The following is a 102,323-nucleotide window of genomic DNA, read 5'->3' as shown; positions in this document are numbered from 1 at the left end:
CATTACGCAAGTAAGTAAGATCCCTCAAAGACGATGAGGTAGATAGGTTCGGGGTGGAAGCGTGGCGACACGTGCAGCTGACGAATACTAATCGATCGAGGACTTAACCAAATTTGTTTAACGTAACAATGTCGTTTATCCAGTTTTGAGTGAACAAGCACTCATTTATATGAGGGTTTCAAGATACAAGCAGTGCTAGGAAACAAGTGAGAGAAGGAAGGAGCGTACTAAAGTACGTGACTGACTGAACGAATGAAGTTGACAACGCAATGCGCCGTATATTGGAAGCCGAATAAGTCTAGTGACGATGGCGAAGAGGCCACACCCGTTCCCATACCGAACACGGAAGTTAAGCTCTTCAGCGCCGATGGTAGTTGGGGGTTTCCCCCTGTGAGAGTAGGACGTCGCTAGGCACAAAAAAAAGTCGTTACCGAATTATCGGTAACGACTTTTTTTATATTTTGTTGGCTAAGTCTTACAAGCCCTGGTGTGTCTCTCTCAAGACAAAAAGCGTAGTTAAGTTTAATAACTTGCCTAATTTATTTAGGTGACGTTAAGGAAAGTAGTTTCTTGTAGATGTTGCTTCAAGATCCATTAAGAAAACTTTAAAGCTTCTTTAACTTTTTGGAATATGGAAGCTTTTTTAAATGGATATAAATGGGGAGCCTTTTAAGCGACTCCAATTCCTGCTGTTCATTGTACTTTTTTTCGATTTCTTTAAGACGCGTTATTTCATCTGGGGAATAAGAGGAGAGACCATTTTGCCCAGCATCTTTAAATTTTTTGATCCATGTCGTGATTGAATTGACACTCACATTCAATTCTTCTGCTACTACTTTGCGTCCTCGTCCATTTTGAAGGACTTCTTGTACTGCGTACATCTTTTGTTCTTGTGTTGTTTGTGTATATCGTTTCCTAAATTGTCCATGCATAGACTGATCCCCCTATTTAGAAATTGAAATTTGTACCTAACACTCAGAGAACAAGTGCTATAACTTTTTTGCATTTCAACACTTCACTCAATTAGTGTATTGTACTATCTTTTATGTTATTTGTCATCGATATCATTGAAGATTTTATTTAACAGATAATAATAATTTTCCGAGCAATATAAAAAGAGAACGAGCGAAGTGAAGTAAATCTAATTTTTTGTGGAAATAGAGTTAAATAGTAGCTATGTTCTAATAGAGAAGACGGGGGAGACCGAAATTGTATTTCCGGGAGCTTTCAGTATAAATAACAAAGCATCTTTTCTCTAGTTATCCAATGGTAATAATGTAGCAAAGTCTGTACAAAGCACTCCAGAAATAGTGAAAAACAGGTTTTCTCTTTTTAAGAGAACTTAAATTATTTGCTTTTAAACAAGATCTATAAGGCGCATAAGCTTTTCTTTTAGTTATAAGCTTGAATTCCTTGAAATTGCGATGCTATATGCGATAATGAGGGACAATATAAAACATATTAGGAGTTGATTGGATGGATTCTTCTGGAATCTTAATGATTGTCATTATTTTTTCTATAAACATTGTTTACGTTACTTTCTTTACCTTGCGAATGATTCTTACATTAAAGGGATACCGCTATATTGCTGCACTATTAAGTATGGTAGAAGTGGTAATTTATATAGTAGGGCTAGGTCTAGTTTTAGATAATTTAGATGAGATTCAGAATTTAGTTGCTTATGCACTAGGGTACGGTACTGGAGTTATTATCGGAACGAAAATTGAAGAAAAAATGGCACTTGGGTATATTATGGTTAATGCCATCTCTACTGATACGAATTTAAACTTACCAGTATTATTAAGAGATGAAGGGTATGGAGTTACGGATTGGCATGCAAATGGTAGACAAGGAGAGAGACAAGCTCTTCAAATATTAACACCTCGAAAATACGAGTTAAAACTGTATGCGAGACTGAAAGATCTTGATCCAAAAGTTTTCATAATAGCGTATGAACCTAAGTCGATTCACGGCGGATTCTGGGTAAAATCTATTAAGAAAGGAAAATTATTTAAATGAAGAAAGAGTCAAAATGGTTTGAAGTTGGAGAGAAGGAAAGTATTACTGAATGTATAGAAAGAATGACTAAAGATGGTTTCCAAGTTGCTGGACGGAGAGAGGAACCGCTTTTTGCAGAGGTTGACGGTCAACCTGTCCCAGTTAGACAATTAATTATGTTAAAAGGAATTAAAGAATGATAATAGTGAAAATAGACCCTAAAACCGAACGATAAAGTTTTCTGAAAATTAATCGTTCGTATTTAAGCGTTGACGTTCTCCTTATAAGTTGTTAAAATAACAATAGAAATAGATGATTATATCCCCATATATGCTAAAGGATTGGCTTTAGCGTCTCTACCAAGTCACCGTAATGACTGGACTATGAGGGAAAGCGACTTATGGATAATGCAAAAGGATGTGTAGTTGATGTTATTTTCGACACAATCTGAGCAATTATATTCCCTAAGTAAACTGCTTTTCTTGCATAGAGAGAGTAGTTTATTTAGGGATTTTTTTACACTTACTGCAAAAACACCTTAGGTTAATCCATTAAGCTCGATGTAATCGCCTGAGTTTTAGTTTCGATGCCGAGGTGAATTTAACAGAAGGGACGATAACAATGAATGCAAAAATTGGTGTGATTATGGGTAGCTCTAGTGATTGGGAAACAATGAAATATAGTTGTGAGATTCTGGAGGAGCTTCAAATACCTTATGAAAAACGAGTAGTATCTGCACACCGCACACCAGATTTGATGTTTGAGTATGCAGAGGAAGCAAGGTCACGAGGAATACAGGTGATTATTGCAGGAGCTGGAGGCGCAGCACATTTACCAGGAATGGTTGCAGCTAAAACAACACTGCCAGTTATTGGAGTGCCAGTTCAATCTAAAGCTCTAAACGGATTAGATTCCTTATTATCGATTGTTCAAATGCCAGGTGGAGTACCGGTGGCAACTGTTGCCATAGGAAAGGCTGGGGCAACAAATGCAGGATTACTTGCTGCTCAAATTCTTTCTATTCAAGATCTTGAGTTAGCAGCGCGTCTTGAACAGCGTAGAGAAGATACCAAAAACAAAGTATTTGAAAGCAATGGTGAACTGCAATGACTAAAGTAATTTATCCAGGACAGACGATAGGGATTATTGGTGGTGGGCAGCTTGGTCGAATGATGGCACTTGCTGCGAAGGAAGCAGGGTTTAAGGTAGCGGTATTAGACCCTACGATAGATTCCCCTTGTGGACAGGTTTCCGATATACAAATTGTTGCCTCGTATAATGACGAAGCAGCATTAGAGGAGTTAGCAGAAGTTAGTGATGTTATAACTTATGAGTTTGAAAATATTGATTATGCTGGGTTAAAGAGATTATCAGAAATTGCTTATGTTCCTCAAGGGGCAGAATTAGTAAGAATTACGCAAGATCGCATTCTTGAAAAAGCAGAAATTCAATCAGCGGGAGTACCTGTTGCGAAATTTGTCGAAGCTAGTACGTATGAAGAGTTAGAGCAGAGAATTGATAAAGTAGGCTTTCCATGTGTAGTCAAAACCTCTCGCGGAGGATATGACGGTAAAGGGCAGCAAATAATTCATTCAAAAGAGCAACTATCTTTTGCAAAATCATTGTTTACGCATTCTGCTTGTATCGCAGAAGCTTTTGTTCCATTTACGAAAGAAATATCTGTCATTGTACAACGTAATGGAGATGGGCAAACGTACTGCTTACCGATTGGTGAAAATATTCATGTAAATCATATTTTGCATGAGACAATTGTGCCAGCACGTATAGAAGAATCCCTTTCTTCCATAGCAATAGAGTCTGCAAAAAAAATTGCTAACCATTTAAATTTAGTAGGCACACTTGCGGTTGAAATGTTTGTATTAGAGAACAATGAACTATTAATAAATGAATTAGCACCAAGACCACATAACTCTGGTCACTACTCGATTGAAACTTGTAATATCTCTCAATTTCATCAGCATGTGAGAGCTATTTGTGGCTGGCCACTAAGAGAACCAAAGCTTTGGACAGAAACAGTCATGGTGAATATATTAGGTCAACATGTAATTCCTGTAACGAATAGCCTTTCTAAATATCCAAACTGGTCCGTTCATTTGTACGGGAAAAGCGAAGCGAAAGAGAATAGAAAGATGGGACATGTAACAATCCTATCAACCAATATTGAACAGACTTTAACCGAAATAGAAAGCTCTAAAATTTGGGTGTAAACTAGGAGGAAATTAAATGATTGAACGTTATACTCGACCCGAAATGGGAGCAATTTGGACAGAACAAAATAAATACAATGCATGGTTAGAAGTAGAAATCCTAGCATGTGAGGCATGGGCTGAAATTGGAGATATTCCAAAAGAAGATACCCTGTTACTACGTAAAAATGCTTCCTTCGATGTAGATCGTATATTAGAAATCGAAAAAGAAACGAGACATGACGTAGTGGCGTTCACTCGTGCCGTTTCAGAAACATTAGGAGAAGAGCGCAAATGGGTGCATTACGGTCTTACTTCTACGGATGTAGTAGATACAGCTCTTTCTTATATCATTAAACAAGCAAATGTTGTGTTGCGTAAGGATATTGAAAACTTTATAGAAATCTTAGAAAACAAAGCGAAAGAGCATAAATACACAGTAATGATGGGACGTACCCATGGTGTTCATGCAGAGCCAACTACATTCGGTTTAAAGCTTGCTCTATGGACGCAAGAAATGAAACGTAACCTGGAACGATTTGAGGCTGCTGCCAAAGTAATTGAAACAGGTAAAATGTCAGGTGCAGTTGGTACGTATGCAAATATTGATCCATTTGTAGAACAATATGTATGTGAAAAATTAGGATTAGCCGCATCACCAATTTCCACTCAAACATTACAACGTGATCGTCATGCGCAATACTTAAGTGTTATCGCATTAGTCGCTAGTTCTATAGAGAAATTTGCTACCGAAATTCGTGGCCTTCAAAAATCAGAAACACGCGAAGTAGAAGAGTTCTTCTCTAAAGGACAAAAAGGTTCTTCTGCAATGCCACATAAACGTAATCCAATTGGATCTGAAAATATGGTTGGGCTATCAAGACTTATCCGTGGGTACATGATGACTGCATATGAAAACGTAGCATTATGGCATGAAAGAGATATTTCTCACTCATCGGCAGAACGTGTTATTTTACCAGATGCAACGATCGCACTTAATTATATGTTGAATCGCTTTGGTAATATCGTCAAAAACTTAACAGTATTCCCTGAGAATATGAAACGCAATATGGATTCAACTCTTGGCTTAATCTACTCTCAACGTGTGTTACTTGCATTAATCGACAAAGGTTTAGCTCGTGAAACAGCATATGACACAGTACAACCTCTTGCGATGCAAGCGTGGAAAGCACAAACTGCTTTCCGGACTTTTGTGGATGCGGATGAGCAAGTTACTTCTTTATTATCAAAAGAAGAGCTAGATGATTGCTTTGACTATAATTATCATATACAACATGTAGATATGATTTTTGAACGTTTAGGACTTAACTAAACTTTAGATTGTATGGGGGAATTGAAAGTGGAAAAAGGTCGTCTATTATACGAAGGTAAAGCAAAACAATTATTCGAAACAGAAGATGAAAGTATTCTGTTTGTATCGTATAAGGACAGTGCTACAGCATTTAACGGTGAGAAAAAAGAAAATATTGATGGAAAAGGCATTTTAAACAATAAAATCACGACCATCCTTTTCGAACAGTTAAAAAGTAAAGGAATTGAATCTCACTTTGTAGAACAGATCTCAGACAATGAGCAGCTTGTTCGGAAAGTAGATATCATTCCGCTTGAAGTAGTAGTTCGTAATATTGCTGCTGGTAGTTTATCTAAGAGGTTAGGAATGGAAGAGGGAACACCTTTAAAGCACACCATCGTGGAGTTTTATTATAAGGACGATGAACTCGGCGATCCAATACTCACAAATGCCCATCTAGAATTACTAGCTCTCGCTACACCAGAGGAAATAGATACACTTCAATCCAAAGCACTGGAAATCAATCAAGTGCTTCAACCCATCTTCAAAGAAATTGGCGTTACCTTGGTCGATATAAAATTAGAGTTTGGAAAAACAGCAACCGGAGAAATCTTGCTTGCAGATGAAATTTCTCCTGATACGTGTAGATTATGGGACGACAAAACAAATGACAAACTAGACAAAGATGTGTTTAGACGTAATTTAGGAAGCTTAACGGAAGTTTATGAAATAATACTATCCCGCCTAGGAGGATTATCCAAATGAAAAAAGTTAAAGTATATGTGACGTTACGTGAAAGTGTTTTAGATCCACAAGGTTCTGCAGTAATGGGAGCTCTTCATTCGATGGAATACAACGAAGTGAAAGATGTCCGTATTGGGAAATTTTTAGAGCTTCAAATTGAAGAGGGAACTAGTGATATAGATACAGTAGTAAAAGAAATGTGTGAAAAACTTCTAACTAATACAGTAATCGAAGACTATCGTTTTGAAGTTGAGGAGGCTGTAAGCAAATGAAGTTTGCAGTAATCGTATTTCCTGGTTCTAACTGTGATATAGATATGTATCACGCGATCAAAGATGAGCTTGGGGAAGAAGTAGAATACGTTTGGCACGATGAGAAGGACTTAAGCGGATTTGATGGTATTTTATTACCTGGTGGATTCTCGTATGGTGATTACTTACGCTGTGGAGCTATGGCAAAACAATCTAACATTATGTCCGAAGTAGTGAAAGCTGCTGAAGCTGGTAAACCAGTTCTTGGTATTTGTAACGGATTCCAAGTGTTAACAGAAGCTGGATTATTACCGGGCGCATTACTACGCAATAAAAACTTAAAATTTATGTGCCGTACCGTGGCATTAAAAGTTGTAAATAACGAAACACAGTTTACTGCTGGATATGAAAAAGACGAAGTAATACAAATTCCAATTGCACATGGTGAAGGAAACTATTATTGCGACGAAGAAACGCTTGCGAGTTTAAAAGAAAACAACCAAATCGTATTTAAATATGCTTCAGAAAACCCTAATGGAAGCATCGAAGACATTGCTGGGATTGTTAATGTTAAAGGAAATGTCCTTGGTATGATGCCTCATCCAGAGCGCGCAGTACATGAACTAATCGGCGGCTCAAATGGACTAGCGTTATTCAAATCAATAGTGAAACAGTGGAGGGAAACCCATGTCAGTAATGCTTGAACCAAATCCAACTCAAATTAAAGAACAAAAAATATATGCTCAAATGGGAATGTCCGATTCAGAGTTTGAAATGGTAGAGAACATTCTTGGCCGTCTACCGAACTATACAGAAACAGGCTTATTTTCAGTCATGTGGTCTGAGCATTGTTCGTATAAAAACTCTAAACCTGTCTTAAGTAAATTCCCTACAAAAGGAAAGCATGTATTACAGGGGCCAGGTGAAGGTGCGGGAATCGTAGATATAGGCGATGGTCAAGCAGTTGTATTTAAGATGGAATCACATAATCATCCATCTGCTATTGAACCTTATCAAGGAGCAGCAACTGGCGTAGGCGGTATTATCCGTGATGTGTTCTCGATGGGAGCTCGTCCTATTGCCTTACTAAATTCACTTCGTTTTGGAGAACTAACAACTCCGCGTGTGAAATACTTATTTGAAGAGGTAGTAGCTGGGATTGCTGGCTATGGTAACTGTATCGGAATTCCAACAGTAGGCGGAGAGATTCAATTTGACGACTGCTACGAAGGAAATCCCCTTGTTAATGCAATGTGTGTAGGCTTGATTAACCACGAGGATATTCAAAAAGGGATAGCAGCTGGTGAAGGTAACACAGTTATGTATGCGGGAGCAAAAACTGGACGTGACGGTATTCATGGTGCAACTTTCGCATCGGAAGAATTAACAGAAGCTTCAGAAGAAAAACGCCCTGCAGTTCAAGTAGGAGATCCTTTCATGGAGAAACTTCTATTGGAAGCTTGTTTAGAAGTGATTAAATCAGATGCTTTAATCGGTATTCAAGATATGGGTGCAGCGGGATTAACTTCATCATCCGCTGAGATGGCGTCCAAAGCTGGCTTCGGTGTTGAAATGAACTTAGACTTTGTGCCACAGCGTGAAACTGGAATGACTGCTTATGAAATGATGCTTTCTGAATCACAGGAACGTATGCTAATCGTTGTGAAAAAAGGTCGTGAGGATGAGATTGTAAAAGTCTTTGAAAAATATGATTTAGATTGCGTAGCGGTTGGTAAAGTTACGACTGATAAAATGCTTCGCTTAATCCATAACGGTGAGGTAGTAGCGAATGTTCCTGCAGATGCACTTGCAGAAGAAGCACCAGTTTACTACAAACCTTCCTCTGTACCTGCTTACTATACAGAATTCCAAGCGATGGAAAATGTAGAACCTGCAGTTTCGGATTATCAGGAGACTTTATTAAGCTTGCTTCAGCAACCAACAATTGCGTCGAAAGAATGGGTTTATGACCAATACGATTATCAAGTACGTACAAGCACAGTGGTAACTCCTGGTTCAGACGCTGCGGTAGTTCGAGTTCGTGGGACGAATAAAGGATTAGCGATGACAACAGATTGTAATTCTCGTTATATCTATTTAGATCCAGTAGTTGGCGGTAAGATTGCAGTAGCTGAGGCTGCCCGTAATATAGTTTGTTCAGGTGCAAAACCACTTGCTATTACAGACTGCTTAAACTTTGGTAACCCAGAGAACCCAGAAATTTTCTGGCAACTAGAGCAATCTGCAGACGGTATTTCAGCGGCTTGTATAGCATTAGAATCACCAGTAATTGGTGGTAACGTTTCGTTATATAACGAGCGTAGTGGAACTGCGGTTTACCCAACACCAACAATTGGTATGGTTGGACTTGTAGAAGACCTTGCGCATGTAACAACACAATCAGTGAAACAAGCTGGAGATATTATATATATAATTGGAGAAACAAAAACTGAATTTGGTGGCTCTGAGCTACAAAAATTAGTTGAAAAGCGTATTTTTGGACAAGCACCATCTATTGATCTTGAAGTAGAAGCAGCTCGTCAAAAAGCTCTCTTAACAGCAATCACATCAAGTGTTGTCCAGTCTGCACATGATATCTCAGAGGGTGGATTTGCAGTAGCACTAGCAGAAAAAGCATTCGGTGCAACTGGTCTTGGAGTAGATGTAACTATTACTGGATCTGCAACGAGTGCGTTATTCAGTGAATCTCAATCACGCTTTATCGTAACGGTTAAAGCTGAAAATGCAGCTAAGTTTGAAAGTATTGTAACAGACGCAGTTCAAATTGGTGCAGTAACAAATACAAATAATGTAATAATTACTAACGAAGACGGAACTACTTGGATTAACGGTTCTGTTGACGAATTCCGTTCCGCTTGGAAAGGGGCAATACCATGCTTGCTGAAGTCAGAGGCTTAAACGAAGAATGTGGTGTATTCGGGATTTGGGGACATCCAAATCCTGCTGCCCTGAGTTATTATGGGCTACATGCACTACAGCATCGAGGGCAAGAAGGTGCTGGAATTGTTGTAACGGATGGAAAAGGCTTCCGAGCTGTAAAAGGTGAAGGATTAGTAAACGATGTCTTTAGTGACGGGAAATTAGAGAAATTGGAAGGTAATGCCGCAATTGCGCATGTTCGTTATGCAACTGCAGGTGGATCGGGAATTGAAAATGTTCAACCATTGTTGTTCAATTCAACGACTGGAAGCCTGGCGATTGCTCATAACGGAAACATCGTCAATGCAACGCGTTTAAAACGTAATTTAGAGCAACAAGGTAGCATCTTTCAAACAACTTCAGATACAGAAGTACTCGCTCATCTAATCAAAAAAAGTAAACTAGCTACATTTGAAGAGCGTGCTAAACAAGCACTACAATTACTAGAAGGTGCATTTGCTGTTTGTATTTTGACGGATCACGTAATGTTAGTTGCACAAGACCCACAAGGGATGCGTCCCCTTTCTTTGGGACAGTTGGATGGTGCTTGGGTTGTTGCTTCTGAAACAAATGCTTTCGATATTATCGGAGCAGAATTCGTTCGTTCGATTGAACCAGGTGAATTATTAATTATAAATAATGATGGTTGTCGTTCGGAACGTTATGTAGAGAAAAAAGATCGTGCTATTTGCACAATGGAATATGTCTACTTTTCACGTCCAGATTCAGATATTGATGGCATTAATATTCATATGGCAAGAAAACGCCTTGGAAAACAGCTTGCGAAAGAAATACAAATTGAAGCAGATGTAGTAACAGGTGTACCAGACTCTAGTATTTCAGCGGCGATTGGTTTTTCAGAAGCTACTGGTATTCCATACGAGTTAGGCTTGATAAAAAATCGTTATGTGGGAAGAACTTTTATTCAACCTTCACAAGATCTACGTGAACGTGGAGTGAAAATGAAGCTTTCTCCAGTTCGTCAAGTGGTAAAAGGTAAACGTGTAATTATGGTGGATGATTCCATTGTTAGAGGAACAACTTCTCGTCGCATTGTAGGAATGTTGAAGGAAGCTGGAGCAACAGAGGTTCATGTTGTCATTAGTTCTCCACCTTTAAAAAATCCATGTTTTTACGGGATTGATATAAGCTCAGATTCAGAGCTAATCGCAGCTAATAATACAATTGATGAAATGCGTGAACTGATCGGAGCAGATTCGTTAACATTCTTATCGGTCGAAGGAATGGTAGAGGCAATTGGAAGATCAGATGCAGAAAAAAACTGTGGACATTGTTTAGCTTGTTTTACAGGTGAATATCCAACTGATATTTTCCCTGATACGAAATTACCACATGAAAAAGAGCTTGCTCGATAGGAGGATTTTACATGTCAAAAGCATATGAAAAAGCAGGCGTGAATATTGAAGCTGGATATGAAGCCGTACAAAGAATGAAATCACACGTCGAGCGTACAGCTAGAAAAGGCATCATGGGTACTTTCGGTGGTTTCGGAGGAATGTTCGATTTATCTTCATTGAATTATAAGGAACCTGTTTTGATATCTGGAACTGATGGTGTTGGAACAAAATTGAAGCTTGCATTTATGACAGACTCACACGATACAATTGGTGTGGACTGTGTCGCAATGTGTGTCAATGATATTGTTGCACAAGGAGCAGAGCCTTTATTTTTCTTAGATTACGTAGCAGTTGGTAAAGCTGTACCTGAGAGAATAGAACAAATCGTTAAAGGTGTTGCGGACGGCTGTGTGCAATCCGGAGCAGCATTAATTGGCGGAGAAACGGCGGAAATGCCTGGCCTTTACGAGGAAGATGAGTATGATCTTGCTGGATTTGCAGTTGGCGCTTGTGAAAAATCAAAAATCGTAACAGGTGAAAATATTGCTGATGGTGATGTGCTAGTAGGTATTGCTTCTAGCGGTGTTCACTCAAATGGGTATTCACTAGTACGTAAAATAGTTTTTGAAGAGCAAGGATACTCTCCAAGTGATGTGGTGGAAGGGTATGAAGCGTTAGGTGAAATTGGGAAAGCCCTTTTAACGCCTACGAAAATTTATGCGAAGCCAGTAATGGAAATGCACCAAGAGCTTTCTATTCACGGGATGGCACATGTAACCGGTGGAGGCTTTTATGAAAATCTACCACGTATGATGCCAGATGGTTTGGCTGCTGAAATTGAACTTGGTTCATGGGAAGTACTGCCTGTATTCAATATGTTAAAGGAAAAAGGCGAGCTAGCGGACCGTGATTTATATAATGTATTTAATATGGGCATTGGCTTTGTACTTGCACTTTCTGCAGAAGAAGCGGAAAAAGCAATTGCGATTGCGGAAGCTCATGGAGAAAAAGCAGTTACAATTGGTCGTGTGGTGAAAGGTGAAGGTGTTATCTTCAACGGAACACATGACGGGAGCTTAGTGTAATGACCGGAATAACGAAATTTGCTGTGTTTGCATCGGGGAGTGGAACGAACTTCCAAGCAATTTATGATGCAGTACAGGAAGGGAATCTTGTTGGAGAAGCAGTGCTAGTAGTTTCCGATAAGCCTGATGCCTTAGTAGTTGAGCGTGCCAAGAAAGCGGGCATTGAAACACTTGCTATGAAGCCGACTGGTTTTCCTTCCAAGGCTGAATATGAACAAGCAATTTTAGAAAAGTTGAATGAGCTAGATGTAGAATGGATTGTTCTTGCTGGATATATGCGATTGATCGGAGATGTTTTATTAGCAGCATTTCCAAATCGAATTATCAATATCCACCCATCATTGCTACCTGCATTTCCTGGGAAAAATGCCATTGGACAAGCAATGGAGCACGGTGTGAAGGTAACCGGAGTGACGGTTCACTATGTGGACGCAGGAATGGACACTGGTCCTATCATAGCTCAGCAAGCAGTAGGGGTAGTAGAAGGCAATAGAGAGCAAACGGAAGATCGTATCCATGCAGTGGAGCATTCGTTGTATACAACGGCGTTACAGCAGTTATTTAGCCGATAATTTGGAGGCTTACTTGCGCTGGGACGGTGTTTACTTACGGTTACTTTAGCTATACTTGCTTAACTTTATCAGATACTTGCGCTTACTGTTCATTTACTGGCTGTCAGGTGGGATTTACTTGCGAAACGGGAAATATATCCATTTCCTTGCTGTGTAGTTGCCTTGCTAGTCGGTAAGGTAGCGTATATTCAGCTATTGCGGATGCTTTGAAGTTTGAATTCTCAGTATTATTTCTCTAAACAACAATGAACACAACTAGAACGACCAATTTAAGGAGGAATTATGGTGTCAAAACGTGCGTTAATTAGTCTTTCAGATAAATCAGGCATTCTCGAGTTTGCAAAAGAGTTGGAACTACTTGGCTATGAAATTTTATCAACTGGTGGGACAAAAGCATTTTTAGAACAAAATGGCGTGGCTATTACATCAGTAGACCAAGTGACAAACTTTCCAGAAATTTTGGATGGTCGAGTAAAAACGTTAAATCCAATGATACATGGTGGATTATTAGCTAAGCATGACGACCCTTCTCATCAAGCGCAATTAGAAGAACATCAAATAACTCCTATTCAAGTGGTTTGTGTAAACCTGTATCCTTTCCGTGACACTATTTCAAAGCCTGATGTGGCATTTGAAGATGCTATCGAGAATATTGATATCGGTGGTCCATCGATGCTTCGTTCTGCAGCGAAAAATCATCAGTACGTAACAGTTGTTACAGATGCATCTGACTATGATGAAGTGCTTGCTCAGTTAAAAGAAACTGGTGAGACGACACTTGAAACACGACGTAAACTTGCTGCAAAAGTATTCCGTCACACAGCTGCTTACGACGCGTTAATCGCAGGTTATATGACTGACTTAACTGGAGAAGAGTTCCCAGAATTATTAACACTTACATATGAACGTAAGCAATCTTTACGTTATGGTGAAAATCCACATCAACAAGCAGCATTTTACAAACGACCACTTGGATCTGATTTCTCCATTGCCTCTGCAACTCAATTACATGGTAAAGAGCTTTCCTATAACAATATCCAAGATGCTAATGCCGCTATTCAAATCGCAAAAGAATTCAAGCTTCCTGCTGCAGTAGCTGTAAAACATATGAACCCTTGTGGTGTTGGGACTGGTGAAACAATCTCAACAGCTTTCAACAAAGCTTATGAAGCAGATTCAACGTCTATTTTCGGAGGAATCGTTGCATTAAATCGTGAAGTAGATGCAGCAACTGCAAAAGTATTAGCTGGTATTTTCTTAGAAATTATCATAGCTCCTTCATTCTCCGAAGAGGCAATTGCTATGCTAACAGCGAAGAAAAATATTCGCCTACTTACTATTTCTTATGAGCAAACGAAAAAGGATGCTTGGAACACAGTATCTGTAGAAGGTGGATTACTAGTACAATCTCCTGATACATTCGGATTAAAAGAAGCAGAAGTGAAAGTCGTTACAGACAGAGAGCCAACTGCTGAAGAGTGGAAAGCATTAGAGCTTGGTTGGAGCGTAGTAAAGCATGTAAAATCCAATGCAATCGTAGTGGCAACTGAAGACATGACTATTGGTGTTGGAGCAGGACAGATGAACCGCGTAGGCTCAGCTAAAATTGCTTTAGAGCAAGCGGGACAACGTGCAAAAGGAGCGGGACTTGCTTCAGATGCATTCTTCCCAATGAACGATACGGTAGAGATAGCTGCAAAAGCAGGTATTACAGCTATTATTCAAACAGGTGGATCAGTGAAAGACCAGGATTCGATCGACAAAGCAAATGAGTATGGCATTGCAATGGTATTCACTGGCGTACGTCATTTCAAACACTAAGGAGGAATATCTAGATGAATATTCTCGTAATTGGTAGTGGCGGCCGTGAGCATGCGATCGCTAAGCAATTCATGGATTCTCCATCCGTAGAAAATGTATTTGTAGCTCCAGGTAATGACGGTATGTCAAAGGATGTTCAGATTGTTTCTATTGATGCAATGGCTTTTGAGGAACTGGCAACCTTCGCAAAGGAAAATAAAATCGATTTAACATTTGTTGGTCCAGAGCAACCTCTTGCAGCTGGTATTGTGGATCATTTCGAAGCAGAGGGGTTACGCATATTTGGGCCAACAAAAGCTGCTGCTCAGATTGAAGGCAGTAAAGCATTTGCAAAAGAAATTATGGATAAATATAATATTCCTACTGCAGCTTATGAAACATTTACAGAAGTAGATAAAGCAAAAGCATATATCGAAAAGCTAGGAGCTCCAATTGTAGTGAAAGCAGATGGACTTGCAGCAGGTAAAGGTGTCGTAGTTGCCATGACTGTGGATGAAGCAAACCAGGCTGTAGAAGACATGATTGGCAATCAATTATACGGAGAATCCTCCTCTCGTGTAGTTATTGAGGAGTATTTAGACGGAGAAGAGTTTTCCTTTATGTCATTCGTACATAAAGGTCAAATTTATCCAATGGTCATTGCGCAGGATCATAAGCGTGCCTATGATGGCGATAAAGGACCGAATACAGGCGGAATGGGTGCCTATTCACCGGTTCCACAAATTTCCTCGGGCATTGTTGATATAGCCTATGAAATGGTTGTAGTTCCAACCGTGAAAGCAATGACAGCAGAAGGAATTTCCTTTACTGGTATTCTTTACGCAGGTCTTATTTTGACGAATGATGGACCGAAAGTAATCGAATTCAACGCACGTTTTGGGGACCCAGAGACGCAAGTAGTACTGCCACGAATGACGAGTGACTTTGGAAAGTTCATGGTAGCTTTAATGGATGAAAAACCCTTTGAATTATCTTGGTCAGAAAAAGCAATGCTAGGTGTTGTAATCGCCTCTGCAGGCTATCCGGTAGATGTGAAAAAAGGTGCTAAGCTACCAGAACTAAGTTCATTAACCGATTCTGGTATGCATGTTTTTCACGCTGGTACAAAAGCAGTTGGGGAAGACTTTATCGCAAATGGTGGGCGTGTCATCCTGGTGACAGCAAGCGAGTCTTCTTTAAAGGAAGCACAGCAGAAAGTATACGCAGGTCTTTCTAAGATAGAATGGGATGGCCTATTCTATCGAAAAGATATTGGCTGGCGTACATTTCAATAATGGATGTAGGGGCAAGAAAAACGAACTGTTTTTCTTGCTCTTTTTTTTAAAAAATATTTAAAAATACAGCATGAACACTGAGTTTACAGAACTTTAAAGATAGATTAATGCTACTGATTTTCGTTTCAGGTGGGGTACAAAGGCTAAGAGCACCACTTCTTAAAAGGAAGGCAATCTAAGTTCGCCGCGTCCTGCGGCAACGATTGCATAACCCACCTCCTGTGGGCCTCAACGCCTTCGTGACCAACATCCTGTTGGCCTTCGCGGGGTGAGCGATGAGCTATCACCACAGCACACGCGTCGCTGTGATATCTCATCTGTTTCACTCATCCCGCAGAAGTCGCCACCCTTCACTTCAATCAATTAAGTGAGTAGTACTGTACTTAAAGATTTAGCATAGCCTCTCGCTCAGACGATAATAGTAATCAAAGTTAATATAGGGATAAAACAGTCTGATGAATTAGAGATATTATGCTATAACGTAGAATGTAGAAAGTGGATTTTCTTTGATATGAGTCCCTATCAGCCTTACATATTTTAAGATGAAACATCTATTTTGTATATTTAAGTGGTTTTATAGCCAATTATCCGCTCATATAAAGTGGAATTAATTGATAGGAGCACAGAGCGGCGACTCCAGTGGAAACAGCGCGAGCTGAAGACCCTGGACTGAGCGTAAGCGAGGGAAGCGGCTGAAGCCGTGCCCACGGAACGCGTCCGCTCGGAGCGGAAATCAATTTCTTATCTACCTTATTCTTTTTAGAAGACCGGGCGTTTTTTTGCCTGGTTTTTCTTATATAGCGTTAGAGATCGATGGTCGAGAAATTTTGAAGAGTAGTTGAAAGAATAGGTGGAGATGAGTTTGCGGTTATCTTCAGCGATACTTATTTTAAGATGAAACATGTATATTTAAGTGGTGTTATATCGAATTATCCGCTCATATAAAGTGGATCTAATTGATTGGAGCGCAGAGTGGCGACTCCAGTGGGGACAGCGCGAGCTGAAGACCCTGGACAGAGCGTAAGCGAGGGAAGCGGCTGAAGCCGTGCCCACGGAAAGCGTCCACTCGGAGCGGAAATCAATGGCATATCTATGTTTCTATTTTTAGAGGACCGGGCGTTTTTCTTTTCTTTTCTTTTATTTTTTGAGTTCCGTGCTTCAATTACCTAATTACTTTGTAAAATTTTGCTAAAATTAGAATTCAATACTTTGCTTTACTAAAGTACTATGCTAAAATTATTTTAATGAGTAAACAAAAAGAAAGGAGAATGGATGGAATGCAATATCCGATTTGGAAAATTGAAGAAATAAGGCATCAAATTGATGTGGTCAATGGAACACAATCACCGGACATTGTGATTACTAATGCAACATTTCTGCATAGTCATTTAAAGAAATGGATTACAGGGAACATCTGGATCGTGAAAGATCGAATTGTTTATACAGGAACTGAGATGCCATTAGTTTCCGGCCAAACAGAGGTATATGATGCAACGGGCCAAAAAATTGTACCCGGTTATATTGAACCTCATGTACATCCATTCCAGCTTTACAATCCACAAACATTCGCAGATTATGCTGCTCAATTAGGAACGACTACATTTATCGCAGATAACTTAACATTATTTTTGATGCTTAAAAATAAGAAAGCGTTTTCAATAATGGACGAACTAAAAGAAATGCCATTCGCTTTTTATTGGTGGGCACGTTTTGATTCCCAAACGGAGTTAGAAAATGAAGAAGAGTTATTTACTTCTAAAACAATTGGAGAATGGATTAATCGTCCTGATGTTATTATGGGTGGAGAGCTAACTGGCTGGCCGCGTTTGCTATCTGGTGATGATCAAATGCTTTACTGGATGCAGCAAGCCAAGACAAATGGTATGAAAATTGAAGGACATTTTCCTGGAGCTTCTGAGCGAACGCTTGCGAAGATGCGTCTACTCGGAGCAGATGGAGATCATGAAGCGATGACCATTGAAGAAGTAGAACGACGAGTTCTTCATGGGTATGCGGTAACACTCCGTCATTCATCAATACGTCCAGATTTACCCCAACTACTAAAGGATATAATAGAAAAAGATCTTCAGATTTTTGATCATTTAATGATGACAACCGATGGTGCCACTCCTTCATTTTATGAGGATGGAGTAATGGATAAATGTATCCAAGTAGCACTAGATGCAGGTGTAAAACCAATTGATGCCTATTTGATGGCATCCTTTAATGCGGCGAAATACTATAATTTATCTAATTTACATGGAGTGATTGCAACGGGACGTTTTGCCAATCTTAACTTCTTAAAGGATGAGTTAAGTCCTGTCCCATTAAGTGTGTTATCCAAAGGAGTTTGGTTGAAAAAAGAGCAACAAAAGACAAGAGCATTAGATCCAATTGACTGGTCATCTTTGCCAGATTTAAACTTGTCATTTGGTGTTTCGGAAGATGATTTTCAGTTCTCGATACCATTTGGAATAGAAATGGTAAATGATGTTATTACAAAACCATACTCAATTAGTCTTGATACGACTGATATAGAGCTGTCTAAAGATCATGATGAAAGTTTTCTATTGCTGATAGATCGCAAAGGGAAGTGGAAAGTTTCTACCCTTATCAAAGGGTTTGCAACTTCTCTAATGGGCTTCGCCTCTTCATATTCCAATACAGGAGATATCATACTAATTGGGAAGAATAAAAAAAGTATGCAGCAAGCCTTCCACGAAGTCCAAAAAATGAATGGTGGAATTGTTATTATAGAGGATGAAAAAATCATTTGTTCTCTTGAACTTCCAATAGGCGGGGTACTTTCAAATAAGCCAGTAGAAGAATTAATAGAAGAGGAGCTAGTATTAAAAAGAGAACTAGCTTCTAGAGGATTTAAGCATGGGGATGCTATTTACACATTATTATTTCTTCAAGCGACACATTTACCTTACGTAAGGGTAACGCAAAGAGGAATTTTTGATGTAATGAAAAAACAAGTATTGTTTCCAGCATTAATGAGGTAGGGGGACGTAAGCTGTGTTCAAACGATGGGGGATTTTATTGGCCGCTAGTGTACTTCTTGTAGCTTGTTCCGAAAAAGAGAAAGGACAAGAAGAAGTAGATCCAGTGGAAGAGATAATAGAAGAAGTTGTGGAAGAAGTAGAAGTGCCAGAAGCTGAAGCAGCAGTACTTCCGTTTATGGCACCTTTCACTGGTGTAGGCTCAGAAAAAGAATTGACTCAAAGACCTGTATTAGTCACTATAAATAATCATCCGCTCGCACGTCCACAGTCGGGGATCGCAAAAGCGGATATCATTTACGAAATGTTAGCAGAAGGCAGTGTAACCAGATTCTTAGCAGTGTATCAAAGTGAGATTCCAGATAAACTTGGACCTGTTAGAAGTGCTAGAGACTACTTTGTAGACATTGCCAAAGGACTGGATGCATTTTATATTGCCCATGGATATAGTCCAGATGCTCAAAAAATGCTGAATTCCAGAGTAGTTGATAATATAAATGGAATGCAATATGATGGCATATTATTTGATCGAGCAAATGAAAGAAAAGCTCCGCATAATTCCTATATTTCAAAAGATAATGTTTTAGCAGGTGCAGAAAAAGTAGGGGCATCGATGGAAATTAGGAAAATACCAAAGTTCTCTTTCGTAGATTCAATTGAAGGGATAAAAATTGGTAATCCAGCATCCAATTTTTCTATTCAATACGGCTCGGGCTCCTCGTTTGAAAATGAGTATACATATATTTCTGAGGAAGGGGTATATGAAAGAGAGACTGGTGGAGTTTTAACAATTGATAAAGAGACAGACGAAGCTATTAAAATTGCAAATATAATATGTATGGAAATGCCACATAAAGTTATTGATAGTTCTGGTCGACTTCAGTTATCTTTAAATGATGGAGGCAGAGCATATATATTTCAAGCAGGCATTATGAAGGAAATCGAGTGGGAAAATATTGATGGTATTCTAATGCCAATGGAAAATGGTGTTCCTGCTCAACTAGTACCAGGACAAACTTGGATTAGTTTTATACCAACAAATCCTGGATTAGAGCGAATGGTTACTTATTTACCTTAAAAAACTAGAGACGTATGTGGGACAAGTGAAAATGAACATACGATTAGCATAGCTAAATTTAAAAAGGGGAGGATGACTGCAATGCAAATTGAAAAAATAAAAGGCAATCAAACGGAACAACTATTTAAAGCAGTATTAGAATTAAAAAATATGGAAGAATGCTATCGATTTTTTGATGATCTATGTACGATAAGTGAAATTCAATCTTTAGCACAACGTTTCGAGGTAGCTCATCTATTACGCTTGAAGAAAACGTATGAAGCTATTAAAAAAGAAACTGGGGCAAGTACTGCAACAATTTCACGTGTAAGACGTGCCTACGACTATGGTAACGGTACTTACGATGAAATGTTAGGGCGCCTATATCCAGAAGAAAACTCGGCAGCAACTATTAAAGAGTAGAAAGAAAAATAGAAGTTTTTAAAATATGTAAGAACATGTACTGAACAGCGATGTCTGTTCAGTTTTTTTGTTATAATGGGATGAATGTTATGTTAACTAATTAAGTGTAGGTGAAAAAAGTGGAATATAAAGATTGGCGACATATATTTAAGTTAGATCCAGCAAAACCTATAGATGCAGAATCTCTTGAAAAGATATGCGAATCTGGTACAGATGCTATTATCGTCGGCGGATCAGATAATGTAACACTCGACAATGTGATAGATTTGCTAATGCGTATTAGAAGGTATGCAGTTCCTGTAGCGTTAGAAGTATCTACAATTGAATCTATTACGCCTGGTTTCGATTATTATTTTATACCAAGCGTGTTAAATAGCTCCGAAACGAAATGGGTAAAGGATTTACATCATGCTGCTACTAAGGAATTTGGAGAGTTTATGAATTGGGATGAAATTATTCCAGAGGGGTATTGTATTTTAAATCCCGATTGTAAAGCTGCAAAACTGACGAATGCAGTGAATCCGGCAAGTCAAGATGATATCATAGCATATGCGGAAATGGTGGAGCATTTATTTAAATTTCCGGTCTTCTACATGGAATATAGCGGAATGTATGGAGATGTTCAAACGGTGAAAAAAGTGAAGAACCGTTTAATAAACACAAAGCTATTTTATGGCGGAGGTATTCAAACGGAGGAGCAGGCAAGACAAATGGCTACCTATGCGGATACAATCATTGTGGGAAATCATATATATGCCAACTTGGCAGAAGCATTAAAAACAGTTGAAGCTGTAAAGACATTGAGTAAACAATAGATTTACGATATGATTGGAGAACAAATGTTCTTGAAAGGAAGTGCACTATGGAAATCATCGCGAAAAACTTATTGAATGGCATGAATAAAGAACAAGAAGAAGCCGTGAAGACAACAGAAGGTCCACTTCTTATTATGGCTGGTGCAGGATCAGGGAAAACGCGTGTACTTACGCATCGAATTGCCTATTTAATCGTGGAGAAAGAAGTATATCCATCGAAAATTTTAGCAATAACCTTTACGAATAAAGCGGCAAGAGAAATGAGAGATCGTATAGATGGCTTATTGGGACCAGGAACTGGGGAAAGAATGTGGGTATCTACATTTCACTCCATGTGCGTTCGTATTTTAAGAAGAGATATTGATCGAATTGGATATACAAAAAACTTTTCGATACTAGATACAAGTGACCAATTAACGGTTATTAAAAATGTCCTAAAAGAACAGAATATCGATTCCAAACAATATGACCCTCGATCGATGTTAAATGCCATCAGTGGTGCCAAAAATATTTGTATAGATTCGGATATGTATCGTGCACAGATGAATGAGATGAATCCGTTTGAGAAGACAGTTGCAAATGTTTATCAAAGCTACCAAAAAAAATTGAGAAAGAACCAGTCCCTCGATTTTGATGATTTAATCATGCTGGCATTGACATTACTGAAACGAGTTCCTGATGTGCTTGAATTTTACCAAAATAAATTCCAGTATATCCATGTGGATGAATATCAAGATACGAACAAAGCACAATACGAATTGGTACAGTTGCTTGCTAAAAAGTTCAAAAATATTTGTGTTGTTGGTGATTCGGATCAATCAATTTATCGCTGGCGGGGAGCAGATATTCAGAATATCCTATCGTTTGAAAAAGATTATCCAAATGCAAAAGCAATTATGCTGGAGCAAAATTATCGATCTTCCCAACGAATCCTACAGGCAGCAAATAACGTCATAGGTAATAACACGAGTAGATATCCAAAGGTATTACGAACAGAGAACCTAGAAGGAGAAAAAATCGAGTTTTTCCGTGCGACGAACGAGTATCAAGAAGCACAATACGTCGTTCAAAAAATGCAAGAGTTAATGGAAGTAGAAAATCGTACATTAAATGATTTTGCTGTTTTGTATCGAACGAATGCCCAGTCACGTGTGATGGAGGAAGTACTCGTTAAATCGAATATGGCCTATACAATCGTTGGCGGCACAAAGTTCTATGACCGCAAAGAGATTAAAGACTTACTTGCTTACTTACGTTTAATAGCAAATAACGATGATGATTTATCACTTGCTCGAATTATTAATGAACCTAAACGAAATATTGGAGCGACGTCTTTTGAACGGATGGCACTCTATGCACTGGACCAGGACCGCTCGATTTTAGATGCATTAAGTGAAGTCGACTTCATGGGTATACCAGCTCGTGCTGTAAACTCGGTTATTCAATTCCAAGCGCTCATCAATAACTTGACTCAAATGCAGGAATTTTTGTCTGTTACGGAAATTGTCGAGCAAGTGCTTGATAAAACAGGCTACCGTACGATGCTTAAAAATGAAAAGACAATTGAAGCAGAAAGTCGCTTAGAAAATATTGAAGAGTTTCTATCTGTAACGAAAGCATTTGAGAAACAGAGTGAGGACAAGACGTTAGTGGCATTTTTAACTGATTTGGCACTTATCTCCGATATAGATAAATTGGATGAAGAAGAGGATATATCTAAAGGGAATGTTATTTTAATGACGATGCATGCCGCAAAAGGCTTGGAATTCCCAGTGGTATTTATCATTGGGATGGAAGAAAACATATTCCCACATTCACGTTCCCTTGGTGATGATGATGAAATGGAAGAGGAAAGACGCCTTGCCTACGTGGGAATCACACGAGCAGAAGAAAGGCTTGTGATTACTTGTGCGCAGTCTCGAACAATTTTTGGACGTGGCAGTTTTAATAGCCCTTCTCGTTTCATCAAAGAAATTTCAGATGATATTATTGATGTCGTTGGTTTTACTAAAGACATTGGCAAAAACCCAGAAAGACATGCAAAAGCTATTGGTAATACTCGTAAAGTAGTAGTTACTCGTCCAGCATATAACGAGTCTGGTGGGGAAAAAATGGGTTGGCAAGTAGGAAACAAAGCGGCTCATAAAAAGTGGGGCGAAGGTATGGTTGTCAGTGTTCGTGGCGAAGGTGAGAATACCGAGCTAGATATTGCATTCCCTGCTCCTACGGGTATTAAGCGTCTCCTTGCAAAATTTGCCCCAATCGAAAAAGTATAATCACAGGAGGACCCTGGATGGATCTGTTAGAACAACGAGTACAAGAGCTACACAAGCTGTTAAATGATTATGGACATGCCTATTATGTATTAGATGATCCTATTGTTCCTGATGCCGTATACGATCAATATTTGAATGAGCTCATCGCTTTGGAGGAACAGAATCCAGATTTAATATTACCAGATTCACCTACTCAACGAGTTGGTTCCATCGTTAGTGAAGGCTTCAAAAAAGTAACTCACGCAAATCCAATGCTTAGTCTATCTAATGCATTCAATGAAGACGATTTGCGTGATTTTGATAAACGTATTCAAGGTATAATCTATGAATCACCAACGTATATATGTGAATTGAAAATTGATGGACTTGCAATTTCCCTATTATATGAGGATGGTCTCTTAGTAAGAGGGGCTACTCGCGGAGATGGTACAATTGGTGAAGATATCACAAGTAATATTAAAACCATTCGTTCCATTCCAATGCGCTTAAAAGAAAAAGTAACGATGGAGGCAAGAGGAGAAGCATATATGCCAAAGTCTTCCTTCTTAAAGCTGAATGAAGAACGCACAGCAAATGCGGAAGTTTTATTTGCCAATCCACGTAATGCAGCAGCAGGCTCCTTACGTCAGCTAGACCCTAAAATTACAGCTAGCCGTAATTTATCGATGTTCGTTTATGGCATGGGTGGCGACGGTGAAGATCAGAATATAGACAATCATTTGGATGCATTAGGTTTTATGAAAGAGCAAGGATTACCGACAAATAATGAAACCCGAAAATGTTCATCCATCGAGGAAGTACTTAGCTTTATAACAGAGTGGACGGAAAAAAGGAGTGACATTCCATATGAAATTGATGGAATTGTGATAAAAGTAAATGACTATGCGCAACAAGAAGAGTTAGGATTTACTGCGAAGAGCCCACGATTTGCGATAGCTTATAAATTTCCTGCAGAGGAAGTAGTCACTAAAATTATCGATATCGATTTAACAGTGGGCCGAACGGGGGTTGTCACTCCAACAGCTATTTTAGAACCAGCACAAGTAGCAGGATCTACTGTACAGCGTGCTACACTGCATAACGAAGATTTAATTCGTGAAAAGGATATTCGAATTGGTGATCATGTCATTATCCGAAAAGCTGGAGATATTATTCCGGAAGTAGTTTCTGTCATAATTGAGGAAAGAAAAGGCACGGAAGTACCATATGAAATGCCAACTAATTGTCCGGTTTGTGATAGCGAATTAGTTAGAATCGAACAAGAAGTCGCACTTCGATGTGTAAATCCACAATGCCCTGCACAAATCCAAGAAGGTATTTACCACTTTGCTTCTCGCAATGCGATGAATATTGATGGACTTGGCGAAAAAGTAGTAGAACAGTTATTTAGAGAACAACTCATTAAGGATATTTCAGATTTATATACATTGACAGTGGATGATCTAGCAAAGCTTGACCGTATGGGACTAAAATCAGCAACTAATCTAGTGGAAGCAATAGAAGTCTCGAAAGCAAATTCAATGGAGCGAGTATTATTCGGACTTGGTATTCGTCATATTGGAGAAAAGGCAGCAAAAATACTGTCGGAGAACTTTCATAGCTTTGATGCGTTAATGAAAGCAACGAGAGAAGAGCTTATGGCTATTTTTGAAATTGGGGAAAAAATGGCGGATTCATTAGCGACCTATTTTGAGCAGGAAGAGGCCCAGTTATTAGTTAGTCGATTAAAAGATGCTGGATTGATGCTACAATATACTGGTAGAATTATTGATGCAGCTGTATTGGAAAGTAGTCCGTTTGCGGGTAAAACAGTTGTATTAACAGGAAAACTTTTACAACTTGCTCGCACGGAAGCAAAAGAAAAAATTGAGTCATTAGGTGGTAAAGTTGCTGGAAGTGTCAGTAAGAAAACAGATTTAGTCATTGCTGGAGAAGAAGCGGGATCTAAACTAGAAAAAGCAATAAGCCTTGGTATCGAGGTTTGGGATGAACAAAAATTATTAGACTCCATAACGGAGTAAGGGAGTGGCGAACATGACCAAAAAATACTTAGGCATGTTGACGCTGGCTTTATTACTAACGGTCTCTGGTTGTACTCCTTCTTTGGATGATAAATCAGAAGTTATACAAAACACAGAAGAAGCAGAGACCAAAACAGTAATAATTCCGAGTTTGCAGCTAGACGAAACATATTACCGAACATTATTACCATATGAGGAAAGTGCGAGCAAAGGGTTAGTCTTATCTAATCTGTCTACTAAATACGATATGAAGGAAGTGGAAAACGGACTCCTTCGTATTTCTCAAAATATGTTCGCACCGGATAAGTATTTGTTCCAAGAAGGACAGTACTTAGATACGAGCACACTAAAGGATTGGCTAGCAAGAAGCAATCAAGAAGAACCCGGATTAAATCCGAGTGATGAAGGTTTAACTGGGGAAGAAAAAGCAAAGAAAGCACCAGTATATATATCGCATATCGTGGAACAAAATTATTTGGAAAAAGTTGATAATACGGTAAGTCTATCTGGAATTTCTATAGGACTGGCGTTAAATTCCACGTATTACTATACGAAGGAAGACTTTGGTGCTACTTACGAAGAGAAACTAACACAGTCTCAAATTGAAGAGAATGGTAAACGAATTGCGGAAGAAGTAGTTACCCGTTTACGCCAAATGGATGGTCTTGCGGATATTCCCATTGTAGTAGGGTTGTTCCAGCAAAATAGTCGGAATGCAGTTGTTCCAGGAACATACTTCGCCTATAGTACGGCTCCTGCTGGAAAGAATGTATCTGATTGGAAACTGGTTGATGAGGAATATGTGCTATTTCCAACAGCTGAATCGAAGGGAAGGTACCGTGATTTAGATGAAATTTTCCGTAACTTCAAACACGAGGTAGAGATTTATTTCCCTAATTACACGAGCATTATTGGCACAGGTTATTTTAAAGACAAAGTGCTACAAAAGTGGACCATCACTATTCCTATTCAGTTTTACGGATCTGCGGAGGTAACCGGATTTACACAGTATCTCGCAGGATTAGTGAAAAAATATTTTGATTCTTCGATGAATATTGAGGTAAAAGTGAATTCGTTAGATGGTGCAGAAGCATTGCTTATAAAAAAACCTGGTGACGAAGAGGCGTATGTACATATTTACTCTCAATAAGCTAGGGTTTTACTCTATTCAAGCAGAGTGAAAAATGATATGATATTTCTTATGGTTATTGAATTCGGAGGTGTTATAAATGGCGGAATTAACAAAAGAAGAAGTAAAGCATGTGGCGCATCTTGCAAGACTTGCAATTACAGAAGAAGAAGCAGAAAAATTTGCACTTCAATTAGGAGCAATCACGGAATTTGCTGAGCAATTAAAAGAATTGGATACAACAAATGTAGAACCTACTACACATGTCTTACCTTTAGTGAATGTGTTACGTGAAGATGTAGCTACAAAAGGATTAGACCGCGACAAGATGATGTTAAATGTGAAAGAACAAGAAGCAGGTCAAGTAAAAGTACCATCAATAATGGACTAATAGATGTAAGGAGGGGAAAATCATGACGTTATTTAATCGCTCAGCGAAAGAACTACAAGCGCTTGTACATAATAAAGAAGTTTCTATTGTCGATTTGACAAACGAAGCTTTTGACCGTGTAGAAAAACTTGATGGCGAGGTAGAAGCCTTCTTAGCTTTAAATAAAGATAAAGCATTAGAAACAGCTAAAGAATTAGAAAAAGTTCCTTTTGAAGAACGTGGACCATTATTTGGTTTACCAATAGGAGTGAAGGATAATATCGTAACAGAAGGATTAGAAACTACTTGTGCAAGTAAAATTTTACAAGGATTCAATCCTATTTATGATGCAACGGTTGTGAAGAAATTACGCGAGGCTGGAATGATTACCATTGGTAAATTGAATATGGATGAATTTGCAATGGGATCTTCCAATGAAAACTCAGCATATAAAACAACAAAAAACCCATGGTCACTTGACCGCGTTCCTGGTGGTTCTTCCGGTGCGTCAGCAGCGGCAGTAGCAGCTGGGGAAGTACCTTTCTCATTAGGATCAGATACTGGTGGATCTATTCGTCAACCAGCATCATACTGTGGTGTTGTTGGGATGAAACCTACATACGGACGTGTATCTCGTTACGGACTTGTAGCATTTGCCTCATCTTTAGATCAAATCGGTCCGATCACTCGCACTGTAGAAGACAATGCTCTACTTTTAGAAGCAATTTCTGGAGTTGATGCAAATGACTCTACTTCTGCAGATGTGGAGGTTCCGAACTTTGCAGCTGCACTAACAGGAGATATTAAAGGTCTTCGTATTGCCGTGCCTAAAGAATATTTAGGAGAAGGTGTAAGTGAAGCGGTACGCCAATCTATAATGGATGCGTTGAAAGTGTTTGAAGCACAAGGAGCTACTTGGGAAGAGGTTTCATTGCCACATTCTAAATATGCTTTAGCTACTTACTATATTCTTTCATCTTCAGAGGCTTCTTCTAACCTATCTCGTTTTGATGGAATTCGTTATGGCTTCCGCGCTGAAAACGTAGAAAATTTATTGGATCTTTATAAAGAAACTCGTGCGCAAGGATTTGGTGACGAAGTTAAACGTCGTATTATGCTTGGAACTTATTCGTTAAGCGCAGGAACATACGATGCATACTATAAAAAAGCACAACAAGTTCGTACACTTATCAAACAAGATTTCGATAAAGTGTTAGCGGATTATGATGTTATTGTCGGACCAACAGCACCAACTCCAGCATTCAAAATTGGAGAAAACGTAGAAGATCCATTGACGATGTATGCAAATGATATTTTGACAATTCCAACCAACCTTGCAGGTGTACCAGCAATTTCTATCCCTTGTGGATTTGAAGATGGATTACCACTAGGGTTACAAATTACCGGGAATTATTTTGATGAGTCAACGATTTATCGTGTAGCACATGCTTACGAACAATCTACTGATTTCCATAAACAAACTCCTCAAATTTGGGAGGGAAAATAATATGAACTTTGAAACAGTTATTGGATTAGAAGTACACGTAGAGTTAAAAACTAACTCGAAAATCTTCTCATCAGCACCTAATCATTTCGGAGCTGAGCCAAACACAAATACAACAGTAATAGACCTAGGATACCCTGGAGTACTACCTGTACTGAATAAAAACGTAGTAGATTTCGCAATGCGTGCAGCACTTGCGTTAAATATGGAAATCGAACAGAATACAAAATTTGACCGTAAAAACTATTTCTATCCAGATAATCCGAAAGCATATCAAATTTCACAATTTGATAAACCAATCGGTAAAAATGGTTGGGTTGAAATCGAAGTAAATGGCGAGAAAAAACGTATTGGAATTACTCGTCTTCATATGGAAGAAGATGCTGGAAAACTTTCACATGCGGATGGCTATTCGCTAGTTGACTTTAACCGCCAAGGAACTCCACTAGTAGAAATCGTTTCAGAACCAGATATTCGTACACCAGAGGAAGCTTATGCTTACTTGGAAAAAGTAAAATCTATTATCCAATATACAGATGTTTCAGACTGTAAAATGGAAGAAGGATCTTTACGCTGTGACGCGAATATTTCGATTCGTCCTTATGGGCAAGAGGAATTTGGTACTAAAACAGAGTTGAAAAACTTAAACTCGTTCAACTTTGTACGTAGAGGACTAGAGCATGAAGAAATTCGTCAAGCAGAGGTATTATCTGCTGGTGGAATCATTGAACAGGAAACTCGTCGCTATGATGAGAAAACTGGTAAAACGATTCTTATGCGTGTGAAAGAAGGTACGGACGATTATCGTTATTTCCCAGAGCCAGATTTAGTAGATCTAGTAATTGACGATGCATGGTTAGAACGTGTACGCGCAGAAATTCCAGAGCTACCAGATGCACGTAAACAACGCTATATCGAAGAACTGGGACTATCTCCATATGATGCACATGTTTTAACATTATCGAAAGATATGGCTAACTTCTTTGAAGCAACCATTGCCGATGGAGCAGATGTAAAATTAGCTGCTAACTGGATGATGGGTGAAGTTTCTGCCTACTTAAATGCAGACCAAAAAGAATTGAAGGATATAGCGCTAACTCCTGCTAATCTTTCTGGAATGATTAAACTAATTTCTGATGGTACCATTTCATCAAAAATCGCGAAAAAAGTTTTCAAAGAGCTTGCGGACAACGGCGGAGATGCTGCAGAAGTAGTAAAAGCTAAAGGCTTAGTACAAATTTCTGACGAAGGCGCACTACGCGAAATCGTAACAGCAACACTTGATGCTAACCCGCAATCTATTGAAGACTTCAAAAACGGGAAAGACCGCGCAATCGGCTTCCTAGTTGGTCAAATCATGAAAGCAACAAAAGGCCAAGCCAATCCGCCTCTTGTTAACAAAATCTTGAACGAAGAAATTACTAAACGCTAATACTAAAGGATGCCCTATTCACTCTGGCATCCTTTTTTGTATGGTGCTCGCTCGTTTAGGGGCGGATGTCTCTCGGATAGCATGTGATTGCTCTCGTATAAGCGTGCTTCTCTCTCGTATAGGGCTGAAAACCACAGTGTCTCTCGTATAGCGTATGATCTCTCTCGGAAAGGATCGCTTCTCTCTCGCATATCTATATCCAAGAGAAAGTATTTATTTCCGTATTTCTGGTGCTATGATGAAGGAATATTATTATAAATTTGGAATGGGGTGCAAACAAGTGGAATTATGTTTTATTGGTGGTGGGCATGTTTTAAAAGGTGAGTTGGATGAGGTATTAGAAGAACTGTCAAAGAGGATTAAACCAAATGCAAAAGTTGTAGTAGTCCCTTTTGCGACGAAGGTTTCTAAATATAACAGCTGGATGGAAAGTCTAGTGCAAGTTTTCTCTAACATTTCAAATGTGACACTGAATTTATTGCATGAAGACCTAAACTCAAAAGAAATGATCTCGATGATAAATGCTAGTGATGCGCTATATTTTATAGGTGGGAGACCTGAAAAGTTACTTAAGTTAATCGAAGAAAAAGAACTTGCTTCAAGTATTAGAAAATATCCAGGGTTGCTGATTGGTTATAGTGCAGGGGCTTTGGCATTTTGTGAGGACTGTATTTTGACAAAAGACGAAGACTATCCAGAGTCCTTAGTGATGAAAGGATTAGGTTTAGTAGACTTTAGTGTGGAGGTACATTATAACGAAGCATCTGATGGTGAATTATTTGTGCTTTCCACTGACCGTATTATTTATGCTCTCCCAGATGGAAGCGCCATTTTTTATAAAAATGGGAATATACATAAAAAAGTAAATGACGTAATCTCATTTCTAGCCAATAAAAAAACAATAGTATAAAATAAGGATATGGAGCTTGTTTGAATAAGAATTGAAAACGAAGTATACTTAGAAAAAAGGGGGCTACTCACTTGTCTACAGAACAACAGTATTTTGAAAAGGCAAAACCACTAACTCAATATATGGACGATATGACTACAAAAAAAGAAGAGTCATTCAGCATCTATGATAAATTTGATGTGCCAGCGGATGATGAGTTTATCCAAGTATTAAAAGAAAAAACACCACATATACTTGTTATTACAGAGGACTGGTGTGGAGATGCGATGATGAACAACGCCATTTTACGTAAAATGGCAGAGGCGGCAAATGTAGAAGTACGTGCTGTTTATCGCGATGAAAATTTAGATTTAATAGATCAGTATTTAACAAATGGTGGGCGTTCAATTCCAGTTTATTTGTTGTTGAATAAAGACGGTGAAGTGATTTCTAAATGGGGTCCACGTGCAGAAATGGTTCAACAGTTCGTTATGGATGGTAGAGCAGAATTCCCTGCAAAGGAAGATCCTTCGTTTGAGGAAATACAAAAAGAATTTTATGCGAAAATGTCCAACGAATTTGTTAACAATCAAGAATTTCACTTAGCTGTATATGAATCGATTCGTAACACCTGGTTACCGGCACTACAAAAATAAATTAGGTGAAGAAATTCTTAAAGGAGTCGGCAGAAGTCGACTCTTTTAATAGTGGCATGAAACTTTTTGAAATGTAATATAGTCTATATAACAAAGTGTGAAGCAGAAAGGAAATAAGTATGAAACGTGCAAGAATTATTTATAACCCAACTTCAGGAAGAGAGTTGTTTAAAAGGCATTTGCCTGAAGTGCTGGAAGCCTTAGAGATAGCTGGATACGAAACGTCTTGCCACGTGACGACCAGTGAAGGAGACGCCCAAGAGGCAGCAAAGAAGGCAGTAGAAAATGGTTTTGATATTATTATCGCTTCTGGGGGAGATGGAACCCTTAATGAGGTAGTTGCGGGTGTAAGTGGATTTGAGAAGCGACCTAAAATTGGATTGATACCCATGGGGACGACGAACGACTTTGCAAGAGCTGTTCATATTCCAAGAGACATAAAAAAAGCAGTGGAGATTATTGTTAAAGGTGATTCCATTCCAGTTGATGTTGGCTTGGTTAATAATCGCTATTTTATCAATATAGCAGGCGGTGGTCGAATTACGGAGCTTACCTATGACGTGCCAAGCAAACTTAAAACTATGCTCGGACAGCTTGCCTACTATTTAAAAGGTATTGAAATGCTTCCATCGATTAATGCAACAAAAGTTCGGATTGAATATGATGGGGAAGTATTTGAAGACGAAGCCATGATGTTCCTAATTGGTTTAACAAATTCAGTTGGTGGATTTGAAAAGCTTGCCCCGAGTTCAAGTATTAATGATGGATTGTTTTCTTTATTAATTTTGAAAAAGGTGAACATTGCTGAGTTTATTCGTGTGGCGTCTTTAGCATTACGCGGAGAGCATTTGTCCGATCCACATGTTATCTTTAAAAAAGCAAAACATATTAAAGTAACGTCTGATGATAAGGTTCTTCTAAATTTAGATGGGGAATATGGCGGCGATATCCCAGCAATATTCCAAAATTTATACAGACATATAGAGGTTTTTGTTCCAATTGATGAAATTCGAGAAGAGGACAGACCGTAAGTTAGAGCTCAGCATATTATATGTTGGGCTTTTTTCTATTCTTTTATAGTTCAATCATTAGATTTTTGGGCAATATGATGATAAAGGAGTGGTGGCATGTATAAGAAACAAGAAAAGTATTTAATGTGGCTTGCTTTTGTTGTGGCAGGAATTATGGTGCTCTCAATTGCGGGAAGAATTTTTGGGAATTAGGATGGGGGAAGAATGATGAACGAAGAATCCGTATTTTATAGTCGCATATTAACCGAAACGACCTTATCGTTTCATATTATTTACGCAACTATTGGAGTTGGGGTTCCATTAATGATAATGATTGCTCAGTGGGTAGGTATTAAAAAAAATGATGAGCATTACATATTGTTAGCGCGTAGATGGGCAAGAGGATTTGTCATCACTGTAGCGGTAGGAGTTGTGACTGGGACTGCGATTGGAATGCAGCTTTCCTTACTCTGGCCAAATTTTATGGAGCTAGCAGGAAATATTATTGCGCTTCCACTATTTCTGGAGACATTCGCTTTCTTTTTTGAAGCTATTTTCCTCGGTATTTACTTGTATACATGGGATCGATTTGAAAATCAAAAGAAGCATCTACTGTTACTAATTCCAGTGGCCATTGGAGCATCGTTTTCCGCCGTTTTTATCACAATCGTAAATGCGTTTATGAACGCACCTCAAGGATTCGATGTAGTGAACGGGGAGCTAGTGAATATTAGCCCACTACTAGCAATGTTCAATCCTGCCATGCCAACAAAGGTAGCACATGTAGTAGTAACAGCATATATGACTTCTGCCTTTGTGTTAGCAGCAATTGCCGCTTTCCGGTTATTAAGAGGCTCTAATCATATATACCATAAAAAAGCATTATTCCTAACAATGAAAGTGGGGCTAGTATTCTCTATCACATCTGCCATTATCGGGGATTTCTCCGGGAAATATTTGGCGGAATATCAGCCTGAAAAACTTGCAGCAGCCGAATGGCATTTTGAGACAGAAGGAAGTGCTCCATTGGTTATGTTCGGAGTATTAGACGATGGCGAAATAAAGTACGCGATTAAAATACCATTTGCACTAAGTATTTTAGCCCATTCTAATCCGACTGCAGAAGTAATTGGTTTAGATCAGTTCCCAAAAGATGAAATACCACCTTTATATATTCACTACTTGTTTGATATTATGGTGACGATTGGTGTGTCGATGGTAGGACTTTCCGGACTATACTGGCTTGGTATTAAGTTAAAATGGGTATTCGTTAACTCTAAATGGTATCGAATTCTCATTGTATTAGGTGGACCAGCGTCAATCATCGCAATTGAAACCGGTTGGTGGCTTGCGGAAGTCGGAAGACAGCCTTGGATATTAAGAGGCATTATGCGAGTGGAAGATGCCGCAACGACCAATCCACATGTCGATATAATGTTAATTTTATTTGCAGGTTTATATTTGGTGCTTGGTATAGGTAGTATCGTAGTTTTGAGTCGTATGTTTAAAAAAAATCCTGTGGAACAGGAAATAGAGGATCGACATGCTGAAAAGGGTGGTGATATTTTATGACATTAGAAATCATCGGGATTTTTGTGTTGTGGACGTTTCTTTTTGGCTATTTGATCGTTGCATCTATTGACTTTGGCGCAGGTTTTTTTAACGCTTACAGTTTGCTCACTGGAAGGCAGCGAATATTAACGAATATTATACAGCGTTATTTGTCGCCAGTTTGGGAAGTAACGAATGTATTTCTTGTATTTTTCTTTGTGGGTATTATAGGATTTTTCCCGAAAACCGCTTTTTATTATGGTACTACCTTATTAATACCCGCTAGTATTGGGTTAATATTACTTGCAATCCGTGGGTCTTACTATGCTTTTGAAACGTATGGCTCTAGAGGCCATAAGGGATATTCATTTATGTACGGTATTGCTGGTCTATTTATACCAGCTGCTTTGTCTATCGTTTTGACTATTTCGGAGGGCGGCTTCGTTTATATGATCAATGATTCACCAACCCTTGACTATGTGGCGCTATTTAGAAGCCCGCTGACATGGTCGATTGTTGTGCTAAGTCTTACTTCTGTTCTGTACATTTCATCCGTATTCTTAACCTGGTATGCCAATAAAGCAGGAGATTTAGAAGCAACAAGACTAATGAGAAAGTATGCGCTCATTTGGGCACTTCCAACTATTATTACAGCAGGTGGGATTATGGTGGAGCTCCGATCGCATAATCAGGAGCATTATGAAAATATGGTCGATATCTGGTGGGCATTCGCGCTATCGTTGCTACTGTTTATCGGAACAGTTTGGCTGCTCTGGTCAAGACGCAATTATGGAATAGCATTTGGCTTATTAGCAGGTCAATTTCTAATTGCATTCTTTGCCTACGGATTCTCGCATCTTCCATATTTACTATATCCACACTTAACTATTTACGATAGTTTCACAAATGAAGCAATGGCTATTGCACTCATAGTCGCTTTTATCGCAGGGCTTGCGCTGTTAATCCCATCATTATATTTATTACTAAGATTATTTTTGTTTAACAAGGACTATGTACGAGGGAAAAAAGAAGATAATCACGCATAAGGAGGAGCAAGCGATGACAGAATTTCTCATGTTTTATGCACCATTCATCATTTTAATAAGCTCCATAGTCATAGCCTTTTGGGCAGCATCTAAAGATGGAGCAGTGAAGGACGAATAAAAGCTAGTGACCTCAATCGATTAGATTGGGGTCAGTTTTTTGTTATAAGCCGGATGGTGATAGCCCATAAAAAATCTAATATAGCCCATAAACCCTCAGAGCGAAGAAGGATTCAAAACTAAATTATGTTATAATTACAGCAGTAGGAAAGGGGCAGTGTAGATGAGATATGATGTGCTAATTTTTGATTTGGATGATACATTACTTGACTTTGGAATGACTGAACATAATGCATTTCGTCTTTTATTTGAAGAGTATGGGTTGCCAAATGGTTTAAATGATTATCTAGGTAGCTATAAAGCCATTAGTAAGGTTTTATGGGATGACCTAGAGAATGGACGCACAACCTTAACAGAATTGAAGGTGGAGCGTTTTAAACGATTATTTATAGAACATGCGTTAGATATAGAACCGGTGCTATTCGGGCAGAAGTACATAGAAAACTTAGGAAATGAAGTACATATGATGGAAGGCGTGGAAGAAATGTTCGCTAGTATGAAGGATTTCCGTATTGCCCTTCTGACAAATGGATTTAAAGATGCACAGCATGCAAGAGTAAATGGATCGCCCTTAAAGAATTTATTTGAAGTTATTATCACTTCAGAAGAAACTGGGTTCCAAAAGCCGCAAAAAGAAATTTTTGCATATGCCTTAGAAAAACTTCAAATTTCTGATCCAACTCGCGTATTAATGATTGGCGATTCGCTCACATCTGACATCCAAGGTGGAAATAATTTCGGAATTGATACATGCTGGTTTAATCCAAATCGAAAGCTAAACGAAACGGATATTCAGCCTACATTTGAGATTCATACATGGAATACGTTAGCGAAAATTGTAAACATACAATTAGCCGAAGTAAATAATTAATCACAGACCTCGAAATGAGGTTCTTTTTTTGCCTATTTTTATTCTTCTCATAGAATTTATCCATATCCAGAAACTATACAGTTTTTCGAAATAAGGATAATTGCTTTCAATTAGCACACGATAAATCAAAAGAAGGAAAGGAGGAAATATGTGCATGAGCAAACGTTTGTTAGGTGTAATAGCAGCAATTTTAATGACTTTTGGAATAATGGGATTGTCTTTGGAAGCAAAAGCAGAAATGCAGACGGATGTTAAATTATCGACGGAGCAGCAAGAAGAGATGAAGTCTTTACAGCAAGATGCCCTTAACCAAAAGAAAGAAATCATTAACAAATATGTTGAGTACGGCGTATTTTCAAAAGAAAAAGGCGACAAAATAATAACTCATTTAGAGGAACTCTATATAAAAATGGAACAAAATGGATTTGTTCCAATCTTTCATGAAGACGACTATAAAAAACATCGAAGCAAAGAATCATAATCAATAAATATGAGCAGCCAAAGAAATAATTTGGTTGCTTTTTTTATTCGAATTTTGACTTAGGTCAAGAAATACTTTCATCACCCCCTTATAATAAAGGTAACAAAACAATTAGCCCAGGCTTTACTAGAAATGGCAGATGATAATAATCTGGTTTTATTGAAAACAACAAAGGCTGTGCTTGCCTCTCAGTTGGGGATGTCTCAAGAAACATTAAGTAGAAAGCTAACCTTCTTCCAGGAAAAAGGCGATATTGAGCTAGAAGACCAACGAAAAATAATGCTTTTGAATGTAGAAGAACTGAAAAATATATGATAATGCGTATGGGTCAGCAGACTTGTACGCATTCTTTTTGGTATAATGAATCAATCATAACTAGAACGGAGATTAACATTGAATACACCAGTACAAAAAAATGACCAACTAACAGTTCATATTGAAGATTTAACACATGACGGAGCAGGAGTCGCGAAGGTAGACGGATATCCTTTGTTTATCGCAGGAGGCTTGCCAAATGAAACAGTGGAAGTCCATGTGCTCAAAACGCTAAAAAACTATGGCTTTGCCAAATTAAAAAATATTGTGGAACCTTCCCCATTTCGTATAGAAGCACCATGCCCAGTATTTTACGAATGTGGAGGCTGTCAGCTTCAGCATATGACGTATGAAGGGCAGCTTACTTGGAAAGAAAGCATGGTTCGCAACGTCATGAAACGCATAGGGAAAATAGATGCGCCAGTACTTCCAGTGAAAGGCATGGACAAGCCATGGGAATATCGCAATAAATCTCAAATTCCATTCGACTTAGAAAATGGTCAAGTAATCGCAGGATTCTATCAAGCTAAATCACATCGAATTGCAGACACGAATACTTGTTTAATCCAAACAGATGAAGCAGATCGATTACTAAGAGCAGTAAAAGAAAATGCATTGAGATTAGATCTAATTCCATACAATGAAGAAACGAAAAAAGGGCAGCTACGTCACTTAGTCGTTCGTAAAGGACGGGCAACCGGAGAAGTAATGGTCGTACTTGTAACGAAGCACGCTAAATTATCAAAGCAGGACGCGATTATTGAGTTCATACGTGAAGTAGAGCCGAATGTGAAATCGATAGTTCATAATGTGAATAACCAAAATACAAACGTGATTTTCGGAAATGAAACAAACGTTATCTGGGGCAAACCAGTTATCGAAGACTTAATCGGAGATGTTCGCTTTGAAATTTCCGCTCGCTCCTTCTACCAAGTAAACCCTGAACAAACAGAAGTTCTATACAAGCAAGCACTGGATTATGCACAGCTAACAGGTGATGAAACAGTAATCGATGCTTATTGTGGAATCGGTACGATTTCTCTATTTTTAGCGCAAAAAGCAAAGCAGGTGTTAGGCGTAGAAATCGTTCCACAAGCTATTGAAGATGCGAAACGAAATGCCGAGTTGAATGGATTTACTAATACGTATTTTGAAGCAGGTCCAGCAGAAGAAGTCATCCCTAAATGGTATAAAGAAGGAAAACTAGCAGATGTCTTGGTAGTAGATCCACCAAGAAAAGGTTGCGACGAAGCGTTACTTGCGACAATCATTGAACAACGTCCAAAACGTGTCGTATATGTATCCTGTAACCCCGCAACACTTGCTCGTGATTTGAGAATTTTGGAAGATGGCGGTTATAAAACAAAAGAGATTCAACCGGTGGACATGTTCCCTCAGACTACTCATGTAGAGGCGGTTGCTTGGTTGGAGTTAGTATAATGAAAGAAGAACGAATTCCCGTTGTATGGAATTCGTTCTTTTCTTGTTGTTCTAAAAAAGATTAAATAATTTTTAGAAGGTAACTCCTTAAATACAACCTTTGACTATTAATCAGAGGGTATAAGAGGAAACATCACTAGTTGTAACGGTTTGTGTGGAAAACTTCCGATTGCCCTCTACAATGATTTGTCCCCATACTCACACTTTATTGATGAATGTCTTGAATTACTTTTTCTAGGAATTCACCCATACGTTTAACAGCTGGCTCTGAAAAGTCAAAATTGACCCCAGTTTCTTTATAAATAGTTGCGATGGATTGATTGTAGTCTGCACTTGCACCTTTTTTAAAGGATTCAACTGCTTTTTCTGGGTTGTTCTGATAATTCTCCAGTATTTGTAAAGCACCAAGCATCGAGATGGAGTATTCAATAAGATAGAAAGGAACTTGGAAATAATGAAGGGTACCAGCCCAACTTATCCCAATTTCTTCCTCCAGACCAGAAGTATCAACAGGGTTTAAGCCATAAAGTTTTGAGATTTCAAAGTACTTTTCATCTCGCTCTTTGGAAGTGTGTTTAGGATTTGTATACATCCAATGCTGGAAGAGATCTCCTGCTAATGGTCCGATTAACATTGTAAATGCTCGTCGCAGCTCTTCACGCTGTGCGTTCTTAAAGTCCTCCTCATCTGGATAAAAACGGTCAAGTTTATCCAATAAGAGCAATTCCATCCCATGAGAATAAAGCTCAGCAACTTCACTTCGTCCTTTGTAATCTTCAATGGGGCCGTGTTCGGATAACTGAAGATATCCATTCACTGCATGGCCCATTTCATGAATTAATGCGATAAGAGAGAAAAAGGATGGACTAAAGTTCGCAAAAACAAAAGTATCCCCTGAAACAGGTAAAGAAGTACAGAAACCACCTGGGGCTTTTCCTTTCCGGTTATCGAGGTCAAGTAACCCGTGCTCTCTCATGTAATCGAAACGATCTGCAAAAAATGGATCAGTTTTGCCTAGCATTTCAGAAACGCCATCCATAAGAGTAGACACCTCAGAGTATGGTGGGTTTTTCATGAATTTAGCAGTGTTATCCCAAGGGCGATACTTATCGACACCAAGCTTTGTTTTAAAAACATTTGCTAGACGATTCCAAGCGGGAATAATATATTTCGCTACATTTTCATGAAAGTCATAACAATCCTGAATGCTATACTCACGATTTTTCGCTACAAACATATAATCACGGTAATTTTCAAATCCTGCATTTGAAGCTATTTGATGGCGCAGTTGAATAAGCTCGTCCATGATGGCATCCATATCGGGTTTAATTTGACGACGGACTGACATCATTGTGTGATAAGCTTTTTTTCGCACGGCTCTGTCTAGATTATCTAGAAGGGATTCGATAAATGGAAAAGGCTTTTCCTCTCCCTCCCATTCAACTGTTAGGCTACCCATAATTTCATCGTACTTTGTACAAAGCTCTTGTTCCTTTACAAATAGTGGAATATTCTCTTCTCTGAAAAGTTTAATTTTCGACTCACGAACACGTCGCATCAAGCCATAACGATTTTCATCTAATTGGGTGAAATAAGTAGACTCACAGCATTTATCATTTAACTTTGCTTCGTATTTCATTAAAAGTGGTTGAATGGCTTGCTGATCGTGAAGATAAGTTGACTTGATGTCCGCATCTTCTGTGTTTCGATAGAAGTCGACTTGGTGACCTGTCATCGCCTCATCGATTTTAAATAGTAAGTCCTTTTCATCTTCTAACCACTTTTCTAAATCAGAAATGGATTCAATCGGAACAGCAAGTAAACTTTGAAACTGAGCTTCAATCCCTTCGTCATCTTGTAAATCAATTAATTCTTTATAATAATTAAGATTTATATTTTGTGACATGGATAACTCTCCTTCTATTATAGGATTATTTTAATAATTTTAATTATTAAAACAATTATATTATAAATTGCTAGTTATTAACACTTTTTTAAAAAATAATTAACAAAGGATGCCTTAAGGGAAAAGGTTAGAATTTGCTTTCTTAACGAGTAAAAGTTTATAAAACCAATGTAAAATCCATCAACACGCTTGGGTTTCCGCATACACTCCACACATGTGGAAACGGTCGCACTGCTGGTGGAGTTAAAATGTATCTAAGCATTAGTATTTTTCCATTTAAAATATACTTTTTCCATAGCTTAATAACAGTGAAAATAACCATTTTCCAAAAAAAGCGTGAGAAATAGCGTGAAAATTTGAAATATTGGATACTTTTTTACGGTAAACTAAAAAGCCTAGAAGAACAATTAAAAGAATCTAGGCTTTTATCCGTCCTAGCATAGTAATGTTTTCCATTGGACCAGACCAACAAAATGTTATGGAACCCAAGAATACATTCATTATATATGGAACTAGCTTTAAAATAACGGACATGGAATATAGTGGTGGGATATGGGAACTGTTATTCTACAAAAGACCCAATTTCGTCACGAATTTGGGTCTTTTATTAAAGGTGGACTTTTCATAGTTTCAAGGTGTTTAAGGTGATTTTCCCCCCATTCATGTAAAGCATTCATAAGTGGACCGAGTGTTTTACCGTATTCAGTAAGTGAATATTCTACTTTGGGTGGGACTTGTGCGTACACAACACGTTTTATTAAATCTTGCTCCTCAAGTTCACGTAGATGAAGAGTCAACATTCGTTGTTTAATATCAGGTATTTGTTTTCTTAATTCATTAAATCGAAGTGTTCCGTTTACAAATAAATTTAGCAAAATAATGGGTTTCCATTTACCAACAAATGTATTTAGTGCCGTTACAACCTGACATTGATGAGGATTCATCTCATTCTTCAAGTTATTCACCTCCTAATAGTTCCTTTTTTGATACTATGTAACAAAAATGTGCATACTTATATTATTTGAATGTTCATTATATAATACTATTGATCGTGAAACTCATCAATTATTTAGCAAAGGGGATAATGAACATGACGCAATCATCTAATAAAGTCGCACTCGTTACGGGAGCTGGAACAGGTTTAGGAAGAGCCATTGCAAAAGCCTTGGTAAATGAAGAATTTACCGTTGTTTTAAACGGTAGACGTGAGGAAAAATTACGAGAAGTTGAAAAGGAAATTGGGGAAGGCAAAGTCATTGTTATTCCAGCCGATGTAACGGACGAAGAAAGTGTAAATTCGCTTCGAGACAGACTACTGGAACTAACCGGAGGAAAATTGGATGTTTTAGTGAACAATGTCGGGGGCGTTCCTGCAATGGGGCGGGTTGAGGATCTGACTTTAGAACAATGGAAACAGGTCATTGACAAAAACCTAACAAGTCAATTTTTAGTGACAAAAGCATTTCTTCCTACTTTGCGCAAGAATGGAAATGGGAAAATAATCTCTGTTACCTCGGGCATGGCCAATTACTATATGAACGGATTTAGTGCTTATTCAGCAGGCAAAGCGGGTGTTGAAGCGCTTATGAAAACTATTGCGGAAGAGGAGAAGGACAATGGCATTGAACTTCATTTATTCGATCCGAAAAATGTTATTTCAGAAGCAAATCCTCAGGGGGAGAAAGAACCAATAGAGGTCGTGGGCACATTAATTGAGATGGTAAAATAATTTTTTTTAGAATTTTTAACACGGAGAAGAGGGACCCAGAAAATTGTATTTCATTAAAGACCTCTTATTTTCATCTTTGGAGGACTGTAACTGTAAATTTAAGGTATTAAGCGGTTGAAGCAAAAGCCAAAAAGAAGATCTAATAAAAAATTCCAACTATTATTGGGGATAGTTGGAATTTTTTATTAGAAAAATATCAGTTTAATCTTTTTTTACCGCACTCTTTTTAAATGTATGTATATTCATTAGCAGTAAGCTTACGATCATCAATGGCAGGCCAATTGCAATCCCAAGATGGAATGACTCTTGCAAAAAGAAAATACCTAAAGTTATCGTAATAAAGGGAATTATAAATGTAACCATTGACGCAAGGAGAGGACCTCCTACTGAAACGATTTGATAATAAATAACATAACCAAGACCAGAGCTAAGGGATCCTAATATTAGAAGAGGCAAGATAGTTTCCCATGTGCCAAGCTGCATATATGCACGGGGTTCCGTAAAGATACTAATAAACCCATTAAAAACTGCCGAGATGAGGAGGGTCCAAAAACCTAATACGACAGCAGGGATATTTGTGTAATACTTTTTTATCCAAATAGAATTTAGAGCATATGACGTGGTAACGGCGAGCATAAGAAGAGCATGGAAAATAGAAAATTGACTACCAGAAGCTTGACCAGAAAAATACATTAAAATAATAACAGCCAGGAATCCAATTAATAAACTAGTAGTTTGGTTCCAAGAAGGTTTTGTTTTAAGAATAAGTATGGAGAATATCAAAGCGAATAAAGGAGTAGTAGCATTTAATATTCCACTTAAACTTGTATCGATTCCTTGAAGTGAGAAAGACATAATATTCCATGGAATGGCGGCTCCTAATGCTAAGACAAATATAAGAAATGGGTGAATTTTTATTTGTAACCGATTTTTTTTTAATAATACAAAAGGAAAAAGCATGACTAAACCAAATAAGCAACGAAAAAATACAATGGTAGGAGGCCCAAAGTGGTCTAAAAGTTCTTTTGTCCATAAGAACGAAGAACCCCATAATAAACTAAGAATGAGTAAATAAATGATGGATTTTATCATTTATTTACTCGAAAATATGTGGGAATAGCAGGTTGTGCTCCCATTTGAGTGACAACGTATTCAGCTACTTTAGATGCATATAAAATGCTTTCTCGCAATGAGTTTCCACGACACATGCCTACTGCTAATGCTCCATTAAATGCATCTCCAGCTCCCGTTGTATCTTTTACTTCTACTTGATTTGCTTGAACATGACCTCGTTCATTTTGATTCAAATAATAGGAACCTTTTTCACCTAATGTAACTACTACTGCTCCAACTCCTTTTTGAAGTAGCAAAGAGCATGCTTGAAACAGATCTTCCTCGGTTTCTGTTTTTAAATTAGTTAGAATCGCTAATTCGGTTTCATTAGGTGTTAATATGGAGACTTTACTTAATAATGAATTACTTATTTGCTGTGCGGGTGCTGGATTTAATATAATATGTACCCCTTGTTCTACGGCAATATTAGCAGCAGCCTCGACCACTGCCATTGGAATCTCCAATTGTAACAGAAGAACATCACTTTTTTCGATTCTTTCTCTATCTGCCTGTATTTGTTCTGCTGTAACGAGAAAATTTGCACCAGGGAATAACACGATAGAGTTCTCACCTGAATCCGCCAATTGAATAATAGCTTGACCAGTCAATCCAACTTTTTGAATAGCAGCAGTATTGACCCCTTTATCTTGTAAATTTAGCTTAACTAGTTCTCCGAAATCATCGGCTCCTACATTTCCTATGAAATCAACATTTGCCCCTAATTGACTAGCAGTTACTGCTTGATTTGCTCCTTTTCCACCAAAAAACAACTCATGTTTTGTGCTGTGTAACGTTTCTCCAGCCTGTACGATATGCGGAACCAGGTAAACAAGGTCCATATTGATGCTTCCTACGACTGCGATATTCATGTATTGTTTCGCTCCTTTCTTTAACTACGCCTAGTTAAAATCGCTTTGATTAATTGATCCTTTGATAAAATACCAAAGGGGAAGTCAAGTAATTTTGCCATCTGAGCAACAGCGGGAGGCTTTAACATACTTTTTTCTAGAACTTCTGTATTATAAAATACATTCTGCGCATGGTCATCCACTACTAATTGTCGGTTCGCCATTACAACAATGCGTGTGAAATAGTCACTTACGAACTCCATATCATGAGTAATCGTGATAACGGATTTCTGCTTTTCTTCTAATACTTGAAGTAAATTACCGAGTACCTGCAGACCAATTTTATCCTGTCCAGCGGTAGGCTCATCTAAAATGATTATGTCGGAATCCATTGCTAAAACGGAAGCTATGGTTACGAATTTTCTAACGGAATACGGTAAGTTATAAGGGTTTTCATCGGCAAATTCTGAAATCCCACATAACTTCATAGCCCAATCGGTAAGTTCATCTACTCGTTCTGGATCAAATCCCATATTTTTGGGACCAAAACGAACCTCTGACTCTACATCATTATGGAAAATTTGATCATCTGGATTTTGGAATACATAGCCTACTTTTCTTGATGTTTGCGCTGTCGTGTAATCCTTTGTATCCCAATCTCCAATTAATACAGTACCTTCCGTAGGTTTCAGTAACCCATTCATTAACTTTACTGCAGTTGTTTTGCCTGCCCCATTTTGCCCTACAATCGCTACACGCTCCCCAGTAACGATGGAAAGAGTAAGATTTTCAAGCGCTTTCGTTCCGTCAGGATAGGAAAAGCTTACATTATTTAAATGAAGTTCAGTCATGTATCTTCACTCCAGTCATATTTAATGCTTCTGCTAGTTCTTCATCGCGAATTGGAAGGAAAGCAAGAGGTGTACCCATTTTTTGTAATTGAAGTGCAATTTCCGTAACATGTGGATACTGAATTTGGTATTTTTCAAACTCAGGATTGGCGAACACTTCCCGAACAGGTCCTTGCATAACTAGCTCACCTTCGTGCATGACAAGTAAATCATCTGCATATTCAGCGATTAAATCCATTTTATGTTCCACTAAAATAATAGTTTTTCCACGTTCCTTCATTAATCGAATAATATCAAAAATCTGTTCGGTACCGACTGGATCGAGCTGGGAAGTAGGTTCATCAATTACTAAAATTTCGGGATCCATTACAATTATGGATGCAAGTGCTACACGCTGCCTTTGTCCACCAGATAATTCGAATGGATTTTTTTCACGTAAATGTTCAATTTTAACCAGTTTTAATATTTCTTCTACGCGAACTATAATCTCTTCCACGGGAACGCCTAAATTTTCTAAGCCGTATGCTACTTCTTCAAATACATTGTCTTTTACACCTGATACTTGAATAAAAGGATTTTGGAACACATACCCTACTTTTTCTCCAAGTTGCCCTAATTGGTAATCTAATATTTTCGTTTGATCTACAATAACATCACCTTCTAAATCTCCCTTATAAAAGTGGGGAACAAAGCCGCGTATTGTATTGCATAAGGTTGTTTTTCCAGAACCATTATTACCGATAATAGCAGTGAATTTTCCTTTTTCGATAGAAAATGAAACGTTTTTCAAGACGAAATCATCGCTCACAGGATATCGATAAGATACATTTTTCAAATCAATCATAACTGTCATAAGAAAAACCTCCATACTAATAGACCAACTATAATGAGCACATACACGATCGGAAGAACGCGATCCACATTACTCTTCGTTAATTGGTGTAAGCTTGTCTTTTTAACTGGTGCTGAAAATGCCCGAGATTCTAGAGTTATCGCTCGTTCTTCTGTACCAGCAATGGAGGATAGAATAAGAGGCGTTAATGTCGGTATAAAAGCTTTGGCACGGATAAGTAAAGATCCTTCAGTTTCTACACCACGAGTTTTTTGGGCTTCCATTATTGTGTTTGCTTGGCGCTTCATTTCTGGAATGATTTGAAGTGTAGATAATACAACGTAAGCTCCCATTGGTGGTAGCCCTTTGTCTTCCAACGATTTAACAAAATCGCGCACTTCTGTCATACGGAAAAATAGGATAAAAGAGGAACCTATTGCAAGAATTCGAGATGTTAATAAAAGACCGTAATCTACCCCTTCTTGCTTTATAGAAAATATTCCCCAATTCCACAGCACATGATCTCCAGGGTAAAAAAACATTTGCATAATGAAAACAATGATTAGTACGCTAAGTAGTGCCTTTAATACGATACTTAAAAACTCTTTCGATACACCTGCAAACACTGCTATAAGTACCAAAACAGGGAAGATAGCAAAAGCAAATGAATATCCAGGTATAATGAGTACTATTACTAAAATAAAAAGAGAGAAATAGAACTTTGTCAACGGATGAAGTTGAAGTAATATATTCTGTTTCATATTAAATGCGCCTCCTTATACAAATAATCTCTTCTCGTTCTGTTGTTGTGCTCAACCAGTTGAACGAGAAGAGTAGTAATTATTTCTTATTATTTCGTTTCATATACAAATGACCATAATTCATCTTAGACAAATATCGGTCTGACATACCTTTAACGATGAAATAAACGATTAATACGGAAGCAACTTTATCAGCTACCTCTGTGATAAAACTGGAAGAGAATACAGCCGTCCACAATTGTTGACCAGAAGCTAAGAAAGTTGCCGTAATAAGAGAAGAAGTATTTCCTGTTGCTCCTCCGAATACAAGGACAGTGATTGGAGCAGAGATAATAACAGCTATAAAAGTAATAATGACACCGGCAACAATGGTTTTTGGTATTTTTTTAAAGAATCCATATTTAGAAAGATAACCTGCTCCAACTCCAATCGCCATAGACGTTAATGCATAAGGTAAATAAACTGGATTAAAGATTGCATTGATTAAATTTGTAATAAGTCCTGCTAGTAGTGCAACCCATGGACCTGCAATTACACCAACTAGAATTGTTCCGATTGTGTCTAAGAAAATTGGTAAGCGAAGTACATTGGCTAGCTGAAAGCCTACAAGGTTAACAGCTACCGCAATAGGAATAAGTAACATTGCCATCATATTAAAATCATCTTTAAAACTACGTTTCATACATTTCTCCTCCTTATCATTTTTAGCCGATGTGGCGGCTCATTGTTTTAACGGCATCCAGAAATTGTTTGACGAATTTCTCTCTGTCAACCGTATGTAATACTTTCACATTATGCGGAAGCCCAGTTCGTTGTTCATAGTCTACAACTGTTGTTCCAGCAGTAAATTTGCCATCCAATTCCACTGCAACGTGGCAGTCATCGCCTTCAAATAGTTCCGGTGTCAACACATAGGACACTGCACAGAGATCGTGTAAACGGATGCGACTTTTGAATTCAGGTCCGTGGAAAGCAGTTTGTTTAGCGGCGTGTACGTAAAAATGAAGCATTTTCAATACTTTATGCGCAAAATCAGAACCAATTGCCTCAATTTCATTTAATTCTTCCAGAGTGATAAAAGATTTATGAGTGACATCTAGACCACTCATAATGATAGGAATTCCTGAACGAAAAACAATATCTGCTGCATGAGGATCTACATATACATTAAATTCCGAAGTAGGTGTCATATTTCCTCCAACAGCCGCACCACCCATATAAGAGATATATTTAATTTTTGATTTAACCTCTGGATGTGCTAATAGAAGAGCACCTACATTTGTCAGCGGTCCTGTCGCTATAAGTATGATTTGTTCATTACTAGATAATAGTGTTTCTTTCATCGCTTCAATTGCAGTTCGATTACTTAATTGAATAGTTGGCTCAGGAAAATTGACATTTCCAAGTCCATTATCACCATGCACATCATCAGCAATTTCAAGTTGGCGGAACAAGGGGTTATCCAATCCTCTAGCAATCTCAATATCTTGTTTCATATAACTAGTAAAAGCTAGCGCATTGTAAATGGTTTTTGCTTGAGTCTGGTTACCAGGCTCTGTTGTGATTAATTTGATATCGAGTTCCGGATGTGCAAAAGCTAGCGTTAATGCCATAACATCATCTATTCCTGGATCACAATCGATAATAACTGGTATTGTCATATATCTACACCTCTTTTTAATTTTTTAGTACTTTCTCTGACGATTAAAGTAGGTTCAAAGACTACTCCTTCAGAAGATTTATTTTCAATTTCATTTATTAGTAGCTCTATGGCTTTTCGTCCCATTTCATATGTAGCTTGTCTAATCGTAGTTAGTTTTGGGATTAAAGCAGTAACTAAAGGAATATCATCAAAACCAATGATGGATAGTTGGTCAGGTATTTGAATACCTAATTCATGTGCCGCTTGATAAATACCACAAGCCATCAAGTCATTACTAGCAAATATTGCAGTCACGGTGTTATTCTGTAGAAATTCTTTTGCTAATCGATAAGCTGATTCCATTTGAAAATCACCAATTAGAACGAATGATTGAGGAAGTTGGACGGAGGCTTCCTTTAAGGAGCGTCGAAATCCTAAAAGTCTTTGTTGTGAATTTTGAATTTCAGTTGGTCCAGTCATACACGCAATTTGGGTGTGATTTAAATCTGTCAAATGCTTACCAGCAAGATATCCGCCTCGTTCATTGTCTAGAAAAACACCAGATTGGTTACTAGCTTCTTCTCCTCGGTCAAATAATACGTAGGGAATTTTTCCGCTTTGTAATTGGTTTTTACTAGTCTTGGAGAGCCGATTCTTACTTGAAAGTAAAATTCCATCCACTTGTTGTTCTTGTAACAATCGTAAATAGTTTTCTTCTTTTTGAGATTGATCATCTGAATTACAAATGATGAGACTATAATTTCTCTTATTTGCCTCATCCTCAGCACCTCTGCAAAGCTCTGGGAAAAACGGGTTAGAAATATTAGGAACTATCAACCCGAGCATATTGGAGCGTTTAGTTACTAAACCACGAGCTAATTTATTCGGCTGAAAATTTACCTCTTCCATTACACGCAGAACTTTTTCACGAGTTTTTTGAGACATACCTTCTTCTTTATTATTTAACACTCGTGAAACGGTAGTTATGGAAACACCTGCCTCCCTGGCAATATCTTTAATCGTTAACTTCCCCATACATTAATCACCTGTTCCTATAGTTAAAGAAAACGTTTTACGAAAACGTTTTCTTTAATTAATATTTAGATTATTGCAAACGGTTTCAATTGTCAAGAATTATTTTTATTGTAAGTAAACTTAATGTAGAATCATATTAACCTTGAATCCACTGAAAAATCAAAATGAAAACAAAAGGAATGGAATTTGAATTCTTTCATCACATTTTAAAGTTGTATGATAAAAAATGACCAACTATCGATGCATAGATGTAAAATTAGAACTGACGACTAAATACTAATCACTTATGCGCTAGTGGAGATTTTAAGACTAATACATCAACCTAAAAAAATCTGTATGGGCATTTTTGAAGACAATACGTTTCTATATTTATCATCCAATGAGTCAATTGATTAAGCAAATGAATAGGCGATTGAGAAAGAGTAAGGGACGTCACAAAGTACCCATACCGAAACAAACAAAAATTTGGTTTGGTGAAGATTTGCGATTGTGAGTCCAATCACAAAAGAACATTTCATTAATAAATAAAAATATAAAAAAAGGAATTCCATTCATAATAGAAGAGAGATTCCTCTTTTTGTTTTAACGGTGGTATTTTATCTCTTTTTTGATTTTAAATTTATACTATATATCGCTAGTGCGGTACGAACCGGAAAGAGTGATACGATTTCCTTAGAAGAGCTTAAGTCTATTGCAGATGTGATGGATGTTAAGTTTGACCAGACATTCATTCTGTCTGATGGTAAGGAAATTAAGACAGGAAGTGAGTAAAGGAGGCGGGCTAATATGATGATTAGTCCAGAAGGCTACTATGTAGCGTATCTCGAAGGGAAAACAAAAGAACAGATTATGAGTACTATTCCTAGAGGCGGTTGCGTGGTTAGAGTTAGTATAATTAATAAAGCAAATAAGCGGATGGTTTGGAAGTGCGATGATGCATTTCTAAACTGTCTGCTTTTAGATCTAGCCTAGTGTTAAATCGTGTAAGAATATTGGCAAGTAGGATTCTAATTGTTTTACTGGATAATTCTCCCTTCTGGTGTATATTTAGGATAATTAAAATAAATAATTACGCAGGTATGACTGGCTGCGTTAGTTGAAAGGAATTTACAATGAGAAGGATAATTTTATCGACAGAGAGTGGAGCAGATTTATCGAAAGAGCTGGTTGAAAAACATCAAATTCAAGTAGTACCGATGCACGTCATCATGGATGGAAAAGATTATTTAGATGGGGAGCTATCTGTAGAGGAAGTTTTTGATTTTTATAGTCGTACTAAAAAAATACCATCTACAACAGCGACGAATGTACATGAGTATCATGAGTTATTTACGAAAATTAGAGTGAATTTTCCTGATAGTATCATTATTCACATTGGATATACGTCAAAAGCATCTGCTTCCTTTCAAAGTGCGTTAATTGCAGCGGAAGATTTTGAAGATCTTTTCCTAATTGACACGCTAAATGTTACAGGTGGATTAGGTGCAGTTGTGATGTATGCGGCAACTCTGCTTGAGGATGAGCCTTCCATTAGCCATGTTCACTTAATAGAAAAAATAGAAGCTGTTGTTCCTAAAACAAAGTTGGCTTTCATTCCCGGTAGTTTAGACTTTCTAAGAGCAGGTGGACGGGTAAGTAACGTAGCTTATATTGGAGGGTCCTTGTTAAAAATAAAGCCCTGCATCGAACTAAAAGAAGGAAAGCTTGTTTCAACTAGAAAATATCGTGGGAATATGAGCATAGTTGCAGAAAAGCTTATGCGAGATTACTTAAACCAATATGATATTGATAGAAAACAGCTGTATTTGATCTACTCTATTGGACTTGGTGAAAGTATTAAGAGACGAATGGATGAAATTGCAAAGGAAACAGGTTTCGAAAATGTAACATGGATGCAAGCGGGAGCAATGATTTCTACCCATGCTGGACCTGGTGGTTTTGGCATTGCAGGACTAGAGTCTTAGAAATAGCTTCGAGATAAACATCTTTGACATATATAATGCTAGAAACATAAAGCAGAGGGTATAGCAGTGTGATAGTACACTTCTATACCGTCTGCTTTTACTACAATTTTATAAATAGTATAGAAAGAGGTATAAAATAATGACACTACAACAGTTAAAATATGTTATTGAGGTTGCGAGAAGTCGTTCTATTAGTAAAGCTGCACAAAACTTATTTATTAGTCAGCCAAGTCTTTCGAATGCACTAAAAGAGTTAGAAAATGAAATTGGAATTATGATTTTTTTGAGAACTAATAAAGGAATTATTTTGACATCCGAGGGGTCAGAGTTTTTAGGGTATGCAAGGCAGGTAGTTGAACAAGCTGCTCTTCTAGAAAACCGGTATTCCAATACTCCATCATTACAACAACACTTCTCTGTGTCAGCTCAGCATTATGCGTTTGCAGTAAGTGCATTTGTGCGCCTACTAAAAGAATACAATCGTGACGAGTACGAATTCACATTAAGAGAAACGAAGACTTATGAAATTATTGAAGATGTCAAAAATCTGCGTAGTGAAATTGGCATTTTATATGTAAATGACTTCAATAAAAAAGTGATTCATAAATTTCTTAGAGAGGGAAATCTCCTTTTTCAGGAGCTGTTTGAAGCAAACCCACATGTATTTATTAGCTCCCTAAATCCACTCGCAAAGCAGGATTTCGTGACATTATCAGATTTAATTCCCTATCCGTATCTTTCTTTTGAACAAGGGGACTATAATTCTTTTTACTTTTCTGAGGAAATTTTAAGTACCATTTCTAGACCTAAAAATATTACCGTTAGTGATCGGGCTACGCTCTTTAATTTATTAATTGGAGTAAATGGTTATACGATTTCGACGGGTGTGATAAGTCATGAACTAAATAGTAAAGATATCGTTTCGGTTCCCTTGCATGTAGAGGAACGAATTACCGTCGGTTATATTACACATAAAAATGTGAAAAATAGCCCTTTAGCGAATATTTATATTGAGTATTTAAAAGAAACAATTGCTGAGGAACAAATTCGCCTATAGTTTTAAGCTATAGCTAGTGATACATTTTATGTGTTATATACTTGCAGGTTCATCGTGCTACAATCTCCTTACATTGTAAATCAAATTTTATGACAACGGAGTGGTTATTATGAGCACAGTAAACCCAATTGAAATAGTTAATCAGAGTAAATTAAAAGGTTTTCATTACATTCTTATTCTTTGTTTATTTTTTATTATGATGTTCGATGGCTATGATGTTGTCATTTATGGTGCGACCATACCTTTGTTAAAAACAGACTGGGGAATCACGAATATAGTTGCGGGATCGATTAGTAGTTATACTACAATTGGTACGGCAATTGGTGCTGTGTTATTCGGCCTATATGCAGATCGTTTCGGAAAAAAACGCATTATTATTTTTACAACTTTCTTATTCAGTTTCTTTACATTATTATCTGGATTTGCACCGACACCTATATTCTTTATCATCTGTCGTATTATTGCAGGGTTAGGTTTTGGTGGTGTAATGCCAAATATCGCTGCTTTAATCTCAGAATACGCCCCGGCAAAACATCGTGCTGCCATTATTTCATTCATATTTTGTGGTTATTCCGTTGGTGCAATGTCTGCATCATTTAGTGGACAAGTATTACTCGAACAATTCGGTTGGCAACCAGTTTACTGGATTGGTGGATTACCACTACTTTTATTACCATTTGTCGCGAGAATTCTTCCTGAATCGATTAGTACTCTAATGAAGCAAAAGGATACCAAAAGTCTAATTACTGTCCTTCGGAAAATAGAGCCAATGCTTTCGAAAGATGTCCAAATTACATATGTCCAAGAGAAACAGTCACATAAATCATCGGTTCGTGATCTATTTAAAAACAAACTTGGTTTAAGTACGATGATGTTCTGGCTCTCTTGCTTCTGTACATTTATACTGATGTATTCTTTAAATACATGGCTTCCAACATTAATGATGAATGCAGGCTATGATTTAAAATCTAGTCTTACATTTATTGCAGTCTTACAATTAGGGGCCATTACTGGAACACTGATATTCGGTAACCTAATTCAATTACTTGGTTTCAAACGTGTTCTTATCCCACTATATCTAGTAGGGGCTGTATCATTAGTGCTTATTGGCTACTCGAAAAATATTTATATAGCTTATGGGCTAATTGCTCTAATTGGAGCCGCTTCAGTTGGTTTACAAAACATGTCTAATGCATATGTAGCCGAGTATTATTCAGTCAATGTTCGAGCAACGGCACTCGGTAGTACGATGGCATTTGGACGTCTTGGTTCCATTGTCGCTCCAACTTATATGGGAATTCTATTAACCTTTAATCTACAACCACAGTTTAACTTTTTTGCAATTGGAATTGCTGCAATTTTTGGGGCAATAGCTATGAGTTTTATTCGTGAAGACCGTGCAGACTACGTAATAGAGAAACAAGCAACATCTAAAAAAGTCACTATTTTAAAATCTTCTACGAATAAAATATAAAACTATGTTGAAGGTTTACAACAACTGAGCCGATTGGTATATTAAGTGTTAATATAGAAAAATATTAAATAAAGACTAGGGAAAAGGGGTTTGAAAATGGATGTAAAATACCCAATTGGAGAATTGCAAGTTCCTGAAAAAGTAACATTAGAAAATATTCAAGAGTGGTTAAAAGAAACCGAAACTTATACAATTCGACTAAGAGAAACTGTCGACACATTAAGTAATGAGGATTTAAACAAAACGTATCGTGAAGGTGCGTGGACAGTTCGTCAGCTTGTTCATCATATTGCAGATTCTCAGTTGAACATGTATCAGCGTTTAAAACTAGCTTTAACAGATGACAATCCAACAGTACCAGGATTTAATGAAGAAAAGTGGGCAATACAACCAGATACAATGCTTCCTGTAGAAAGTTCTATAAAAATGCTAGAAGGAATAAATGAGCGTATCGTTTCTCTAGGGCAAGATTTAACGGAAGAACAATTAAAACGAGTATTTACTCATCAAATAAACGGCGAAATAACAGTGGCAAAAAAAGTGGCAAAATTAGCTTGGCATGAAGAGCATCACTTAGCCCATATTAAAATCGCTTTATCAAAATAACATTTAGTTTAATATTCAATGAAACATAAAAAGCAGACGGTTTAGAAGTGTGATAATGCACCTCTAATGGACCGTCTGCTTTTATTTCTAAATTTTCGGTATAATTCAAGCTAATATTGTAGCGAGAAAATTTATTGAAAATATAAAATGAAATTTTGTTGGTCTCGAACCGTCTCCACGTTTCAAAACTATTACTTTATTATTTTTTTTTCTATAGAAGGCATTTTGATATATCCGATGTTGCCTGGGTTTTGAGAACCAACCATTAAGTAGGCATGTCCATTTAAATCATCAATGGCTTGAATACCGGTTACTTCACCGCCATCTGGAGCAGAAATAATTCGAGAAAGTTTTTTTGTATCAACGTTATAAGCCCAGCCAACATTATTTATATGATTGCCGGTGTCTTCAGCAATAAACAAAGTTCTCAGGTTTTCGGAGTAGACAATATTATCCGGATTTGCGATTTTATCAAGATGAGCTTTGTTACCTTCAGCGTCTTCTGGGATGTCTTGACCGACTAAAATGGCTGACATACTAGTAACCACATAATCACTATCAATTGTTCTGCCTTCACGGTCTGTTTGTCCTTTAGCTATATTCATTTCATAAATGCCACCAGCGTTAATTTTTGGTAGGCGAATATCGTCTACAGGATCATTTGGATTTTCCTCCATGGCTTTTGCAATCGTAGACATAGCCATGTAAATTTTGTTATCTGCTTTGTTGAATGTGAGTGTTTCCATCTTATTAAACTCAGAAGTTGCTCCAAGCATAGCACCATAACGGCGAGATTCAAGGAAAGCAGCTGCATTTTTCATACCTGGTTTAACTTTCAAATATTCTTCGCCAGTTGCAGTTTTAATATGGCTGAATCCATTGGCTTTTGCAAAAGTAGCATCATTAGTCGTTTCAAAAATATCACTAAAAGTAAGATTTTCAGCTAATTCTTTAATTTCTTCATCGGTTGCATGTCCCAATTCAATCCACTTCATATTACCAGCACCGCCGTTTTCAGCACTGGTTTGCTCAAATTTTGCCGCATATAACGTACCGGCTGATAAATCCTTAGCTTCGTCTGCAACATACATAAAGGACATCACATAGCCGCCATCATCTCCATAATAAACCGTGCGATTATCTGGAGCGACTGTTACATTTTCAAATGATAAGCGCCCCATACTGTGGTGTTTAACCGCTTCTGCTTTCCCATTTGGATGGACGGATACTTCTGTTGTGTAGCCGTAAAGATAAGGGTTTCCAATTGCATTTGAATTTTGATAATAGTTGCGGGCAAATTGTGTGACGCTGGACTTTTCTGGATTTGCTTCATGGGCACGAGCATTCGGTTCATATTCTTCACTGCCTAAATGAGTATTCCAAGGTGATAAAATTCCAGCGCAAGGTGTCCAAACTCCTCCGTAAGCTGAAAAATCAATTGGCTCGATATCGGTGATTTTCATCTCACCGGTTTTCTTATCCTGCTCTACTGTATTTACATATAACGCCCTTGGGACAGTTCCAATTTCATTATTTGGCATACTTTCAAAATGACTGATCATGTGTAATTTGCCGCTTTTTCCATTTACACTGAGAAGTGAGTTAGCGTCCGGTGAAGTGGAAACTATAGGCTCACCCTTTGCATTTGTAATGATATTGCCATTGACGTCGTGTGCAGCACCTAATATTTTGCCATTAATAACATCTCCAGGCTGTGCTAGCGGAGTGTAATCCAAATCTAAAGTTTTTTCAGTACCATCATTTAATGTAACCTTTACTTTCGCTTCACTGTACATCGTAGATTTTTCCTCAGCAGAAGCAGGTACTGGCATGCCTATAAACTCAACCGATCTTACAGTGTCTATTGGCTTATTTGGTTCGGCCAACACATTGGCAGCAGAAGGAAATAGAATTGCTGCACTTAATAGTGGAATGATGATTTTTTTCTTATTCATTAAATTCACCTCCAATAGGATTAATTAATTTGAATTCCACCTTTGATGTTAAATTTGTAATGTTAAGGAGATATTAAAATGATGTAAAGTTATTAGATTATAATAAAACAAAACTATATCCCTATGTTTTGTAAGGGAAAAAACACAATAATGTAGGTCCTTATGCATTTGCGGTATTTATGTTGAAGGTTTATTACAACGAAGCCGATTGAAAAAATAGGGAAAATAGCTTTGAAAATGGACGGAAAACACCCAATTGGAATTTAAAAGTTCCTGAAAAAGTATATTTGGAAATATTAAAATAACATCTAATTTAGTATTCAATGAAACATAAAAAGCAGACGGTTTAGAAGTGTGATAATGCACCTCTAATTGACCGTCTGCTTTTACTTCTAAATTTCTAGAAGATAAATTAAATAACCTAGGTTATACTATAATAATGACTTAATTACTAACCTATCTACATTTGTTGAGTTGCCACATAAGTAAGTGCATTTTTGCTTTATAAATTTGGGATGACCGTATGAGAGTGTATCCCGTAATGCATAGTGAGAGGATTTGAATATAAATATGAAAGAAAACTTTTGGCGTGATTTACCGCGACCATTTTTTGTACTTGCACCAATGGAAGATGTGACGGATGTTGTTTTTCGTCAGGTCGTAAGTAAAGCAGGTAAACCAGATGTATTTTTTACAGAGTTCACAAACACGGAGAGCTATTGTCATCCAGAGGGACAGAAAAGTGTACGTGGTCGTTTAATATTTACTGAAGACGAACAGCCAATGGTGGCACATATATGGGGAGATAAGCCGGAACATTTCCGTCAAATGAGTATTGGTATGGCAGAACTAGGCTTTAAAGGCATAGATATTAATATGGGCTGCCCTGTACCAAATGTGGCAACGAGAGGAAAAGGAAGCGGCCTTATCCTACGCCCAGATGTTTCTGCTGAGATTATTCAAGCAGCAAAAGCAGGAGGACTGCCTGTCAGTGTGAAGACAAGGCTTGGTTACACGAATTTAGATGAGTGGCAGGATTGGCTAACGCATATATTGAAGCAAGATATTGCTAACCTATCTATACATTTACGTACAAGAAAGGAAATGAGCCAAGCAGATGCGCATTGGGAGTTAATTCCGGAAATAAAAAAATTACGCGATTCTATAGCACCGAACACGCTATTAACTATTAACGGTGACATTCCTGATCGTGAAACTGGGCTTAAGCTCGCCCAACAATATGGGATAGATGGCATTATGATAGGCCGTGGCATTTTTAAAAATCCTTTTGCATTCGAAAAAGAGCAGAGAGAGCATAGCACTGCAGAATACCTTGAGCTTCTAAGATTGCAACTGGATCTTCAAGATCAATATTCAGCAGAATTGCCACGTTCTATCACAGCATTACATCGCTTTTTCAAAATATATGTGAAAGGATTCCCTGGAGCTGGTGAATTCAGAAATCAATTGATGAACACGAAGTCAACAGATGAAGTGCGCGCTTTGTTAGACAACTTTGGAGAAGAAAGTTGATGGGCGGGGTAAACAGTATCATTCCGATCGTCTATTTCCACTGCAAAACATCAAGGGAGATCTATTGTGAAATGCTACACTTAAACTGAAGCAGATCGATAACATATCATCAACTACATTTCTCAATATTGGGTATTTCAAAAAAACAGGGACAGGTTTCGCAGCTAACTAAGCTGAGAAATCTGTCCCCGTTTCTATTATCAAAATAATGACTAGCCTTTGGAGCTAAAATTCACTTTATTTAACAATGTTTTTCTTAATTATTAGGTAGTTCTTAATTTCGAAGTTTAAATAAAATAGATTTGCTCTAATTTCAAATTCTTCTCTTGTCTTCGGTAATTCTGTTTCACGTATGGACTCTTCATATTCCTCTAATTGTTTTAATGCAATGGTTGTATCTCCTGAATCAACGTGTTCACTAATATTGAGGAAAATATTAGCTAGCATTCCTTTTTGTTTGACATCTAACTTTGATGAAGAAACAATGCCTACGATTGCTGTCATTTGTTGTAAGATTTTTAATTGATCTTCTCGCATTTCGAGATAATAATAATCTTTATTTTCTTTTCTTAACAGATGATTTTCTACATCTTGGATAACAATGTTTTTAGCATTATTAAGGATAGTTTCGACTTCGATTAATTCTTTTCCGTCCCAGCTTCGCTCACTTTCCTTTAAAAATGCTGAGAATTCGTAGAGAATCACGCTAAATTTATGTTCAATATCTGTTTTATGTTTTATAATTTCATTCTTAAAGCTTGGCATAATACTGTTAACAAGTAAGGCGATTCCTGTACCGATCAAAATAATATACAGCTCATTCAATAAGTTTTCCAGGTTGGCTTCCTTTACTGTATAAATATGTAAAAGAATAACTATGCTTGTGATAAGCCCCTCTTGAATACGTCCTTTTATAAGAATTGGTACAAATAATAAGATAAATAGAGTTAAGACGATTGGATTATATCCAAATAGTTCAAAACAGATCGAACCAAGAATTATAGATAAAAGAGATGCAAAAAACTTTTTCTGAATAGAATATAGTGTCTTTTTCTTTGTCTTCTCAATACACATAATGACGATGATGGCTGCAAATGATCCGAATTCCAAGTCGAGTAAACTCGCAATCCAAATTGCTAAACCCGCCCCGATTGCAGTCTTAATTGTTCGATATCCCATAAATACCATCCTATTTTCTCTATATTTTCATTAAACCAGTAGATGTTAATTCTAACAGAAAAATCATGGGAATGCATTTAGACGTTTATCCCTTCATTCGGTTAAAAGTGTACCATTTTCAATCGGTGTATATGATCAAAAGTTAAGCGTGTTTTTCTCCATACAAGTAATTATTAAACAGACAGACTCTGAATCAAGAGATTTATGTAATCGTACCAGATAGCGAAGTAATTACTGATAAAAGACAAAAAAACAGAGCTTGGAAATGCTTCTCTAAGCTCTGTTTTCTATACAAAATAACCCATTAACATTAACAAAGCCTTTTTATCATTCAAAAATATAACTGATGGCATCCATCGCTTGATCGACAGTTTCTACGGTTACATTTGCCTTGTTTGAAAGCTCTTTTAGTGGGTGAATTAATGATTCAGGTCTAATAATAATCGTCGGCTTGTTCATGGCGATAGCTGTGCTTGCGTCCATTGCTGTATTCCATTGTTTATATTTTTCTCCGAATAAGGCTATGACGATATCGGCTTTTTGCAATAAGACTTGTGTTCTTAAATTATTAATATCTGACGCTGCATCATCTTTATAAAGTGCGGACGGCTGTTTACCTTGAATTTCTTCGCCGATATTGTCTGAACGATCATGGTTTGTTTGTGGGGCTACAAATACGAGAGGAAGATTTTTTGCCTTTGCTTTTTGTGCAACTTCTTCTCTCCAATCATCATGAATCTGACCTGCTAAATAAACAATAAGTTCCATTCTAATTCCTCCAATGTTATTTGACTCTAATTATATAGTATCTAATTTAATGAGGTTTTCAAAATGAGCACCAAAAAGGACATAACACATTAGCTATATAAAATGTGTTATGTCCTTAATTCGGTTACTTAAAAGAATAGTTTTTCTAATGCTAATGGTTCAATATATTCTCCGTCTTTATAAGCACGCATATTACCACCAGAAATTTCATCAATGAGAACAATTTGTTTATCTTTACCTGTCCGACCAAATTCAAATTTAATGTCATATAACTCAATGTCTTTTTTCGCAAGTTCTTCTTTCACGACGTTTCCGATTTGTTGTGTCAATTCTTTTAATACACTATATTCATCTTTAGATAAGACACCAAGCATATTTAAAGCATCTTCACTAATTGGTGGATCTTCACGGTCATCATCCTTGAGTGTTACTTCGACGAAAGCATCTAATGGTTGTCCTTCTTCAGCGTATAATCCGTATCTACGTAAAAAGCTTCCTACTGCACGATATCGGCAAATAACTTCAAGCCCTTTTCCAAAAACTTCAGCAGGTTTTACCGTCATTGTCGCCTTTTCGATATTAGCTTCAACATAATGAGTAGGGATTCCTTTTTCCTTTAAGACTTCAAAAAAGTACTTTGTAAGCTTTAACCCAGCACGTCCAGCACCTTCGATTTTCAAACCTACAGTATTGGCACCTGGATCAAATACACCGTCAACACCGGTAACATCATCTTTAAATTGTAGGAGATAGTTGCCATCCTCTAATTCGTATACATCTTTTGTCTTTCCTGTATAAACATGCTTCATGTCAGATCTCCTTTATGATTTTAGCCATTGTACTGAAATATCAAGCTTTATAGTTATAATAAATGAAAAAATATAGTTGTACAAGGATTCAATCGGTAAAGTATTACGAATCTCTATCACTTCCTTTTTGGAAATTTTTATCCAATATTGCGAATGCTCGATAGGTTATTGCTTTCTAAATTGTATTCTGTGAGAATAACAAGAACCTAGGTCCGGTTCTATTTACTTTAACGTTACTTTTCCTAAATCCATAAGGACTTTCCATAGAAGCAAGGGGCGTATTAGCAAGTACAATTTGGATTGCGATTTGGTGGATTACAGAAGACATTCCAATTCTAGCAACATCGCTACTACCACTTGTACTGTTTCCACTTACAAATAGTTTAGGTATTAAGTCAGCTGCCTCTTCAGATGGGGGTGAGACGATTTTCTTATTTATGGGTGCATTTGTTATTGCTCTTGCAATGGAAAAATGGAATTTATATTGGCGTATTGCAATTACAATCATAGCGGCAATCGGTACAAATATGGATCGAATTGTTCTTGGATTTATGGTTGCAACTGGATTTCTATCTATGTGGATTTCGAATACAGCAACGGCAATGATGATGATACCAATCGGACTTGCCATTATTAACCAAGTTGCAGATGCATTAAAAGATGACGCCTAGTATGCCCATATAGCTTGTCCTCCTGAATGTTTAGTGCCAATAATACTTATTAGTAGACAATAAGGTTTATTAAATTCACCTTTTTGAAAGCAACATAGCTTGATTATACTTATAGAATACACTAAAAAATGGCAATTAAATTGGGTTTTTTTTAGTTAATTGTCTTAACTGTGAACGAATAATTGAACAAAATAGTGGAGCCTTGAATTTAAAACTAAACTATGTGAAGATAAATAAAATAGGACTAGAGATACAATTAGGAGGAACTAATTTGACAGAGAAAAATACGCAGTTAACACTAGAACAACAGGAAGAATTACTTAGCGTACTGAAAACTCGTTTTGAAAAATATATGGACCGCCATAATGGGATGGAATGGGATAATGTTCAAGCGAAGCTAGAAGCGAATATGGAAAAACTTTGGTCGCTCCATGAAATGGAGAAAACCGAAGGAGAACCAGATGTTGTCGGTTATGATAAGGAAAAGGACGAATACATTTTCAACGACTGCTCAGCGGAAAGTCCGAAAGGCCGTAGAAGTGTTTGTTTCGACAGAGAAGCATTGGATTCCAGAAAAAAATTCAAACCCGAAAATAGCGCAATGGATATGGCAGCTGCCATGGGCATTGAATTATTAACTGAAGGACAATATCGAGAGTTGCAGAAACTTGGAAATTTTGATTTAAAAACGTCGAGCTGGGTGCAAACACCGGACGATATTAGAAAACTAGGCGGGGCCATCTTCTGTGATTGTCGCTACAATACTGTCTTCGTGTACCATAACGGAGCAGATTCCTATTATGCAGCAAGAGGTTTTCGTGGTTCGTTAAGAGTATAAATAAATCGAAATAAAAGAAATGATTTTATTTTGAAAAAGGTTGGAAATTATGAAAGTTAATATTGAAAATACACCGGTAGAATTTAATGTTCAGTATGGAAATGGGAAGAAGCTATCTATTCATATGGATTCGTCCGGTTTCATTACAGTTAAAGCTCCAAAAGACGCAACAAAAGAAATGATTATTAGTGCAATGGAAAGTAAAGGTAAATGGATACTAGAGAAAATTCAAGAAAATAAAAAAGCCCGAGAATTACCAAAATCAAAAGAGTATGATGCACAAGGCAAGTTTTTATACCTTGGAAATGAGCGACTTCTTCATGAGTTAATAGATTGTAGTGAATTAAATGAAGAGATACTTAAAAGAAATCTCAAGAAGTTTTATATGACTGAATGTAAGACTATTATAGAAAAACGTATAAAAATTTATCAAAAGCAACTTAAGGTAAAGCCTAAAGTGATTGAAATTGTAGAATCGAGAGTTAAGTGGGGAAGTTGTAGTTCGGATAGAAAGCTTACCTTTAATTATCGCCTTGCTATGGCCCCAATAGAAGTCATCGATTATGTAATCATTCATGAATTATGTCATATAACCCATATGAATCATGATCGATCGTTTTGGCGACGTGTTGGTAGTATTATGCCGGATTATAAAGAAAAAGAAGAGTATTTAGCAAAACACGGTTATTCGATGACCCTTTAAAAAACGATTATATTTCCAAATAATGCGGCTGTTTTTTTCTGACACAGTTACCAAAATTATTTTCACTGTGCTCTTATCCTCCGTGTTCCTCAGCTATATGCATATTTTATATAGAGGGGAAAGTTATATTTATTATCCTCTTTGATTAATTTATAGAGGGGAGGAATGGACATGCTGTTTTTTGGAAATGAAATACGGAAAGTAAGTAAAAAAATGGGACCGTCGGGATTTAGTACAATGCGTTTACAAGACCCACGCATAAATGGACAATTGCGGAAGGATCTAATAGCCCGGGAGACGGAAGCAAAGGAAACAGAGAATCGTAGAAATCGCTTATTGAACAGAGATCACTAAATTAGGATAAAAGACGTCGCTTCACCCAGAATGGTGTGGTTACGTCTTTTTATTTTATGAATTTGAATCTATAATATTTGTAGAGAAATCCGTACATTTAATATAAGAAATGCAGTATAGTATTACTTAGAATACCGGGAGGTCATATATTGTTACTTTACTTTTGATATGTATCATCTTTCTAATAAGTTAATAAAAATTAGGAGCTGATATATTATGATATACAAAAACTCAACGGGTGATATTTCTTCTGATATGTTAGAAGGCTTTTTTGTGGATTGGCCTAATCCACCAAGTCCTGAAACTCACTTAATCCTTTTAAATAAAAGTAGTAAAGTAATTACTGCGATTGATGACCATACTAATCAAGTAGTTGGATTTATCACAGCGATAAGTGATGGAGTTCTATCTGCCTATATTCCATTTCTTGAAGTTTTACCAGAATACAAAAATAAAGGTATAGGCAAGGAATTAGTAAATCGGATGCTAAAAGAACTTGCTGATATCTATATGATTGATTTATGTTGTGATGATGATCTAGTTTCTTATTATGATACGTTTGGAATGACGAAGACAAATGGTATGGTTTTAAGAAACTATAAAATGCAAGTTGGAAATATATAAGATTAATTTAAGGTTGTGTAGATATAGCGAATCTAAATAGACTTGATCAGAAAAGGAGCCGATAAAATGGACACGAATCATTCCGTAATAACAGTTGAAGCAATTGTACATGCACCAGTTGAGAAGGTGTGGGAGTATTGGACAATGCCAGAACATATAACGAAGTGGAATAATGCTTCTGATGATTGGCATACTCCGCACGCTGAAAATGATTTAAGAGCGGGTGGGAAATTTGTTTCTAGAATGGAAGCAAAAGATGGTAGCTTCGGCTTTGATTTAGGTGGCATTTATGATGAGGTGCGTGTTCATGAGTTTATTTCTTATGCATTAGAAGATGGAAGAAAAGTTGAAATCACTTTTATCCCTCAAGAAAACGGTACGAAAGTGGTAGAAGTTTTTGAGCCTGAAACGACTAATCCTGTTGAAATGCAGCAAGGAGGTTGGCAAGCGATTTTAAACAACTTCAAAAAGTATGCAGAGCAAAAGTAATTTTAAAAAGGTGTCTGGTTCTATTACATTTGAAATTGTGGTAGAACCAGGCACTTTCATTAGTTACAAATAGATTAGGGTTTGAATATTCAAGTGAAGAGGATGAGAGAGTAGAGTAACTGCTTACCTAGATCAAATAAACAGCTTATTTCCAAATACAAAAGAAATGTACTAATGAATTAAATAATTTTCAAACCTCGAAGATTCAACGCTGAATCTTCGAGGTTTTTCCTATTTCTGTATTAAATCGATTTTATTCATTAATACGTAGTAAATGTAAGTGCAATGTATTATATTTTCTGTTCAACTCATCCTATATTATCTTTCAACTCAAAATATTTTAACAATATTTAACGCTAAACATATTGTTTTTAATAAAATTTACAAAACCTTTACAAAGGAAGTATCTAAAATTTACATTTCCCCTTTATTCTACAATTAGACAAAATACGTCAAAAAAATACCCAACATATTTCTTGGAGGTAAGAGATGATTAGCTTGAAAAAAGTAAAAATGGGATTAATAATGTTGTCTATATTAACTGTATTAACAGCATGCACAAATAACAATAACAATAACAATGAAACACAAGATTCCAATGGTAGTAACGCAACAGTATCTATTTCAGGGTCTACATCTGTAGGACCGCTTGCTGAGAAATTAGCTGCAAAATATACAGAGAAAGACAATACGAAAATTGAGATAAATCAAATCGGTTCTTCTGCAGGAATTACCAACGCTATTAGTGGGGTTTCAGAGATAGGAATGTCATCGCGTGATCTAAAGGAAGAAGAAAGAGCGAATGGATTGAATGAAGTCGTAATAGCTTATGATGGAATTGTCGTAGTAACTCATCCAAGTAATAAAGTAAAAGATCTTACTATGGAGCAAATAAAACAGATTTTTACTGGTGAAGTGACCAACTGGAAAGAACTTGGTGGAGATGACTTAGAAATAGTAGTTGTTTCTCGTGAGGATGGATCAGGTTCACGAGATGCATTTCAAGAAATAGTAGATTATAGCTCTGGTGAGTTAATAAGAAATTCAATCATTGCAAGTGGTAATGGAAATATTAAAACAACCGTTGCGAATAATAAGCATGCAGTTGGCTTTATCTCTTTTGAGTATATCGATGAATCTATTTCAACAATCGATATTAATGGAGTAGAAGCAACTGCAGAAAATGTTCTACAAGAAAAATACAGCTTGTCTAGGCCGTTCTTATTTATATATAAAGAAGGACAATTAACAGATGCCGGACAACTATTTATAGATTTTATCCTAAGTGAAGAAGGACAACTAATTGCAGCCGAAGCAGGAGCCATTCCAGTAAAGTAAGTGGCGATTGATAAGGAATACAAGAACATTATTTTTGACTTAACTTTGGAGGTATATGGTGTCTATCCCAACAACAAACAAGCAGGCCGAAGAAATCGGTAAAGCAAATAAAAGGAAGTATATGTTAGAGAGGGCGTCACAAAGAGTATTCTTGCTTTGTGCACTTCTTTCCGTAATAACTTTATTGTTAATCATTGGATTTGTATTTTATAAAGGAGCTCATCCCTTTGTAGCAGAGGGCTATAGCTTTATAGATTTTATTTTTGGTAGTGATTGGGTCCCGAGTGAAGATAAGTTCGGTATATTCCCGATGATTGTTGCTTCCATTTATGCGACAATCGGAGCATTAATCATTGGAGTGCCTATTGGTTTATTTACAGCTATTTTCTTAGCAGAAATCGCCTCGGAAAGATTAGCAAAGATTATTTCACCAGCAGTACAATTGCTAGCAGGTATTCCATCTGTATTATATGGTGTATTTGGACTTGCTATCATTGTTCCGTTTTTACAAGATACTTTTGGTTTAGTGAAAGGACAAAGCTTGATAGCTGTTATTCTTGTTCTGGCAATTATGATGTTACCTACGATTGTAACTGTTGCTGAAACTGCAATTCGTGCCGTTCCACAAACGTATCGTGAAGGATCATTAGCCCTTGGTGTATCACAAATTGGGACAATTTTTAAAGTTATTGTGCCAGCAGCAAAATCAGGGATAATGACTGCAATTGTACTAGGATTAGGTCGTGCTATTGGGGAAACGATGGCAGTTATCTTAGTAGCTGGTAATAGTTTAATCGTGCCAACTAGCTTAACAGATAGTGTTCGTCCATTAACGACTAATATTGCATTAGAGATGGGTTATGCATTCGGTACACATCAAGAAATGTTATTTGCAACGGGAATTGTTTTATTCTCATTTATATTAATACTAAATTTTGTGTTAGCCAAAATAAGTGCAAAGGGAGGTAGCTAAGATGAGACAATTTAAAGATAACTTACTCCGCGTACTTATATGGTTATCAGCTTTCTTATCAGTTGCCGTCCTTGTCATGATTGTAGGATTTATCTTTTATAAAGGTATTGGTTTGATTAACTTCAATTTCATCTTTGGTGATTATTCTCCAGATGGAGGTGGCGGTATTTGGCCAATGATAGTAACAACTATATACACAGTCCTTATCTCTTTAGTGATCGCCACACCTATCGGAATATTGGCAGCTGTTTATCTGCAAGAATATGCTAAACAAGGACGATTAGTAAGACTAATACGCTTTGCCACAGAAAGTTTAACAGGAATTCCATCAATTATTTATGGTTTGTTTGGAGCGGTATTTTTTGTAACAACATTAAAATTAGGTATGTCGATTCTAGCAGCTTCACTAACCTTAACGATTATCGTGTTGCCTGTTATTATTCGAACAACGGAAGAAGCTTTAAAAACAGTGCCAAGATCGTATAGAGAAGGTTCGTTAGCACTTGGAACGACAAAATTACAAACTTTATATAAAGTTATTTTACCGAGTTCAATGCCTGGAATTTTGTCTGGTATTATCCTTTCAGTTGGACGAATTGTTGGGGAATCAGCAGCAATTTTCTTAACTGCTGGAACTGTAGCAGCTATGCCAGACGGTATTCTATCATCTGCTAGAACGTTGACTGTGCATGCTTATTTAGTTACACAAGAGTCTGGGGACATTGAACTTGCTGCAGCAGTAGGTATTGTCTTAATAGTACTTATTTTAGCAATCAATCTTTCCGCAACATATATATCTAAAAAGTTTAACAAAGCAACAAATAAGTAAGAGTATGTTAATGAGTCCATAGTTATAGAACATACTGAGCTAACGACCAAATAAATTAAGTAGGGAAGGTATTTAGCATATGGAGCAACGTAAAGAAGCATCTATAATTAATGTAAGAGATTTAAATTTATTTTATGGTGAGAAACAAGCATTATTTGGAGTCGATCTTGCTATTCAAGAAAAAGAGGTTACAGCTTTAATCGGCCCTTCCGGTTGTGGTAAATCAACTTTTTTGAGAACACTCAATCGTATGAATGATTTAATTGATGGTGTGAAAATTACAGGAGATGTTGTCATTGATCATGAAAACATTTATAGATCAAATGATGTAATTAAACTTCGAACAAAAGTTGGAATGGTATTTCAAAAACCAAATCTATTTCCGATGAGTATTTATGACAATGTTGCCTATGGACCTAGAATGCAAGGTATTAAAAATAAAAAAGAATTAAATATAATTGTGGAAGATAGTTTGCGCAGTGCGGCGATTTGGGATGAAGTAAAAGATCGTCTTAAAACATCAGCACTTGGTTTGTCAGGCGGTCAGCAACAACGCGTGTGTATTGCTCGTGCTATAGCAATGAAACCAGATATAATATTAATGGACGAGCCCACTTCCGCATTAGACCCAATTTCTACATTGAAAATAGAAGAGCTTATCACCAATATGAAAAAAGATTATACAATTGTCATTGTTACACATAATATGCAACAAGCTGCTCGAATCTCTGATAAAACAGCGTTTTTCTTAAATGGTGAAATAGTGGAATACGATGATACAGACAACATTTTCTCCACACCACAAGATCAAAGAACAGAAGACTATGTAACAGGTCGATTCGGTTAAAGTGAAACTTCAATCAATGGTGGTATTCTTCCCCCACTGATTCAAAGCGGAACTCAGGCAAATAACGCCGCATCGTGCGACATTGCCGGAGTGACCAACATCCTGTTGGCCCGAACCATTCGGGCATTTAGCGGCAGTTGATCTCCCACCTCCGCTTTTTGTGTTTTAGCAAATCCATGAAGTGGGAGTCTTACTGCGCGTTAATGCGGGATAAAAGGAGGCTACAAATGGGTATTCGTGCAAACTTCGAAAATAATTTACAGGAATTAAAGAGTAAAATTACTGAAATGGGTGAACTATCAGTTGTTGCTCTAGAAAGATCTTTTACGGCTTTAAAGGCACAAGACGTGGAGTTAGCTTTAAAAGTTATTGAGGGAGATACAGCGATTGATAATCTTGAAATAGAGATTAATCAGTTCTCCATATGGATTATGGCAAAAGAAGCACCTGTTTCCAGAGACTTACGTGAGATTATTGGTGTACTTAAAATTTCATCTGAAATTGAAAGGGTTGGAGATTTTGCTGTAAATATTGCAAAATCAACGATCAAAATCGGTAATACAATTTCTTTATTGGATATTACGGATCTTGAGAAGATGAAGAATATATCGATTGAAATGCTCCGAAAAGCAATACAATCTTTTTTAGAAGAAAATATTTTACTTGCTAAAGAAGTTGGAAATTTAGAGGACGATGTCGATCAATATAGTGCTGAAACGTACAAAAAACTTACTACTTATCTAAGTGAACATCCAGAAGAAACAAACCAGCTTGTACAGTTATTATTTGTTAATCGTTTTCTGGAGAGAACAGCAGACCATATAACGAATGTCGCTGAAAGTACAGCATTTTTGATAAAAGGCCAAATATATGATTTCAACTCATAAAACTGTTTAGGAAATGAAATCGAAAACTGGAGGAGAAAAGAGTGATTTTCTCTTCCAGTTTTTTTATGCTAGCTCATATTATAGCGGAAGTGCTATTCTAGTAATGATTAGTTATTAGTTTCCGCGTGTTGTCACTGACAGCTCGCAGAATGAAGATACGAACGACAGTAAGAACTGAATTCATTGTTCATAACAGGAGGTTTATAAATGGAAAATAATGATATATTAATCAGATTGAGATATGCCCTAGATATAAAAAACAAAGATGTGGTAGAGATTTTTAAACTTGGTGGCGTAGAAGTTACCAAAGAAGATGTGCTCAAAATTCTTACAAAATCAAAAGAAGATGTTGATGGAGAAGAAGTAGTAGATGATGAAAATCATATGAAGTGTAACAATAAAATGCTGGAATCATTTTTGAATGGCTTAATCACGCATAAAAGAGGCAAACAGGATCCGAAACCGGATCAATCTGCCAATTCGGAGCCTGTAGAACAGCAGAAGGATCATGTGAATAATATGCTCTTGAAGAAACTAAAAGTAGCACTACAACTAACAACAGAGGATATGCTAGATGTACTGCATGATGGCGGTATTGTTGTTTCTAAAGGTGAACTAGGCGCTATTTTGCGAAAGCCTGGACATCGTAATTATAAAGAATGCGGGGATAATTTTGCTCGCAAATTCTTAAAAGGCTTAGCGATAAAATATAGAGGTTAAAGTTAAAGGCTAGTTAAAGGTAATAGTTGATTGTGTATAAAAATGAGCTGGGAGAAGTAATTCCAAGCTCATTTTTTCCTGTGTTTTATATTAAAGTACATGAGAAGTTTAATAAAAAAGAACAATTAAGTATTCCTTTTGATACCCTTTATTATAATACTCCTTATACTCTTCAGATGTCATGGCATCTTCCTGTCCCGCTTTATAAGAAAATACCTCGTCAAGTGTACCATCCTTAAGGTATGGAAACACTGATTGCCAGTCGCCTTCCCAATCCAAAAGTGAACGATCACTCACTTGGCTGTCTTCAAAAAAACCGTGATAAATTTGTTTTGTTTTTTCATCTGTGCATGGCTATGTTCGGGATCCGTATTTCAACAAGCGACGAATTTAAAATCCGCTCTAGTAGTTCCCACAAAAATTGTATTGGGTATTCAAATGAAGTTTCAAATGGCAATGCTATTTGAAATAATGTAGTCGGAAATTGCTTCTTCCCCATAAACTTTCTCCAACTTTTGCCGTGATATATTTTGGAATGACTTAAAGTACTTTTTGGTGAGTAAAAAAATCCTTTGAAATTGTGTAAAAATAGATTTTTGATATCTTCACAGACACTAAAAAAATCCGATACATAAGTATAAGGAAATAGTCTGTCATTTTTTTATTACAAGAATGTGATGAAAATCCTATCTTTAGAAAGGAATTTATCAAAAAAAGAGAAAAAAGTAAAAAAGGTGGTCTATGAGATGAAGCTAAAAGGAAAGTTGATTAGTACATATTTGATAGTTACGGCATTCATTTTTGTAGTGGCGGGTGTATCTTTGTTGGCACTTGGCACTGTTAACCAAAATTCAAAGGAAATGTATCATAATCGTGTGATACCTTTAACGGTTGTCATAGAATTGGAAAGTTTAACGGAAAATACGAGGGGTCAAATTCTGTCTGCGGTATTAATCGAAAATCCAGAAAAGACCCAAACTGTCAAATCGAATATGGAAAAAGTGACAGTGCTCATCCAAAAATATAGGGAGCTAGTATTAGATGAGAATGAGGGAAAGGCGATTACAAAATTTGAAGCAGACTGGAATGCATTTAAATCAACAAATCAATCTATTATTGATTTGATTAATGTAGGTGACTACACTGGTGCACTTGCTGGCATAAGAGCAAGTGATGAAGTATTCGCAGATTCTCAGGAAAGTTTACTAGTATTGAAAGATGGAAATATATCCCGTGCAGAGGAACTGAATAATTCCAATAAGTTAGCCTTTGAAACGAATAGAATCATTGTCTTTTTTATTGCATTGTTTGCTTTGGTTGTAGCAGTTGTAATTGGCATTATCATGGGCAATAGTATCGGAAATCCAACACGAAATGTATCGGAACGTCTGGTTGTGATTGCATCTGGTGATTTAACCAAGTCTCCATTAATCACTAAGCGAAAAGATGAAATTGGAGTATTGGTCCATGCTACAAATGAGATGCAACGAGATTTGCAAAATGTTATTTCTGAAATACACCTGGCTTCCGATGCCTTGTCAAGTCAATCGGAAGAATTGTCTCAATCAGCGGAACAAGTTAAAGTCGGCAGTGAGCAAATAGCAATCACAATGCAGGAGCTTGCTAATGGCGCGGAAACTCAAGCAACAAGTGCAACGGATATTTCTGAAATGATGGGTGTTTTTGCACAGGCCATTCAAGATTCGGATGAATCGAGTAGAGGTATTGTTGATGATTCACATCAAGTGACGCTAGGTGCGGAGGAAGGACAGCAGTTAATGGAGCGATCCGTGAATAAAATGAAAGATATTGATGGAATTGTGAAAGACTCTGTAGAAAAAGTAAAGGGCTTAGATAACAAAACGAATGAAATCTCTACACTAGTGGAGGTTATTCAATCTATTGCAAATCAAACGAACTTATTGGCTTTAAATGCAGCCATTGAAGCAGCAAGAGCAGGAGAACAAGGAAAAGGGTTTGCCGTTGTAGCGGATGAGGTCAGAAAGCTTGCAGAGCAAGTATCGCATTCTGTTGGAGAAATTACCGATATTGTCGTTTCCATACAAGCTGAATCTCAATCTGTAGTCACTATTTTAGAAAACGGGTATAAAGAAGTAACAGAAGGAACAGGACAGATTCAACGAACTGGGGAAAAGTTTCAAGAAATTACAAATGGAATTCATGCAATGACCGAAAAAGTAGAGCAGATTTCTCAGAATCTAGTAAAAGTAAGCTTGAACAGCCAAAAGATCAATGCATCTGTGCAAGAAATTGCTTCCGTTTCTGAGGAATCAGCAGCAGGGGTGGAAGAAACTGCTGCTTCAGCTGAGGAATCTGTGGGTTCAATGGAGGAAGTCGTAGCTAGCTCTCAGTATTTAGCAACGATTGCAACCCAACTTGCTGAAACTGTAGCGAAGTTTAAAACAACTGGTTCCCATGAGTAGGTACCTTTAATGGGAAATTAATCACTTATTAGGGAAGCGATTTATCCACTAGGCAAGAAAAATTGAAAAGACATTTCTTGAAATTATTGATTTCAAGAAATGCCTTTTTGTGTATTGAAAAATAGAACAAAAAAAACCCGAAGCACAATGGTATAAAATTTGCTCTTTTTTAAGATGATACTGTCTCTAGCTGTGCAGATAATACTTCTTGTAAAGAACTTAGCTCTTCATTATTCAAAGGAATCATAGGTAATCGAACGCCTCCTACTGGAACTCCTTTTAAATTTAATGCTGTTTTTACAGGTGTTGGATTTGGTGCAGCAAATAATGCTTTCATGACAGGTAGTAGTCTGCGGTGATCTTGAGCAGCCTCTTTTACATTGCCACTGTTGAACTTATTAATCATTGCTTGCATTTCATTACCAATAATATGCGAAGCAACTGAAATAACACCTGTTCCACCAATGGATAATACTGGAATTGTTAAACCGTCATCGCCACTATACAGTGAAAAGTCTTCAGGTGTATTGCTAATAATTTCAGACATTGTATCCAAATTGCCGCCAGCTTCTTTAATAGCTACGATATTCGGTATTTTCGATAGTCGAATAACTGTCTCTACTGACATGTTGACGACACTACGACCAGGAATATTGTAAAGGATAATTGGTAAAGAAGTAACTGCCGCGATTGTTTGAAAATGTTGATACATTCCTTCTTGTGATGGTTTATTATAATAAGGGACAACTAGCATAATACCATCCACACCCGCATCAGCTGCACGCTTTGTTAATTCGATGGACGCTTTTGTGTTATAGGAGCCAGTGCCAGCAATTACTGGAACTCTGCCATTTACAACTTCCACAGTGAATTTAAATAACTGAACTTTTTCTTCTTCTGTTAACGTTGGAGACTCTCCGGTTGTACCAGATACAACTAAGCCCTCTGTTCCATTGGCAATTAAGAAATTTATTAAGTTTCGTGTAGCTGGAAAATCTATCTCCTCATTATGATCAAAAGGAGTCACCATAGCAGTTAATATTTGTCCGAAATTCATACCTCTCCACATCCTATAGTTTTATTTTTAAAAATTCAGGGAGAAGGGCAATTATCAATTTAGCCTTGGCGTAATTGCGTCCAGATTTTAAATTGCGCTTAGGCCTGCGTGATGCAGGTCAGGTAGCCTTTGTCGCATGGATGCGACGTACTTAGGCTATCATCCATAGATTAACTCCCTTCAAAACCTGTGACATCCGCCGGAGGCTTAACTTGAATAAATTTAGTCAAGTTGTAGACGCAAAAAAGCAACAACGAGGGCTCGTTGCTGCAGTAGAAATAACGTAATATTTCTGTGCGTAAGATAGCCCTCCATATAGTCTCCTATATGACAATCCAGTTTTTATTCAACAACTGAACCAGCTTCAAGAAAAATGAGATTCTTTCGACTTCGGCAAATTCCCCTTTCCACAAACGTCCTAGGATCTCATTATCCTCCGAATGTGTACTGATGGTTTTCGCGCCTCTATCCCTACTTCAAATGTATTTGAAATAAGAGAATATTTAATTACCAAAAGAATACATGTTTTTTGATACTATTGCAACCGATTACCTGTAATATAAATATTAAGCTATTGAAGGCTAGATCTATTAATAAGTTTCTCACGTAATAACCATACTATATTAGAGGTGAAAAGAATGTATAAATTATTGACTCATAATGATTTAGATGGCGTCGGATGTGGCATATTAGCAAAGCTAGCTTTTGGAGAGCAGGTGAAGGTGCGTTATAATTCGATTTCATCCCTTAATCGAGAGATTGAATATTTTTTAGAAAATGATGAGCCTAATACGTTTTTATTTGTAACTGACTTGACTCCAAACGAGGATAATGAAAAAAGACTAAATGACTTTTACAATGCAAAAGGACAAGTCCAACTAATTGATCATCATAAATCTGCTCTACACTTTAATGATTATGAGTGGGGCTATATTTCTGTGGAAGATCATGATGGAAAACTAACTTCTGCTACTTCGTTGTTGTATGACTATTTAATAAAAAATAAACAGTTAGAGCCCACTGCTGCAATCACAGAATTTGTTGAGTTAGTCAGACAGTATGACACATGGGAATGGGAAAAGAACGGGAACCAACGAGCCCATTCGTTAAACTCTCTGTTCTATTTAATCTCGATAGAAGAATTTGAAGAAAAAATGTTGGAGCGACTTCAAGCAAACGACCATTTCAATTTTGATGAATTTGAAAAGAAAATATTGCATATGGAAGAAGACAAGATCAACCGGTATATTCGACGGAAGAAAAGAGAGATTGTACAGGCAAAAGTAGGAGAGCAGTTAGCTGGTATCGTATATGCAGAAACGTACCATTCAGAGCTAGGCAATGAACTAGGTAAAGAATATCCTCATCTTGACTACATAGCAATAGTAATCATGGGTGGAAAAAGAATCTCGCTTCGTACGATTTATGACCATATTGATGTATCTGAAATTGCTGGACAATTCGGTGGTGGAGGCCACCAAAAAGCATCTGGCTGTATTCTAACAGAGGAAGCTTATAAATTATTTGTTTTGGATACTTTCCATCTGTCATCAATACCAGAAGATGCAAAAAGAAATCAATATAATTTGAAACAATCATCATTTGGTTCGTTTTATAAAAATAGAAATAACGATACGTTCATCCTATATTCTAAAAATGGGGAGGATTGGATTCTGGAAAAAGATAAAGTTGCAATCGAACAAACCTTTACTAGCTTTGATGAAGGTGAGCGCTACCTTAAGCGGAACTATGCGGCTGCTTTAGTAAGAGACGATCTGTTTGTCGATTACTTAATGAGTGAAGTGAAAAAAAGAGAGAATTCCTGATAATTAATCGTTCATTTTAAACTCTTCGCAGTTATTTATTGCCTATTCGTCCTTTACTTGCGTTCAACTGTCGAATACTCGCTCTCATAAAGTGGTACTGGCGGAAGAATTTTGATTACTTGCTGTCAATCGAGATTTACTTGCTCTCAACTCACATTAACTTGTGAAGTGGAAAATTTATCCGAATAATGCTCCTTCTAATGAAACTGGAAAATTGAATATGAATAGAACGATAAGGTATGATTAAAGCCGAAAAAAGTTCTAATATAAAAACAATGAACCGCAGAATTTAAGGGGGCAAATAAAATGGAAATTGGAATAACTACGTTTGTAGAAACAACTCCAGATGTAAAAACTGGCAAAGTAATCAGTCATGCTGAGCGTATTCGTGAGGTTGTGGAAGAAATTGTATTAGCAGATAAGGTAGGCTTAGATGTCTTTGGAGTAGGTGAACATCACCGAAAGGATTATGCGGCTTCTGCACCAGCAGTACTTCTAGCTGCAGCTGCTTCACAGACAAAGCAAATACGACTCACTAGTGCTGTTACGGTACTTTCTTCGGATGACCCAGTGCGAGTATTTGAGGAATTCTCTACATTAGACGCTATTTCCAATGGTCGTGCTGAAATTATGGCTGGACGTGGTTCATTTATCGAATCCTTCCCACTTTTTGGCTATGATTTAAAGGACTATGATGAATTATACGAAGAGAAGTTGGATTTACTTTTAAAAATACGTGAATCTGAAATGGTTACATGGAATGGTAAGCACCGGGCTGCCATTCAGAATCGTGGGGTTTATCCGCGTCCGGAACAAAACCCCCTGCCAGTTTGGATTGCAAGTGGTGGAACCCCGCAATCTGTTGCGCGAGCTGGATTCCTAGGGTTGCCACTTGTGTTAGCGATTATCGGAGGAAGCCCACTACAGTTCGAACCACTTGTGCAGCTGTATAAGAAAGCTGCTACTCAAGCAGGTCATGACGTATCGAAGCTGACAGTCGCATCACACTCTCACGGGTTTGTGGCAGAAACTACGGATATTGCAGTAGATAAATTTTTCCCGCCTACACAGCAAGCGATGAACGTTATAGGAAAAGAACGTGGATGGGGTCCATATACTCGTTCTACATTCGATGCTGCACGTAGCTTGGAAGGTGCTTTATACGTTGGAGATGTGAAGACAGTAGCTGATAAGATTATATTCCTTCGTAAAAACGTAGGTATCACGCGCTTTATGCTGCATGTACCAGTTGGATCAATGCCCCATGAAGACGTGATGAAAGCAATTGAACTACTTGGCAAAGAAGTGGCACCAATTGTTCGGGCAGAAATAGATAGATGGGAATCTGAAGGTGAAGGTGAAGTTGAAAGTAATTAATTTATTTCAGCGTAATAGTTTATAAAGAGAACAAAAAAGGGGACGATTTTCGTTCTCTTTTTTTATTTTTGCTATTATGAACCAACCGTTTGGCTCATAGAAATAGAAAGAGGAGTAATTCTGTAGTTTAAAGTAAATCATCATTACGTTGAATGTTATACTTATAATAGTAATTGGAGTGGAATTTATAAATAAGAAGTGAAGGTGAGTAATGATATGAACGAAGAATTAATCATTAATACCGATGCTTGTTACAAGCAGGCAGAAGAGAAGGCCAATCATTATTTTCAATCACTTTATACGCAGGTCCAGCAAAAGACTTACGCGAAAATCCTTACAGAAGATATACAACTTTGGAAGGTAAATCATATTCGACATCACTCCCTATTTTCTTTTTTTTCACGAGGAAATAATAAAACGAGTTCAAACGGGTACCACCATTATATAAGAGGGCTAAACTATACAGGGAAATTAGATAATTATTTGACTCGAAGCATTTCCTATATTTTTATGCGAGATCTTGGAAAAGCATTGAACTCTCCAGACACCGAGGATCGGATTCGGAATGTAGTGGAAAGTTTGAAAACTCACCTTACATCTACAACTTCTGATCAAAATAGTGATGGAGAGATGATCAGCATGACTGGCTTGTACCGCCTTGCTCAGAAGGAGGGGGTGGAGTCGACCTTTATATGGCTGATCAACAAGCTGAAGATCGTATCCGCAAATATTCCAACAGGAATGGATGCGGAACATGCCCAGCGAAAACTTATTAAAATCATTGCTGGGGTAATCATGCAGGAGATTGAAGAGATGAACGATGAGGTTTCTAAAGAAGAGCGGAAGCAGAGGCTTGAGAAAGCGATTAGGCTCGGTTATTCCTATGGACTGACCTATCCGTTTATTGACGATCTTCTAGATTCAAAAATTTTGTCTGACGAAGAAGAAAGAAAATATGCGAATCTAATACGTACTACACTTACTAAAGGAGTTGTCCCAGAACTAGAAGATTGGATTGGAAATAATGCAGAGTTGATCCGTTATATTCATACGGAACTCCGAGAAGCCTTTGAATATATAAAGGCGCATCAGCAGAAGGAGACAAGAACTAATTTCTTTGAGCAATCCTATGTATTTTTCCATTCACAAGAGGTGGATCGTAAAAAAGATCTGACTTACGCAAAATATACGAACGAAGAGCTATATATACCAGTTATTTTAAAATCTGCTTCTTCCCGATTGATTGTTCGTTCCGTAATTGGTGCTCCTGAGGATGAGGGATTTGATAGCCGAACCTTTTATTATGGCATTTACAATCAACTCGCAGATGATTTTGCAGATATGTTTGATGATATGAAGGAGGGGGCAGTAACTCCCTATACGTACTACTTGAAGTATCACGATAAACGGTCGGATCTAATAAATCCATTTGAAATGTATTGGACAGTAATCTCTAATTTAATTCATCAAGTTTATCATTCCGATAAAATGACGCGTGAAGTAATTTTAGATCGAGCTATAAATGGGCTAAAACGCTTTAAGGAGCGGGCAGGTATGGAAAAGTACAAAGAGGTAATGGATCTTTTTGCTTCCGGAGATGCTAAATTCAATAAACTAATTCAACAGATGGTACGTAAAGCAGATGATGTAGATTTCTTCGACAAGCTGCTGCGCGATCATATGATTACAAGCTTGAAAAATGACAGACAGGGTCAAGAAGATTTTATCAATACTGCGAAAACTATACGTAGTCAGATTAACGAAGTCCTGACTATCCAGAAAACTAATGGGATGACAGATTCGATTATAGATGCTGCAAACTACAGCCTTCAAGGAGATGGAAAGCGATTAAGACCAATAGTCACTTGGTTCATGGGAGTAAACGCATATGGCTTAAATAAATCTGTACTAGAACCACTTTTAAAATCATTGGAATATATGCATACAGCCTCTCTGATTTTTGACGATCTTCCATCCCAAGATAATGCTTCCCTTCGCAGAGGTCGTCCAACCCTCCATGAGGTTTATACTATTTCAATTGCAGAGTTAACTGGCCTTTTCCTGACTCAAAAAGCTATTTGGGAGCAAACTACTTTGGAGCAGTTCGATTCTAAAGCTGTGCTTAGACTAATCCAATATTCAGCTCAAGTGACAGCGGATATGTGTAGAGGCCAAGCAATGGATTTAGATTCCAAAGGCAAACAATTGACTTTAGCACAATTAAATAATATGTGCTTTTACAAAACTGGACTAGGATTTGAAGCATCTATTCTAATGCCAGCAATTCTTTCAAATACTAGTAAATTAGAAATAGAAGCATTAAAGAAATTTGCCCGCCATGCAGGCATTGCTTTTCAGATTAAGGATGACCTTCTAGATGTGGAAGGAGATACTGCTTTACTTGGAAAAACGGTTGGGAAGGATACAGAAAATAACAGCTCTACTTTTGTATCCATATTAGGTGTGGATGATGCAAAAAAAGAAATGTGGGAAAATTACTGCATTGCGATGGAATCATTACAAGACGTACCGCGGGATACCACTTTCTTAAAGCATTTTTTGGATTATATTATTAATCGAGATAAGTAGGCTAGATTATCGCGTTCAAAAGAGACTACCCACCAAAGTCATGTTTAAATGACTTGATGGGAAGTCTCTTTTCACAATTAAGGGCGTATAGAAACCGGAGTTCCTATTGGGACAATACGAGCTAATTCCTCCACATCTTTATTGAACATACGAATGCAACCATGTGATACTGCTTTACCGATGGAAATAGGATTGTTTGTACCGTGAATCCCATAATGTTCTTTTGATAAACTCATCCACATTGTGCCGAATGGTCCACCAGGATTAGGTGCTTTGTTTATAATGATAAAATCCCCTACAGGTGTATTGTATAATATTCTTCCTACAGCTATAGGGTACTCTTTTTCTAAAACACCATATCTTCGTAATCGTAGCTGCCGATTGTTTATGGAAACCTCGATTTGATATGGAAGCGAATTTGGGTCCGGAAAACCTGGAATAACAATGGATTGACCAATATAAAGCATATTTGGATTTATGGATGGGTTAGCGCTAATGATTTCGGATAGTGGTGTACGATAGTCCCTAGCTATTTGACTTAGTGTTTCTCCTTGTTGAACAGTATGAAACAGTGTAAACATCTCCGTTCTAATTAAATAGTACATCATATGCTAATTTTCAAAAATGCTTCATCATGACGCATTTTTATTATGGGCTCGTAGATAATCTATTCATGTAAGTATAAGAACATAGTTTCCCGAATAGAATCTCTTATAACAGATTCTAAAGGTGGAATGAGATTGAAAATACTATTTATATTTCTATTATTCGTTGTCTATTTTGCATTATCACTTTCACTAGAAAGTAAAAACGCAATTGGACTGTATCTGATTATTTCATTGGGATTATTCTTTTGGGGAGTCATAGAATGGAAACTTTTTATAAATAGAAGAGACGCTGAAAATAGAAGGAGATTAGAGGAACAACTTGCAGAAATTCCTCATACACAGTCTCTAATCTCAAACAATTTGTTAAATATCATGTTAATAGACGATGTAGGAAACTTTCTTTATATACTCCAAAGAGATTCCTTAGGAGAAGATTTTAATATAGATCCTATTTCCTTTTCTAAAGTACTAGAGGTTGCGTTAGTAGAGGAAGGCGAGATTATAAATTTATATCCGAAGAAAGGTTTGTTAGGCAGTACACTATTGCAGGACCAAGCCGAAATGGAAGAAGATTTTGACGAGGAAGATGAAGAAGATGATGATGACGCTGAATCCATAGAAGCATTATGTTTGAGAATAGTAGTGGATGATTTGATAAATCCTATTTTAGAATATCCATTTATTGCAGATGATCACTCCTTTGAAATAGATTCGGAAGAATACGCAGAAGTAAATGCACTTTGTAACGACTGGTATCAAAAAATATGTATCATTATTAAACGCTATGAACATACCAATGTAGCTGTGAGACTTTGGGAATAAGCTTGCCTATAAACATCATCCTTTAAAAGAAGAGACTGTGCTAATTAATTAGCACAGTCTCTTTTGTATTTTAAGATGTGGGTAATTTATCAGGATTCATCATAATATAAAATTCTTCAATTTTGTCACTTTTAATGTAAAAGCTAATGATACTGTGTAACTTATTATTCATATAATTTAGCATTGCAGGCTGACCATTAACATTTCTAATCTCAAAATAATAATCAGCAGAAGTTTTCTTCGCAATACCCAGTAAAAATGCCAACACATTCGACAAAGAATGGATAGGTCGTATAGCTGCTTTAACTTTTCCTCCTCCATCTGAGTAGAGGGTAACGTTTTCGGATAAAAGCTCTAGCAATATATTCATATGTTGTCGTTCGAAAGCTTGGATAAATCGGTCAACAATAAATTTGTTAGCTGCGTAGTTGAGACTTTCAGCTTCTATACCAGCGACTTTTTTCTTTGCTCGACTAAATATTTTACGGCAATTTTGCTCTTTCTTCTCTATGATATTCTCAATTTCCGAATAAGAGAAATCAAAAACTTCTCTTAATAGTAAAACAGCTCTTTCATCTGGTGCTAAATGTTCCATCATTCTTAAGTAAGCAATACTCAATCCCTCATTTTGTAGGACAACCTCGGATGGATTTAGACCATGTGATTCCTCAAGCAATAAGGGTTCTGGATTCCATGGGCCAACATATTCTTCTCGTTTATGTCTAGGGGATCTTAAGCTATCAATACAGCGGTTTGTCATTATCTTACAAAGATAGGCTTTTATATTTTCAATTTTGTCTTCTTCAATTTGATAGACTTTTAAAAAAGTTTCTTGCACAATATCCTCGGTTTCAACTATCGATCCGAGCATACGATAACCTATTGAAAACAATAACGGTTTATATTGTTGGTAAATTTCATTACTAATTTGCACAACATCACCTCTGCTCTTTTTCTATAATTTCTTCTGCAGCTTGCTTCGCGCTACTTATAGCTCCTTCTGACAATATAGAGTGAGATGAGACCCAGTCTCCAGCTAAGTATAATCCCGGAACCCCCAATTTAGAACGCTGTAAATTTTGTTCATCCCCTATCTGAGGTAATCGCTGGTTCACCGTAATAGTAGGCATAAAGCGACTTGAAATTTTGTGTTTCTGCCAACAGGGCTGTATCTTTTCTAAAAATTGTTCTAGTTCATTTTGAATTTCTTTTCCAACTATATTATCATCTGGATGAAGATATTTGAACACGTGTAGTACGATATTATTTTCATTTTCAGAGAGAATAGCAGCAGTGGAATGTACGGAATAGTAAAAGGGTTCCCCTATTTCCATGGCAAATAGTCGATTTGGTTTAGGGAGCTTTGTTAGTGCAACATCTAAAGCAGCTCCTTTAACCGGTATTATTTGCTTCAGGAAATCCAACTGAGTCTGTGAAATATTATTACCAACTATTTTTAGAAGCTCTTGAGGACTAATTGTACTGAGTACATATTTACACGTTAGCTCTTTTTCAGTAGATAGAGTCACTTTAAAGGTGTTTTCTATCTTATAAATTTTATTTATTTTCATGCCTGATTGTATTTGTATTCCGAAAATTACCGCCTTGTTGTGAAGTTGGTCAATAATTGTCTGCCAACCTCTGTCAATATAAAGTACACCATTCATAACCGTCCTTAGATGAGAAACTATTACACTAGCACTTACTTTCTCTGGAGCATGACAGTATGTTGCAAGCCTACCTAAAATAAGGAGTAAGTTTTGGACATTTTTTGATCTGGTCATCTTTTGAGTCCATTGCTGAAACGTTTGGTCAGAAAGGTTTTCGATCTTCATGCTTTTAATTTTCCATAATACCATCAACCATTCGATACGCTCTTTCCAGTTCAAAAAACGTGTTGTCAATACTCCCACAGGGGTAAAAGGAGCAGTATATTCCAACATATTATCTGTTAACAAACCACTAAGCTTAGGTGATTTTCCATTTAGTTCAATGCCTAATTCCTGAAGAATTGGTACTGCATTCCCTTTTGTATAAAGTGCGTGTGGTCCTAGATTAAATAACTCCTGACCAATTGCATCGGTTCTTGCTCTGCCACCAACTTTTTTGTCTTTTTCAATTAGTAAAATAGACATACCACTTTTAGCTAAATAATTTGCTGCCACATAACCTGCCAAACCACCACCGATTATTACAACATCCCACTCACTTTTCATAACATGAATTCCTCCCTAGATTTTTTTATAAATCAAGACGGAGTAGGAGAATGATTTGTGACAGTTTTCATTAAACTAATTTTTATATTGGCCAGTAAAGGAGTGCCAGATTAAACTTGTATGTGAGTTATTAAAGCCTATACGAGAGCACCTAGTTCTCACAACTAGGAATACCTGGAACAGCTCCACTTGTTGGAGTTAATCTTTTTTGCTTACATTGTTCTTGAAGAATACTTACTAATATTTTCTGTATCACTTTTGATTCTGGTGTTTCATTTAGATGAAATGCAAGATTGCATTCTTCCGTTGGATCCCTAGTGACATTATATAATTCATATTGATCGTCGACAGGGGACTGTTTAGTGGTAGTTATACAAATAGCAACTTCCTTCATATCTGAAACTGGTGTGGAGTCCTTTTGATTGGACACTTCATCCTCTTTACCGGGATTGCTCCAAAACTGAGGATTATCAAAATAACGAGTAAGCTTCCAAATCTCATCCGTTTTTTCTTTCCCAGTAGGCAATTTCAAAATAACGGTTTCTAGATGATTTGGTTGAATAACTGATTCATATGGTTTTCCCGTAACGGTAAACTGGTTCAATCCTTTTGTCACTTCATCATCTGTCATAAAATATATAGGTTCGTTGACGCGAGAGAATTTGTTATTTCCATTTAACAACTCGGAGAGATCTCGTCCAACCAATGGATGCACCTCGCTATGACTTTTTTTAAGTTCGTTTTGAGCATCTACTGCATTAATATTAGCTAGACCTAACAGAGTAGGGACAATGTCTAGATGGCTTGTGATCATGTTGGTTTCTCTTGGGGTAGAAAATTTTGGACTATGAATAATTAAAGGAACATGCAGGGATTCTTCATAAGCATTATGCCATTTTTGAAATAAACCACCGTGAGCTCCAACCAAACTTCCATGATCTGCAGTAAAAATGATAATTGTATCCTCATAAAAAATGGATGATTGAAGAGCTTGAAATACTTTATACATCTCATCATCTACCTTTTTTTGAAGTGAATAGTAAAGTTGTCGATAAAGGAGTGAATCGAATGTTGGCTGAAGCGCTTGTTGATAAACATCACGATAACTCAACTGCACGGATGGTTTAGTGAGTAGGTTTTCATTTGCCGTAGGAGCAGGTGGAACGAAAGGAAGCGTAGGATTAATCTCAAAATTAAACGTGGGATTGAACCGAGTATATAGACCAAGAAGGGTAATATCATGTGGATTTACAAAGGAGGAGACAATGAGCCACGGTTGGTCGTCAGCTGCATTTGTATTTTTTGCAAGTGTTTGAATTAAATCCACGACCTCCTTTGCGTAAATTTCATCTCTTCCACTTATTCCGACACCTGCAGAAGATCCAGAGTTTCGTGGGTTTTTTCCGTGGGGTTCAGGACCAATCCACCCATCAAAGCCATAGTTATTCAACCTATTGGCATTTTCATAAAGTTGCTCTTGGGTAAGATTAGGTATTCCAGTTTTTGCGTCATAGCTTGGTAGCGCATTATGTGTACCAGGGATAAAAATATCCTCATCAGAAAGATGCCATTTCCCTTTCCAATAGGTTTGATAGCCGGCTGTACGAAAGTATTCACCTAAAGTAGGTACTGTACTATGATCTAGCCAAAATACATCAGGATCAAATGCACCTTTTGCAACACCAGTCGTTTGTGTCACTCCGTGAAGTGATGGGTACTGGCCGGTAAAAAGCGTAGCTCTACTTGGTGAACACGCGGTACTTCCAATATAATGATTTAAAAATGTCATCCCGTTATTCCGCAAAAGCTCCTGTGTTTTTAAATTTTTCAATCTCCATGCATTTAACGCATCGGTTTCATAAACAGTTGGAAATCTCTCTTCATCTACAATCATAAAAAGAATGTTTGGTTGCTTTTGTGGCCGATGAGAATTTGAAAAGACTTCATTTGAGTTGGTCAATTTAATAACTCCTCCACTTATTTTGTATATCTCTTTATCTTATGAAATATGAAGCAGGTGAAATGGATATTTAGTCTAGTGAAATGTTCAATTAACGTAAAAAGCTACAACGACAATTAGTCATTGCAGCTTTTATTAATTTTTTCATTTTCAACCCATAATTATTTATTTCACTTGTTCCAACATTTCCAGGAAAGCAGCGGGTATCGTTATTTGTTGATTTGAATTGCTTATTAACTTAGTAAATTCATCTATTTCAGTTATTTTATTTTCACTTTTTATTACTTTAACCTCATTATGCAGACGCTCCATTTTCTCGTCTAATGCAAATGCGGAATCGGCAGCTTCTTTTAACTCAATTAATAATTGTTCCGGTACAAACTGATCATATTTATAAAAAATCTTATGTTCAAGGCTTGCCCAAAAATCCATTGCAATAGTTCGAATTTGTACTTCAACAGTCACAATTTCCTTGCCATCCGACATAAATACAGGAGTTTCTAATAAAACATGTAAACTCTTATAGCCATTACTTTTAGGGTTTTTAATATAATCTTTTACTTCCAATATTTTTATATCACTTTGTTTTTCCAACATGTCAAATACCCGATAAATATCAGAAATAAAAGAACAAGTGATTCGCATTCCTGCTATGTCTTTCACATTTTCTCGGATGCTGTCTACTGAAATACTTTTACCTTTCCGATTAAGTTTTTTCAATATACCCTCTGGGGATTTCAATCTGGAATTCGTATGTTCAATCGGATTATAGTCATGGATCATTAAAAATTCTTCTCGAAGAATTTCAATTTTTGTTTCAAGCTCACTTAATGCAAACTTATACAACAGCATCATTCGCGTCATTTTCTTTTTCAACTGCTGAAACTGTTCTACTTGCTCTGGATTCATCTATAAGCGCTCCTTCAAATATCTACCTGTAAAAATGATAACAAATTTATCATTGCTAAACAAATATATCGATAGGTAGCGAAAGCGAAATGAACCGTATTAACCTACTATCGGATTTATTTTTTAGTATCTAGAATCTTTACAAGTGAATGCTGACTGTAATTTCATATAATTATATAGCTTGCCAGCATTTCTTCCTTTTTGGGTGTAATTATTGATTTTAGGCTCTAGCCGTCGGAGAAATTCTCTATCACATTCACACCTATTCTTTCTCCTTCTATAACATTCGTCATGTGCTTTGCAAGCTGCATCTACATCATTTATAGGGACACCAGGTCCACTACAACCTGGTCCACACCAATTGTATCCGGGAAACACGCAAAAACGGGGTTTCCCATTTCTTCTACGTGCCAAATTTAAAGACCTCCTTAGAATTGGTTTACTTTCTTATAGTCTATTCCGAAATTTTGACAGTGTATAAACTTCCAACCCAATAAAATAATATCCATCAGTCGTGGAAAAAGCACTGAAAAGATGTTGAAAGCCAAAACAAACTTCATAGCTTGGATGCTATGAAGATTTTTTTATTTTCTACCGTATCTAGAAAGTCTCTTGAAGTTCTCACAACATATTTCACTTCATTTAACTCTCTTTCTCTATTTACTATTATTAGCACAAGACGGCATGTCTACACATGATGAAGTGAAGGTTAGAAGCTAGACTTTTTTCTATTTCTAATTTCTATTTAAATATCTTTTCAACTGTTTCGACTAAATGCTGCTGGAATAATGGCATTATTGAATGTCGTAATACTAGCATATCGAACACTATACTACGCGTCGTATGTATCGTTAAAAATTCATTTTTGGATTAGCTATGCTTATTTGGCAATGGCTGAATATGTATAACGATGATTGCAATGCAGTGGAAAAAAGCTCAGTCTAGTAAATTACAAAACATAAACTATACTCTTTCATGTATAGTGGCATTCTTGCTAGCGGCATTAGTGATAGGGTGGGAACTTTAATAAATTTTAAGCATATAAACTATATTAAGTATTCAAACGACTAATTTTTAAGAGCCCAGATCTTACAATGATACTGTTAAGTTCATGCCTTTTATTTCATTTATTGTCTTGACTTCAAGATAATGAATCCATATACTTAACTAAACCAAGTGAAAAACTATGATTAATAGAAAAGGATGATGAGATATGTCAGAGACACAAAAACAAGTTCCGACTGAAGTGGATGAAAAGGGTAAATTTATTCGTCAAACAAATCGTTTTGCAACAACTTTTGGAAGTGAATCAGGGGAGCTACCGATAGAAGCAGGGAAATATCGTCTTCTATGGGCTGCGGTTTGTCCCTGGGCGCATCGCTCTGTCATTGTGAGAAGTTTACTTGGGTTAGAGGATGTTATTAGTTTAGGAACTGCAAGTCCAATGCGTCCGAACATTGATCGAGTAGATTGGGAATTTTCATTGGATGAAAATGGAGTAGATCCTGTTTTAGGTATTAAATATATAAGTGAAGTGTATCTTCAAGCTGATGCAACATATGAGGGCAGACCAACAGTTCCTGTCATTGTCGATGTGGCAGAGAAAAAAGCCGTGAACAATGATTACTTACGATTAACAAATCATTTAGAGACAGCTTGGAAACCGTTCCACAAAGAAAATGCACCAGAATTATATCCAGAGCATTTACGCGATGAGATTGATGCACTAAGCGATGTTATTTTCCATGAAGTAAATAATGGTGTATATAAATGCGGATTTGCTCGTTCACAGGAAGCATATGAAGAAGCATATGATGTTTTATTTGCACGATTGGATGTATTAGAAAAACATCTTTCTACGCAACGCTTCTTATTTGGGGACTATATTACAGATTCAGATGTACGTTTTTATGCGACACTTGTCCGCTTTGATGTTGCCTACTATTCGGCTTTTAAAACAAATCGAAATCGTATTGTAGATTTCCCGAATCTATGGGGCTACTTACGTGATTTATATCAAACACCAGGCTTCGGAAATACAACAGATTTTAATGCGATTAAAATGCACTATCATTTATCGAACCATATTGCGAGCAACGATCAAAAAGGATCAAATAACATACTTCCAAAAGGTCCAGATACGGCCATTTTCAACTTAGCACATGATCGCGAAGCTTTGAGTGGCAAGGTAGAGAAATTTCTTATTAAGCAAGGGGATGCGAAACTTGATCATACGTGATTCGAAAGAGGAAGAATTAGCATTTATTCGTGAAATGAGATTACAAGCATATGAGGAACATGCTCCTAAAATATCGGAAGCGCATTGGAATGCACTCAAACAATCCATTTTGTCGGATGCAGATTCAAAACCAGGTATTGAACGAATCGTAGCAGAAATTGATGGAGAAATTGTAGGAAGTGTTGCCTTGTTTGCCACGGATAAGCAAGTATATGAGGGTTTATTAGATGGAGAACAGGATTATCCAGAACTACGTATGCTAGCTATTTCGCAAAAGGCGAGAGGAAAAGGTGTAGCAACAGCACTTATCAATGAATGTATGAAGCGCACAAAAGAGAAAGGTTTCACAGAGATGGGACTTCATACTGCAGATTTTATGGAAAATGCCATTACTCTCTACACTCATCTTGGCTTCGAACGATTACCTCAATTTGATTTTGAACCAGCAAATGATGGAATCATCGTTAAAGCTTTTCGTATCAAAATATAATTTGAAAGTTACCAAATTCTAAATAGCTTGGATCCTGTTTATAACACAGTATCCAAGCTTTTTTTGTTTTGGGCATATAATCGTTCATTCGGTTACACGCTAACCTCACGTAACATTAGAATCTATTGATATTTAACTAGTCTGAATATATTATTAAGGTAGATTAGTAGGTGCATCTAGATGAGTAAAGGGGGATAAAAATGATTTCAGAAACCCAAACATTAATGACGGAAATTAAACAAGCAAGACAAATCAATTTAAAAGATCCAAACCGAGCATTTAATCTTGCTTCCATTGCTCATGAAAAAGCACTTAAATTGGGGGTAAGAAGTCTAGAAGCGGCTTCCCTATTTGAAATGGCATTAGCATGTCGTTCCATGACAAAATTAGAAAGTTGTTATGTTTTTGTATACGATGCTTTTCAAATATTTGAAGAGTTGGATGACAGTGCTGGTATTGCATCGTCACTAAACTTAATCAGTGTTGTTTATTTTTATAATGGAATGTATGAGCAATCATTAGAAAAACTCTTACATGCTAAACAACTCGCACTAGAAATAGAAGACGATGGAATCTTAACCCGCATTTATAATAATGAAGGTGAAGTGTATCGTGAAGTAGGAGAACCAGAGGAAGCTCTTTTAGCTTATGAGAGAGCTTTAGAGATAGCTCAAAAGCATAATAATATTCGGAATCAAGCAGTTATTTTGATGAATATGGGATGGGTCTATTTTGATAAAGGAAATTTGACTACAAGTTTTGATTATTATCAAAAAAGCTATGCGATGCTTCTTGAAATAGATGAAGTAACTGGACTTGCCGAAATTGAGAATAAGATTGGTAAAGTCTATTATTTACAAAACAATTACGAACAAGCGAAGCATTACTATATGCAAGCTTTAAATAGATTAGAATCGATTGGAAATAAATACTACACGCTTGATATACTTATTAACTTAGCAGAATTTAATAAGCAGGAAGATGAAGAAGCCTATTTAAACTATTTATTGGAAGCAATCGATCATGCGGAAGAAATTCAGGCTAGCCAACATTTAAGTCGAATTTTTAACCAATTGTCAGCTTTTTATGAATCCAAAGGTCTTTATGGTACGGCATTAAAGTACTATAAAAAGTATCATCATATAGAACAAGTAATAGGTTCTACAACGATGTCTCAGAAACTGGAGTTAATGAAAATCGGATTAAATAAAATTTTTGCTGGGCGGGAATTAGAGGAAATATCTAAATTGAATGCCCATTTAATCAATGAAATTTCCACACAAGATAAAATCTTACAGGATCTGGAGCGTAAGAATTTACACTTAAGTGGGGAAGTATTTTACGATGAATTGACGAAACTAGCAAATCGTAAATACTTCACCAAACATCTAAACGAATTATGGAGTGATGTTAACGACTCGAATACTCATGTAGCTTTACTTCTTATTGATATTGATCATTTTAAACGCTACAATGATTTTCACGGTCATATCGAGGGCGATTATTGTTTACAAAAAGTAGGGAATTGCATGAGAACTATTATTGAAAACTATGGAGGGATGTTAGGTAGATTTGGTGGAGAAGAGTTCGTTGTTTTTTTGAAGCATATTAATGAAAAGAAATTGGCCCAAATCACTGAAGAAGTGAGAACTGCTGTTGAAACAATGTCGTTACTTTACTGCTGGGAACAACATGCATACCCTGTGACAATTAGTATTGGTGGAATCCATGGTATAAGGAAGCAGTTTGAAAACAAAGATGAAATGTATGTAATCGCCGATAAAGAGTTGTATAAAGCAAAAACAACTGGAAGAAACCGAGTGAGCATTTTCTCTGAAAATTGAATTCAAAAGACGAAAGCTACTAGATGAGGAAATCAAGTAGCTTTTTATACTTTACTTTTGGACAAGGAAATTCAAAAGCTATGGTCGAATATGAATAGAGTAGGAGTGGGGGTAATCTGATTGGTAGCTGTATTTGAAATGTTTTCAGTTACACATATAAGTTCCGTAGTTATTTTGTGCTTACTTATCCTTCTGTTATTTTCCAGTAGAAATAGGTGGCCTATTCAGCAAAAGAAAGTCCAATTCATGGAACGTTTTTTCGCTCTTACTTTAGTCGTCATGGACGGCTGTTATTATATATGGCTTGTTCAAACTGGAAGATGGAATTGGGGCAACTCGTTACCACTTGAACTATGTAGTATTAGTTTAATCGTAACTATTATTTTACTATGGACTGGAAATAAGAAGCTATATCCATTTGTTTTTTACGCAGGTATTGGTGGAGCTATTCAGGCTGTTGCCACACCAGTTTTAGATATGAATTTTCCTCATTTTAGGTTCTTTCACTTTTTCTACACGCATTTTGGAATCATTTTAACTGCCCTTTATTTTACATGGGTGAAAGGTTATAGACCCACATTCAAAGGCATTATGCAGACGATGATTACGTTAAATGCATTGCTGCCATTCCTATTTGCCATTAACTTTTTAGTGGAAGGGAATTATATGTTTTTACAGGAAAAGCCAAGAGGTGGAAGCTTGTTGGATTTTTTAGGTCCGTATCCTTGGTATATATTATCGCTAGAGTTAGCCGCCTTTATTGTTTTTAGTTGTTTATGGCTTTTGTTTAGAACGAAAAAGAATAGGGAGGCTACATATGAAATTACATGATTAGTGGCGCATAATTGGCATTGAGCAACATCGAAATGATCCGCCAGATTTAATGATTTCCGAGAAATCGACCTCTAACACTTCATATCCATGCTGTCTCAGCTGATGATTAACATCATGATTTATTGGCAAACTAAACACTCGATTATGACCAATAGACAGTACATTCGTACCCATTGAGAACTGCTCCCTTTCACTCACTTCGATTAAATGATACATGCTCCCTAAAAGGGCTACGATTTCTGAGTCGAGTGCATCAGGATAAATCAACGCATCTTTTGAGGAAAGAATATTGAACACACAGTCTAGGTGCAAATATTTGGGGTTGAAAGGAATAGGTAGAATCTCAAAATCCGGTAATTCACTTTGCAAAGCTTGAACAGCGTCTTTACATGTACGATCGCTAATTCCGATAAATACCCGATTGCCATCCACTATTACATCGCCACCTTCAATGGAATGCGTTGAAAGCTTTTTATATGAAATATCATGTTCTTTCATCCAATGAGCTAACACTTGTTCTTCCCCTTGACGAATGGGACTTGCCATTTCGGAAATGAATAAGCGATCGCCTAAAGTAAACCCAATATCTCTAGTGAAAACTTGTTCAGGATAGTCTTTACTTGGTTTTAGTTTAATTACTTCCACACCCACATTCCGTAAAGCTTGTTCAAATACCCGATGCTGAGAAAGGGCAAGTGAACGATCAATATTTTCATTTATATACTTTTTTTGAACGTCATTAATTACTTCTTTTATTTCCATATATTGAGGATCACATAATACGACTTTTTGAAGCATTCCATATTCACTTTGACAATTTATTTGAAAATGATCTTGAATTATTTTTCCCATCATTCATCCTCCACTTCTTCATGCCTTCTTTTATATTCCCTAGATTTTTCATTTCATAACCTTTTCATGAAAATTATTTTCATTTGAAGAAGGTTGTTTTAGGAATTTTATGATGGGGTAAAGACTAGACATATAGAGACGCGAATACAGATAGTGGAGGCGATTGTATGATTACGAAGAAACAGGCTTTATTGACAAAAGAGGATTTTCAGACTAGAACTGACTTGCCTAGTTGGCTCTATAAAGAATATGAAACTTTTCATAAAACGGTAACGGATAAGACGTTTCCATGTTTTTTTGGAATGAATGGCGAGCTAAAAGGTGAACTTCGCTATGCTTATATCAATCAAGCTGACTGGAGTAATTTACCTGCTGCAGTAGCAGGCTTTTTAGATTTGTTTAAATTACCAAATTACAAAAAACATGGACTCTTTGTATTTGTTGAGCCCCTTGAGCAAGAGGGTTCTATCGACGATTATCGAAAGCAATTTTGGGATATTCTTCAATACTTACATGAAGTAGATGAAATTGAATGGCCGAAAGACAGTCCTCGCGACCCTGAACACTATTTATGGGATTTTCGATTCAATGGAGAGCCAATTTTCGTGTTCGGAAATACCCCTGCCTATAAGAAGCGAAAGACACGTCATCTAGGAAATGCCATGGTCCTTGGATTCCAGCCTCGAAAGATATTTGAAGGATTAGAAGGAACTGAAAAAGGTGGTATTATGTCACGTGAAAAAGTTCGTAAACGTGTAGAAGTTTGGGATCAGCTCCCTAAGCACCCGGATATCGGACACTTCGGTGACCCAACACATAATGAATGGAAGCAATTCTTTATTGGCGATGACATTGAGCCAATTCAAGGGAAATGTCCATTCCACCATAAATCACAAGCATAATATATCAAATCCCCATTTTCATAGGGGATTTTTTTGTGGAAAATAATGGTCAATAAAAAAAGGTACCAAACAATATTATGAGTCTTTGTAGCACTTCATATTACTACCTCTTTATGGTAAATTGTTTAAATGTGTGAAACTTTTTATTTTACAAAAGGGTCTAATTAATAAAGGAGGAATTTACGGTATGAACTTATTTATAAAGTCAGGTTGGAGCATGGTAATTCTAGTAATGGGAAGCATTATATTGCTAGGAGCCTGCTCGGAAGAGGAAACATCAAAAGAAGAAGAAACCACAGGTAAACAATTAGCTATCATTAAGAATTATGAGCTACCTACAAGAAATCTAGTTTTGGATGAGGTAGAGTGGATCGAGGAATCCGACACAGATAGGATTAAGGAGTTAGGATTAGATGTGGAGAAGGATTTACCTACTGGATTCGTGATTTATAATGAAACAAAAGAAGAAACTAGCATGAAGTTAGCCGAGGATGCAGAGTTCTTAATCATTAACCAAGAAGATCCTTCTAAGCCTAGAGAGGTGGATGAGAAGGAATTTATCACCTATTTATTGGGCGTCAAAGGTCCTTATTATGTAACAGTTAAAGATGATGTAGTAGTGAAAGTCGAAGAAAAGTATATGCCATGATGATAAAAAAGCACTTAGGTACTGTATATATACAGTACCTAAGTGCTTTTTTTGTGTGGGGATAGCAGTGATCTCGGGCGTTCACTTGACCTCGGGCGTATAGAGCAGAGTCTCGGGCGTAAGGAGTGAGATCTCGGGCGGATAGCAAGTAATTGCGGGCGTTCACCAGACCTCGGGCGTATAGGAGAGGAGGGCGGGCGTAAGGAATGGGATTCTCGGGCGTATAGCAAGTAATCGCGGGCGTTCACCAGACCTCGGGCTTATAGAGCAATGTCTCGGGCATTATTTTCCTCTATCATTTTTGTAGGTGTACCGATTATTATATTTATCGTTTTACTATAAGTTTTCTATATAGAGCGAGTTTGATAGGAGGAGAAAAAGGATGAAAATGCATCGGGCAGAAGAAATTTGGCTAATCATTGGTGTTGCTATTTTAGTAATTTCGATGGCAATCACGGGATATCAGGCTTTTGTTTTGGGCATGCGGACGCCTAGTGGGCTTGAGACAATAGATCCGCAGAAGGTTGATGAAACAGCTACGAGAGAGAACCTCCAGCATACGAGAGCGATTTGCATCTATACGAGATGCAAATCGACTATCCGTGAGAAATCTCTATCTTCCAAGTGGACTAGTTATTCAACATGTAGTGCCATACATCACTTTATACAATAAGCATAAAATATCCGTATAAATTTTTTATTAAAAAAGGGTTTAAATGCTATTGGTAGAATGTAATAGAAGTAATCAATTAATAAAAGGGATTGAATTCTAATGTATAGATTGGAAAAAATGACACAGGAACAAGCTGAAGGTATAGCTAATAATTGGAATTATAATGATGAATGTTCATTTCATGGTATGGACGGAAAAGAATACGACGGTTTAATTAAGAAGAAATACTACGATGTTTTTTTGTGAGAGGAGAGCTTTGTATAAAATTTAAATTAATTATCGTCATGGTATGTTTAATGATTTTATGGGGCTGTACAGAAAAACAGCTTATATCAGAAGAGTCGATTCGTATTGGAGTTATTGGCGACAACATAGAACAATTTGAGTATTCAAATGTCATTTATGAATCTTTAGAGGTTGAGGAAGTACTCACAAATGACGAGTTGAAAACAAAGTATAATTTTCTAATGATTAGTAATGAACATTTTAATACTGTATCAGAAAGTGATTATATAGCTCGTTTTGAAAGTATACAGATGCCTGTTTTATTTGTTGATTCAACAAAAGGTTGGATGCCATTTATTAGTCCAATAACTTTACAAATGCCTAAATTATACAATGAATATAACAATGATCCATTTAAACAATCTATTGTTTCAACTTATGAACTTTCGGGAGTATTTAGTGGAATATCAGTTCGATACTCAATTGATGAAAAATTATCACAAGAAGAATTTGAAGAACTAGCGACTTATATTTTCAGATAATATAAGCAAGCGAAAGTGGAACCTAAATATTTATGTTTCAATTTTGGAGGGGAAAATGGAAATCTTTCAATCAATGAATAAAAAATATACTAAGGCAACAGAGTGGGTTACAGAAAATTCATATGAAATAGATTCATTAACGGAATGCGAAATAGAGTATTTTCTGTTTTTAGAACAAGTTCTTAAGGACAAGCGGATAGTCTGGCTTGGTGAAAATGGGCATGGGATTGCAGAACATTCCTCTTTAAAATCGAATCTGATTAATTTTCTATATAGCAAAATGGGATTTAAAGTCGTCGCATTTGAAAGTGGATTAAGTGAATGTTATTGCTCTAACTACTTAAAGGATAAACTTTGCGTTACGAGCTAATGGATAAGTCCATTTTTTCTTTGTGGAAAACCGAAGAAACATTACCGTTGTTTCAACAAATAAAACAGAATATGGACTTAAAGCTTATAGGTTTTGATTTTCAGCCATCCAGCAAGGAAAGCTTACTTTTAGATTTCCTTGAAAGTGTCGACATTGAATTCACATTAAAATTTAAAGAGAATATATATAAGGTAGACGAGAAGATAATAGGCTGGTATAGAAACATTGGAAAGTATAAAGCGGTAGGGAAAAAGGTTCCAAAAGATGTTTCCATAAGTTTTCAAAGAAATAAAAAAGAACTCTTTAACTTGATAACTCAGATAAGCATAGAACTGGAGACTTGGAAAGAAGAATTCCTTCGCAAGAACCTATATGTTCCATATATAGTAATGCAAAAGATACTAGATAATAAACGGAAATTCTTAGATATATTAGGTACTAAAAATGGAGAGTACTTTAAGTTTCGTGATCAAATAATGGCGGAAAACTTAGAGTGGATTTGCAATACATTATATCCAAATGAAAAAATCATCGTTTGGGCACATAACACACACATCTACAAAAATATTCAATCATCATTCTATAGCTACAAGCCAATGGGTTCATTAATGAGTCCTGATTTGATCAATCAATCCTATTACCTCGGTCTATTTATGTATGAAGGAAGTGCAGCCTTAAATAATAGAAGTGTATATAGATTACGAAAACCTCCTAAGAGAAGTTTGGAAGATTACTTAAATCATAATCTTTCTCAAGTATCATTTCTTGATTTTTCTTCCGCACGACCAATTGAATCTAATAACTGGATTTTTAATAAAACAGTGATTATGGAATCAGGAACGATACAACAAGTAATTACTCCTGCAGAGCAACTAGACGGAATATTCTTCACTAAAAAAGTATCACCCCCTCGTTATATCTAAAGCTTTATCCAACGTAGTGGAGGATGACATACTATTTTACTTTTTATATAGAGGAGAGAGATATAGAATGGACTTTGGTACTCTAATAGCGGAAGGAAATACCGCAAAAATATATCAGGAACAAAACCTGGCTTACAAAGTATTTAATGAATCTCTACCTAAAACAGAAGCTACTTACGAGGCGAATAAGCAAGAGTTTGCCTACTCGTGTGGTCTTCCTGTCCCTCAAATTATAGATGTCATCGAGGTTGATGGGAAACAAGCTATACTTATGGAATATATTAAGGGAAAAACATTAGGAAGCATGCTATTAGAGAATATGGAAAAAGCCGAATATTACATGGAAATATTCTGTAATGTGCAACAGCAAATCCATATGGTTGTTCCGAATTCACTTGAACCTATGTCCCGAAAATTAAGAAGACAGATTGAATCGGCACCTATTCTAGATCAGAAACAAAAGTATATATTAATTAATAGACTTGAGTTGCTGTCATATGAAAATGAAACAAGCCTTTGTCATGGAGATTTCCATCCTTTTAATCTGATTGTGTCTAATAAGAAAATGACAATAATTGATTGGGTTGATGCGAGTGCAGGAGACATTCGTGCTGACATATATCGTACTTATCTATTATATTCACAGTTTTCTATGGAATTAGCGGAGATGTATTTACAGCTTTACTGTAGGAAACTTGGTTTGCCGATAGAAGAAGTTGTTGAATGGGCACCAATTATGGCAGGAGCAAGATTAGCTGAAAATGTATCAACTGAAAATTCTCAACGCTTGTTCGAAATTATAAAGCGTTATTGTCCACTTTAAATTTTCAGTACATTACTAGGAAATGGAGCAGAAAAAATGACAACTGAAAACCTAAAACAGAATAAGAGGAGTTGGGATAAGGTTGCTCACCATTTTTATGGTGTAGATGCTTTACCTAGTTATGGTCCCTTTGCCCAAACGGAAGATGAATTAGGATTATTGGAAGAAATGGCAAACAAAAAGGTGCTAGAGATTGGTTGCGGCAGTGGACATTCATTAATGTATATGGCTGACAGGGGGGCTGGCGAACTATGGGGAGTCGACTTTTCTGAGAATCAGATTAAGGCTGCCGAGGAAACGCTAAAAGATTTAGACACTCATTTATTCTGTTCCCCGATGGAAGTTGATATTGGATTGCCAAAATTTTATTTTGACTGTGTTTATTCTATTTATGCTATTGGATGGACTACTGATTTGACTTCTACCTTCCGATTGATTCATTCCTATTTGAAGCAGGGAGGAAGCTTTGTATTTAGTTGGGATCATCCGTTATATACTCATATTATCAGTAACAATGGCCAACTAAGTCTTAATGGATCATACCAGGAGGAAGGATTTACAACATATCCGAATTTTAAAGGAGAAGATGCTCCTATGGTAATTCCTAATAGAAAGCTTAGTACATATATAAATGAATTGATAAAAGCAGGATTTACGATTGACTCTGTAATAGAAAGTGATGTATCAGTAAATTATGAGTCGGCTAAGGAAGAAATATCTGATCGATATTATTCTTTATACAAAGCAAAGAGATTCCCGACTACTATGATTATTAAAGTCATAAAAAAGTAGTCTAAGCTTAGCTGATGGAGGAGAGAAATTGGAGGAGGAAAATAAGTTTACTTTATATTTTCATATGTGTGCAGGTGCATTAGGTCCATTTCTTATAACATTAACTATATGAAACGGCTAACTCTTGTTCAAACGGTTACCTTAAGTTATATATCTCACAAACTTGTTCTATGTAAAAGAGCGAGTCGTTCCGCCGTTAATTATAGAAAAGTGTAATATTGCACACAAATTCCTTTAAAAAAATAGCCTTTTTTTATAATGAATATACCCTTAAAGTAAACATTTAGGGTATATGAAGTTTATCCCGTTAACAAATGAACCTATTATATTTTTGAGAGGTAGTTATATGAAAATTGATTCACCAAAAATACCAAACGATTTACCTTCAATGAATTTCCAAGATATTTTTTATCAAGAAGAACCAGAACTTGAAATGTGCATAATTAATGATTCCCTTTTTGCCAATGAATTGTTACATAGAGTTCGATTATCTAGAATGTTCATAAAAAATTGTAGGTTTAACAATACTAATTTTAGTAATATCGATATTACTGATGTTATATTTGAGAATTGCGATTTTTCAAATGCTAATTTGAGTAGTTCTTCCATACACAGGGCAGTATTTAAGGATTGCAAATTATTAGGTATAGATTTTACAGAATCTCGCTTTGGCAATGTTGAGTTTGATAATTCTTTACTGAATTTATCCGCATTTGGAAATTCAAAATTAGAAAAGGTTAAATTTCAAGATACTTCATTAGTTAGTTCTGATTTTTATGATTGTATATTTAAGAACGTCGAATTTAGATTATGCAATATTAACGGTGCAAACTTTGAAGAAACATCACTTAAAGGGATTGATATTAGTAATTCTAGTTTTGAATCACTTACTGTATCTCCCGAAAATCTTAAAGGCTGCAAAGTAAATTCTTATCAGGCAATTCAATTTGCATCATTATTAGGCTTGGTAATTATTGATTAAATACATATTATGCTAACTTGATTGTACAACTAATATGCTTTTATTATTCTAATATTGACTAAGAATTAAAAATGTGTATAATACAAGGTAATTACATATCTTAAATGTTTTCTAGGGTTCCGCAAATGCAATGTTGGTCTGGTCCGAGAGAAAACTCATAGCTATGCTGTGTCACGGAAGGATAAAAGCCTGGGAGAAACTGTTTTTCAACAGTTATCTCTTAGGTTTTTTTTTGTTTTTCTGGTAAGAATAAAATTGGAGGTGTCTTTTAGATGAATAAAGACTGGATGAAAGTATTTATTGCTGCTTTCTTTGAAATTTTTTGGGTTATTGGTTTAAAACATGCAAATGACTTTTGGACTTGGGCTGGAACTTTTATTGCTATTATCGTTAGTTTTTCTTTAATGATTATGGCTGGACGAAAACTTCCGGTAGGAACTGTATATGCAATTTTCGTTGGTATAGGTACAGCAGGAACTGTCTTTTCAGAATTTCTATTCTTTGGAGAACCATTTAAAATAGCAAAAGTACTCTTGATTTTACTTTTATTAGCAGGAGTAATTGGATTGAAGTTAGTTACAACAGACAAAGTTCAGGAAGGGGATGAATCCTAATGGCATGGTTTTCATTAATCTTAGCAGGTTTGTTTGAAATGTTTGGTGTTGTAATGATAAATAAGTTGCATAAAGATCGTAATTGGCAAGCATTAGTACTTTTGATTCTCGGGTTTGGAGCAAGTTTTCTTCTTCTTGCTTATTCAATGAAAACACTTCCTATGGGTACAGCTTATGCTATTTGGACAGGAATTGGTGCATCTGGTGGAGCAATTTTAGGTATGGTTTTATATGGTGAATCAAAAGATTGGAAAAGACTTGTTTTTATTGGCATGGTTCTAGGTGCTGCAGTAGGTCTAAAGCTCGTCTCATAAAAGAAATTTTAGATTATAATTTGAAGAAGATACTCGTTCTATTTCGGCCTTGGTCAATATCTTTAAATAAGGAAAAACGTTGTAGAAGTGCTTGTATCGATTCTACATTCATTTAGCTCATCCTTTCTTCCTAAGACTGTTCTATTCATTGTACCATCAAAATTTTTATCTTTGGAGAACAATAACAAGTGATTTAAATCATAGTGGCAATGTGTTTTTTCTCACTTCGCTTTAAGGTGTTAAGCATTATGATATGAACGGAATCATAAATATTGGAGGAAGCCAAAATGAGTTATTTACAGTTTGCAGTAAAACTAAACCCCCAGATATTGAGCCGAGAATTCGTCATTCAAGAATATTTGAAGCATTTGATGCTTTATAGTCTGGAGAGTTTTTAGAGCTCTCTAATGACCATGATCCAAAGCCATTACTCTATCAGTTTATGATGGAAAGAGCAGACACATACACATGGGAGTATCTTGAAAATGGTTCCGATCAATGGAGAGTTGCTATCGGCAAAAACTAAGATGAATTATATAGAAAAGTGTTTTAATGGTTATCTAAACTCTCAAACTGCGTACCAAAGGAGTAAGCGATTGGAATGGATGTATATAGAGACAAGTAATAGAGTAAAAGCTATTACTTGTCTTTTTGTTTTACTTAGTTCCACCCTAGGCAAGCCCAACTAAAAACGAGTAGAATAGATGTATTAGTCAGAAAAATAAAACGAAAGAACAATGAGGATTAAGTAATGGCAATTGAATTAGTAAGAGAGTATTTTAAAGAATTTGGAATGGACGATAAAATACAGGAATATGAGTCGTCGAGTGCTACCGTAGAATTAGCAGCAATCGCACTGAATGTCGAACCCGCTAGGATAGCTAAAACACTTTCTTTCAAGGTTGAGGATGGATGTATACTCATAGTTGCTGCTGGTGATACAAAAATTGATAATGCGAAATTTAAGCAGACTTTCGAAGTGAAAGCAAAAATGCTGCCTCCTGAAGAAGTACTAGAACAGGTGGGACATGCAGTTGGAGGCGTTTGTCCATTTGGAATTCCAACACATATCAATGTGTATTTAGACGAATCATTAAAACGTTTTGATACGGTTTTTCCAGCTTGTGGGAGTAGTAATAGTGCAATTGAGCTTACTTGTGAAGAACTTTTTACCTTTGCAAAAGCGGTTGACTGGGTTGATGTTTGCAAAGGATGACCGATTAATTTTTCGGAATAGGGGTGTTCAAATGGATATATCTTTTAAAACGACTGAAGGTAGATTTAACTATCCCGCATTAACGGGCAGTAAGACACCCACTTTAAGGCTTGCCCAAGCAACAAAGCATAAGTGGGAGATAACTGCCCGTAAAAGCCCGAATGGTTCAACTAACAATCAGTGGGGATGAAGAAAACCCCCACTGATTGAAGTTTCACTTTATCGTGTAGCTGGATTGTTGGTACAGGATGGAAAATTGCTTATCATGCAAGATAAAGGTCAACCGCATTATTATGTGCCTGGCGGTCGGATCAAGATGAACGAAAAAAGCGAAGATGCCTTACAGCGTGAAATAAAAGAAAAGCTAGGAATAGAAGTGAACGTAAACCGGATGCTTTGGGTAAATGAAAACTTCTTTAAAGAGGATACAGTTCAAGAACAGTTTCATGAAGTTTGTTTCTTTTATTTGCTAGAGTTAAAAGATGAGGAAGTCCTTAAAAGAGGCAGTGAATTTGAGGTTAACGAAAATGAAAAAATACATATGTATTATTGGAAATCGTTGGACGAAATTAATCATATAAATTTATATCCACAGTTTTTGAAGGAGAAAATGATTGAATTACCTCAGCATATAAAACATATTGTGGAGACCTGAAAAAAGCTCGTGAAATCATGAGTGAACTTGCGATCTAGTATACAAGTTGCAAATAAAAGTATAAAATTTGAAACCTTTTGAATATTCGAACGTATTTATGATACAAGTACTTTTCGTTAAGGAGGGATTTTATGAGCATTATATTTATGGTGATTTTTACAGGTATTGCCCTAACAGTCCTATTTAAAATTGCCCATCTAATATACTTATTATTTAAGCTAGGTTTCAACTTCGAAGTGATCAAATTCCTAGCGGTCCTTGGAGTCATGACAGCCTTTGCAGCGTTCATATTAATCGGTACTGATTTTAGTACAGCTGGTTTCGTTATAGCGTCAATCATAGGTGGTGCGTTGCTACCGTATTTATTTGACATTACTAAGATGAAGCCTAAATCTCATTATGGGACAGCGAAACCAAATAGCGTATCCGGAAGCAGTTACGCATGGAGCTACTACGGTGGTGGAAATGTGGATTGTGGAAACGTAGGTTTTAGTAGTGGTAGTAGCGCAAGTTTTAACAGCGATAGCGGTGGTGATTGTAGTGGAGGTGGGGGAGGTAGCGAGTAACCATGAACAACAGAAAAAAGAATCCATATGAGTCGTATTTATGGATTCTTTTGTTGTATTTTATTTGGTTAATGTAAAAATGTATAGGATGTTTACCTAATATGAATAGCTGAAAAATTAATAAGTAGTCACTTTCGCAAACTTTTGCAATGTATAAATCCATCGTTGCCACCAAGTAAAGCTATCTTGGAACTCTTCCAATTCTAACGTATACATAGCATCTTCATTATTCCAAAGTCGTTCAAAGTATGTTTCCATTTCGATTACTAATTCGCTGTCATTTGGTGCGATTACCTTTAAGTTATTTTCTAGATTATAATCGTCTAATGTTCTTTCCGTGTAATTAGAGGAACCACTTGAAATAATAGTATGCTCATCAGATTGAATCCAAATTGCTTTGGTATGGTATTGACCGATAACGGTATTGTACCATCGTATTTTTAATTTACCCTCTGTGTCTTCGATCATTTCTTGCGCGACTGGACGATTTGGAAGTCCAGATTTTTCTCGGCCGAAGGAATTTTCGTTTGGGTCGAGAACCATATTAACTTCTACACCTCGATTTGCTGCATCTATGAGAGCATTGACAATATCTCGCTTCGCTACAAAAAACATACCTAGCCAAATTTTGTCGCCTTCTTTTGTGGCAGCTAAGTCAGCAAGTAACGCATCTAGGATTTTCTTCTCTGTTAAATACTGAACTTG

98 protein-coding genes, 2 rRNA genes, 3 pseudogenes and 3 riboswitches (1 of these 106 only partly in view) are annotated in these 102,323 nt (G+C 36.8%); of the genes and pseudogenes, 78 read left to right on the top strand and 25 right to left on the bottom strand.

Annotated features, from left to right (window positions below; all coding sequences use genetic code 11):
• Both LDK52_RS12920 and rrf read left to right on the top strand, forming a co-directional pair.
• A 23S ribosomal RNA gene (locus LDK52_RS12920) occupies positions 1 to 111 on the top strand; the annotation flags it as partial.
• A 186-nt stretch (positions 112 to 297) separates the two neighbouring features.
• Positions 298 to 413, top strand: a 5S ribosomal RNA gene (gene rrf / locus LDK52_RS12915).
• 192 nt (positions 414 to 605) lie between these two features.
• Here the strand turns inward: rrf and LDK52_RS12910 are convergent.
• On the bottom strand, positions 606 to 932 hold the full coding sequence (locus LDK52_RS12910) for a transposase (protein ID WP_277586362.1): 327 nt from the start codon (positions 930 to 932) through the stop codon (positions 606 to 608).
• 544 nt (positions 933 to 1,476) lie between these two features.
• On the opposite strand from LDK52_RS12910, the gene LDK52_RS12905 reads away from it, so the two are divergent.
• From LDK52_RS12905 to rlmD, 34 genes are all read left to right on the top strand, one after another.
• Positions 1,477 to 2,019 carry a DUF2179 domain-containing protein gene (locus tag LDK52_RS12905; RefSeq protein ID WP_277586361.1) on the top strand — a complete coding sequence of 181 codons (543 nt, stop codon included), beginning with the start codon at positions 1,477 to 1,479 and terminating at the stop codon, positions 2,017 to 2,019.
• Positions 2,016 to 2,198 (top strand): NETI motif-containing protein, encoded by a 183-nt coding sequence (locus tag LDK52_RS12900; protein ID WP_277586360.1) that lies wholly within the window; start codon positions 2,016 to 2,018, stop codon positions 2,196 to 2,198. The genes LDK52_RS12905 and LDK52_RS12900 overlap by 4 nt, the downstream gene beginning before the upstream one ends.
• 104 nt (positions 2,199 to 2,302) lie before the next feature.
• Positions 2,303 to 2,402: riboswitch (purine riboswitch) on the top strand.
• A gap of 217 nt (positions 2,403 to 2,619) precedes the next feature.
• A complete protein-coding gene (purE, locus tag LDK52_RS12895; RefSeq protein ID WP_277586359.1) occupies positions 2,620 to 3,108 on the top strand; it encodes a 5-(carboxyamino)imidazole ribonucleotide mutase in 489 nt (162 codons plus the stop codon).
• Positions 3,105 to 4,226 (top strand): 5-(carboxyamino)imidazole ribonucleotide synthase, encoded by a 1,122-nt coding sequence (purK, locus tag LDK52_RS12890; protein WP_277586358.1) that lies wholly within the window; start codon positions 3,105 to 3,107, stop codon positions 4,224 to 4,226. Before purE ends, purK begins: the two co-directional genes overlap by 4 nt.
• A 16-nt stretch (positions 4,227 to 4,242) precedes the next feature.
• Positions 4,243 to 5,538 carry an adenylosuccinate lyase gene (gene purB / locus LDK52_RS12885; RefSeq protein WP_277586357.1) on the top strand — a complete coding sequence of 432 codons (1,296 nt, stop codon included), beginning with the start codon at positions 4,243 to 4,245 and terminating at the stop codon, positions 5,536 to 5,538.
• Positions 5,539 to 5,565: 27 nt separating this feature from the next.
• Positions 5,566 to 6,282 (top strand): phosphoribosylaminoimidazolesuccinocarboxamide synthase, encoded by a 717-nt coding sequence (purC, locus tag LDK52_RS12880; RefSeq protein ID WP_277586356.1) that lies wholly within the window; start codon positions 5,566 to 5,568, stop codon positions 6,280 to 6,282.
• Positions 6,279 to 6,533, top strand: a complete 255-nt coding sequence (gene purS / locus LDK52_RS12875) for a phosphoribosylformylglycinamidine synthase subunit PurS (RefSeq protein WP_277586355.1) — start codon at positions 6,279 to 6,281, stop codon at positions 6,531 to 6,533. The genes purC and purS overlap by 4 nt, the downstream gene beginning before the upstream one ends.
• Entirely contained in the window at positions 6,530 to 7,216 is a 687-nt protein-coding gene (purQ, locus tag LDK52_RS12870) for a phosphoribosylformylglycinamidine synthase subunit PurQ (RefSeq protein ID WP_277586354.1), read from the top strand. The genes purS and purQ overlap by 4 nt, the downstream gene beginning before the upstream one ends.
• On the top strand, positions 7,200 to 9,431 hold the full coding sequence (purL, locus tag LDK52_RS12865) for a phosphoribosylformylglycinamidine synthase subunit PurL (protein WP_277586353.1): 2,232 nt from the start codon (positions 7,200 to 7,202) through the stop codon (positions 9,429 to 9,431). Before purQ ends, purL begins: the two co-directional genes overlap by 17 nt.
• Positions 9,407 to 10,828 carry an amidophosphoribosyltransferase gene (purF, locus tag LDK52_RS12860; protein ID WP_277586352.1) on the top strand — a complete coding sequence of 474 codons (1,422 nt, stop codon included), beginning with the start codon at positions 9,407 to 9,409 and terminating at the stop codon, positions 10,826 to 10,828. The genes purL and purF overlap by 25 nt, the downstream gene beginning before the upstream one ends.
• Positions 10,829 to 10,839: 11 nt before the next feature.
• Positions 10,840 to 11,895 carry a phosphoribosylformylglycinamidine cyclo-ligase gene (purM, locus tag LDK52_RS12855; protein WP_277586351.1) on the top strand — a complete coding sequence of 352 codons (1,056 nt, stop codon included), beginning with the start codon at positions 10,840 to 10,842 and terminating at the stop codon, positions 11,893 to 11,895.
• Positions 11,895 to 12,467 carry a phosphoribosylglycinamide formyltransferase gene (gene purN, locus LDK52_RS12850; protein ID WP_277586350.1) on the top strand — a complete coding sequence of 191 codons (573 nt, stop codon included), beginning with the start codon at positions 11,895 to 11,897 and terminating at the stop codon, positions 12,465 to 12,467. The genes purM and purN overlap by 1 nt, the downstream gene beginning before the upstream one ends.
• A 285-nt stretch (positions 12,468 to 12,752) precedes the next feature.
• A complete protein-coding gene (purH, locus tag LDK52_RS12845; RefSeq protein WP_277586349.1) occupies positions 12,753 to 14,288 on the top strand; it encodes a bifunctional phosphoribosylaminoimidazolecarboxamide formyltransferase/IMP cyclohydrolase in 1,536 nt (511 codons plus the stop codon).
• A 14-nt stretch (positions 14,289 to 14,302) separates the two neighbouring features.
• Positions 14,303 to 15,562, top strand: a complete 1,260-nt coding sequence (purD, locus tag LDK52_RS12840; protein WP_277586348.1) for a phosphoribosylamine--glycine ligase — start codon at positions 14,303 to 14,305, stop codon at positions 15,560 to 15,562.
• Positions 15,563 to 16,839: 1,277 nt separating this feature from the next.
• Entirely contained in the window at positions 16,840 to 18,570 is a 1,731-nt protein-coding gene (locus tag LDK52_RS12835) for an adenine deaminase C-terminal domain-containing protein (protein WP_277586347.1), read from the top strand.
• A 13-nt stretch (positions 18,571 to 18,583) separates the two neighbouring features.
• Positions 18,584 to 19,645 carry a DUF3048 domain-containing protein gene (locus LDK52_RS12830; protein ID WP_277586346.1) on the top strand — a complete coding sequence of 354 codons (1,062 nt, stop codon included), beginning with the start codon at positions 18,584 to 18,586 and terminating at the stop codon, positions 19,643 to 19,645.
• Positions 19,646 to 19,726: 81 nt separating this feature from the next.
• A complete protein-coding gene (locus LDK52_RS12825) occupies positions 19,727 to 20,047 on the top strand; it encodes a YerC/YecD family TrpR-related protein (RefSeq protein ID WP_277586345.1) in 321 nt (106 codons plus the stop codon).
• Positions 20,048 to 20,166: 119 nt separating this feature from the next.
• Entirely contained in the window at positions 20,167 to 20,862 is a 696-nt protein-coding gene (pcrB, locus tag LDK52_RS12820) for a heptaprenylglyceryl phosphate synthase (protein ID WP_277586344.1), read from the top strand.
• A 47-nt stretch (positions 20,863 to 20,909) separates the two neighbouring features.
• Positions 20,910 to 23,138: a DNA helicase PcrA gene (pcrA, locus tag LDK52_RS12815; protein WP_277586343.1), complete on the top strand. Its 2,229-nt coding sequence runs from the start codon at positions 20,910 to 20,912 to the stop codon at positions 23,136 to 23,138.
• 17 nt (positions 23,139 to 23,155) lie between these two features.
• A complete protein-coding gene (gene ligA / locus LDK52_RS12810; RefSeq protein WP_277586342.1) occupies positions 23,156 to 25,159 on the top strand; it encodes an NAD-dependent DNA ligase LigA in 2,004 nt (667 codons plus the stop codon).
• Between the two features lie 13 nt (positions 25,160 to 25,172).
• Positions 25,173 to 26,309 (top strand): CamS family sex pheromone protein, encoded by a 1,137-nt coding sequence (locus LDK52_RS12805; RefSeq protein ID WP_277586341.1) that lies wholly within the window; start codon positions 25,173 to 25,175, stop codon positions 26,307 to 26,309.
• Positions 26,310 to 26,388: 79 nt separating this feature from the next.
• Positions 26,389 to 26,679: an Asp-tRNA(Asn)/Glu-tRNA(Gln) amidotransferase subunit GatC gene (gene gatC, locus LDK52_RS12800; RefSeq protein ID WP_277586340.1), complete on the top strand. Its 291-nt coding sequence runs from the start codon at positions 26,389 to 26,391 to the stop codon at positions 26,677 to 26,679.
• A gap of 22 nt (positions 26,680 to 26,701) precedes the next feature.
• Positions 26,702 to 28,165 carry an Asp-tRNA(Asn)/Glu-tRNA(Gln) amidotransferase subunit GatA gene (gene gatA / locus LDK52_RS12795; RefSeq protein ID WP_277586339.1) on the top strand — a complete coding sequence of 488 codons (1,464 nt, stop codon included), beginning with the start codon at positions 26,702 to 26,704 and terminating at the stop codon, positions 28,163 to 28,165.
• A gap of 1 nt (position 28,166) precedes the next feature.
• Entirely contained in the window at positions 28,167 to 29,594 is a 1,428-nt protein-coding gene (gene gatB / locus LDK52_RS12790) for an Asp-tRNA(Asn)/Glu-tRNA(Gln) amidotransferase subunit GatB (protein ID WP_277586338.1), read from the top strand.
• Between the two features lie 280 nt (positions 29,595 to 29,874).
• Positions 29,875 to 30,504 carry a Type 1 glutamine amidotransferase-like domain-containing protein gene (locus tag LDK52_RS12785; RefSeq protein WP_277586337.1) on the top strand — a complete coding sequence of 210 codons (630 nt, stop codon included), beginning with the start codon at positions 29,875 to 29,877 and terminating at the stop codon, positions 30,502 to 30,504.
• Positions 30,505 to 30,575: 71 nt separating this feature from the next.
• On the top strand, positions 30,576 to 31,139 hold the full coding sequence (locus LDK52_RS12780; protein WP_277586336.1) for a thioredoxin family protein: 564 nt from the start codon (positions 30,576 to 30,578) through the stop codon (positions 31,137 to 31,139).
• Between the two features lie 119 nt (positions 31,140 to 31,258).
• A complete protein-coding gene (locus LDK52_RS12775; RefSeq protein ID WP_277586335.1) occupies positions 31,259 to 32,170 on the top strand; it encodes a diacylglycerol kinase in 912 nt (303 codons plus the stop codon).
• Positions 32,171 to 32,374: 204 nt separating this feature from the next.
• On the top strand, positions 32,375 to 33,721 hold the full coding sequence (locus LDK52_RS12770; protein ID WP_277586334.1) for a cytochrome ubiquinol oxidase subunit I: 1,347 nt from the start codon (positions 32,375 to 32,377) through the stop codon (positions 33,719 to 33,721).
• On the top strand, positions 33,718 to 34,746 hold the full coding sequence (locus LDK52_RS12765) for a cytochrome d ubiquinol oxidase subunit II (RefSeq protein WP_277586333.1): 1,029 nt from the start codon (positions 33,718 to 33,720) through the stop codon (positions 34,744 to 34,746). Before LDK52_RS12770 ends, LDK52_RS12765 begins: the two co-directional genes overlap by 4 nt.
• A gap of 13 nt (positions 34,747 to 34,759) precedes the next feature.
• Positions 34,760 to 34,864, top strand: a complete 105-nt coding sequence (gene cydS, locus LDK52_RS20130; RefSeq protein ID WP_407081818.1) for a cytochrome bd oxidase small subunit CydS family protein — start codon at positions 34,760 to 34,762, stop codon at positions 34,862 to 34,864.
• A 162-nt stretch (positions 34,865 to 35,026) separates the two neighbouring features.
• Positions 35,027 to 35,734 (top strand): YjjG family noncanonical pyrimidine nucleotidase, encoded by a 708-nt coding sequence (locus tag LDK52_RS12760; RefSeq protein ID WP_277586332.1) that lies wholly within the window; start codon positions 35,027 to 35,029, stop codon positions 35,732 to 35,734.
• A gap of 154 nt (positions 35,735 to 35,888) precedes the next feature.
• Positions 35,889 to 36,215, top strand: coding sequence for a DUF2680 domain-containing protein (locus LDK52_RS12755; protein ID WP_277586331.1), 327 nt, complete (start codon positions 35,889 to 35,891; stop codon positions 36,213 to 36,215).
• Positions 36,216 to 36,305: 90 nt separating this feature from the next.
• Positions 36,306 to 36,530, top strand: coding sequence for a helix-turn-helix domain-containing protein (locus tag LDK52_RS12750; protein WP_320415368.1), 225 nt, complete (start codon positions 36,306 to 36,308; stop codon positions 36,528 to 36,530).
• Between the two features lie 78 nt (positions 36,531 to 36,608).
• On the top strand, positions 36,609 to 37,970 hold the full coding sequence (gene rlmD, locus LDK52_RS12745) for a 23S rRNA (uracil(1939)-C(5))-methyltransferase RlmD (protein WP_277586330.1): 1,362 nt from the start codon (positions 36,609 to 36,611) through the stop codon (positions 37,968 to 37,970).
• A 205-nt stretch (positions 37,971 to 38,175) separates the two neighbouring features.
• Here rlmD and LDK52_RS12740 read toward each other — a convergent pair whose 3' ends face one another.
• Both LDK52_RS12740 and LDK52_RS12735 read right to left on the bottom strand, forming a co-directional pair.
• Entirely contained in the window at positions 38,176 to 39,876 is a 1,701-nt protein-coding gene (locus LDK52_RS12740; protein ID WP_277586329.1) for a M3 family oligoendopeptidase, read from the bottom strand.
• Positions 39,877 to 40,463: 587 nt separating this feature from the next.
• Positions 40,464 to 40,820 carry a winged helix-turn-helix transcriptional regulator gene (locus LDK52_RS12735; RefSeq protein ID WP_277586367.1) on the bottom strand — a complete coding sequence of 119 codons (357 nt, stop codon included), beginning with the start codon at positions 40,818 to 40,820 and terminating at the stop codon, positions 40,464 to 40,466.
• Between the two features lie 146 nt (positions 40,821 to 40,966).
• Here LDK52_RS12735 and LDK52_RS12730 point away from each other — a divergent pair, with 146 nt between their 5' ends.
• Complete coding sequence (locus LDK52_RS12730) at positions 40,967 to 41,605, top strand: SDR family NAD(P)-dependent oxidoreductase (RefSeq protein ID WP_277586328.1); 639 nt, start codon at positions 40,967 to 40,969, stop codon at positions 41,603 to 41,605.
• 201 nt (positions 41,606 to 41,806) lie between these two features.
• Here LDK52_RS12730 and LDK52_RS12725 read toward each other — a convergent pair whose 3' ends face one another.
• The 8 genes from LDK52_RS12725 to LDK52_RS12690 form a co-directional block, all read right to left on the bottom strand.
• Positions 41,807 to 42,697: a DMT family transporter gene (locus LDK52_RS12725; protein WP_277586327.1), complete on the bottom strand. Its 891-nt coding sequence runs from the start codon at positions 42,695 to 42,697 to the stop codon at positions 41,807 to 41,809.
• Complete coding sequence (gene rbsK / locus LDK52_RS12720; RefSeq protein WP_277586326.1) at positions 42,694 to 43,587, bottom strand: ribokinase; 894 nt, start codon at positions 43,585 to 43,587, stop codon at positions 42,694 to 42,696. Before rbsK ends, LDK52_RS12725 begins: the two co-directional genes overlap by 4 nt.
• Before the next feature lie 20 nt (positions 43,588 to 43,607).
• Positions 43,608 to 44,417 carry an energy-coupling factor ABC transporter ATP-binding protein gene (locus LDK52_RS12715; RefSeq protein WP_277586325.1) on the bottom strand — a complete coding sequence of 270 codons (810 nt, stop codon included), beginning with the start codon at positions 44,415 to 44,417 and terminating at the stop codon, positions 43,608 to 43,610.
• On the bottom strand, positions 44,410 to 45,270 hold the full coding sequence (locus tag LDK52_RS12710; protein ID WP_277586324.1) for an energy-coupling factor ABC transporter ATP-binding protein: 861 nt from the start codon (positions 45,268 to 45,270) through the stop codon (positions 44,410 to 44,412). The genes LDK52_RS12715 and LDK52_RS12710 overlap by 8 nt, the downstream gene beginning before the upstream one ends.
• The gene (locus LDK52_RS12705) at positions 45,267 to 46,010 is read right to left on the bottom strand and encodes an energy-coupling factor transporter transmembrane component T family protein (RefSeq protein WP_277586323.1); all 744 of its coding nucleotides are present in this window, start codon (positions 46,008 to 46,010) and stop codon (positions 45,267 to 45,269) included. Before LDK52_RS12705 ends, LDK52_RS12710 begins: the two co-directional genes overlap by 4 nt.
• A gap of 79 nt (positions 46,011 to 46,089) precedes the next feature.
• Positions 46,090 to 46,692 (bottom strand): ECF transporter S component, encoded by a 603-nt coding sequence (locus LDK52_RS12700; protein WP_277586322.1) that lies wholly within the window; start codon positions 46,690 to 46,692, stop codon positions 46,090 to 46,092.
• A gap of 22 nt (positions 46,693 to 46,714) precedes the next feature.
• Positions 46,715 to 47,671, bottom strand: a complete 957-nt coding sequence (locus tag LDK52_RS12695) for a nucleoside hydrolase (protein ID WP_277586321.1) — start codon at positions 47,669 to 47,671, stop codon at positions 46,715 to 46,717.
• On the bottom strand, positions 47,668 to 48,687 hold the full coding sequence (locus LDK52_RS12690; RefSeq protein WP_277586320.1) for a LacI family DNA-binding transcriptional regulator: 1,020 nt from the start codon (positions 48,685 to 48,687) through the stop codon (positions 47,668 to 47,670). The genes LDK52_RS12695 and LDK52_RS12690 overlap by 4 nt, the downstream gene beginning before the upstream one ends.
• 1,112 nt (positions 48,688 to 49,799) lie before the next feature.
• Between LDK52_RS12690 and LDK52_RS12685 the strand changes: the two genes are divergently transcribed.
• The 4 genes from LDK52_RS12685 (at position 49,800) to LDK52_RS12670 (ending at position 53,788) form a co-directional block, all read left to right on the top strand.
• Positions 49,800 to 50,651: a DegV family protein gene (locus LDK52_RS12685; protein ID WP_277586319.1), complete on the top strand. Its 852-nt coding sequence runs from the start codon at positions 49,800 to 49,802 to the stop codon at positions 50,649 to 50,651.
• A gap of 139 nt (positions 50,652 to 50,790) precedes the next feature.
• Complete coding sequence (locus LDK52_RS12680; RefSeq protein ID WP_277586318.1) at positions 50,791 to 51,708, top strand: LysR family transcriptional regulator; 918 nt, start codon at positions 50,791 to 50,793, stop codon at positions 51,706 to 51,708.
• Between the two features lie 109 nt (positions 51,709 to 51,817).
• Positions 51,818 to 53,182, top strand: a complete 1,365-nt coding sequence (locus tag LDK52_RS12675; RefSeq protein ID WP_277586317.1) for an MFS transporter — start codon at positions 51,818 to 51,820, stop codon at positions 53,180 to 53,182.
• 96 nt (positions 53,183 to 53,278) lie between these two features.
• The gene (locus tag LDK52_RS12670) at positions 53,279 to 53,788 is read left to right on the top strand and encodes a YfiT family bacillithiol transferase (RefSeq protein ID WP_277586316.1); all 510 of its coding nucleotides are present in this window, start codon (positions 53,279 to 53,281) and stop codon (positions 53,786 to 53,788) included.
• A gap of 191 nt (positions 53,789 to 53,979) precedes the next feature.
• Here the strand turns inward: LDK52_RS12670 and LDK52_RS12665 are convergent, their stop codons facing one another.
• A complete protein-coding gene (locus LDK52_RS12665) occupies positions 53,980 to 55,743 on the bottom strand; it encodes a PhoX family protein (RefSeq protein WP_277586315.1) in 1,764 nt (587 codons plus the stop codon).
• 570 nt (positions 55,744 to 56,313) lie between these two features.
• Between LDK52_RS12665 and LDK52_RS12660 the strand changes: the two genes are divergently transcribed.
• Positions 56,314 to 57,276: a tRNA dihydrouridine synthase gene (locus LDK52_RS12660; RefSeq protein WP_277586314.1), complete on the top strand. Its 963-nt coding sequence runs from the start codon at positions 56,314 to 56,316 to the stop codon at positions 57,274 to 57,276.
• Positions 57,277 to 57,513: 237 nt separating this feature from the next.
• Here the strand turns inward: LDK52_RS12660 and LDK52_RS12655 are convergent, their stop codons facing one another.
• The 3 genes from LDK52_RS12655 to LDK52_RS12645 form a co-directional block, all read right to left on the bottom strand.
• Positions 57,514 to 58,455 carry an aromatic acid exporter family protein gene (locus tag LDK52_RS12655; RefSeq protein ID WP_277586313.1) on the bottom strand — a complete coding sequence of 314 codons (942 nt, stop codon included), beginning with the start codon at positions 58,453 to 58,455 and terminating at the stop codon, positions 57,514 to 57,516.
• A gap of 327 nt (positions 58,456 to 58,782) precedes the next feature.
• Complete coding sequence (locus LDK52_RS12650) at positions 58,783 to 59,223, bottom strand: YtoQ family protein (RefSeq protein WP_277586312.1); 441 nt, start codon at positions 59,221 to 59,223, stop codon at positions 58,783 to 58,785.
• A gap of 128 nt (positions 59,224 to 59,351) precedes the next feature.
• A complete protein-coding gene (locus tag LDK52_RS12645) occupies positions 59,352 to 60,032 on the bottom strand; it encodes a phosphoribosylaminoimidazolesuccinocarboxamide synthase (protein WP_277586311.1) in 681 nt (226 codons plus the stop codon).
• Between the two features lie 206 nt (positions 60,033 to 60,238).
• Between LDK52_RS12645 and LDK52_RS12640 the strand changes: the two are divergent.
• From LDK52_RS12640 to LDK52_RS12585, 12 genes and pseudogenes are all read left to right on the top strand, one after another.
• Positions 60,239 to 60,697: pseudogene (locus LDK52_RS12640) on the top strand (SLC13 family permease); the annotation flags it as partial.
• A 277-nt stretch (positions 60,698 to 60,974) separates the two neighbouring features.
• Positions 60,975 to 61,541, top strand: a complete 567-nt coding sequence (locus LDK52_RS12635; RefSeq protein WP_277586310.1) for a DUF4256 domain-containing protein — start codon at positions 60,975 to 60,977, stop codon at positions 61,539 to 61,541.
• A 49-nt stretch (positions 61,542 to 61,590) separates the two neighbouring features.
• Positions 61,591 to 62,244, top strand: a complete 654-nt coding sequence (locus LDK52_RS12630) for a M48 family metallopeptidase (RefSeq protein WP_277586309.1) — start codon at positions 61,591 to 61,593, stop codon at positions 62,242 to 62,244.
• 171 nt (positions 62,245 to 62,415) lie between these two features.
• On the top strand, positions 62,416 to 62,598 hold the full coding sequence (locus LDK52_RS12625; RefSeq protein WP_277586308.1) for a hypothetical protein: 183 nt from the start codon (positions 62,416 to 62,418) through the stop codon (positions 62,596 to 62,598).
• Between the two features lie 216 nt (positions 62,599 to 62,814).
• Complete coding sequence (locus tag LDK52_RS12620) at positions 62,815 to 63,222, top strand: GNAT family N-acetyltransferase (protein WP_277586307.1); 408 nt, start codon at positions 62,815 to 62,817, stop codon at positions 63,220 to 63,222.
• A gap of 66 nt (positions 63,223 to 63,288) precedes the next feature.
• Complete coding sequence (locus tag LDK52_RS12615; protein WP_277586306.1) at positions 63,289 to 63,711, top strand: SRPBCC family protein; 423 nt, start codon at positions 63,289 to 63,291, stop codon at positions 63,709 to 63,711.
• 489 nt (positions 63,712 to 64,200) lie between these two features.
• Positions 64,201 to 65,049, top strand: a complete 849-nt coding sequence (locus LDK52_RS12610) for a phosphate ABC transporter substrate-binding protein (RefSeq protein ID WP_277586305.1) — start codon at positions 64,201 to 64,203, stop codon at positions 65,047 to 65,049.
• Between the two features lie 58 nt (positions 65,050 to 65,107).
• Complete coding sequence (gene pstC / locus LDK52_RS12605) at positions 65,108 to 66,022, top strand: phosphate ABC transporter permease subunit PstC (protein ID WP_277586304.1); 915 nt, start codon at positions 65,108 to 65,110, stop codon at positions 66,020 to 66,022.
• Position 66,023: 1 nt separating this feature from the next.
• Positions 66,024 to 66,851, top strand: a complete 828-nt coding sequence (gene pstA, locus LDK52_RS12600; protein ID WP_277586303.1) for a phosphate ABC transporter permease PstA — start codon at positions 66,024 to 66,026, stop codon at positions 66,849 to 66,851.
• A 79-nt stretch (positions 66,852 to 66,930) separates the two neighbouring features.
• A complete protein-coding gene (gene pstB / locus LDK52_RS12595; RefSeq protein ID WP_277586302.1) occupies positions 66,931 to 67,698 on the top strand; it encodes a phosphate ABC transporter ATP-binding protein PstB in 768 nt (255 codons plus the stop codon).
• 227 nt (positions 67,699 to 67,925) lie between these two features.
• Positions 67,926 to 68,585: a phosphate signaling complex protein PhoU gene (gene phoU, locus LDK52_RS12590; RefSeq protein WP_277586301.1), complete on the top strand. Its 660-nt coding sequence runs from the start codon at positions 67,926 to 67,928 to the stop codon at positions 68,583 to 68,585.
• Between the two features lie 207 nt (positions 68,586 to 68,792).
• Positions 68,793 to 69,305: a YehS family protein gene (locus LDK52_RS12585; RefSeq protein WP_277586300.1), complete on the top strand. Its 513-nt coding sequence runs from the start codon at positions 68,793 to 68,795 to the stop codon at positions 69,303 to 69,305.
• A gap of 132 nt (positions 69,306 to 69,437) precedes the next feature.
• Here LDK52_RS12585 and LDK52_RS12580 read toward each other — a convergent pair.
• Positions 69,438 to 69,667 (bottom strand): annotated as a pseudogene (locus LDK52_RS12580) (ZinT/AdcA family metal-binding protein); the annotation flags it as partial.
• Between the two features lie 384 nt (positions 69,668 to 70,051).
• Here LDK52_RS12580 and LDK52_RS12575 point away from each other — a divergent pair.
• Positions 70,052 to 71,749 carry a methyl-accepting chemotaxis protein gene (locus LDK52_RS12575; RefSeq protein ID WP_277586299.1) on the top strand — a complete coding sequence of 566 codons (1,698 nt, stop codon included), beginning with the start codon at positions 70,052 to 70,054 and terminating at the stop codon, positions 71,747 to 71,749.
• A 169-nt stretch (positions 71,750 to 71,918) separates the two neighbouring features.
• Here the strand turns inward: LDK52_RS12575 and dapA are convergent, their stop codons facing one another.
• Positions 71,919 to 72,806: a 4-hydroxy-tetrahydrodipicolinate synthase gene (dapA, locus tag LDK52_RS12570; RefSeq protein WP_277586298.1), complete on the bottom strand. Its 888-nt coding sequence runs from the start codon at positions 72,804 to 72,806 to the stop codon at positions 71,919 to 71,921.
• A 296-nt stretch (positions 72,807 to 73,102) separates the two neighbouring features.
• Positions 73,103 to 73,282, bottom strand: a riboswitch (Lysine riboswitch).
• Between the two features lie 162 nt (positions 73,283 to 73,444).
• On the opposite strand from dapA, the gene LDK52_RS12565 reads away from it, so the two are divergent.
• From LDK52_RS12565 to LDK52_RS12555, 3 genes are all read left to right on the top strand, one after another.
• Positions 73,445 to 74,632 (top strand): DHH family phosphoesterase, encoded by a 1,188-nt coding sequence (locus LDK52_RS12565; protein ID WP_277586297.1) that lies wholly within the window; start codon positions 73,445 to 73,447, stop codon positions 74,630 to 74,632.
• 306 nt (positions 74,633 to 74,938) lie between these two features.
• Positions 74,939 to 76,009 (top strand): LLM class flavin-dependent oxidoreductase, encoded by a 1,071-nt coding sequence (locus LDK52_RS12560; RefSeq protein ID WP_277586296.1) that lies wholly within the window; start codon positions 74,939 to 74,941, stop codon positions 76,007 to 76,009.
• A gap of 216 nt (positions 76,010 to 76,225) precedes the next feature.
• Positions 76,226 to 78,598, top strand: a complete 2,373-nt coding sequence (locus LDK52_RS12555) for a polyprenyl synthetase family protein (protein ID WP_277586295.1) — start codon at positions 76,226 to 76,228, stop codon at positions 78,596 to 78,598.
• A gap of 77 nt (positions 78,599 to 78,675) precedes the next feature.
• Here the strand turns inward: LDK52_RS12555 and LDK52_RS12550 are convergent, their stop codons facing one another.
• Positions 78,676 to 79,170 (bottom strand): L,D-transpeptidase family protein, encoded by a 495-nt coding sequence (locus LDK52_RS12550; protein ID WP_277586366.1) that lies wholly within the window; start codon positions 79,168 to 79,170, stop codon positions 78,676 to 78,678.
• Positions 79,171 to 79,338: 168 nt separating this feature from the next.
• On the opposite strand from LDK52_RS12550, the gene LDK52_RS12545 reads away from it, so the two are divergent.
• Positions 79,339 to 80,028: a hypothetical protein gene (locus LDK52_RS12545; protein WP_277586294.1), complete on the top strand. Its 690-nt coding sequence runs from the start codon at positions 79,339 to 79,341 to the stop codon at positions 80,026 to 80,028.
• 70 nt (positions 80,029 to 80,098) lie between these two features.
• Here the strand turns inward: LDK52_RS12545 and LDK52_RS12540 are convergent, their stop codons facing one another.
• The 5 genes from LDK52_RS12540 to LDK52_RS12520 all read right to left on the bottom strand — a co-directional run bounded on the left by LDK52_RS12540 (position 80,099) and on the right by LDK52_RS12520 (position 85,491).
• Complete coding sequence (locus LDK52_RS12540; RefSeq protein ID WP_277586293.1) at positions 80,099 to 80,962, bottom strand: RNA polymerase sigma-70 factor; 864 nt, start codon at positions 80,960 to 80,962, stop codon at positions 80,099 to 80,101.
• Between the two features lie 4 nt (positions 80,963 to 80,966).
• Positions 80,967 to 82,244 carry a phytoene desaturase family protein gene (locus LDK52_RS12535; protein ID WP_277586292.1) on the bottom strand — a complete coding sequence of 426 codons (1,278 nt, stop codon included), beginning with the start codon at positions 82,242 to 82,244 and terminating at the stop codon, positions 80,967 to 80,969.
• 151 nt (positions 82,245 to 82,395) lie between these two features.
• Entirely contained in the window at positions 82,396 to 84,204 is a 1,809-nt protein-coding gene (locus LDK52_RS12530) for a sulfatase family protein (RefSeq protein ID WP_277586291.1), read from the bottom strand.
• A gap of 165 nt (positions 84,205 to 84,369) precedes the next feature.
• Positions 84,370 to 85,113 carry a GTP pyrophosphokinase gene (locus LDK52_RS12525; RefSeq protein ID WP_277586290.1) on the bottom strand — a complete coding sequence of 248 codons (744 nt, stop codon included), beginning with the start codon at positions 85,111 to 85,113 and terminating at the stop codon, positions 84,370 to 84,372.
• Positions 85,114 to 85,236: 123 nt separating this feature from the next.
• The gene (locus tag LDK52_RS12520; RefSeq protein ID WP_320415367.1) at positions 85,237 to 85,491 is read right to left on the bottom strand and encodes a phospholipase; all 255 of its coding nucleotides are present in this window, start codon (positions 85,489 to 85,491) and stop codon (positions 85,237 to 85,239) included.
• An 835-nt stretch (positions 85,492 to 86,326) separates the two neighbouring features.
• Here LDK52_RS12520 and LDK52_RS12515 point away from each other — a divergent pair.
• From LDK52_RS12515 to LDK52_RS12500, 4 genes are all read left to right on the top strand, one after another.
• Positions 86,327 to 87,352 carry a glutathione S-transferase family protein gene (locus tag LDK52_RS12515; RefSeq protein WP_277586288.1) on the top strand — a complete coding sequence of 342 codons (1,026 nt, stop codon included), beginning with the start codon at positions 86,327 to 86,329 and terminating at the stop codon, positions 87,350 to 87,352.
• A complete protein-coding gene (locus LDK52_RS12510) occupies positions 87,330 to 87,842 on the top strand; it encodes a GNAT family N-acetyltransferase (RefSeq protein WP_277586287.1) in 513 nt (170 codons plus the stop codon). The genes LDK52_RS12515 and LDK52_RS12510 overlap by 23 nt, the downstream gene beginning before the upstream one ends.
• Positions 87,843 to 88,042: 200 nt before the next feature.
• Positions 88,043 to 89,686 carry a tetratricopeptide repeat-containing diguanylate cyclase gene (locus LDK52_RS12505; protein ID WP_277586286.1) on the top strand — a complete coding sequence of 548 codons (1,644 nt, stop codon included), beginning with the start codon at positions 88,043 to 88,045 and terminating at the stop codon, positions 89,684 to 89,686.
• Positions 89,687 to 89,824: 138 nt separating this feature from the next.
• Entirely contained in the window at positions 89,825 to 90,517 is a 693-nt protein-coding gene (locus LDK52_RS12500; protein WP_277586365.1) for a YwaF family protein, read from the top strand.
• Here the strand turns inward: LDK52_RS12500 and LDK52_RS12495 are convergent, their stop codons facing one another.
• A complete protein-coding gene (locus LDK52_RS12495; protein WP_277586285.1) occupies positions 90,518 to 91,372 on the bottom strand; it encodes a dimethylarginine dimethylaminohydrolase family protein in 855 nt (284 codons plus the stop codon).
• A gap of 167 nt (positions 91,373 to 91,539) precedes the next feature.
• On the opposite strand from LDK52_RS12495, the gene LDK52_RS12490 reads away from it, so the two are divergent.
• The 15 genes and pseudogenes from LDK52_RS12490 (at position 91,540) to LDK52_RS12420 (ending at position 101,618) form a co-directional block, all read left to right on the top strand.
• A complete protein-coding gene (locus LDK52_RS12490; RefSeq protein ID WP_277586284.1) occupies positions 91,540 to 92,274 on the top strand; it encodes a YqcI/YcgG family protein in 735 nt (244 codons plus the stop codon).
• Between the two features lie 187 nt (positions 92,275 to 92,461).
• On the top strand, positions 92,462 to 92,923 hold the full coding sequence (locus LDK52_RS12485) for a hypothetical protein (protein ID WP_277586283.1): 462 nt from the start codon (positions 92,462 to 92,464) through the stop codon (positions 92,921 to 92,923).
• Positions 92,924 to 93,305: 382 nt separating this feature from the next.
• On the top strand, positions 93,306 to 93,596 hold the full coding sequence (locus LDK52_RS12480) for a hypothetical protein (protein WP_277586282.1): 291 nt from the start codon (positions 93,306 to 93,308) through the stop codon (positions 93,594 to 93,596).
• Positions 93,597 to 93,892: 296 nt separating this feature from the next.
• Positions 93,893 to 94,363: a hypothetical protein gene (locus LDK52_RS12475; RefSeq protein WP_277586281.1), complete on the top strand. Its 471-nt coding sequence runs from the start codon at positions 93,893 to 93,895 to the stop codon at positions 94,361 to 94,363.
• 55 nt (positions 94,364 to 94,418) lie between these two features.
• Positions 94,419 to 94,733 (top strand): hypothetical protein, encoded by a 315-nt coding sequence (locus LDK52_RS12470; RefSeq protein WP_277586280.1) that lies wholly within the window; start codon positions 94,419 to 94,421, stop codon positions 94,731 to 94,733.
• Positions 94,733 to 95,656 (top strand): erythromycin esterase family protein, encoded by a 924-nt coding sequence (locus tag LDK52_RS12465; protein ID WP_277586279.1) that lies wholly within the window; start codon positions 94,733 to 94,735, stop codon positions 95,654 to 95,656. Before LDK52_RS12470 ends, LDK52_RS12465 begins: the two co-directional genes overlap by 1 nt.
• Before the next feature lie 67 nt (positions 95,657 to 95,723).
• A complete protein-coding gene (locus LDK52_RS12460; protein WP_277586278.1) occupies positions 95,724 to 96,479 on the top strand; it encodes an aminoglycoside phosphotransferase family protein in 756 nt (251 codons plus the stop codon).
• Between the two features lie 36 nt (positions 96,480 to 96,515).
• A complete protein-coding gene (locus LDK52_RS12455) occupies positions 96,516 to 97,271 on the top strand; it encodes a class I SAM-dependent methyltransferase (protein WP_277586277.1) in 756 nt (251 codons plus the stop codon).
• A 346-nt stretch (positions 97,272 to 97,617) separates the two neighbouring features.
• The gene (locus LDK52_RS12450; protein WP_277586276.1) at positions 97,618 to 98,253 is read left to right on the top strand and encodes a pentapeptide repeat-containing protein; all 636 of its coding nucleotides are present in this window, start codon (positions 97,618 to 97,620) and stop codon (positions 98,251 to 98,253) included.
• A gap of 100 nt (positions 98,254 to 98,353) precedes the next feature.
• Positions 98,354 to 98,451: riboswitch (guanidine-I (ykkC/yxkD leader) on the top strand.
• Between the two features lie 74 nt (positions 98,452 to 98,525).
• Positions 98,526 to 98,867 carry a DMT family transporter gene (locus LDK52_RS12445; RefSeq protein ID WP_277586275.1) on the top strand — a complete coding sequence of 114 codons (342 nt, stop codon included), beginning with the start codon at positions 98,526 to 98,528 and terminating at the stop codon, positions 98,865 to 98,867.
• Positions 98,867 to 99,181 carry a DMT family transporter gene (locus tag LDK52_RS12440; RefSeq protein WP_277586274.1) on the top strand — a complete coding sequence of 105 codons (315 nt, stop codon included), beginning with the start codon at positions 98,867 to 98,869 and terminating at the stop codon, positions 99,179 to 99,181. Before LDK52_RS12445 ends, LDK52_RS12440 begins: the two co-directional genes overlap by 1 nt.
• 287 nt (positions 99,182 to 99,468) lie before the next feature.
• Positions 99,469 to 99,707, top strand: a pseudogene (locus LDK52_RS12435) (DUF2249 domain-containing protein).
• A 225-nt stretch (positions 99,708 to 99,932) separates the two neighbouring features.
• Positions 99,933 to 100,397, top strand: coding sequence for a YbaK/EbsC family protein (locus LDK52_RS12430; RefSeq protein ID WP_277586273.1), 465 nt, complete (start codon positions 99,933 to 99,935; stop codon positions 100,395 to 100,397).
• Between the two features lie 235 nt (positions 100,398 to 100,632).
• Complete coding sequence (locus LDK52_RS12425; RefSeq protein WP_320415366.1) at positions 100,633 to 101,052, top strand: NUDIX hydrolase; 420 nt, start codon at positions 100,633 to 100,635, stop codon at positions 101,050 to 101,052.
• Between the two features lie 131 nt (positions 101,053 to 101,183).
• Positions 101,184 to 101,618 (top strand): hypothetical protein, encoded by a 435-nt coding sequence (locus LDK52_RS12420; RefSeq protein ID WP_277586271.1) that lies wholly within the window; start codon positions 101,184 to 101,186, stop codon positions 101,616 to 101,618.
• Positions 101,619 to 101,735: 117 nt separating this feature from the next.
• On the opposite strand, the gene LDK52_RS12415 is transcribed toward LDK52_RS12420, so the two are convergent.
• Positions 101,736 to 102,323: the end of a phospholipase D family protein gene (locus LDK52_RS12415; protein ID WP_277586270.1), read on the bottom strand. The gene runs 867 nt beyond the window's last position; only the last 588 of its 1,455 coding nucleotides appear in the window; the start codon falls outside the window, past its right edge; the stop codon is at positions 101,736 to 101,738.

The sequence above is a fragment of the Psychrobacillus antarcticus genome (assembly GCF_029533155.1).
Classification (GTDB): domain Bacteria; phylum Bacillota; class Bacilli; order Bacillales_A; family Planococcaceae; genus Psychrobacillus; species Psychrobacillus antarcticus.
Note: the sequence above shows the minus strand (reverse complement) of the source record. Positions and strands in the feature narration are given on the sequence as shown.

Bases quoted from the DNA above. Each gene is read 5' to 3' on its own strand.
- LDK52_RS12910 (WP_277586362.1), bottom strand. From the start codon at position 932: ATGCATGGACAATTTAGGAAACGATATACACAAACAACACAAGAACAA.
- LDK52_RS12905 (WP_277586361.1), top strand. From the start codon at position 1,477: ATGGATTCTTCTGGAATCTTAATGATTGTCATTATTTTTTCTATAAAC.
- LDK52_RS12900 (WP_277586360.1), top strand. From the start codon at position 2,016: ATGAAGAAAGAGTCAAAATGGTTTGAAGTTGGAGAGAAGGAAAGTATT.
- purE (WP_277586359.1), top strand. From the start codon at position 2,620: ATGAATGCAAAAATTGGTGTGATTATGGGTAGCTCTAGTGATTGGGAA.
- purK (WP_277586358.1), top strand. From the start codon at position 3,105: ATGACTAAAGTAATTTATCCAGGACAGACGATAGGGATTATTGGTGGT.
- purB (WP_277586357.1), top strand. From the start codon at position 4,243: ATGATTGAACGTTATACTCGACCCGAAATGGGAGCAATTTGGACAGAA.
- purS (WP_277586355.1), top strand. From the start codon at position 6,279: ATGAAAAAAGTTAAAGTATATGTGACGTTACGTGAAAGTGTTTTAGAT.
- purQ (WP_277586354.1), top strand. From the start codon at position 6,530: ATGAAGTTTGCAGTAATCGTATTTCCTGGTTCTAACTGTGATATAGAT.
- purL (WP_277586353.1), top strand. From the start codon at position 7,200: ATGTCAGTAATGCTTGAACCAAATCCAACTCAAATTAAAGAACAAAAA.
- purF (WP_277586352.1), top strand. From the start codon at position 9,407: ATGCTTGCTGAAGTCAGAGGCTTAAACGAAGAATGTGGTGTATTCGGG.
- purM (WP_277586351.1), top strand. From the start codon at position 10,840: ATGTCAAAAGCATATGAAAAAGCAGGCGTGAATATTGAAGCTGGATAT.
- purN (WP_277586350.1), top strand. From the start codon at position 11,895: ATGACCGGAATAACGAAATTTGCTGTGTTTGCATCGGGGAGTGGAACG.
- purD (WP_277586348.1), top strand. From the start codon at position 14,303: ATGAATATTCTCGTAATTGGTAGTGGCGGCCGTGAGCATGCGATCGCT.
- LDK52_RS12835 (WP_277586347.1), top strand. From the start codon at position 16,840: ATGCAATATCCGATTTGGAAAATTGAAGAAATAAGGCATCAAATTGAT.
- LDK52_RS12825 (WP_277586345.1), top strand. From the start codon at position 19,727: ATGCAAATTGAAAAAATAAAAGGCAATCAAACGGAACAACTATTTAAA.
- pcrA (WP_277586343.1), top strand. From the start codon at position 20,910: ATGGAAATCATCGCGAAAAACTTATTGAATGGCATGAATAAAGAACAA.
- ligA (WP_277586342.1), top strand. From the start codon at position 23,156: ATGGATCTGTTAGAACAACGAGTACAAGAGCTACACAAGCTGTTAAAT.
- LDK52_RS12805 (WP_277586341.1), top strand. From the start codon at position 25,173: ATGACCAAAAAATACTTAGGCATGTTGACGCTGGCTTTATTACTAACG.
- gatC (WP_277586340.1), top strand. From the start codon at position 26,389: ATGGCGGAATTAACAAAAGAAGAAGTAAAGCATGTGGCGCATCTTGCA.
- gatA (WP_277586339.1), top strand. From the start codon at position 26,702: ATGACGTTATTTAATCGCTCAGCGAAAGAACTACAAGCGCTTGTACAT.
- gatB (WP_277586338.1), top strand. From the start codon at position 28,167: ATGAACTTTGAAACAGTTATTGGATTAGAAGTACACGTAGAGTTAAAA.
- LDK52_RS12775 (WP_277586335.1), top strand. From the start codon at position 31,259: ATGAAACGTGCAAGAATTATTTATAACCCAACTTCAGGAAGAGAGTTG.
- LDK52_RS12770 (WP_277586334.1), top strand. From the start codon at position 32,375: ATGATGAACGAAGAATCCGTATTTTATAGTCGCATATTAACCGAAACG.
- LDK52_RS12765 (WP_277586333.1), top strand. From the start codon at position 33,718: ATGACATTAGAAATCATCGGGATTTTTGTGTTGTGGACGTTTCTTTTT.
- cydS (WP_407081818.1), top strand. From the start codon at position 34,760: ATGACAGAATTTCTCATGTTTTATGCACCATTCATCATTTTAATAAGC.
- LDK52_RS12760 (WP_277586332.1), top strand. From the start codon at position 35,027: ATGAGATATGATGTGCTAATTTTTGATTTGGATGATACATTACTTGAC.
- LDK52_RS12755 (WP_277586331.1), top strand. From the start codon at position 35,889: ATGAGCAAACGTTTGTTAGGTGTAATAGCAGCAATTTTAATGACTTTT.
- LDK52_RS12740 (WP_277586329.1), bottom strand. From the start codon at position 39,876: ATGTCACAAAATATAAATCTTAATTATTATAAAGAATTAATTGATTTA.
- LDK52_RS12735 (WP_277586367.1), bottom strand. From the start codon at position 40,820: ATGAATCCTCATCAATGTCAGGTTGTAACGGCACTAAATACATTTGTT.
- LDK52_RS12730 (WP_277586328.1), top strand. From the start codon at position 40,967: ATGACGCAATCATCTAATAAAGTCGCACTCGTTACGGGAGCTGGAACA.
- LDK52_RS12725 (WP_277586327.1), bottom strand. From the start codon at position 42,697: ATGATAAAATCCATCATTTATTTACTCATTCTTAGTTTATTATGGGGT.
- rbsK (WP_277586326.1), bottom strand. From the start codon at position 43,587: ATGAATATCGCAGTCGTAGGAAGCATCAATATGGACCTTGTTTACCTG.
- LDK52_RS12715 (WP_277586325.1), bottom strand. From the start codon at position 44,417: ATGACTGAACTTCATTTAAATAATGTAAGCTTTTCCTATCCTGACGGA.
- LDK52_RS12710 (WP_277586324.1), bottom strand. From the start codon at position 45,270: ATGACAGTTATGATTGATTTGAAAAATGTATCTTATCGATATCCTGTG.
- LDK52_RS12705 (WP_277586323.1), bottom strand. From the start codon at position 46,010: ATGAAACAGAATATATTACTTCAACTTCATCCGTTGACAAAGTTCTAT.
- LDK52_RS12700 (WP_277586322.1), bottom strand. From the start codon at position 46,692: ATGAAACGTAGTTTTAAAGATGATTTTAATATGATGGCAATGTTACTT.
- LDK52_RS12695 (WP_277586321.1), bottom strand. From the start codon at position 47,671: ATGACAATACCAGTTATTATCGATTGTGATCCAGGAATAGATGATGTT.
- LDK52_RS12690 (WP_277586320.1), bottom strand. From the start codon at position 48,687: ATGGGGAAGTTAACGATTAAAGATATTGCCAGGGAGGCAGGTGTTTCC.
- LDK52_RS12685 (WP_277586319.1), top strand. From the start codon at position 49,800: ATGAGAAGGATAATTTTATCGACAGAGAGTGGAGCAGATTTATCGAAA.
- LDK52_RS12680 (WP_277586318.1), top strand. From the start codon at position 50,791: ATGACACTACAACAGTTAAAATATGTTATTGAGGTTGCGAGAAGTCGT.
- LDK52_RS12675 (WP_277586317.1), top strand. From the start codon at position 51,818: ATGAGCACAGTAAACCCAATTGAAATAGTTAATCAGAGTAAATTAAAA.
- LDK52_RS12670 (WP_277586316.1), top strand. From the start codon at position 53,279: ATGGATGTAAAATACCCAATTGGAGAATTGCAAGTTCCTGAAAAAGTA.
- LDK52_RS12665 (WP_277586315.1), bottom strand. From the start codon at position 55,743: ATGAATAAGAAAAAAATCATCATTCCACTATTAAGTGCAGCAATTCTA.
- LDK52_RS12660 (WP_277586314.1), top strand. From the start codon at position 56,314: ATGAAAGAAAACTTTTGGCGTGATTTACCGCGACCATTTTTTGTACTT.
- LDK52_RS12655 (WP_277586313.1), bottom strand. From the start codon at position 58,455: ATGGGATATCGAACAATTAAGACTGCAATCGGGGCGGGTTTAGCAATT.
- LDK52_RS12650 (WP_277586312.1), bottom strand. From the start codon at position 59,223: ATGGAACTTATTGTTTATTTAGCAGGTCAGATTCATGATGATTGGAGA.
- LDK52_RS12645 (WP_277586311.1), bottom strand. From the start codon at position 60,032: ATGAAGCATGTTTATACAGGAAAGACAAAAGATGTATACGAATTAGAG.
- LDK52_RS12630 (WP_277586309.1), top strand. From the start codon at position 61,591: ATGAAAGTTAATATTGAAAATACACCGGTAGAATTTAATGTTCAGTAT.
- LDK52_RS12625 (WP_277586308.1), top strand. From the start codon at position 62,416: ATGCTGTTTTTTGGAAATGAAATACGGAAAGTAAGTAAAAAAATGGGA.
- LDK52_RS12620 (WP_277586307.1), top strand. From the start codon at position 62,815: ATGATATACAAAAACTCAACGGGTGATATTTCTTCTGATATGTTAGAA.
- LDK52_RS12615 (WP_277586306.1), top strand. From the start codon at position 63,289: ATGGACACGAATCATTCCGTAATAACAGTTGAAGCAATTGTACATGCA.
- LDK52_RS12610 (WP_277586305.1), top strand. From the start codon at position 64,201: ATGATTAGCTTGAAAAAAGTAAAAATGGGATTAATAATGTTGTCTATA.
- pstA (WP_277586303.1), top strand. From the start codon at position 66,024: ATGAGACAATTTAAAGATAACTTACTCCGCGTACTTATATGGTTATCA.
- pstB (WP_277586302.1), top strand. From the start codon at position 66,931: ATGGAGCAACGTAAAGAAGCATCTATAATTAATGTAAGAGATTTAAAT.
- phoU (WP_277586301.1), top strand. From the start codon at position 67,926: ATGGGTATTCGTGCAAACTTCGAAAATAATTTACAGGAATTAAAGAGT.
- LDK52_RS12585 (WP_277586300.1), top strand. From the start codon at position 68,793: ATGGAAAATAATGATATATTAATCAGATTGAGATATGCCCTAGATATA.
- LDK52_RS12575 (WP_277586299.1), top strand. From the start codon at position 70,052: ATGAAGCTAAAAGGAAAGTTGATTAGTACATATTTGATAGTTACGGCA.
- dapA (WP_277586298.1), bottom strand. From the start codon at position 72,806: ATGAATTTCGGACAAATATTAACTGCTATGGTGACTCCTTTTGATCAT.
- LDK52_RS12565 (WP_277586297.1), top strand. From the start codon at position 73,445: ATGTATAAATTATTGACTCATAATGATTTAGATGGCGTCGGATGTGGC.
- LDK52_RS12560 (WP_277586296.1), top strand. From the start codon at position 74,939: ATGGAAATTGGAATAACTACGTTTGTAGAAACAACTCCAGATGTAAAA.
- LDK52_RS12555 (WP_277586295.1), top strand. From the start codon at position 76,226: ATGAACGAAGAATTAATCATTAATACCGATGCTTGTTACAAGCAGGCA.
- LDK52_RS12535 (WP_277586292.1), bottom strand. From the start codon at position 82,244: ATGAAAAGTGAGTGGGATGTTGTAATAATCGGTGGTGGTTTGGCAGGT.
- LDK52_RS12525 (WP_277586290.1), bottom strand. From the start codon at position 85,113: ATGAATCCAGAGCAAGTAGAACAGTTTCAGCAGTTGAAAAAGAAAATG.
- LDK52_RS12515 (WP_277586288.1), top strand. From the start codon at position 86,327: ATGTCAGAGACACAAAAACAAGTTCCGACTGAAGTGGATGAAAAGGGT.
- LDK52_RS12510 (WP_277586287.1), top strand. From the start codon at position 87,330: ATGCGAAACTTGATCATACGTGATTCGAAAGAGGAAGAATTAGCATTT.
- LDK52_RS12505 (WP_277586286.1), top strand. From the start codon at position 88,043: ATGATTTCAGAAACCCAAACATTAATGACGGAAATTAAACAAGCAAGA.
- LDK52_RS12500 (WP_277586365.1), top strand. From the start codon at position 89,825: ATGTTTTCAGTTACACATATAAGTTCCGTAGTTATTTTGTGCTTACTT.
- LDK52_RS12495 (WP_277586285.1), bottom strand. From the start codon at position 91,372: ATGGGAAAAATAATTCAAGATCATTTTCAAATAAATTGTCAAAGTGAA.
- LDK52_RS12490 (WP_277586284.1), top strand. From the start codon at position 91,540: ATGATTACGAAGAAACAGGCTTTATTGACAAAAGAGGATTTTCAGACT.
- LDK52_RS12485 (WP_277586283.1), top strand. From the start codon at position 92,462: ATGAACTTATTTATAAAGTCAGGTTGGAGCATGGTAATTCTAGTAATG.
- LDK52_RS12480 (WP_277586282.1), top strand. From the start codon at position 93,306: ATGAAAATGCATCGGGCAGAAGAAATTTGGCTAATCATTGGTGTTGCT.
- LDK52_RS12475 (WP_277586281.1), top strand. From the start codon at position 93,893: ATGATTTTATGGGGCTGTACAGAAAAACAGCTTATATCAGAAGAGTCG.
- LDK52_RS12470 (WP_277586280.1), top strand. From the start codon at position 94,419: ATGGAAATCTTTCAATCAATGAATAAAAAATATACTAAGGCAACAGAG.
- LDK52_RS12465 (WP_277586279.1), top strand. From the start codon at position 94,733: ATGGATAAGTCCATTTTTTCTTTGTGGAAAACCGAAGAAACATTACCG.
- LDK52_RS12460 (WP_277586278.1), top strand. From the start codon at position 95,724: ATGGACTTTGGTACTCTAATAGCGGAAGGAAATACCGCAAAAATATAT.
- LDK52_RS12455 (WP_277586277.1), top strand. From the start codon at position 96,516: ATGACAACTGAAAACCTAAAACAGAATAAGAGGAGTTGGGATAAGGTT.
- LDK52_RS12450 (WP_277586276.1), top strand. From the start codon at position 97,618: ATGAAAATTGATTCACCAAAAATACCAAACGATTTACCTTCAATGAAT.
- LDK52_RS12445 (WP_277586275.1), top strand. From the start codon at position 98,526: ATGAATAAAGACTGGATGAAAGTATTTATTGCTGCTTTCTTTGAAATT.
- LDK52_RS12440 (WP_277586274.1), top strand. From the start codon at position 98,867: ATGGCATGGTTTTCATTAATCTTAGCAGGTTTGTTTGAAATGTTTGGT.
- LDK52_RS12430 (WP_277586273.1), top strand. From the start codon at position 99,933: ATGGCAATTGAATTAGTAAGAGAGTATTTTAAAGAATTTGGAATGGAC.
- LDK52_RS12420 (WP_277586271.1), top strand. From the start codon at position 101,184: ATGAGCATTATATTTATGGTGATTTTTACAGGTATTGCCCTAACAGTC.